Raw genomic sequence first — 113,287 nt, forward strand, 5'->3', positions numbered from 1 at the left:
TTACGCGCGACACAATCTATCTCTACTAATATGCATGTCCGGACGCCGGCGTCCGTTGATTACCTGTTAGGCGTCTACACGGAGGCAAACGATGGCACGCGTTCGCGTTGAGGGCTTCACCATCTCGCTCGACGGATACGGAGCGGGCCCGAATCAAGACATCAACAATCCGCTCGGCGTTGGCGGGACGGACCTGCACCAGTGGCTACTCCCGACACGCACGTTCCAGCGGACCTTGTTCGGCAAGGACGGCGGCACCACCGGGGTTGACGATGATTTCGCCGCCCGTGGCTTTCAGAATGTTGGGGCCTGGATTCTTGGAAGGAACATGTTCGGACCCATTCGTGGAGACTGGCCGGACACAAACTGGAAAGGCTGGTGGGGAGACAATCCACCGTATCACGCTCCAGTCTTCATCCTGACCCATCATGCTCGCCCCCCCATCGAGATGGAAGGCGACACGACGTTCCACTTCATAACAGGAGGCATTCGCGAGGCGCTCGACCGCGCACGCGAGGCCGCTGCCGGCATGGACGTGCGGATCGGCGGTGGGCCGGACACCATCCGGCAGTATCTTCGTGAGGGCCTCATCGATGAACTGCACATTGCTATCGCCCCGGTCCTGCTCGGCCGGGGCGAATCGCTGTTCGAAGGGGTTGACTTGCGGGCTCTGGGATACGAATGCGTTGAATCCGTAGCGTCGGAGAAGGCCACGCATGTCGTCCTACGGCGCCAAGGGCACACGGACGCCTGAACACTCGCTAAACACTCGTTAAACACTCGCTTAGCACTCGCTGAAGGCGAGCGGTATCCGGCCATGAAGCGTCGTTCGCCTGCATCGTCATTCGGACATTCGGACGTCTGCTCCACGCCCTTCTTCCCGGCATCGGGGAAACACTGGGGCCCAGCCGGGCAGGCCAACATCATCAGACGTCGAACCGAAGTCAAGCCGAATCCGTTCCCTTGGAGCGGAGGGAACCTTTATGAGAAGATTGTGCGCCACAAGCGCCGCGAAAAGATGTCCGGGTGCCATGTTGCACCCGGTGCTTCTCATCCTTGCCAAAACCAAACCATAGGCAAGGTTATTCATTGGCGTCTTGTGCGATGTCGTTAGCAGGATTCGCTTACGCAGCATTCATCAGGAGACTCCATGAATCCGAAGTCAGAGTTGCGGTGGTTCACCGCGATTGCATCCATTTGCCTGACGACGAGCTTCGCGCCGTCGTCGTACGCAGCTTCCGTTGCGCCGGTCGCCGCCGAGAACGGCATGGTCGTCACCGCGCAGCACCTGGCTACCAGGGTTGGAGTCGATGTACTCAAGCGCGGTGGCAACGCTGTCGACGCCGCCGTGGCGGTGGGCTACGCGCTGGCCGTGGTGTATCCGGCCGCGGGCAACCTGGGTGGTGGCGGATTCATGACCATCCAGCTGGCCGACGGCCGCAAGACATTCCTTGACTTCCGGGAGGTTGCGCCAAAGGGTGCCACCGCGAACATGTACCTGGACAAGGACGGCAACGTGATCAAGGGCGCCTCCACCAAGGGACATCTGGCCGTGGGCGTGCCCGGCACCGTGTCCGGCATGGAGTACGCTCGCCGGAAGTATGGAACGATGAAGCGCACGGACCTGATTGCCCCTGCCATCAAGTTCGCCGAGAACGGCTTCACGCTCCAGCAGGGCGACGTGGATATGCTGCTCACCGCAACCAAGGACTTCCAGGAAGACCGTGCCTCCGGCGCAATCTTCCTGAACAAGGGGCAACCGTTCCAGGTGGGCCAGAAGCTGGTTCAACGCGACCTGGCCAAGACGCTGCGCGCGATCAGCAACGGCGGCACCGAAGGCTTCTACCAGGGCTGGGTGGGGAAAGCGATCGTCGCCTCCAGCCAGGCTGGGAAGGGCCTGATCACGCAGGCAGATCTTGATGCCTACAAGACGCGCGAACTGGCGCCGGTCGAGTGCGACTACCGTGGCTATCACGTCGTCTCGGCACCGCCGCCGAGCTCGGGCGGCGTGGTCATCTGCGAGATGCTGAACATCCTGGAAGGCTACCCGCTCAAGGACCTCGGCTACCACTCCGCGCAGGCCGTGCACTACCAGATCGAAGCCATGCGCCACGCCTATGTGGATCGCAACAGCTACCTGGGCGATCCGGATTTCGTGAAAAACCCGCTGGACCGCCTCCTGGACAAGAACTACGCCGCCAGGATTCGCGCGGCGATCGACCCGAAGAAGGCAGGCGTTTCGAAGGACATCAAGCCCGGCGTGGAGCCGCATGAAGGCAGCAACACCACGCATTACTCGATTGCCGACAAGGATGGCAACGCCGTTTCCGTCACGTACACGCTCAACGACTGGTTTGGCGCGAAGGTCACTGCGGCAACGACAGGCGTGGTCCTGAACGATGAGATGGACGACTTCACCGCCAAGGTCGGCGTGCCGAACCTGTATGGCCTTGTCCAGGGCGAGGCCAACTCCATTGCCCCAGGCAAGCGCCCGCTGTCCTCGATGAGTCCGACCATCGTCACCAAGGACGGCAAGCCGGTGATGGTGGTGGGCACGCCTGGCGGCAGTCGTATCATCACGGCTGTTCTGCTGACCATGATCAATGCCATCGACTACAACATGAACGTGCAGGAAGCTGTGGACATGCCGCGCTTCCATCAGCAATGGCTGCCGGATCTGACCAATGTGGAGGACTACGCATTGTCCCCGGATACGCGCAAGATCCTGGAGGACATGGGGCATCGCTTCGGCCCGCCACAGCCTGCCAACCACCTGGCGACGATCATCGTCGGCGCACCGGCTCTCGGTGGCAAGCCGGTCGGCAACAACCGCTTCTACGGCGCCAACGACCCGCGCCGCAACACCGGGCTGGCGGCCGGTTATTGATTCGGCATTGCACGCTGGTTGCCCGCTTATGCGGGTAAGAAGGATGCAAACGGCGCGAGACCAGTCGGCTCGCGCCGTTTGCTTTTCAGCGCCACTCATCGGCCCTCGGCAGATAAATGAAGAACTACGCCCCTCTCAGGGAGGGGTGGATTTGCATCGCCTAAATCACACGATATCCGTATCATATTCTTTGCACACTTTAAGTGCCTCGGGCGAGGATAGCCCTCGCAAAAAGAATCAAAAAACGGAATCGGTTGTGGAAGCACTCGGGTCGTTAAGCACGCTGTATCGCAGCGTGCATCAAAGGCGGATCACGCCATTCTTCGTCGCCGCCTTCTGGCGGACGGATGTCCCATTGAATCCCACCTAACGGGATCCAGTCCTAGCGCACGCCAGGCATTCACTGAAGATCAAACAATGAATTTTCTTGGAAAGCCAGCTCGACTGGCTGTGATAGCGCTCGCCCTTACGCTGGCTGCATGCAGTGACAAGGCGGCGGAAAACCCTCCCGCAGCCGAGGTGGCTGCCTCGGCCGTCACTGTCAAGGCCGGCGACGCTTCGGTAGAAATCAGCGACACCGGCACGGTCGTACGTGCAGGCGACGCCTCCGTATCCATCTCCAACAACAAATGATCCCCATCATGAACGCATTTCGTAAGACGCTGCTGGTAACGGCCACTGCGGCCGCGCTGGCCACACCGGCGGCACAGGCCATGGACATTGAGGCACGCGGCGTGGGGACCGCGAGGATTACCGACGATCTGGCATCCGTCCGCACGTCTGCGCTTAGGCAGGCCAAGCGAAATGCGGTGCTGGCCGCGCTGGACAAGGTGGTCGGGGCAGGTACCAGCAAGAGTGCAGACGTGCAGGCAAAGCTGGATGACCTCGTCGTCCAGGTGGGGGAAGAATCGTTCTACAGCCCCGTTCCCAGTTCTGTGGATGGGCAATACCAGGTCAGCATCACGCTGCGCATGGACGACAAGGCGCTGCGGACGCAAATCAGCGATCTTGGCCTGGCGTTGAACACCACCACGACGCGCAGCCAACCCATCCTGGTGATGATGGACGAGTTCTTCACCACCCCCACAAACTTGCGCGCACCCCTGGAAGAGTTGACCGAATTCAGGCATGAGGAAGGCAGCAGCTACAACGAAAAGGAGGCTGCTTCCAGCTCGAAAAAGGCGGCTTACGCTGCAAGCAGCAACTCGGCCTACGCATCGAAGGAGCAGGCCGCCTATGCCGTGAAGGAAAGCGCGGCAGGCCGGGTGAGCGCGGCCCGGGACACGCAGGTGGCCGGTGCCGCGCGCGACGGATATGGTGGCCAGGCCGCCGTGGCCGGTCGCGACAGCGCTCGCTACGATGCCGCCAGTGCCAGCAGCCGGCAGGCCGCCGGCGCGGCCTCGCGCCAGGTTGCTGCAGCCAGCAGCAGCAATGTCGCCGCCGCCTCTTCGTCCCAGTCGGCATACGCGCACAACGTCAGCGCCGAGGACCATAACAACACGTACTTCCGCAAGCTGGTCAAGTACCAGCCTCAGAACACGGGACCGGACAAGAAGAACTACACCTATAACGAGTTGAAGGGTCAACTGGGCGATCTCGATATCAAGGTCATCGACAACGCCCTGTTCAAGAGCAAGTATTTCGGCAACCGCGCCATCACGCTGGACCAACTGGAAAATGGCGCCGAGCTGGCCAAATACACGGAGTTCGCGCGCCAGGAAGCCACCGCCGACTACCTGATGATCGGCTCGTCCGTCATCTACGACGTGGGCGTGGACAAGAACTCGGGCCAGCCGGCATGCACGGGCGTGGCCAGCACCAAGACGTTCTCCACCAAGACCGGTGAAGATATCGGATCGGCAACGCAGTCCGAGGCAGCCATTGGCATCTCGTCCGACGATTGCCGCGCCAAGCTCGCGGGCAAGCTCGCTGCAAGCCTTGGCAACCAGGTCGGCAAGCGCATTCAGGACTTCGTCAAGCGCCGCACGATGTATGGCGCCGAGTACGTGATCCGCCTGACCGGTGGCACGCTGTCCCTGACGAATCGCACTGCATTCAACCAGGCGCTGAAGAACGTGCCGGGCTTGGAGAAGGCAACGCAGCGCCAGGCAGGCACTGACAAGCTGGAAGTCGTGGCGACCTATCGCGGCACTGACCCGCTCGACCAGGCCGTGGCCATGGCGCTCGGCGGCAATCCGATGTTTGCCGGCCTGGACTCGATGGTCGACGGCAACATCGTCACGCTCTGCATGAACGGTTGCGCCAAGACCAAGGCCGCTCGCTGACATGCGCAAGACGATCCTGACAACCGCCGCCGCCGCGGCCCTGGCGGCTTGCGGTAGCGCTGCAGCGGCTGCTGGCGTAGGCCTGTACGTCGTGCCGGGCATATTCTTTGATGATGCCGGCGCTGGCGCGGGCAGCAGCAAGATCGATCCCGCATTTCGTCCCGCGCTGGACATGAAGCAAAGCGTGGCGAAACTGCAGGAGCGCGCCCAGGCGCATTTCAAGACCCTCGCACCGACCATCGACAGCAAGAACAGGCTGCGCACCCTGGCCTTGTCTGTCCAGGTCACGCGCGCGTCGCGCTACCAGATCGACAAGTCGGATGGCACCACGGACATCTACCTGCCGTTGACACTGAGTCTGTACTTCAGCAATCCGATGACCGGCGAAGTGCTGCAGTCGTTCAGCCAGACGCGCTACGACGTGATGACCGTCACGCTCGCATCGGGCAAGGCGGCCATCGACGCCAGCGTTGCCAACGTCTACCGCAACGGCTTTGCGACGTTGCTGGACACGATGCTGGCCGGCGCTGCCCGCCAGTTCAATCCCTACGTCGTGGAGACACGCGTTGTCGATACATGGCGCGGCTTTGTGATTCTGGACCGCGGCTACCGTGCCGGCATCGGCAAGGGCGATGTCATGAACGACGGCGCAAGCGAAATCCGCGTGGAACACGCTGGCGCCGACTACGCAGTGGCAGTACCGGTTCTGGGCGCGCCCAAGGATGGCGCGGTGTTCAGCCGCGCGGGCACGATGGCGCTGTCCAATGTAAAGAAGCCCCGCGTGCTGGCGCTGGTCAGCGACGGCAACGATGACTTGTCCAACGCCGTCAGCACGCAGCTGTTTACCGACAAGCTCGGCAGCGGTGCACCATTTGCCACCTTGCCCTTGAACGGCAACTTCAGCCAGGTGCAGGCGTCGATTGACAGCAATACCAGTATTGGCCACGAAGTGAGTGGCAAGCGCGCCCTGCCCGACTACTTCATCCGCATGGTGGTGCCGCCAGCGCGCCAGTACGCGCTGCCGACCAACCTGGCCTACAAGACGCTCCAGAGCTATCAGGCATGGGCGTTCGCGGAACTCCTCTCGCGCGATGGCCGGGTGCTCTACGCGGCGGACGTCACCCAGCGCATTGACGATACCGTCACCGACAAGGCCGGCTTCAATGCCGCCGACCGTCGCGAGGTGGTGCTCAAGAATGCGCTGAACGACCTGGCCGACCGGTTCGGCAAGGAAGTCCGCTTCCAGCCGCTGACGCTGAAGGTGGTGGCAACCAATGCCGACACCTTCCAGGTTGACGATGCCGCCGGGGCGCTGCAGTCCGGCGACACCATCCGCGTCTATCACGGCATCGGCAAACCGGGTCCGTTGACCGAGGAAGCCCTGGTCCCGACCTGGGAGGCCACCGTCGTCAGCCGCGACGGCGCCCGAGTGACTGCATCTCCCGTGCTGCCGATTGCCGGCAAACCGCCACGCCCTGAATCGGGCGACGTTGTACTGGCCGACAGTGTGGCCAACGCCCATGGTGGCGGCCAGCGCATGGCCTACTGCCCCGCCGAAAAGAGCCAGATCGGCACCGTTGCACTGGACCGCTTCAACCTGCTGGCCTACGCAGGCGCGGCGTCCGCCAAGGTCGTCATGATCAACCCGGCGCTCGCTGACCTGGTCAAGGGGCGCGTAGGAGGTCAGTCAGGCTTTGCCCGCGATCTGGCACTTCGGCCTGGCTCCTATGACCGTTGCATCGAAGCGCTCTACCGGATCGATCCGCGCGATCGCAAGTGCGAGGACGGACTGTGCGCACAAGGCTACAACGTGCGGCTGGCCTATCGCCAGCGCGCCGGCGGCAACGTGGTGGGACAGGCCATTCTCGAACACGGCTTTGTCTCGAACGGTTATCCCGCCACGGCCGATGCCACCAACGTGAACGCCCTGCAGGCCATGGACCTCGACCGCGACACGCGCGCGAGCCTGGACGGCGTCATGAAACAAATGCTGAATCCCAACTGAAGGAAATTTCAACGATGAAGAAGACCTCCCTCGCATTGGCTGCCCTCGTAGGCGGCACGCTGTTCCTGTCGGCCCCGGCTGCCATGGCTTTCGGTCTGGGCAACATCACCTCAGCCATTCCGGGCGTGGGCGGTGCATCCGCCTCGGCCGTTTCCGCTGGCGACATCGACGCGTTCATCCAGACCGCCAATGATGCAAACCAGATGATCGGCACATCGTCGGCGCACATTTTCAAGGCTTTGGCCAGCAAGGAAGAGATCGCGGCGCTGGAAGCCCGCCTGACGGCCGCCAACGCCATCGCTGACCCCGCCGAGAAGGCCGCCGAGATCAGCAAGATCAAGAGCGACGAAGCCACGGCCGTCCAAAAGGCACTGGCTAGCAAGGAAGGGGAAGCCAAGCTTGGCGCCATGAACAAAGCCCAGATGGCTTCGTTCGGCAACGCCGCCTTCACGTTCATGCTCGGCGTTCTGAAAGACAAGCAGTTGGCAGAAGGCAGCACCGCCCTGGTGTCGGGCGTGGCGTCGAACCCGACGCTGGTCCCGCGCCTCGGCGCACTGAAGGACGTCGCGTCGTCAGTCAGCTCGCAGGTTGCCAACACCGCCAAGATCGGCGAAGGCCTGGTCAAGCTTGCCAAGGCCGGCAAGATCGCTGCGTTGCCGGCATCGGCCTCCGAAAAGCCGAAAAAGGTCGACGAGATCTAAGTAACTACTCCCGGTTTCTTTCGTTGCACAAGAAAGCATGGCTCGCAAGAGCCATGCTTTTTTTTGTTCCTGGCGCGAAGCACTCTCCTTCAGGGGACGCCCCAACGTGGCACCGGAATGACAGCCAATTTATGCGCGCATTGCGATAAGTCTTCTTATCGTAATGAGCCAACACCCGACACAAACTCGCCCACGCGGATTCCGTTCCCTCGGCCTCCGTCGCCCCCTCAAGGACGCCAGGCCGTCCCCGCGATCCACAAATCCGCCCAGATCTAACCCGACCAACGCCGTTGCACCGCGCCGCCCGCGGCTGGCGCGGCAAAGGGGTCGACCACCCTCGCCTCACCAAAAATAGATTTAGATACAAAGCCGCGTCATCGGGCCCGCGTCGCCTCTCGTTACTGTCGGCATCGGGGCAAAAAGCCTGCCCCTGTCGCCTGAATTCTTAAGAGAGTCTTAACCGTATGAAGAAAATCCTGGCGCTCGGCCTGCTCACTGGTCTCACTGCCCTGGCTTCGGCCAGCGCGCAGGCCCACGTGGATATCGGCATCGGCTTCGGTGTGCCGATGGTCGCCGCCCCGCCCGTCTACGCGCCCGCGCCGGTGTACGCACCGGCCCCCGTGGTGGTGCAGCAGCAGCCCGTTGTCGTCGCCCCCGGCTACTACGAGGACTGGCGCGCCCGCGAATGGCGCGAGCGTCGGTGGCGGGAGCGGGAATGGCGTGAGCGCGAATGGCGTGAGCGTCGTCGCGAATGGCGTCGCTGGCACGAGGACGATTGACCCCGGCGGGCTGGCGTTGCCCGCCCTCCTGCGCTACTCGACCTTGACTCCGGCTTTCTTGACCAGCGATGCGTACCGGGTGGCCTCGCTGCGGAAGAAGCTGGCCGCGGCCTCCGGGGTGCCGGGATTGACGATCGTGCCTTGCTTCTTCATGGCCTCCAGCACCTCGGGCGAGGTGAAGGCTTTGGCAAACGCGTCATGGATGCGCGAAACCTCGGCGGGCTTCATGCCGGCGGGCCCGACCACGGCAAACCAGCCTTCGACGCTGTAGTTCGGCAAGCCCTGTTCGGCGATGGTCGGAATCTCGGGCGCAATCGGCGACCGCGCGGCACTGCCGACGCCGATGGCCCGCAGCGTGCCGGCCTTGAGGTGCGGCTGGACGGCATTCAGCGCCACCACGCCCATTTCCACCTGCCCGGCGAGCAGGTCCGTGATCATTGGGCCGGTGCCTTTGTAGGGCACGTGGCGCGCCTTGACGCCGGCCTGATCCAGGAACATCTCCGCCGCCAGGTGGATGATGGTGCCGTTGCCCGACGACGCGTAGTTGAAGGTGTCCGGCCTGGCCTTCATCAGCGCGACCAGTTCCTGCACGTTCTTTGCCGGCACCTTGGGATTGACCACCAGCACCAGCGGCGTCGCGCCAATCACACTGATCGGCGTCACGTCCTTGATCGGATCGAACGGCATGGACTTGAACACGCTCGGATTGATCACGTGGTTGTTCGACACCAGGCCCAGCGTGGAACCGTCAGGCGATGCCTTGACCACCGCGGCCGCGCCGGTAATGCCGCCAGCTCCCGGCAGGTTTTCGATCACCACCGGCTGGCCGAAGGCCTTGCCCAGCGCGGGGCCGGCCGCGCGAGCGATGGCGTCGACGCCGGAACCCGCGCTGATCGGCAGGATCAACCGCACCGGCTTGCCCGATCCGGGCTGGGCCATGGCGTGCGGTACGTGCATCGTCGACAGCGCGACGGCCGCGATCGCCGCCGCACCGCTCAACAGGAATGCGAGCCGGCGCCATATGGCGGGTACAGCGGGGCGAGGGAATGCCTTTTTCATGGTTGTCTCCAGATATTTCTATTTATGGTGACTGCTGCCGCGGCGGGGTAGCCCGCCGTCGGGTCCATCAGGCCCTGCTCAGGCGCGAGAGGATTTCCTCGGTGTGTTCGCCCGCCCTGGGCAGCGGGCTGCGCACGCCGGGCCGGCGTCCGCCCATCAGCAGCGGCAACAGCACCGTCGGCGCGATCGAGCCATCGTCCACCTGCATATCCACCAGCCCACCGCTGGCCTTGAGGTGCGGATCGTCCAGCAACTGGTCCGGGCGCACGATCGGCGCGTAGGGAATGCCGGCCGCTTCCAGCTTCGGCGCCAGCGCTTCCGTGCGATGGTGCTTGAGGATCTCGCCCAGCCGCTCCAGCAGTTCCGGACGCACCGCCACGCGCAGGGCGTTATTGGCGTAGCGCGGATCGGCCGCCAGGTCCGGCCGTTCGAGCACATTGCACAGCGTGACGAACTGCTTGTCGCTGACCGCGCCAATAAATAGCTGCTCGCCGTCGGCCAGCGTGAAGACGTCATAGACGCTCCATGCCGACACGCGCGACGGCATCGGCGGGGGCGGCTCGCCGGTCATCGCAAACTGCTGCATGTGCTGGGAGGACAGGAACACGCAGTTCTCGAACAGCGCGCTCTGGATCTCCTGGCCGCGTCCGCTGCGGTCACGTTCGCGCAGCGCGGCCAGCACACCGATGGCGCCGAACATGCCGCCCATGATGTCGTTGACGGACGTGCCCGCCCGCAGCGGCCGCCCCTGCGGGCCCGTCATGTACGACAGGCCTCCCATCATCTGCACGACTTCGTCCAGCGCCAGACGGTTTTCGTAGGGACCGGGCAGGAAGCCCTTGTGGGAGACGTAGATCAGGTGTGGGTACTTCTGTGACAGCGTGGCGTAGTCCAGGCCCAGCTTCTCCATCAGGCCGGGGCGGAAGTTCTCCAGCAAGATATCGCTCTGGCCGGCCAGTTCGGCAGCCGCCGCGCGGCCTTCCTCCGTAGTGATGTCCAGCACCACGCTCTTCTTGTTGCGATTGAACGCACGGAAAAAGCCGATGCCCAGCCCGGGCAGGTTGCGAGTCTTGTCGCCCCCTGGCGGTTCGATCTTGATGACTTCGGCGCCCAGGTCGGCCAGGATCATGCCGCAGGTGGGGCCCATGACCATATGCGTGAACTCGACCACGCGGATGCCGGACAGCGGCAGGGACGGATTGTCGTTTGACATGTGGACTCTCAGGCTGGTTTTCAGGCGGATTCGTGGGTCGATTCGTAGGCCAATCGTGGACCGATTCTCAGGCTGCTGCGCGAGCCGCCTGGCTCGGGAACGTCTTGGGAAGGCCCGCGCGCCACAGCGTGCCGTGCAGGGTTTCGCCCGCGAGCCAGGTGGCCACGCGTTCGCGCAAGGCCAGCAGGCGGCCGATGTCCACGCCGGTATCAATACCCATGCTGCCCAGCATGTAGGCCAGGTCCTCCGTGGCCACGTTGCCACTGGCACCGGGCGCATGCGGGCAGCCGCCGATACCGGCCAGGCAGGCATCGAAACGCGTGACACCCGACTCCAGCGCCGCATAGACATTGGCCAGCCCCAGCCCGCGCGTGTCGTGGAAGTGACCGCACCAGAAGCGATCGCCGGCGATGTCGATAGCCCGCGCGAAGAGATCGCGCACCATGCCGGGATCGGCGTATCCCACGGTATCCGCCAGACTGACGCGGTCGGCGCCGGCGTCCAGCAACGCCTGCATCAGGCGCAGCACTTCGTCGGGCGCCACGCGTCCCTGGATCGTGCAGCCGAAAGCCGTACCCACGCCGCCTTCGATCAGCGTCTTCGATCCGGCGGCATCGCGCGCCGCGCGGATGCGAGCGACTTCGGCCACCACTTCATCGGGCGACTTGCGCAGGTTGGCCAGGCTGTGGGCGTGGCTGGCGGACAGCGGCACGATCATGAGATCCGCGCCGCCGGCGATGGCGTTCTCGGCACCACGCAGGTTCGGCACCAGCACCGAGGCAAACAGCCCCCGCAGGTCGCGGGCGAATTCCAGCAGCTCGGCGGTATCGGCCAGTTGCGGCAGCAAGCGGGCGGGCACGAACGAGCCGACTTCCAGCTCGCGCAGGCCGGCGGCATACGCGTCGCGGACCCACGCCTTCTTCTGCTCGGTCGGCAGGATGGTCTGGATGCTCTGCAGGCCATCGCGCAGGCCAACTTCGCGAATCACGGCATGGCGGGGAAAGGTTGCGGTCATGGGGATCGGGGAGTCTCGGGGCCTCTCGTACGGAGGCGATGAGGCCACTCTATGAGTTTCCGATGCAAAGCAACAGTGGTGTTTTGGACACGCTAACGTTCCGGATGGGAATGTCTCAGCAAGGCACCCGGGATTTCCCGAACACCTGATGACGACCCTATTCGCGCAAGTAAAATTCCATTCCGGAATTCCACAGCCCCTCCCCTCCAGATCGCCATGAGAGACCTCGACCTCACTACGCTCCGCCTGTTCGTTGCCGTGTGCGAAACCCAGAACATGGCCCGTGCCGGCGAACAGGAGCACATCGTGGCGTCCGCCATCAGCAAGCGGCTGGCGCAGCTGGAAGACACGGTGGGCGCGACGTTGCTGGAGCGCCGGCGGCGCGGTGTGATTCCAACGGCAGCCGGGGAAATCGTACTGGCCCACGCCCGTGCCATGCTGGCGGCCGCGGATCGCGTCACGCGTGACATGGCGGACTACGGCGCCGGCGTGCGCGGGCAGGTACGCCTGCTGGCCACGGTCTCGTCGATGGCCGAGTCGCTGCCGGACGATATCGCCAGCTTCCTGCAGATACCGGAGCACCGCGATATTCGCGTCACCGTGGAGGAAAGCCTGAGCACGGAGGTCGTGCGCTCCCTGCGCGAAGGCGCCGCCCCGCTCGGCATCTGCTGGGACGCCGCGGATCTGGAGGGCTTCGACACACGGCCCTATCGCACGGACCGCCTCGCGGCGATCGTCCACGACTCGCACCCGCTGGCCCAGGCCGACACCTGCACCTTCGCCGATACGCTCGACTTCGATCACGTCGGCATGCCGGCCCAGACCGCCGTACAGACCATGCTGACCCGCTATGCCGCGATTCTCGGGCGCCGGCTGACGTTTCGGGCGGTGGTGTCGACGTTCGACGCGGCCTTGCGCTGCGTGCGGGCGAACCTCGGCATCGCCGTCCTGCCAGCGGAAATCGCCGAGCCGGTGGCGGGCGCCTTCGGTGTGCGCATCATTCCCCTGAGCGACGAGTGGGCGCGTCGCCGCTTTGCCATCTGCTTCCGCAATATCGAATTGCTCTCGCCCGCCGCCCGGCTGCTGGTCGACTATCTGGCGCACACGGCCGCCGCGCACGCGCACTCCAGGTAAATACGATGCCTCTTCTTTTAATACAAAAGAACCAACCGTTGTGAAGATCTATGACGATTCTGAATTTGCGGCGAGTCTTGTCATAGATCGAAACCGAGTGTGAATTCCGAAGCGAAGGCATTTTCGGACCAGAAAAAATCGCTTACCGTGCGCCGCGCGGGGCGTTGCGGCAATCGATGTGTGACCTCTGCGACAGGCTTGATGACGCTGAAACGGAGCTCAACGCATGGTGGATCTGGCGGAAGGACTGAAGACTGATGGCGGCGCGCCGCTCAAGGGCCTGGCTAGGCGGCAGGTGTACTTCCTGGAGGTACCTGGAACAGCCAGTGTTGCGGGACTGTCGGTGGTGTCGTTCGATGCCGTGGAGCGACTGGGCGAGCCTTACAAGGTCACGGTGCAACTCACGCATCCCCTGGAACTCGACCGGGCCGACTACCTGAACCGGAATGCGACGTTCGTCATCGATGCGGGCGATGACAGTGAGTCGCGCAAGTTCTCGGGCTGGATCTCGGCATTCTCCAAGACCCGCGAGACCCGCGATTTCTGCGCGTATGAGATGGTAGTGGTGCCGCAAGTCGCACGGCTGCGGCTGACCAGAAGAAGCCGCATCTATCAGCAGAAGACGGCGCCGCAAATCATAGAGGCCATTCTTCGAAGCCACGACCTGAAAGGCCACCAGTTCGCCTTCAACACGCGGCGGCAGTACCCCCAGCACAAGTTCCGGCTTCAGTACGAAATGCCCGACTGGGACTACATCCACTTGCTGATGGAACAGGAGGGGCTGTATTGCTATTTCATTCCCGGCAAGTTCGGCGAGATGGTGGTGTTTGGCGACGACATCGACCACTACATCTACCAGCCCGAGCTGCGCGTGCCCTACCGGGAATCGGCCGGGCTGGAGTCCGGCCTTGAGGCAGTCCATGCCATCCAGACTCATGCCGCGACGGTGCCGGAGTCCTTCCTCGCGGCGGACTACAACCCGGATGCATCCTGGGAGCGTTTCAAGGCCGAGGCGAACGTCGCGCGCAAGGACAGCACAACGTACGGGCAGCCCCATGCCTATGGCACGCACCATCTTGACCAGGCCAGTGCGAAATGGGAGGCGCAACTCCGGCATGAGGCCGCTATCGCCGGACAACTGGTCTACGCCGGCGAAAGCAACGTGCTGGCCCTGCGCCCGGCACGTATCCTGCGCATGGACGCGAGCCTCCCGGATGCCCCCAACGGGCAGGTCATCACCGAAGTCACGCATCGTGGTGCCCGCGATCAGGCGTACCGCAACACCTACAAGGCCATCCCCTGCGACCGGCGCTTCCGCCTGCGGATGGACGAATCCAGATGGCCGCGCATCGCCGGGACACTCAGCGGGCGCATCACCTCGCCAGGGCAGTACAAGTACGCCTATCTGACCCAGGACGGCCACTACGTCGTCCGTTTCGACCTGGACTTCGATGCGTGGCCCAAGGGTGGCGAAAGCGTGCCGCTGCGGCTGGCGAAGCCTTTTGCCGGCGCCCTTCAGACCGGGTTCCACTTCCCGCTGATTGACGGCACGGAGGTCGCCATCGCCTTCCGGGATGGCAACCCGAACAAGCCGTATATCGCGTACGCACTGCACAACAGCCAGCAGGATGACCCCATTACCAACCAGGACCGGTGGCTGTCCCGCAACGTTATCCGCACGCAGAGCAACAACAAGTTGCGGTTCGAGGACTGGCGGGGCCAGGAAAGCATCAAGCTGTCCACCGAATACGGCGGCAAGACCCAACTGAATCTCGGCTATCTCGTCGATCACAAGAAGAAGCGGCGCGGTGAGGGGTTCGAGCTGCGTACCGATTGCAAAGGTACTGTGCGCGGCGGCGCAGGACTGTTCCTGTCCGCCGACAAGCAGGTTCGCGCCATGGGAGAGCAAGCCGATACGGATGCCGCGACGACGCAGTTTGGACGCACGCAAGCTCAGGCCGATGGCCTGGCTGCGGCGGCCTCGGTGGCCAATGCGGAAATCGCGGACCTGAAGGCGGAAAACCATTGGTTGAAGGATGAGCTGGCGAACCTGAAGACGGCCGTCATTGCCCTGTCGGCCCCGCACGGGATCGGCTTGGCAACGCCAGATCGGGTCATGGTATCGGCGGGCAAGGACGTGAGCATCGGCACTTCCGCTGGGTTTAACGTGAACGCCATGAAGCGCTTCACGGTATCTGCCGGAGAGCTGCTCTCGATGTTTGCGTACAAGTTGGGGATCAAGCTGTTCGCGGCAAAGGGCGCCATACGGATTGAGGCGCAAAGCGACGTCATGGCACTGGCCTCGGAAAAGGACATGACCATCCAGAGCGCGAACGGGTGTGTGGTCATCGAGGCCAAGAAGGAGCTGGTACTCAAATGCGGCGGCTCCTATCTGCGCATGACGGCAACCGGTATCGAGGATGGCACGCGCGGTGATCGCACATGGAAGGCCGTTGCATTCAGTCGTCAGGAGCCTGCCTCCCTGCCGGCAGGACTCCCGGTGCTACCAAAGCCGGAAGCCACGCAATGCGCGTTGCGTGAGAGCCAGTCTGGTACGCCGTTCGCAAAGCTGGTGCTCTGAATGGCTTACCTGGACTACGTAAACGCGATGCTGGAACGATTCCGCACCAAGCATCGGGACTTGCTCGCGGCGCATGCAGAGGTGCACCTGTATGCCATGGTCGATCCCACCGCCCTATCCCAATACGAAAGGTATAAACCCAGCGCATGGCTGGCGATTGTGCAACGCATGTCGCTGTATGCCGGCTCGGGCCTGGACATCCTGGAGGCGACAGGCCCGGTGCTGCTGGCGATGCCGGATCTGCGCAACACCAGCAAGCTGACCGCCTCCAGTTTCTCCACCCGCGCGCCGACATCGGCGGACGTGTTCGTCGAACTACTGGCCCTGGCCACGCACAGCGCCGCACATGTGACCTGGATATGGTCGCCGCATGAGATGGGCACGCTGGTGGCGCATCTGCAGACGCTGCTGCACGCGCGCCTTGGGCCGGATGACGAGGATGCGTGGTTCTTCTTCTACCAGCCATCGCATCTGCAGGTACTGCACGAGCAGCTACCTGAGGTCACCCGCCGCCATATGTTCGGCCCGATTCACGCATGGTGGATGTTGAGTCTGCATGGTCAGTTGGTGGAACTGGAGGGCGAAGGGGCACCCGTACCGCCTGCGTGGGACGCGTTTCCCGTTCCCGGCGATGTGGTAACGGCGCTGCAGCGCGCGGCCATGCCGGAACAGGTGCATGCGTGGCTTGAGAAAACCTGTTTGAACCTGACAACCTCACCGCGTCACAACGGTCAGGTGGCGGAAATCGCGCCGCTGGTCAAACGGGCGCTGGATTACAGCCTTGCCAGAAAGAAGGACGTAGTGACGTTTGTTATCTACGGACTGCACTACAAGGTGGACTACGATCAGCATCCCCACCTTCAGGCGCTGCTGACCGGCGCGGCGGATCAAGGCCGACCGCTGGCGCAAGCGTACCGCGCCGTGAGTCTCGACGTCTGGGATGAACTGGCACAGACCGCGCAGCAGCGCGTGAATGCTCAGGCGGCACGCGCACTGCATGCGGCGTTGAGGAAGGCTGGGCAAATCAGTCTTCGTGCCCGGATCGTCAATGCCACTGGCTCTGCCATTAGCGGCGTGTTCTTCGATCTTCCCGGGAATCCGCACGCGGGACGACAGTTCGTGGGAAGCGTTGACGGCAGATCGTTTGGCGAGGCGGTGCTCGACAAAGAGGCATTGGTCTCGCCGTTGCCGGGCGACAAGCTGATTCTGCATTGGATTGAATTCACCGACTATGCGCCGGGGCGCTGCATGCGGACGCCGCGCCGGCGTGAGCTGGTCGTGAACGGAGAGCTTCCCACCGAAGAGCGGTCAGGCTTGCTGGAAATCAGGTTTGGGAAATACGGCGAAGCGATTGTGATGCACAAGGATGAGGCCTCCTTTCACAAACAATGAGGAGTCTAGTCGTGGAGGAAACAAAAATGACAGAACTGAATGTACGCGGAGAAGATCAACGCGTGCTCGACCTGCGAGCAGTGGCTGTGGTTCGATTTCTTCAATGATTAACTGGAAAGGACCGCAATGAAAATGGTTGTACGAATGATTACCGGACTGGCGCTGGTATTGGTGCTGGGAGGCTGCGTGACAGGACAACAGCGTGGATGGGTAACAGCGTCAGTTCGGGGAGCCAACTATACCGAGGACTACATCTACGATGTATCAATTCAAACTACGGATGGCAAACGCGTTGGATTAGGCATTGCTCGGGTCAATGAGTTCTCGAGAGGCGGCACCAGCGGGAGCGAATGTTGTGCATTCATTCCAGCTGTGGGCCAGACCATCAAGGTGGTCTGGCAAGTCGGCGGGCGCCAGCAGGACAAGTCGCAGTGGAGAACATACAGCCGGGACGTGGTTGTGACTGGCGCGATGCCAAAGAAGAAAGATGCATACAACATCCTTATTGTCAGATTCTTCCAAGAGCATCAGTTAGAAGCAGAGCTGATTCCTGATCGGGGGGAGGCTGGCGGGACGGCTAGCCCTCGGGTCGACAAGTTGTATTCCGGACAACGCGCCATGCGCCAAAAGGGAGAATAACCATGCAGGACTGGTTCACAGACAGCCATGAAGCGTTTGCGCAGATGGTTCAAACCATGACCGAACTGTGCGCGGAGAAGATTCAACGCGTGCACGACCTGCAAACAGTGGCCGTGGTTCGGTTTTTTCAATAACTAACGGCAAAAGACCGCAATGACAAGGGTTGTACGAATGATTGCCGGACTGGTGCTGGCGATGGTGATGGGAGGCTGCGCGACAGGGCAACCACGTGGCTGGGTAGATGTGTCGGCCTGGGGCGCGAACTACACCGAGGACTATATCTACGAATACTGGATTAAAACTATCGAGGACAAGCGTACTGGAGTGGGGGGCGTTCACGTCAATGAATTCTCGAGAGGCGGCACAAGCGGAACAATATGTTGCGCTCTGATGCCCGGCGTCGGTCAGACCATTAAGGTTGTCTGGCGTATTGGAGGGTATCGAGAGGATGAGTCGCAGTGGAAGACCTACAGCCGCGATGTCGTGGTGAAAGGGACTATGCCAGTGCGTACCAAGAGACACAGCTATCTCGTTGTGAGGTTCTTTTCTGATCACGAAGTGGAGGCTGAACTTGTTCCCTCAGCCGATATTGACCCAAAAAATCCCCGAGTTGACAAGCTCTTTTCAGGCCAGCGCGTCATGCGCCAAAAAGGAGAATAACCATGCAGGACTGGTTCACAGACAGCCATGAGGCGTTTGCGCAGAAGGTTCAAACCATGACCGAACTGTACGCGGAGAAGATCAACGCGTGCGCGACCTGCGAGCAGTGGCCGTGGTTCAGCTTCTTCAATGACTAACGGGAAAGGACCGCAATGACAAGGTTTGTACGAATGATTGCCGGACTGGCGCTGATATTGATGATGGGAGGCTGCGCGACAGGGCAACCACGTGGCTATGTGAATGTGTCGGCCTGGAGCACGAACTACACCGAGGACTATATCTACGACTTCTCGATTCGAACTGCTGACGGGAAGCGCACCGGAATCGGTGGCGTTCAGGTCAATGAGTTCTCCAAAGGAGGAACCGGGGGACGTGAATGCTGCGCTCTCATTCCTGGTGTGGGCCAGACCATCAAGGTGATTTGGCGTGTTGGCGGGTATCGAGAGGACGAGTCGCAGTGGAAGACCTATAGCCACGATGTCGTGGTGACTGGTGCCATGCCAAAGAAGAAGGATGCTTACAACATCCTGATGGTCAGATTTTTCAAAGAGCGTCAGGTAGAGGCAGAGCTGATTCCTGATCGAGGGGAAGCTGGCGAATTGGCTAGCCCTCGCGTCGACAAGCTATTTTCAGGGCAACGCGTCATGCGCCAAAAGGGAGAATAACCATGCATGACTGGTTCACAGACAGCCATGAGGCGTTTGCGCAGAAGGTTCAAACCATGACTGAACTGTATGCAGAGGAACTCAACGCGTGCGCGGCTGGCGAGCAGCAGTGTGGTTCAGCTTCTTCAATGACTAAGGGAAAAGGACTGAAATGACAAGGGTTGTACGAATGATTGCCGGACTGGCGCTGGCGTTGGTGATGGGAGGCTGCGCGACAGGGCAACCACGTGGCTGGGTAGATGTGTCGGCTTGGAGCGCGAACTACACCGAGGACTTTATCTACGATTACTGGATTCAAACTGCAGAAGGTAAGGATACTGGGGTGGGAAACGTTCAGGTCAACGAATTTTCAAGAGGCGGCAAGAGTGGGCAGATATGCTGCTCCTCGATGCCTGGCGTAGGCCAGACGATCAAGATCATTTGGCGCGTTGGTGGGCATCGGGAGGACCAGTCGCAGTGGAGGACGTACAGCCGCGATGTCGTGGTGACTGGTGCAATGCCCAAGAACACCCGCGAGCACAGTGTATTGCTCGTCCGATTTTTTCCTGTCCACGAGATAGAAGCGGAATTGCTACCCGGGGACGGGGACTTCGGTCCCTCCAATCCGCGCATGGATAAGCTGTTTTTTGCTGGTCCGCGTGTCATGCGCCAAAAAGGAGAATAACCATGCAGGACTGGTTCACAGACAGCCATGAGGCGTTTGCGCAGAAGGTTCAGACCATGACCGAACTATATGCTGAGGAATTCAATGCGTGTGCGACCTGCGAGCAACGGCCATGGTTCAGCTTCTTCTTCGATGGCACGGGAAACAATCTCAAGATTGATGAACCGAAGCAGAAGCTCTCCAATATTGCCCGCCTGCATCTAGGGCATGTCGATGATGATGAGCCTCTTATTAACCACTTCTACTATCCCGGCGTCGGCACCCCGCTCAACGCAAGCGATCCGAGCTGGTGGGAAAAGCTTCGCGACAGCGAACCGATTGGTGGTGGCTTCGGACTGGGCAGTGATGTGCGCCTGACCACCGCAGAGAGCGACTTGCGTCGATCCTTGCAAGCCAACCACAGAGTCACCCGCATCGACATTGCAGTCTTCGGCTTCTCACGCGGCGCGACGCTGGCGCGTGCCTTCGTCAATCGCCTGCTCGCCAAATGTCAGATGAAAGACGGCGTGCCTCACTGGCCCTGCCGCACCGCGCTGGACGGCGAATCCGCGCCGCTGCACATCCGCTTTCTCGGCCTCTTCGACACGGTCGAGTCAGTCGGCCTGCCCACCCAAAATCTGTCCGACATGCGCCTGCACGTTCCCGAACAGGTCGAGCGGTGCGTTCACATTGTCTCGGGCCACGAACTGCGCGCCAGCTTCCCGCTCACGCCGGTGCGCGGCAGCACCGTGAGCTACGAGAAAATCGTCCTCCCGGGTGTGCATTCGGACGTGGGTGGCGGCTACCGTCCGGATGAGCAAGGTCGGTCAGACCAACTCGCGCGCATCGCGCTGAACCGCATGCGCCTGGAGGCGACGGTCAGCGGCGTTCCTTTCACGCCACCGGCACACCTGAAGAAGATGATCCAGGATCTCTTCGAATACGACGAAGACGTCAAAGTCCTGTTCGATGAATACATGCGTACGCTGGGCGTATGCAGCACGCTGGAAGAGGAGCTGTTCCGGCACATGCGCCTCTACTACGGCTGGCTGAAGGTGCGTTTCGGCAAGAATCCGTGCGAGCTCTACCAAGGGGCAAAATGCACGGACCCGGTCATCCAGCAGGAGCTTCAGGACATTCAGCAGTATCACGCGCGCATGAAGATGGACGCCGACACCATGAACTGGCGCGCGCATCTCACGCACCTGTGGAAGAACGACCGTGCCGAATACCATCGCACTGTCGCCGCCATCGATGGGCAGCGCAGTCCGCTGAGCAAGCCGCTCACGGATCAGGAAGCCGCGTACTGGGACGCCTGGCTCAATCCGCCCGCACTCTCCCCCAACCTGATTCGCTTCTTCGACCAGTACGTGCACGACTCGCGCGCCGGTTTCCTTCGCATCGACGCCAGCGGTTATCTGCGACCGCGTCAGATCATCGAGACCGCGGTGCCGCCCACGGCAACGGCGCGAGTGTTGGCAGCGAAGCCATTGGCTGTCCGAGACATGATGTCCCCGGGTGCTGACTCGTCCAGGGCACACTGGCCACTCATGATGGAGCTGCCTGCCTTGACCGAGTGCCGGTAGGCATCCGCATATGGCACGACGTACCACTGCTCCAATTCCGGATCAAACAGTGCCACCTCCCACTTCCGGCACCGCCCTATTCCACACGTTTACCCTAGGTTTTCATATAACCAGAAAAGGGTAAGGTGTGGCCCTATGCAGACCCGGCCCATTACCCTGACCGAACACGTGATTCAGCAATTACGCGCGGAAATTGCCGACGGCATCTATCCCGTCGGCGCGCGGCTGCCGACCGGCAAGCAGCTGGCCGAACGCTTTGGCGTCAGCACGTCCGTGATCCGCGAGGTGACGGAACACCTGCGGTCCCAGGGGATGATCGAAAGCCGCCAGGGCCTGGGCAGCACGGTGCGGTCGCGTGTCAGCGACGCGGGATTCCGACTGTCCGGCAGCGTGGGCGCCGATGCGACCGATCTGGCCGAGATCTACGAACTTCGGCTGGATCTGGAGGGCGCCGCCGCCGCCATGGCCGCGCAACGCCGCACCGACCAGGACATCGCGCGCCTCGGTGCGTTGCTCGACGCCCTCGCCGCCCAGCTGCATGACGCCGATCACGGCGTGGAGCCCGATATCCAGTTCCATATCGCCATCGCCACGGCCACGCATAACAAGTACTACCTGCAACTGCTGCAATACCTGAACCTGCAGCTCCATCACGCCGTGCGGACCGCCCGCCTGAATTCGCGCAGGCAGCCCGGCCTGCCGGAGCAGGTGCACGGCGAGCACGTCGCCATTTTCGACGCCATCCGTCTCGGCGATGCCGAACAGGCCCGCCTGGCCGCAGCCGCGCACCTGCGCAATGCCGCGGCACGGCTCGGCCTGGCGCTGCGCCCGATCCGCTAACCCCTTCTCCAGCAAGGCACGACATGTCCGACGCCCATTTTCTCCAACGACTGACCGAAACGCTCGGCCCCGATGTGGTGGCGACCGCGCCCGACGATGTCGCGCCGTGGGTCTCGGACTGGCGCGGGCTCTACACAGGCCGCGCTCAGGCGGTGATTCGTCCGCGCACCACGGAACAGGTCTCGCAGGCGTTGGCGCTCTGCCAGCAGGCCGGCGTGCCGGTGGTCCCGCGCGGCGGCAATACGGGCCTGTGCGGCGGCGCCGCGCCGGACAACAACGCCGCCAACGTCGTGCTGAGCCTTGACCGCATGGACAAGATTCGTTCCATCGACACCATTGCCAATACGATGGTCGTCGAGGCCGGCTGCATTCTCGGCAACCTCCGCCGTGCGGCCGGGGACGCCGACCGGCTGTTTCCGCTGTCGCTGGCCGCCGAGGATTCCTGCCAGATCGGCGGCAACCTGGCGACCAATGCCGGCGGCGTTAACGTCGTCCGCTACGGCATGACGCGCGAACTCGTGCTCGGCGTGGAAGCCGTGCTGCCGAGCGGCGAGATCTTTCACGGCCTGCGCACGCTGCGCAAGGACAACACCGGCTATGACCTCAAGCAGTTGCTGATCGGGTCGGAAGGCACGCTCGGCGTGATTACCGCCGCCGCGCTGCGCCTGCTGCCGCGCGCGGATTCCCGCGCCGTGGTGCTGGCTGCTGTCGATTCGCCGGATCAGGCGCTCAAGCTGTTCTCGCTGCTGTTCGCGCAATGCGGCCCCCGGCTCCAGGCGTTCGAGTTCTTTACCGGCGCCTGCCTGGACCTGGTGTTGAAGCATGCCGAGGGCGTCCAGGCCCCCTTCCCGGACCGCCATCCGGCCTATGTGCTGGTGGAGATCGCCGATACGGCCTCCGAGGACCTCCTGAACTCGCTGCTGGAAGCCGTCATCGGCGATGCGCTGGAATGCGGGTTGTGCCAGGACGCGGCCGTGTCCGCGTCGCTGGCCCAGCTGCAAAGCCTGTGGCGCCTGCGCGAGGAAATCTCCGAATCCCAGCGCGCCGACGGCCTGCACCTGAAGCACGACGTCTCGCTGCCGATCGAGGCCATTCCGGCGTTCATGGCGTCGATGGAAGCGCGGCTGCTGGCGCGCCACCCCGGCATCCGCCCGTTCATCTTCGGGCATTTCGGCGACGGCAACCTGCACTACAACCTGTCGCGGCCGGCGGGCGCCGACCCGAAATGGGCGCTCAACGAAGGCAAGGCCGTGAGCGAGGAAGTCCTGGAGGAAGTGGCCCGCTATGACGGCAGCATCAGCGCCGAACATGGCATCGGCCAGCTCAAGCGCGAATCCTTCCTGGCGCTCAAGGACCCGCTGGAATTGCGGCTGATGCGGGCCATCAAGCAGGTGTTCGATCCATCCGGCATCATGAATCCGGGCAAGCTGCTCTGAGAGGTTGCTTCAAAATGAAGCGAAGCGGTCCTGGCTAGGCGTGCGGCCGCAGACAGTACAACTGGTACGGCAAGGCCGCGCAACGACGCCAGGATCTTTTTGAAGCGACCTCATGAGGCCGGGGTGCCACAGGCTTGCACTGCACACGGCGCTATACTGTGGGCCCCTTTCCGCACCCTCACCGCATCGAGGCGGTCCGAAAAAATTGGCTGATCAAGACCTGAGCAGGCTGAAAATCGACCGCAGCGCCATGGCCCCCGCGCCACGCCGGCGCCGCCGTTGGGTTCGCTACGCGATCATCGCGCTGGTTATCCTCGCCGTGATTGGCATCGGCGCCCGGCTGGCCGGACCCCAGGCCGTGGAAACCGCCACCGTCACGTCGGCGTACCCATCCCAGAACTACACGCTCCTCAATGCCACGGGCTACGTGGTGCCGCAGCGCAAGGCCGCCGTCTCCTCAAAGGCCCAGGGCCGGCTGGAATGGCTCGGCGTGCTCGAAGGTTCGCGCGTGAAGAAGGACGAGATCATCGCCCGGATCGAGAGCCGCGATGTCGCGGCTTCGCTGGCACAGGCGACCGCGCAGGTGCGCGTGGCACAGGCCAACCTGCAGCTCCAGCAGGCCGAGCTGCGCGATGCGGAAGTCAACCTGCGCCGCTCGGAAGTCCTGCTGGTGCCCAAGGCCATCTCCACCCAGCAGTACGACGCGGACCTGGCCCGCTACAACAAGGCCCGCGCGTCGATCAACAACTCGCAGGCCGCCATCACTTCGGCACAGGCCAATGCCCAGGCCGCGCAAGTCGCCGTGGATCAGACCGTGATCCGTTCGCCCTTTGACGGCGTGGTGCTGATCAAGCATGCCAACGTCGGGGACAACATCACGCCGTTTTCCGCCGCGTCCGACACCAAGGGCGCCGTCGTGACGATCGCCGACATGGACACGCTGGAGGTGGAGGCCGACGTCGCCGAATCCAACATCGCCAAGATCACCGCCGACCAGCCGGCCGAGATCCTGCTGGACGCCCTGCCCGACCTGCGCCTGGCCGGCCGCGTGTCCCGCATCGTGCCGACGGTGGACCGGTCCAAGGCCACCGTGCTGGTCAAGGTGCGCTTTGTCGATCGTGACCCGCGCGTGCTGCCGGACATGAGCGCGAAGATCGCATTCCTGTCGAAACCCGTGCCGCCCGAAGACAGGAAGCCGCTGGTGGCGGTGCAACCCGCCGCCGTGGCGGAACGCGACGGCAAGAAGGTGGTCTTCGTCATCCGGGACGGCAAGGCGCAGCAGGTGCCGGTCACCACCGGCGCACGGATCGGCGAACTGGTGGCCGTCCAGGGCGTGAAGCCCGGCGACACGCTCGTGCTGGCGCCCGGCGACAAGCTCGCCGACGGCAGCAAGGTCACCGTGGCGAAGAAATAACGTGGCCGCGGAACCGCTCGTCTCCATCCGCCACCTGGCCAAGTCATACCGGCGAGGCGCGCAGATCGTACCCGTGCTGTCCGACATCACGCTCGATATCGCCGAGGGCGACTTCATCGCGCTGATGGGCCCGTCCGGTTCGGGCAAGAGCACGCTGCTGAACCTGATTGCGGGCATCGACCGTCCGGACAGCGGCGAGCTACGCGTGGGCGGCGTGGACATCTCGGGCCTGCCGGAGTCCTCGCTGGCCGACTGGCGCGCGGCCCATGTCGGCTTCATCTTCCAGTTCTACAACCTGATGCCGGTGCTGACCGCGTTCGAAAACGTGGAGCTGCCACTGATGCTCACGCGGCTGGGCCGTGCCGAACGGCGCGCGCGCGTGGAACTGGTGCTGGGCATGGTCAACCTGGCCGACCGCATGGACCACTACCCGTCCGAACTGTCCGGCGGCCAGCAGCAACGCGTGGCCATCGCCCGGGCGCTGATCACCGATCCGACGCTGATCGTGGCCGACGAACCCACCGGCGACCTGGACCGCGCGTCCGCCACGGAAATCCTGGCCATGCTGCAGCGCCTGAACGCCGAAGTCGGCAAGACCATCATCATGGTCACCCATGACGCACACGCCGCCGACGCGGCCAAGTCGCTCGTCCATCTGGAAAAAGGCGAGCTGCTCAATGGCAACAGCCGGCGCTAAGCCATGTACCTGCCGAAGCTGATCGCCCGCAATGCGATGCGCCACAAGCTGCGCACCACCCTGACGGTGCTCGGACTGGTCATCGCCGTGCTGGCCTACGGGCTGCTGCAGACCGTGGTCGACGCCTGGTACGCGGGCGCGGCGGCGGCATCCAACGCGCGGCTGGTCACGCGCAACGCCATCTCGCTGGTGTTCCCCCTCCCCCTGAGCTACGAAAACCGCATCCGCGGCGTGGATGGCGTCACGCAGGTGGCGCGGTCCAACTGGTTTGGCGGCGTCTACCGCGACCCCAAGAACTTCTTCGCCCAGTTCGCGGTGTCGGACAACTACCTCGACCTGTACCCCGAGTTCATCGTGCCGCCGCAGCAGCGCGCCGATTACCAGCGCGACCGCCGTGGCGCGCTGATCGGCCGGCAACTGGCGGACCAGTACGGGTTCAAGATCGGCGACGTCGTCCCGATCAAGGGCACGATCTACCCCGGCACGTGGGACTTCATCGTGCGCGGCATCATGGAGGGGCGCGACGAAAGCACGATCACGCGCCAGATGATCTTCCATTGGGAATACCTGAACGAAACCGTCCGCAAGAAGACCGCCCGGCAGGCGGACCAGGTGGGCGTCTTCGTGCTGGGCATCGACAATCCTGACAATGCGGCAGCCATCTCGCGCACCGTCGACAACGTATTCAAGAATTCGCTGGCGGAGACGCTGACGGAAACCGAGCAGGCGTTCCAGCTCGGCTTCGTGGCGATGTCCAACCAGATCATCGCGGCGATCCGCGTGGTGTCCTATGTGGTGATCGTCATCGTCATGGCGGTCATGGCCAACGCCATGGCGATGAGCGCGCGCGAGCGCATCACCGAATACGCCACGCTCAAGGCGCTGGGATTCGGCCCCGGCTTCCTGTCGCTGCTCGTGTTCGGGGAGTCGCTGATCATCAGCACGGTGGGCGGCGCCATCGGCATGCTGCTGACGCCGCCGGCCGCCAGCTTCTTCAAGCAGGCCGTGGGCGGGGTGTTCCCGGTCTTCACCGTATCGCACGAAACGGCGGCGATGCAGGCCGCCTGCGCGCTGGTGGTCGGGCTGGCCGCGGCCATCGTGCCTGCGGTGCAGGCCGCACGGGTGCGTATCGTCGAAGGCCTGCGGGCCATCGGCTAAGCCATCGGACGCCAGGATGGTTATCCCGCTCCACTACATCGCGCGCAACATCTGGGCCCGGCGGCTGACCACGACGCTCACGGCCGGCGGCCTGGCGCTGGTGGTGTTCGTGTTTGCCACGATGCTGATGCTGGACGCCGGCCTCAAGCAGACGCTGGTGACGACTGGCGAGCGCGACAATGTGGTCCTGATCCGCAAGGGCGCGGAGACCGAGGTCCAGAGCGCGATTTCCCGCGACCAGGCGGCCGCGATGGAGATGCATCCGGCCGTGGCGATGAACGCCGAGGGCCGGCCGATGGCGTCCCGGGAAGCCGTGGTGTTGATCTCGCTGACCAAGACCGGACTCAGCACGCCGTCGAACGTGGTGATCCGGGGCGTATCGCCACAGGGAGTCACGCTGCGGCCGCAGATCCGGATGGTGGCAGGCCGCGTGTTCAAGCCCGGATCGGCCGAGATTATCGTCGGCAGCGGCATTGCCAAGGGCTTCGGCGGTGTGCGGATCGGCGAGCACCTGCGCTTTGCCCAGCGCGACTGGACGGTCGTCGGGCACTTCGACGCGGGCGGCAGCGGCTTCGACTCCGAGATCTGGGGCGACGTCGACCAGCTCATGCAATCCTTCCGGCGCGGCAGCTACTCGTCGATGGTCGTGCGGCTGGCGCAGCAGGACGGCTTTGACAAGTTCCGGGCCGATATCGATGTGGACCCGCGGCTCGCCAACGAGGCCAAGCGCGAACAGGTCTTCTACAGCGACCAGTCGAAGGCGCTGTCCACGTTTATCAATATCCTGGGCGTGACGCTGACCTCGATCTTCTCGATTGCGGCGATGATCGGCGCGATGATCACGATGTATGCCTCCGTGGCCAATCGTGTGGGCGAGATTGGCACGCTGCGCGCGCTGGGCTTCAAGCGGGCCAATGTGCTGGCGGCCTTCCTGATCGAAGCCATCCTGCTGGGGCTGGTGGGCGGCGTGGCGGGCCTTGCCTGCGCGGCGCTGATGCAGCTCGCGTCGTTCTCCACGACGAACTTCCAGACCTTTGCGGATCTGTCGTTCCGCTTCATCCTGACGCCGGCCATCGTCGTCAAGACGCTGCTGTTTGCCATGGCGATGGGCCTGATCGGCGGCTTCCTGCCCGCCATGCGAGCCTCGCGGCTCAATATCGTCGACGCGCTGCGGGCACGCTAGATTCGGACGACGAGCGTGCCACGGCGGCGCCGCTCAGCCCAGCACCTCCTCGCAGACCGACAACCATGCCCGGGCGGCATGCGACAGATAGCGGTCCGGCAGCCAGATATGCGCGAGCGCCCAGTCCATCGTCGGCTCGGTCAACCGCGCGACGGCCAGGTTGTCGCGGGCCTCAAGCCGCGACAGCAACGGTTCCGGCAGGAAGGTCGTGCCGAGTCCGGCTGCAGCCATCGCCGCCAGGAAATCCCAGTGCCCGCTCTGCGCCACCACGCGCGGCTCCATGCGTGCCTCCAGAAACGCCTGCCGCAGCTTCCGTGTGAGCGAGAAGTCGTCCGTCAGCAGCACGAGGGGTTCGTCGCGCAGCGCGGCCAGCGTCACCGTCCGCCCACTGGCCCAGGCGGCCTTCTGCGGCCCGACCGCCCAGATCGGATATTTGGCGAACTGCCGCGTGGCCAGCGCCAGCCCGCTATCCCCCGGCAGCACCGTGGCGCCGACTTCCAGCTGCCCACTCGCGACATGCTGCTCCACCACCTGCCCGCCGTGCTCGGACAGCGTCAGTTCCAGATTGGGATAGCGCTTGCGGAAGGCGCTGACCGCCGGCGAGAAGAACAGGTTGACCATCGGCGGAATGCCGACCGCCAGTTGCCCTCGCCCCAGCGACGACAGGTCGGCCACCTCCAGCGTCAGCCGATGCACCACGCCAAGCGCTTCCTGCCCCCGGTCGTAGACAACCTTGCCGACGTCGGTCAGTCGCACCGTCTTGCCTTCGCGGATCAGCAGTGGCTGGCCGACCTCATCTTCCAGCTGCTTCACCATCTTGCTGATGGTCGACTGCGTCACAAAAAGTGACGTGGCCGCCTGGGTAAAGCTCTTCAGACGCGCGGTTTCAACGAAGTAGCGCAAGGCGCGGATGTCGATTGGCATAACGGGTCGCTTCCATGAAAAAACCGACTTTGGCTGTGCATTTTAAATCATGAGGGGAATGATCGCCAGTTGGCTACACTTCCGATCCACGTCCCCAATCTTTCCGGCGCCCCCGGACCGGTATCCCATGGCTAGCTGGCCAAATGCCCGACAGTGGCTGTTTTCGCTGAAGGCATTCGCGGCCGCAATGCTGGCGCTCTATATCGCACTGTCCTTCGGCCTGCCTCGCCCTTACTGGGCGATGGCTACCGTCTACTTTGTCTCGCATCCGCTGACCGGCGCCACCCGATCCAAGGCCGCCTATCGCGTGGCGGGCACGGTGCTCGGCGCCACGGCGGCGGTGGCTACCGTGCCACTGCTGGTCAACATGCCCATCGTGCTGATGGGTGCGATCTCGCTGTGGATCGTGGTGCTGGTCTACCTGTCGCTGCTGCAGCGGACGCCGCGCAGCTATGTGTTCCTGCTGGCTGCGTACACCCTGCCGATCGTGGCGTTGCCCGCCGTCAGCCAGCCGACGGCCATTTTCGATATCGCCGTGGCGCGCATCGAGGAGATCGTGATCGGCATCGTCTGCGCCGGGCTGGTCGGCGCCATCGTCTTTCCGGCCAAGGTGGCGCCCGCATTGCGCGACCGCGCCGGCACCTGGCTTGACGATGCGGCATCGTGGGCGGCCGATATCCTCGCCGCCAATCCCCGTGCCCGCGCCAGCCGGCATCGCCTGGCCGCCGACATGCTGGCGCTGGACCAACTGATCGTGCAACTGTCCTTCGACACCGAAAGCCGCCACACCCTGCGCCACGCGCGCGCGCTGCGAGAGCAGATGTCGATGCTGATGCCGGTCCTGTCGGCACTGGAGGCCGTGCTTCACACGCTGCGCCGTGATCCGGATGGCATGCCCGTGCCGCTCGCGAAATACATCGGCGCCGTGGCGAACTGGCTTGGCCACGGCCTGCAGGGCCCGGCGCCAGCCGTGGTCGCCGTACCCGCTGACTGGGCCGGGGCCGACCCACGCGCAGGCCTGATCGCGACGGCCGGACATCTGCTCGGCCAGCTGGGCGACTTGCTGGAAGCCTGCCAGGCCCTGCAGCACGGCATTGGCGACCGCCCCGCGCGCCTGCCGCCGACCTTATTGAATACACCAGCGGATACACCCGCGGACCCACCCGTGCAGCGCGCCGCGCAAGGCCTGTATCACGATCACGGCATGCTGCTCTTCGGCGCGATATCCACCGGTCTGGCCGTGTTCTGCGCCGGCCTGCTGTGGATCTTCTCCGGATGGGAGGATGGCGGCGGTCCCGTCGCGGTGGCGTCCATCGCCTGCTGCTTCTTCGCGACAATCGACGAGCCACGCCCGGTGGCCCGCTCGTTCCTGCGCTGGAGCGCGTTTTGCCTGCTGGTGTCGTCGTTCTACCTGTTCCTGGTGGTGCCGCATGCGCAGACTTTCGAGACACTGGTAGGCATGTTGTCGATTCCGTATCTCGGCATCGGCATGCTGATCGCGCGGCCGGGCTTCAACCTGATCGCCATGCTGCTGTCGGTGAACACCGCGTCGTTCGCCAACGTGCAGAGCGTCTACGACGCCAATTTCGTCGGCGTGTTCAACAACAACCTGGCCAACGCGGCGGCCATGCTCTTTGCGCCGCTGTGGGCGATGGTGGCGCGCCCGTTCGGCGCCCACGTTGCCGCGCATCGGCTGATTCGCGCCAGCTGGCAGGACCTGGCGCGCGCCGCGACGTGGCGTGCCGCGGACAGCCATACGAAGCTGGGGGCGCGCATGCTGGACCGCCTGGGGCAACTGATGCCGCGACTCGGCGCCAGCGGAGGCAGGCTGGCTTCGGACGGTTTCACCGAGCTGCAGATCGGCTATTGCACGCTGGCGCTCCAACGCGCACTACCGGATATGCCCCCGGCGGCGCGCAAGCCTGTCAGGCGCGTGCTGAGCATGGTGGCGCGGCATTTCCGGGCGCGTCTGAAGGTCGGTCACCCGATGGCGGTGCCCGGGGAGCTGGGCCAGCGAATCGTGGAATCGATCGCGCAGCTAGCGCGCCTGCGGAGCGACGCACGGGCACCGCTCTCTGCGCTGGTGGTGCTGCAGGTCACGCTGCACGCCCATGAAAATAACGACTCATTTCACGACGTTTAAATCATCGCAGGAATACTTCGTGATGACTACACTTCGTTCCGTGCCGCACCATTCCCGGCGAGGCACCGCCCACAAGGCGATCCGGAAGGCAGGCGTGGCGCAAACCCGCCAGGCACGCCTTCCTCAATCAGTTGAAGAACCACAAGACATGCACAACAACCTGCTCAAGACCCTGCTTGCCACGGCAACCCTCTGCGCCTGCTCCCTCGCAGTCGCCCAAGGCCAGCAAGACCGGGGCGTCCCCGGCGACCGCTACGGTTATGACATGCACAACGGACGCCGCGATCCGTTCACGGACGGTGCGCACGGCATCCGCAAGGCCGACCCGTACACCGACGGCGCCCTCGGCACGCGCAAATCCGATCCCTTCACCGATGGGGCCAACAGTGCCGCATCCGGCATGACCCTGGCGGGCATGGACCGCACGGGCGTGTCCGCGCCGCCGGCCCACAGCGCCTGATCTGCCGTCCCTCCAGCCAGCCGTCCCGGCGCCGGGTCTCCTCGTTCGGCATCGGGACAGCCACCTCCTCGTCGCGGCACCCCGTGAGAGGCGGCGGCCTCAGCCCGCATTCGCGGTTGCCGCGCTCTTCATCTCGCCCTTCAGCCATTCCCCCACGGCATCCAGCAGCAACCCCGATCCGTGCTCGCGCGATCCGGCATCGTCGTAGCCATCGAGGAATGCGCCTTGCTCGGTCATCACCAGCCGCGTGCCCTGACCTGCCACCTTGAGTTCAAACGTCGCCAGCGAGACGGAAATCTTGCGCTCGCCCATGTGCATTTCGTAGCTGTAGACCAGGCGCTCGTCGGGGATCACGTCGTAATAGAACGCCTCGAACGTCGATACCAGCCCGTTTTGCCAGCCTCCTTGCAACGTTTCCCGGCCGCCGGGACGCACGTCCATCTTGCGCGACATCACGGTGTAGCCCTCGCCGCCGTGGAACCACTGGGCCTTGGCTTGCGGGTCCGTCAGCGCCCGGAAGACCAGCGCGGGCGGCGCATCGTAGGTCCGCTCGATCGTGAACACGCCATGTGCGACGGAACGCGCGGGCGGCGGCGCGGCCGCAAGACGCGCCACCTTCGCCTCCAGCCGGTCTAGCGTCTGGCGCCAGCCTTCTTCGGCGCCCCGGGTAAAATCGGCGGCCGACGGGTCCAGCAGCGTGTATCGCTGCGTCACGTTCATCTGCGTGCCACCGCAGACCGTCTCGAAACCGACCGTGGTGTGGGCGTTGAACAGCGTCTTGCCGGATTCGGTCACCACGTTCATATCGATCACCAGACGCGCGTTCGGCGTGACTTCCACATAGTGGCCCCGGATCCAGTGCGACTGCCCTTCGGGCGATCGCATGCACAGATCGAACTTGCCACCGGCGCGGAACTCCACCTCGGCCTCGGGGACCGTATAGCCGGTCGGGCAGAACCATTCCTTCAGGTGCTCGGCGGCGCTCCACGCCTTGAACACCAGCTCGCGCGGCGCATTGAACGCGCGCGATACGGTCAGGGGGCGCGGCTGCGCCGCCTGGAGAGTTTCAGTCGCTGTTGCCATCGGATGCCGCCTCCTTCTTCATGGTTTCCAGGTATTCGCCAAGCCGGTCGAGATGGCCTTCCCATTCGGCCCGCCGGTCGCTGATCCACTGCTCGGCCAGACTGAGCGCATTGGGCGCCATCCGGCACGTCCTGACCCGCCCGAGCTTTTCCGATTGCACCAGCCCGGCCTGTTCCAGCACTGCGAGATGCTGCATGACGGCCGGCAGGGACATGGCCAGCGGCCGCGCAAGATCCGTCACGGAAGCCGGGCCGCGCGCCAGTTGCGCGAGCATCGCCCGGCGCGTGGTGTCGGCCAGTGCCTGGAAGGTGGAATTGAGAGGATCGGATTGGTTAAGCATGCGCTTTAGTTTAGTGGCGTACGTTAGTTAAGCAAGAACTTTAGTGAAGAGGCGGACGCCAGGTTGCGGCGTGTTTTCGAGGTGTGGTGACGGACACACCCACCGGCCAGGAACTGGGGCAACATTGGATAGCTCGCGTCATGATCTGCGCGGTATGATCCGGAGCGCACATGCCGCGCGCCGTATCTGTATCTATTAGCTCCTGACATGAAACTGCCGTTCGTCCTGCAGCGTCCTGCTTTCGTCGTTGCCGTCCTGCTGGTGGCAGGGCTGGGGCTGGGATGGTGGCTGCTGCGGCCCGTGGAAATCGTCGATACGGTGGCGGTCGCGCGCGGCGATATCGAATCCAGCGTCACGGCGCTCGGCATGCTTCAGCCGCGCAGCTACGTGGATGTCGGCGCCCAGGCTTCGGGCGCCATTCGCCGCATACACGTCCAGCCCGGCGACGCCGTGGAGCGCGGCCAGTTGCTCGTCGAGATCGATCCCGCCGTCCAGCAGGCCCGCGTGGATGCTGACCGCGCCACGCTGGCCAGCCTGCGCGCCCAGTTGGCCGAGGCCATCGCCCAGCGCGAACTGGCCCAGCAGCAATGGGACCGCCAGCGGCACATGGCCAACGACGGTTCCACCCGCGACGAAGACGTGCAGACCGCCCAGGCGGCGCTGCGCGTGGCCATCGCCCGTATCGACAACCTGCGCGCCCAGATCGACGGCGCGGCGTCGGCGCTCAAGGGCGACGAAGCCCAGCTCGGCTACACCCGGATCTACGCGCCGATGCGCGGCACCGTGGTGTCGCTCGATGCGCGCGAAGGCCAGACGCTGAACGCGACCTACCAGACGCCGAACATCCTGCGCATCGCCGACCTGTCGGCCATGACGATCTGGACCGAGGTATCGGAGGCCGACGTGCGCCGCGTGCAGCCCGGCATGCCGGTCTACTTCACCACGCTCGGCGTGCAGGATGCGCAAGGCACCGCACGGCGCTGGCAAGGCCAGGTCCGGCAGATCCTGCCGGCGCCGCCCACCCCGCCGGGCACCTCCCAGGGCAATGCCGCGGCCGCCGCCACGCCGCCGACCGGCAAGGTCGTCCTGTATACAGTGCTGTTCGACGTCGACAACGCCGACCGTGCGCTGATGCCGCAGATGAGCGCACAGGTATTTTTCGTGGCGGCCAGCGTGCGTAACGTCCTGGTGGCGCCGCTCCCCGCGCTGCAAGCGGTCAGCGGGCAGCCCGGCCGCTATACCGCGCGCGTGCAGGACGCCGGCGGCGGCATCCACGAGCGCGAGGTCTCGACCGGCGTGCGCGACCGCCTGAGCGCCGAGATCCTGTCCGGCCTCAAGGAAGGAGACAGGCTGGTGACCAGCGTTCGCGTCGAGCGCGCCGCCGAAGGGAGGTTCCGGTGGTAGACCTGTTCGTCGACACCCGGCCGGGCGTGGCGGGCAGCCCCGTCGCCACGCCGCCCGAGCGGTCACCCGTCCTGATTTCACTGCGCGACATCCGGCGCGCGTACGCCAGCGCCGATGGCGGGCCCGCCACCGAGGTGCTGCGCGGCATTTCCCTCGACATCCATGCGGGCGAATGCGTGGCGATTGTCGGCGCCTCCGGTTCCGGCAAATCCACGCTGATGCATATCCTCGGCTGCCTGGACCGGCCCAGCTCCGGCCAGTACCAGTTTGCCGGGCACGACATCGCCCGGCTGAACGTGGACCAGCTTGCCTGGCTGCGGCGCGAGGCATTCGGCTTCGTCTTCCAGGGCTACCACCTGATCCGCACGCTGACGACGCAGCACAACGTGGAAATGCCGGCGGTCTACGCCGGTGCGGCCAGGGCATCCCGTGCCGAACGCGCGCAAGCCCTGCTGGAACGGCTGGGACTGTCCGGGCGCGCCGATTTCCGGCCCGGCCAGCTGTCGGGCGGGCAACAACAACGCGTCTCGATCGCCCGCGCGCTGATGAACGGCGGGCACATCCTCCTGGCCGACGAACCCACGGGCGCCCTCGACAGCAAGACCGGCGCCGAGGTGGTGGCGCTGCTGCGCGAGCTGGCGGACGCCGGCCATACGGTGATCCTGATCACGCACGACCGCGCCGTGGCGGAACAGGCCGACCGCATCATCGAGTTGCGCGACGGACAAATCGTGGCGGATAGCGGCGCGCAGCCGGCCGATACCGGCACGCGGCTGCCGGCGTCGCTGACCCCGGGCCGCTTCCGCGCCGCAATGGCGGCCGGCGTCGCCCACGCCGCACGGCCTTGGGCCGACATGCGCGAGGCTTTTGCCGCCGCCTGGACCGTGATGTGGAGCAACCGCTTCCGCACGGCGCTGACGCTGCTGGGCATCGTGATCGGCGTGGCTTCCGTCATCGTGATGCTGGCGGTGGGTGCGGGCACCCAGGCGCAGGTGATTGCAAAGATCGCCAGCTTCGGCACCAACCGGATGTACGTGGTGCCGGGCGGCGGCAACGCCCGCGCGCCGGGCGGCACGCTGTCCGAGGCCGACGTGGCGCTGGTCCAGGCCGTACCCCACGTCGCGGCGGCCATGCCGATGCTGCGCAGCAAGGTCACGCTGCGCGCCGGCAATGTCGACATCTATGTCAACGCCAACGCGGTCACCACGGATGCTCAGCGAATCCTGAACTGGAAGGTGGCGCGCGGCCTGTTCTTCACGCGGGACGACGAGCGCAACCTGGCCCCCGTGCTGCTGCTCGGCAAGAAGACGCGCGAGCGGCTGTTTGGCGACCGCGATCCCCTGGGTACCTATGTGCTAGTCAACAACGTGCCGTTCCAGGTGATCGGGGAACTGGAGGAAAAAGGCGCCACCTCGGGCGATGCCGACGATGACGACGTGGCGATGATGCCGTTTTCCACGGGCAGCCGACGGCTGATGGGCACCACGCAGCTGTCGTGGATCTCCGTCCTCGTCGACAAGCTGGAAAACGCCGAGTCGACCGCCAACGCCATCACCGACACGCTCGAGGCCGCGCATCGCACCCGCGATTTCCGGGTCTACAACCGCGCGGCATCGGTCAAGGCGCAGACGGAGACGCAGCAGACCATGACGCTGATGCTGGGCCTGGTGGCGGCCATCTCGCTGCTGGTGGGCGGCATCGGCGTCATGAACATCATGCTGGTCACCGTCAAGGAGCGCACGCGCGAAATCGGCATCCGCATGGCGACGGGCGCCCGGCAGCGCGACATCCAGCGCCAGTTCCTGACCGAAGCCATCACCGTTACGCTGGTCGGCGGGCTGGCCGGCGTGATCGCCGGCATCGCCGTCGGAGTGGCCCTGGTGCACTGGGATGTGCCGGTGATCTTCTCGGTGCGCGCGATCCTCGGCGCCTTTGTCTGCGCGCTGGCCACGGGGCTCGTGTTCGGCATCATGCCGGCGCGTCAGGCGGCCCGGCTCGACCCCGTGACGGCGCTGGCGAGCGAATGAGGCCCGCGTTGAAGCGTTTGACGACGCGCCCTGCCCCGCGCCCGCCAGGCTTGTTGGCGATGGTGGCGACATTGGCAATGGTGGCGATGGCCGCCATGTCCGGTTGCGCCAGCGCGCCGGAGGCCGAGATCCCGCCGCTCGATGTACCGGCCAGCTGGCGCCACGACGCACCGGCGTCCGCAGGCACCACCGCCAGCCTGGCCGGCCCCGACTGGTGGCGGCGCTTCGGCAGCGATGAACTGGCCGCGCTGGTCGCTCAGGCGCAGTCCGGCAGCTTCGACCTTGCCGCCGCGGCGGCCCGCGTACGCCAGGCGCAGGCGCTGGCCCGCATTGCCGGCGCCGCGCTGTTGCCCGAGGTCACGCTGTCCGCCACCGCGCAGCGGCTGCGTGAGCCGCAATCGACCGTGACCGGCTACTACACCGCCGAGCTCTTCGCCAGCTACGAAATCGACCTCTGGGGCGGCAATGCCGCCGCGCGCGATGCGGCGGTGGCCAGGTTCCAGTCCACGGCCTATGCGCGCGATACGGTGGCGCTGACGCTCGTGGCCAGCGTGGCGGCCACCTACCTCCAGACCGTGGCCCTGCGCGAACGCGTGGAGATCGCGCGACGCAATACGGAGAATGCCGAGCGCATCCTGGCGCTGGTGTCGTCCCGGGCCCGGGCGGGCGCCGCCACGCCGTTGGAATTGGCGCAGCAGCGCGGGCTCGTCGCCACGCAGCGGCAGGACTTCGCGCTGCGGCAGCAACAGGCGCAGAGCAGCCTGACGGCGCTGGCCCTGCTGCTGGGCCGGCCCGTGCAGGGGTTCGACATCGCCACCGCGACGCTCGACGGCATCGCCATGCCCGGCGTAGGCGCCGGCGTGCCCGCCAGCCTGATCACGCATCGACCCGACCTGGCGCAGGCCGAACGCGCACTGGCAGGCGCGCAGGCCGACATCCGCGTGGCACGCGCGGCGATGCTGCCGTCGCTGACGCTGACCGCGGGCGCCGGCTTTGGCGCCGACCGCCTGGGCGACCTGCTCAACACCTCGCTCTACAGTCTGGCCGCCGGGCTGGTCGTCCCCGTCTTCAATGCCGGCCGGCTGGCGGCCGGGCGCGACCTGGCCGTCGCCCGCCGCGAAGAACTGCTGGCCGCCTACCGGGGCGCCATCGTCAATGCGCTCGGCGATGTGGAGGTGGCGCTGAATACGGTCGATGGCCTCGGCCGCCAGCGCACCGAGCAGGCCGAAGCGCTAGCCCAGGCCCGCGAGGCCGCGCGGCTTGCGGAATCGCGCTATCGCGCCGGAGCGGAAACGCTGCTGACCGTGCTCGACGCGCAGCGCACGCTTTACGCCGCGCAGGACGACGCCGTTGCGCTGCACGTGTCCGAATTGCAGGCCGGGGTGGGATTGTTCCGGGCATTGGGCGGCGGATGGATGGCGCCCGACGCCGTGGTGGCGCAGACGCCACCGTCGTCGCCATCGCCTGCGCCGTGAGCGCCGCGTTTGCGCGCCCGGCAAGGGTGCACCCGAAGGCGCATCGACCCGGGCGCAACCGGCAATTGCCAGCCCGGCAAGCCGGCTCCCACGAACGTGACGCTCCAAGCACCTTCGCGAGCAGCGCCGATGCGCCCGGGCGCAAAAGCGCGTATTCTGGTGCGCTTGTCATTCCCGCGCCACAGGCGTAGTGTTGCGCATCACTTTGGCGCCCGCCTTGCGCATGGGCGTGATCGCGCCCCACCAGATCGTTAACGGATGAACCAGAAATCCCCGAATTTCCCGGACGAGCCCCCGCTGCCGCCCACCTGGGATGCCCGCCTTGCCCGCCGCCTTGTACGGCCTCTCAAGAACACCCGAGTCACCCCAAACCACCTGACGACGCTGCGCCTGCTGATCGGCGTGGCCGGCGTCGCCTGCCTGGCGCAAGGCGGCTACGCCTGGACCAACTACGGCGCCCTGCTGGTCGTCCTGTCCAACTTCGTCGACCACACTGACGGCGAACTGGCGCGAATCAGCGGAAAAACCAGCAAGATCGGCCATTTCTACGACCTGGCGAGCGATGCGCTGATCACGGTGCTGCTGTTCGTGTCGATGGGCATGGCCATCGCCGGCCAGGCGACGGGCGAAGCATTCGGCCCGGTCCTGCGCGGCACGGTGGCTGGCCTGGCGGTCGCGCTGATCTTCTTCCTGCGCATGCGTATAGAATCGCGTGTTGGCAAAAGCGGGACAAAGCAGGCCTCGGCCGGCGGTTTCGAGACCGAAGACGTGCTGTACCTGCTGCCGCTGGTCACCCTGACGGACGGCATCGCGCCGTTCCTGACGGCCGCGTCGATCGGCGCGCCGCTGTTTGCCTTCCTCGTCATCATCGATTACTGGCGCGTCATGCGGCGCCCCCAGCCAGTCGCGACAACAACGGATCACTGAGGTAGCAGATGAGTGAACAGGCCACCAGCGACATTGCGCTCGACACGCGCGCTGCGCCGAGCCCTGCATCGGGCCCCACATCGGACCATATACCGGGCCATCCTGCGGCCCCGGCCGCCGGCCATCCCGACGCCGCCGTCGCGCGTGTTACCGGCCAGCTGGATACCCCCGCGCTGCGTGCCGATTTCGAACGCCAGGGCGCCTTCCTCTACCTGGACAAGTTCCTGGCCCCCGAGGAGTGCGCACAACTCGTGGCCCTCGCCCGCGCATTGCAGCCGGACCTCAACCGCAACTACCTGCCCGGCCATAAGCAGGGCGGCAGCGTCAGCCGCCACACCATCGACGAGAAGGCCCCCTTCATCGCCGAGCTCTACCGCTCCAAGGCACTGATTCACTGGCTCGAGCAAATCAGCGGCGACAAGCTCCAGGTCTGCCCCGCCACCGATCCGCACGCCTACGCGCTCTATTACTACACGCGCCAGGGCGATCACATCGGCTGGCACTACGACACGTCCTACTACGATGGCCGCCGCTATACGCTGCTGATCGGCGTGCTCGATGAATCGTCGTGCCGGCTGGACTATGAGCTCCACACCCGCAACCCCGACCTCCCCGACGAACCCGGCTCGGTGCAGATCCCACCGGGCGGCATCGTGCTGTTCGACGGCGACAAGCTGCGCCACCGCATCACGCCGGCCGGCCCGAACGAGATCCGGGTCTCGCTGACGTTCGAATATGTGACCGATCCGGGCATGCGCCCGTGGCTGCGCTTCATCTCCAACATGAAGGATGCCGTGGCCTACTTCGGTTTCCGACAGGTCTTCAAGCGTCTGTTCGCGGGCGGGAAGTCGCGCGCGTGACTCGTGCAGCAATCTTCCTGTTGACGGTTGGCGCGGCACTCTTTGTCGCGCTGCTGGCCTGGCAAGGCTTTGGCGCGGTCACGACCACGCTGATGTCGGCCGGCTGGGGCCTGGCCGTCGTCGCCGCCTTCCACCTGTTGCCGCTGGCGCTGGATGCCGGCGCCATCGCCGTGCTGCTGGACCGCAAGACGCGTCACGGCTCCTTCTGCAACGCGCTGCGCGCCCGCTGGACCGGCGAAGCGGTCAACAGCCTGCTGCCTGCCGGCCAGATCGGCGGACCGGTGCTGATGGTCCGCTACCTGTCGCATCGTGGCGCACGCATGCGCGACGCCGCGGCCGCCATCACCGTCAGCACCACCACCCAGGCCCTGTCGCAGATGCTCTTCGCGCTGCTCGGCATCCTGCTGTTCGGCGCACAGGGCGGCCTGTCCGACCAGCGCACGCCGATCATCATCGTCACCGTCATCCTGGCCGCCTGCGTGCTGGCGTTCTGCATCCTGCAGCGCCGGGGCATGTTCGGCCACGTGTTGCGCGTGCTGGCCAAGGTGTTCGGCAAACGCAACTGGGATGGCCTGGCGCTGCGCGCCGATGCGGTGGACACCGCCATCCGCGAGTTGTACCGCAACCGCCGCAAGGTGGCGGCAAGCTTCTTGCTGAACCTCGCCGGCTGGATCGCCGGCACGGGCGAGGTCTGGCTGATCCTGTATTTCCTGGGGCACCCGGTCAGCTGGCACGAGGCCTTGCTGCTGGAAAGCGTGGGCCAGGCCATCCGGGGCGCCGCCTTTGCCATCCCGGGTTCGCTGGGCGCGCAGGAAGGCGGCTTCCTGCTGCTGGCGCCGCTGGTGGGCCTGCCGCCCGACGCGGCACTGGCCCTGTCGCTGGCCAAGCGCGTGCGCGAACTGGTGCTGGGCATCCCCGGGCTGCTGTATCTGCATCTGAGTGAACGGAAGTTCCAGCGTCGGCGCGCCGCGGCAGCGCTGCAGGGCTCCGACTGAATCACGGCCGTCAGGCTTTTTTGCATGGTGAGAACAACATAATGCGAGCAATCATTCTTGCCGCGGGCCTTGGCCTGCGACTGCAGCAACAGCCGGGGAGCCAGTTTCCCAAGTGCCTGCTGCGCTTTGACGGGGCCACGCTGCTTGAGCGGCACCTGCGCATGCTGGATGCGGCCGGTGTGAAGGAAATCGTGCTGGCGCTCGGCTTCGAACCCCAACTGGTGGAAGCCGAACTCGACCGCCTGCAACACCCCACCCCCGTCGAAACCATCGTCAATCCGCGCTACGACCTTGGCAGCGTGCTGACCGTGCACACCGTGGCGGAAGCGCTGACGCGTGGCGGCGACGTGCTGCTGATGGATGCCGACGTGCTCTACGACGAGCGCATCCTGAACGCGCTGGTGGCCGGCGAGACCACCAACCGCCTGCTGATCGACCGCGACTTCGAAGCCGGCGACGAACCCGTCAAGCTGTGCCTGAAGGACGGCGTGCCCGTCGAGCTGCGCAAGCAGCTGATGGCCGACCTGTCCTACGACACCATCGGCGAATCGGTCGGTTTCTTCCGCTTCCAGGAACATACCGCACGCCGCCTGGCCGAGATCGTCAAGGGTTACGTCGACTCCGGCCGCGCCAACATGCCGCACGAGGAAGCCGTGCGGGACCTGCTGCTGGAAGGCACGCAGGTATTCGACACGGCCGACGTGACCGGCGCGCCGTGGATCGAGATCGATTTCCCGGGCGATGTGAAACGCGCCGCCGATGAAGTCTTGCCCCAACTTCTGCCGACCGTAGGAATCGCACAATGAACGCCATCGACCCGAACCTGCTGGCCACCTCGCGCAGCGCGCGCCTGCGCCAGATGCTGCTGTCCAACGACCTGGAATTCATCATGGAGGCCCACAACGGGCTGTCCGCGCGCATCGTGCGCGAGGCCGGCTTCAAGGGCATCTGGGCCTCCGGCCTGGCGATCTCCGCCCAGTTTGGCGTGCGTGACAACAACGAGGCCAGCTGGACCCAGGTGGTGGACAACCTGGAATTCATGGCCGACGCCAGCGACCTGCCGATCCTGCTGGATGGCGACACCGGCTACGGCAACTTCAACAACGTGCGCCGCCTGGTGCGCAAGCTCGAGCAACGCGGCATTGCCGGCGTCTGCATCGAGGACAAGATCTTTCCGAAGACCAACAGCTTCATCGGCGGCGAGCAGCAACCGCTGGCCGATATCGACGAGTTCCGCGGCAAGATCAAGGCCGGCAAGGATTCGCAGGCCGACGACAATTTCTCGATCGTGGCGCGCGTGGAAGCGCTGATCGCCGGCTGGGGCATGGAAGAAGCGCTGCGCCGTGCCGAGGCGTATCGCCAGGCCGGTGCCGATGCGATCCTGATCCACAGCAAGCTGTCGAAGGCCGACGAGATCGTGACCTTCGCGCGCGAATGGGCCGGCCGCGCCCCGCTGGTGATCGTGCCGACCAAGTACTACAGCACGCCGACCGACGTGTTCCGCAAGGCCGGCATCAGCCTGGTGATCTGGGCCAACCACCTGATCCGCGTGGCCGCGTCGTCGATGCAGGCCGTGGCGAAGGAAATCCACGACAACGAGACGCTGGTCAACGTGGAAGACCGCATCGCCACCGTGAACGAGATCTTCCGCCTGCAGGATGCCGACGAGTATTCGGCCGCCGAGAAGATCTACCTGACCGGTGGCCAGGCCCCGGGTTCGGCCGTGGTGCTGGCCGCGGGCCGCGGCAAGGGCCTGGAAGCGCTGACCGAGGACAAGCCGAAGGTGATGCTGCCCGTGGCCGGCAAGCCGCTGCTGCGCTGGCTGGTGGATGGCTTCAAGAACCAGGGCATCAACGACATCACCGTGGTGGGCGGCTACAAGGCCGAAGCGATCGACGCGGCCGGCATCAACCTGGTTCGCAACGATCGCCACGCCGAAACGGGCGAGCTGGCCTCGCTGGCCTGCGCGGCCGATGCGCTGCAGAACGACACCGTGATCGCCTACGGCGACCTGCTGTTCCGCAGCTACATCCTGCGCGACCTGATCGACACCGACGCCCCGTTCAGCGTGGCGGTGGATTCGTCGGAGACCGCCCCGTCGAACCAGAGCGTGCGCGACTTCGCGTGGTGCTCCGCCGCCGACGACCGCGACCTGTTCGGCCAGAAGATCACGCTGCGCAAGATTGCCGACGAACGGCCGGCCGGCGTGGACGCCCCGCATGGCCGCTGGATCGGCCTGCTCAACGTGCGTGGCGAGGGCCGCGCACGCCTGCAGGCGGTGCTGGCCGACCTGCGCCGCCGCCCCGACTTCGACAAACTGGACCTGCCCGACCTGCTGAACGCGCTGGTCGAAGCCGGCGAGGAAGTCGAGGTCAAGTACGTGCATGGCCACTGGCGCGGCGTGAACGACCTGGACGATTTCCGCCGGGCCGGCGATTTCGCGCACACGCAGACGCCGTACGCGCTGGGCAACACCGACGGCGAGGCGGCTCGATGATCGAGGCGGTCCAGTTCGTGGAAGCCGCGCGCGAGCGCGGTTTCTCCTGGTATGCAGGCGTGCCCTGCTCCTACCTGACGCCGTTTATCAACTACGTGGTGCAGGACCCGTCGCTGCACTATGTGTCGGCGGCCAACGAAGGCGACGCGGTCGCCTTCATCGCCGGCGTGACGCAGGGCGCGCGCAACGGCGTGCGCGGCATCACGATGATGCAGAACTCGGGGCTCGGCAACGCCGTGAGCCCGCTGACGTCGCTGACGTGGACCTTCCGCCTGCCGCAGTTGCTGATCGTCACGTGGCGCGGCCAGCCGGGCGTGGCCGACGAGCCGCAGCACGCGCTGATGGGGCCGGTAACGCCGAACATGCTCGACACCATGGAAATCCCGTGGGAGCTGTTCCCGACCGAACCCGAGGCTGTGGGCCCGGCGCTCGATCGCGCAATCGCCCATATGGATGCCACCGGGCGCCCCTATGCGCTGATCATGCAGAAGGGCAGCGTCGCGCCCTACCCGCTCAAGTCGCAGACACCGCCCGTGGCGCGCCCGAAGGCAACGCCGCAGGTCTCGCACGTCGGGGCTTCCACCCCGGAACTGCCGAGCCGCCGCGACGCGCTGGAGCGGGTCATCGCCCATACACCGGTCGATTCGACCGTGGTGCTGGCCTCTACCGGCTTCTGCGGACGCGAACTCTATGCGCTCGACGACCGGCCGAACCAGCTCTACATGGTGGGTTCGATGGGTTGCCTGACGCCGTTTGCACTCGGCCTGGCGCTGGCGCGTCCGGACCTGAAGGTGGTGGCCATCGACGGTGACGGCGCCGCGCTGATGCGCATGGGTGTCTTCGCCACGCTGGGCGCCTACGGACCGGCCAACCTGACGCACATCCTGCTGGATAACAACGCGCACGATTCCACCGGCGGGCAGGCCACGGTGTCGCACAACGTCTCGTTCGCCAGCGTGGCCGCGGGCTGTGGCTACGCTTCGGCGATCGAGGGCGACAACCTCGACATGCTCGATACGGTGCTGGCATCGGTGGCAACGGCCGCCTCCGGCCCGAACTTCGTCTGCCTGCAGACGCGCGCCGGCACGCCCGATGGGCTGCCGCGTCCGACGGTCACGCCGGTCGAAGTCAAGACACGTCTCGCGCGCCTGATCGGCGCCGACCAGGGAGCCTCGCATGCTGCTGCTTAACCCGGGCCCCGTCACGCTGTCCGAGCGTGTGCGCAAGAGCCTGCTGCAAACCGACTTGTGCCATCGCGAGAGCGAGTTCTTCGATCTTCAGGACGAAGCCCGCGCGCGCCTGCTGGATATCTACGCCCTCGATCCGGCCGCATGGAGCGCCGTGCTGATGACCGGGTCGGGCACCGCTGCCGTGGAAAGCATGATTGCGGCGCTGGTGCCGGCGCAAGGCAAGCTGCTGATCGTGCAGAACGGCGTGTACGGCGAGCGCATCGCGCAGATCGCCAGGCAGTATCAGATTGCCCATACGCTCGTGGAGCACGCGTGGATGGAAGCGCCCGATCTCGCCCGCATCGCTGCGGCATTGAAGGCGGACAGCGCGATCACGCACGTGGCGGTGATCCACCACGAGACCACCACGGGCCGCCTGAACGACCTGCCGGCCATCGACAAGCTGTGCCAGGCGCACAACGTGCGGATGCTGGTCGACGCGGTCAGCAGCTTCGGCGCGGAGGCCATCGACTTCGGCGGCAGCATCGATGCCGTGGCCGCCACGGCCAACAAGTGCCTGCATGGCGTGCCGGGCGCGGCCTTCGTCGTCACACGCCGCACCGCGCTTGAAAAGGCGGCGACCCGTACGTATTACCTGGACCTCGGCCGTCTGGCGAAGCTCCAGGACCAGCGCAATACGCCGTTCACGCCGTCCGTGCACGCCTATTACGCACTGGTGGAAGCCCTGCGCGAACATCAGGACGAAGGTGGCTGGCGGGCACGGCACCAGCGCTACGCGGCGCTGGCGGAACAGGCGCGCACCGGACTTGCGGCGCTGGGCATCGAGCCACTGTGGCCGGCCTCGCAGTCGTCGGTCGTGCTGCGCGCGTACCAGTTGCCGAAGGGCGTCACGTACGAGCAACTGCACGACGGCCTGAAGGCGCGCGGCTTCGTGATCTACGCCGGCCAGGGCGGACTGTCCTCGCAACTGTTCCGCATCTCGACGATGGGTGCCATCCAGCCGGCCGATATCGACCGGCTGATCGACGGGTTCCGGGCACTCACGCGGCAGTAAGGCAGCAACAAGCGCGTCAACAAGCTGGCGACAAGCCGGCGGCAATACGCAGCGCCAGACGCTCCGGCTGATGTCTCCCTGCCCGCAAGCGGCGCGGGAGACATTCAGCTACAGGACGCGCCCCTTCACGCGGGGATCAGCAACCCGCCGATCTGTTGCAGCAGCCCCAGCCGATCCACCTGCAGCCACGCGCGGCACAGCTTCTCGCCGCGGCACTGGTAGATCGCAATGCCGGTCTGCGTGACGCGCTTGCCCGTCGGCGGCAGGCCCGCGAACGGCCCGGTATGCGTGCCCGCGAAGCGCCAGCGCACCACCACGCGATCGCCCTCGCCGATCACGTCTTCCACGTCGAACTTCACATCCGGAAACGCCGTGCGGATCTTGTTGATCGAGGTCCAGAACGCCGCCGCGCCGCGCTCGCCGTCGCCGCCAACAAAGTCGACCGTCAGCAGCGCATCGAGCAATCGCTCCCTGCCCTCGTTGATACAGGTCTCGTAGAGGCGGCGAACGTTGCGCTTGCGCGCCTCCAGCACGGCGATGTCGGCAGGGTCAGCAACGGATGCAACGGTGTCGGGGGTTTCGGTCATGACGGCAGGCTCCTGCGATGAAAAGGCGATGGAATGCCGGCCAGTCTCAGACCTCAACCATGCTTGAGGTCAAGCCCGATCTTCGCCCACTTCCTCACAGCTCCGACTCGACCGGCAGCAGCCGCAGGAAGCCCTGCTCCACCTTGTTCCAGCCGCTCATGTCCGGTTCGCTGCGATAGGTTCGCAGCACGCCGTCTTCCCGCGTGACCCAGGCTATTTCCTCGCGGCCGGTATCGGGGTTCGTCTCCAGCACGACCTGATAGGCCACATCCAGCAAGGCATCGTCAATGCTCTTGCCGAGCATGTCGCACAGCGCGGCGCTGTCCACCACGATGCCCATCTCGGTATTGAGCCGCGCCGACCGGGGATCGAGGTTCAGCGACCCGATGAACAGCAGGTGCCGGTCCACCATATACGTCTTGGCGTGCAGGCTCGCGCGACTGCTACCGCCCGGGCCCTTCGACTTCTTTTCCTTCGCCAGTTCGGCGTAGGCGGACGGCTTCAGCTCGTAGAGCACCACCCCCGCCTTGAGCAAGGCCTCGCGCTTCGGTGCATAGCCGGCGTGCACGGCCTTCACGTCGGTGGCCCCGAACGCGTTCGTCAGGATGCGTACCTGCACGCCGCGCGCCTGCAGTCCCGTGAGCCACTCCATGGCCGCTTCGCCCGGCACAAAGTAAGGCGAGACCAGCGTCAGGTCGTGCTGCGCGCTGTCGAGGACCTTCGCCAGCTTGGGGATCGCGTGCGTGGCGTCGTCCTCGGGGGGCTGCTGCACCTTGGCCGCGCGGTCGGCGATCACCGTCGCCTGCCCCCAGAAGGAAGGCAGGCTTTCCTGCTGGATCGCCTGCAACACGCCCGACTCCAGCACCGATCTGGCATAGGGCGTGGCTTTCAGCCTGACGACGGCGTCATCCAGGTACTGGCGGGCATTCTGCTGCAGCGTCCTGGCCTCCTCGCCTTCCAGCGGTTTGGCCAGTGACGCCAGCGGCCAGGTGGCTTCGCTGTTCCAGTAATCGTCGAACACAGCGGAAACCTGCGCCACCACCGGGCCGGCGGCCAGCAGGTCCAGGTCGCTGAAGTCGACATCGGCCCTGGCGCCGTAGTATTCGTCGCCCACATTGCGCCCGCCCACCACGGTCAACTGGTTATCCGCCGTCATCGACTTGTTGTGCATGCGGCGGTCGACGCGCCGGAAATCCGTGGCGAACTCGAACAGCCGCACGCGGCGGTTGGCAAACGGATTGAACAGGCGAACCTCGATATTGGGATGGGCGTCGATGGCGGCCAGCGCCTTGTCCTGCCCGGCCATGTGCAGGTCGTCGAGCAACAGCCGCACGCGCACGCCACGGTCGGCGGCGTCAAGGATGGCGGCCAGGAGCGTCAGCCCGGTGTTGTCGGCATCGAAGATGTAGTACTGGACGTCCAGGCTGCGCTGCGCGGTGTGCGCCAGCGCCAGCCGCATGGCGAAGGCGTCCGCACCAGCCGTCAGCGGATAGAACACGGACTGCCCGGGGTGCTGCGCGAGCCGTGGCGCCAGCGTGCGGCCGATGACCGTGTCGGCGGTGCCCTGGCGCGCCACGGTGGGCGGCTCGGCGGGATGCGGCGGCAGGCTGGCGCAGGCGGCGCCCAGCATGGCCACGGTGGCCACCAGTGCCCGGCCGGCCGGCCGGCGCCACGCCACATGCGATACGAACCTGGCTTCCATCACACGACTCCCGAAAGGGCCCTGGCGGGGCCTGGACAGGGTCTGGAGCGCGCCAGTAGCGGCAGCAATTGTTCCAGAACGATCAATGCAGATGTACGGATTCGACGGTTAGCGATGTTACTCCCCGCTGCTATTCTTTCGATGCTTGCAAGTTGCAAGTCACATAACCGCACCAGATATCTTTATGCCAACGCTATTCGATCCTCTCCAACTTGGCGATTTGCAACTACCCAATCGCATCGTCATGGCACCGTTGACGCGCCTGCGCGCCGCCGACCCGGTTTCCGTGCCGAATGCCCTGATGGCCGAGTACTACGCGCAGCGCGCGTCCGCCGGCCTGCTGATCTCGGAAGGCGTGCCCGTCTCCGAAGACGGCGTGGGCTACCAGAACGTGCCGGGCCTGTGGTCCGACGAGCAGGTGGAAGGCTGGAAGATCGTCACGAATGCCGTCCACAAGGCCGGTGGCCGCATCGTCGCGCAGTTGTGGCACGTCGGCCGCATCTCGGACCCCAGCCTGCTGCAGGGCCGGTTACCGGTGGCGCCGAGCCCGATCGCGGCCGGCGGCAATGTCAGCCTGCTGCGACCGCAACGTCCGTTCGTGGTGCCGCGTGAACTGACGCGCGAGGAAATCCAGGCCGTCGTGGCCGACTTCAGCCGTGCCGCCGCCAACGCCAGGGCCGCGGGCTTCGACGGCGTGACGATCCACGCCGCCAATGGCTACCTGCTCGACCAGTTCCTGCAGGACGGCACCAATGTGCGCAGCGATGAATACGGCGGCTCGATCGAAAACCGGGCGCGCATCCTGCTGGAAGTGACCGATGCCGTGACCGCCACGTGGGACCCCAGGCGCGTAGGCGTACATCTGGCGCCCCGTTCGCCGAGCCATTCGATGGCGGAAAGCCAGCCGGCGCAAACCTTCGGCCATGTGGCGCGCGCATTGGGCCAGCGCGGCGTGGGTTTCCTGTTCATCCGCGAATCGCGCGGCGAAGGCGCATTGCTGCCCCTGCTCAAGCGCGAATTCGGCGGCGCGATCATCGCCAATGACGGCTTTGACCAGGACGCCGCCGCCGCGGTGCTGGCCGAGGGCGATGCCGACGCGGTGGCCTTTGGCCGCGCGTATATCGCCAATCCGGATCTGGTGGAACGTCTGCGCCTGCGTGCCGAACTGAACGCGGTGGACCCGGCCACGCTGTACGACACCACTGGCCTGGGCGCGCGCGGCTACACGGACTACCCGACGCTGGCCGCCTCGTAACGTCAGTCGGCCAGAAAGGAGCGCGCCACGCACTTTTCCTGATCGATGCGGTGTTTGCGGTGTTTGGCGGCATTATTCACCGCATAAAATGCGGTGATTAACTTGTCCTTGCGGTGAATGCGGGCCATAATCTCCGCATGAATCGCGGCGAATACACCTATATCTGGCAGGCTCCCGACTGGCCCGTCTGGCGGTACGACCTGAGTGCGTTGGCCTCGCCCATGGCCGAGGTCAGCCGCGCCCAAGGCATGTTGATGGGCCGGTTGGCAGACCTCGGCGTGGGGCTGCGGGATCAGGCTTGCCTTGCGGCACTGACCGACGACGTCGTCAAGACCAGCGAGATCGAGGGCGAGCATCTCAACGTCTATTCGGTTCGCTCGTCTATCGCGCGGAGGCTGGGTGTCGACATTGGCGCACTGGCGCCCGTGGATCGTCACGTTGAAGGGGTGGTCGAAATGGTGCTCGACGCAACCTCCAACAGCCAGGCGCCAGTCGTGCAGGAGCGCCTGTTCGGCTGGCATGCGGCGCTGTTCCCCACCGGCTACTCTGGCCTGTCAAGAATCAACGTCGCCCAATGGCGTGACGATTCGGCCGGCCCCATGCAGGTGGTTTCCGGCCCGATCAGCCGGCAACGCGTCCATTTCGAGGCGCCGCCCGCCGAACGCCTGGCGGCAGAGACCGCGCGATTCATCGAGTGGCTCAACGCTGCGCCCGCCGAGCCGCCCCTGATCCGCGCCGGGCTTGCACATCTGTGGTTCGTTACGCTTCACCCGTTTGACGACGGCAATGGCCGTATCGCGCGTGCCATCGGCGACCTGATGCTTGCGCGGGCGGATGGCAGTTCGCAACGCTTCTACAGCCTGTCAGCACAGATCCAGCGCGAGCGCAGCGCGTACTACGACATCCTCGAACGCACGCAGAAGGATTCGATGGACGTCACGCCGTGGTTGTCGTGGTTCTTCGAAACGCTGCACCGCGCGGTAGACCAGGCGCAGGTCACGCTCGACGACGTACTCGCCAAAGCGCGTTTCTGGCATCACTGGGGAATGCAGGCGCTTAATGCCCGGCAGGCGAAGGTGCTGAACCGGATGCTGGACGGTTTCGAAGGGAAGCTCACGAGCAGCAAGTGGGCGGCCATCGCCAAGTGCTCCGGTGATACGGCACTGCGGGACATCAACGATCTGGTGGAGCGCGGCGTCCTGCGCAAGGCGGCCGGGGGCGGACGAAGCACCAGCTATGAGCTGAACGACGTGCTACCCGGCGCGGACGGGGACGCAAGGGGCTGAAATCTGAAGGCGCTGGCGTCTAAGAGGTTGTTTAAAAATGAAGCGAAGCGGTCCTGGCTAGGGCGAAGCAGGGGTTTCGAATCGCGTGCGATCCGCCTGCGGAGCGGCATGCGCCTGCTGGCGCATGCGCGCCCTGCAAGGGCGCGGCCGCAGACTCTATACAAGTGGTACGGCAAGCGAATGTGGCAATCTCGGCAACGACGCCAGGATCTTTTTTAAACGACCTCTAAATCTTCTGGATCGGAATGACGGTGCGACCGCCGCACTCACGCAGCAGCTCGCGCAGTTCCTTGATGACCGGGAAGACCTCGTGGTTCCAGTCCTCGCCCTGGCTGTCGTGCGCGGCCTGCTCCATTTCCACGATCTCGCGGTCTTCCTTGAAAATGCGCTCGGTGAACCAGACCAGCAGCGGCCAGGCCATGTCCAGCGCGAACGGCACGCCCGGCCGGCGGATGGACAGCATGCCGAACGTGCGATTGGTGCGCTGCGCCGCGTCCAGCGGCACGTAGGCAATCCACAGGTCCATGACCAGCGTGCCACTGCCCGAGCGGATCTGCAGCGTCTGGTAGGGATACCCCGTCCGCACGGTCATCACGTCCTTGTTGTTCTGGCCGCCGTCCTTGCTGAACACCAGCGCCTCGCCCATCGGCTGCTTGCCGCCTTCGCGCGTGAAGGTGTAGTCGACCTCGACAAAGCCCTCGCCGCGCCGGCGACCGAGCGACCGCGCGCGCATCATGCCCATCTGGCGGCGATGCAGGAACTGATGGTTCATGTCCATCAGGTTCTCGTGCATGAACGAGTAATGGCACTTCACCTCGCGGCCGAAGCGGCGGGTCTTGTAGTGCTTGTCGGTGACGGAGGCAAACGCCGGCAGCGGCTTCTCCTCCGCCAGCGCGGGATTACCAGTGAACACGAAGATCAGGCCGGCGGTCTCGCGGCACGGATAGGCGCGTACGCCATTGGGCAGGCGCTCCTTGCCCAGGTAGGGCACATCGATGCAGCGGCCGGAGCAATCGTAGGTCCAGCCGTGATAGCAGCAGCGAATCGACTCGCCCTCCACCACGCCGGCATGCAGCGGCACCTGACGGTGCGCGCAACGGTCTTCCAGCGCGAAGACCGAGCCCGATTCGGTGCGGACGAGGACGATCGGGTCCCCGGCAAAGGTCACGCCGTGCGCCTTGCCGCGCTTGACTTCGCGCGACCAGGCCAGCGGGTACCAGTGATCGGGATGGATGGGGACGCGACGCAGGTCGCGAACGGACGCATCGCCCCGGGAAACGGCGGGCGTGACGGGGGGCTCGGCGGCGGGCGTGACAGCGGGTGGATCGATGGTAGTGCGGTCAAGCGCAGACTCTGCATACATGCGGGGCGTCTCCTTGCGTCCTGGGACTCGGGTCATCGGCGCCAGTCAGGCATCGAATCCGGCGAGTCTACCCGATCACAGCGTCCCGGTCTGTCCGCGTTTCTCCGACCGGGGCCGCCACACTTCCAGCATAGGCCGACGACGGACCCGATGCCGGAATCTCGGGATACCTCGATGCCCGGCACCACCGCACGCGCATTGTCTGCCTGACCAGTCAGGCACTGTGACGCCCAGCGGCAAGGTCAGCGCACCGGCATTAGCTGGCGCAGGTCGTCCATCGAAACGGCGCCGGTCGATCGCGTGGCGGCGGCCATCGGCGCTGGCGCCACCGGCCGGGCGGCGACAGGAGCAACAGGAGCGACAGGGGCAACAGCGGCGGGCACGGCCGGCGCTGCCTGCGACCGCACCGATGCAGGCTGCACGGCTGGCGCCATCGTCATCGCCGGCGCAGGCGTGCTGGCGGCGGGCGCGGCGCCTGGGCGGAGTTCCGGTGCGCTGGCCAGCGCGGCCTGCAACTTCTTGAGCATGTTCTCGCTGGCGCGCTGGGCGGACAGCGCGAAGTTGTGGCGGAACTCGGCGAATTCGGCGTTGCCCTCGCCCGTCACGGTCTTCTTGAGCACGACCGTGCCGTTCAAGTCGGTCACGGTGCAGGTCAGGTTGACCGTGAACTGCGTGGGCGGCCAGGTGAAGCTGCTCGTCGACGACGAATCGGTCGTGATCTCCGGCGTGATGATGTAGCCGACCTGCCCCTTCTGGATCGCGGCGGTGTCGTTGGCCGTGCGCAGCTTGGTGGCATTGGCGAACACGCTCGAGAGCGTGGTGTAGAGCGGCAGCTCCAGGTCGCGGTACGGCAGGTAACTGACCTTGTCGCCGCCGCCGCCCGGCGTGACGACTTCCCTCGTCAGCAGCGCGTCCGGTATGACAAAGCCGACGTTCTTGTCGATCTTCTGGGCCGGTGGCGTGGCGGGCGCCGATTTCTCGGTAGCGATGAGAATCGGGTGGGCGCAACCGGCCAGCACCGCAGTGCCGATCAGGACGGCGGCGAGTTTGATCCATGCTCGCATGGTGGTGTCTCCAGGTCTGGGGTTATTTCAGGGCGTCTAGGAAAGCGGCATCGGCGTACAGCAAGGCCAGCAGCGCCTGCACGGTGTAGCCATACTCGGTGGCGGCCTTCGGAATGGCGACGGCGCCGGCGAACGACGATTCCCATTCGCGGTGGACCGACTTCACCTGGTCGTAGCGCACGGTACCGGCTTTGCGGACGACGAATCGCGCCGAAATATCGCCGGTGCCCGTGCCGATGGCCGCATCCAGTTCATTGCGCAACAGGGTGCCGGAAACCTCCACGTCCGAGGTCGGCGACAGCCTGCCCGCCATCGCCAGTTCGCGGGTGACGGCCTCGGAGAGGTAGGCGGAGAAGGTGCCACCCGTGCCGCCATACGGCGAGCGCAGCGTGTTGGCGCGCAGCTGGATCGGGTTCGGCGTGGCGGGGCCCGGCGTGGTGGTAAACGTCCCGACCCGGGCCGGCCCGGGGCCGCTGGTGCGCAGCGTCTGGATGTTGTCGACGGAAGGGGAATAAGCCGGCGCAACCATGCTGCAGCCGGACACGGCGAAGCCCAGCGCGGCCAGCGCCAGGGAAGTGACGATGCGACCCACGAAAGTACCCTCGTTATTGTTTTGTTGTCTTGTTGTTTTGATGGCCTGCCGGCGGCATCGATGCGTCCTGCCTGGCGGCCGTGCCAGGGGGCAGCCACCCCGCCGGCGATCGCTGATTTTGCATCAGCCGGCGCCATCCGGCGCACCCACATGAGCCCTGCCCCCGCGTCTGTTGCGGCATGCGGACACCCGCCTTCGGTAGGGTGTCCGCCGCATGGCATCGACCCGATCCACGCGGGGATTGCGCCACATCCGGGCGGGCCCCGGCACCCTGGCGCGGCAACACAGGTATGCTTGGCACAAACACGTGCTGTCACCCTCCATGCCCCGCTCCGCCCCTCCGCCAGACGCCCCACGTCCGGCCGCCGCTGCCGGACAGACCTTGTCCGAAGTGGAGCGCTATCGCACGCTGGTCGAATCCATCTCCGACTACGCGATCTTCACGCTGGACCCGCAAGGCCACGTGACCAGCTGGAACACCGGCGCGGCGCGCATCAAGGGCTACGCACGAGAGGAAATACTGGGCGAGCATTTTTCCCGGTTCTATACGGACGAGGCCCGCGCGCGCAACTGGCCCGCCATCGAACTGGAGACGGCCGCGCGGCTGGGCCGGATCGAGGACGAGGGCTGGCGCGTACGCAAGGATGGCACGCTGTTCTGGGCCAACGTCACGATCACCGCCCTCCACGGCCCGGACGGATCGCTGATCGGCTTCGGCAAGGTCACGCGGGACATGACCCAGCAGCGCCGCACGGCCGAGGCGCTTCGCCAGAGCGAGGAAACCTTCCGGCTGCTGGTCGAGAGCGTCAAGGACTACGCCATCTTCATGCTCGACCCGACCGGCCACGTGGTCAGCTGGAACGCCGGGGCGTCCTACATCAAGGGTTATCGCCGCGACGAAATCATCGGCCGGCACTTCTCCGTGTTCTACCCGCCGAATGACATTGCCAGCGACAAGCCCGGCCGTGAACTGGCGACGGCCCGCCAACAGGGCCGGCTGGAAGACGAAGGCTGGCGCGTGCGCAAGGATGGCTCGCTGTTCTGGGCCAACGTCACGATCACCGCCGTCTATGACGCGGCGCACCAGTTGCACGGCTTTGCCAAGGTCACACGCGACATGACCGAACGCAAGCGGCGCGAAGAGCTGGAACAGACGGAACGACGCATGAACGAGTTCCTCGCCACGCTATCGCACGAACTGCGCAACCCGCTCGCGCCGATACGCAACGCGCTGGCCGTGATGCAGCTGCGGCCCGACGATGCCGCGTCGACGGCCAAGAGCGTGAGCCTGATCGCCCGGCAGATGGCGCACCTCACGCGCCTGGTGGACGATCTGCTCGATATCGGGCGCATCGCGTCAGGCAAGATCGATCTGCGGCCCGAGCTGACCGATGCCAGCGAGATCATCGCGCTCGGCATCGAAGCCGCGGAACCCGCGCTGGCGGCCAAGGCGCAGACGGTCAACGTGACCACCGAAATGCCCCCCATGCCGCTGATGGCCGACAAGACCCGGATGAGCCAGGTCATGCAAAACCTGCTGCTGAACGCGTCGAAGTTCTCCCCGCCGGCTGCGTCGATCGATATCGCCACCTCGGTCGTGCAGCGGACGCTGTCGATCCAGGTCGTCGACCACGGCCGTGGCATCTCGCGCGACGCGCTCGACAACATCTTCAATTTGTTCGTGCAGGAGGACCGGCCGGGCAGCAGTGTGCAGGGCGGCCTGGGCATCGGGCTCTCGCTGTGCCGGTCGCTGGTGGAATTGCACGGCGGGTCCGTGACAGCGATCAGCGAGGGCCACGGGATGGGCGCGACGTTCACGGTCCGGCTTCCGTTGGCGGCGATGCCCGACACCGACACCGGAGACGCGTCCTCCAACGCCAGACCGGCGGTGCGCCGGCGCATCCTGCTGGTCGACGACAATCGCGACGCGGCGGACAGCATGGCCATCCTGCTGGAAATGTCCGGGCACGAGGTCACGATCGCCTACGACGGCATGGAAGCCATCCATGCCGCGGCGCGCATGCGACCGGATGTCGCGTTGATCGACCTCGCCATGCCCGGCATGGACGGATTCTCGGTCATCCGCACGCTGCGCGGCATGCCCGCGCTGGCCGCCACGCGCTACGTGGCCCTGACCGGCTTCGGTCAGCCGTCAGACCGCGCCGAGACGCACGAAGCGGGATTCCATGACCACCTGGTCAAGCCGGTGGAGCTGGCAACGCTGCTGAAGGTGATCGCCGACGCGTGAGCGCGCGCCCGGGGACGGACGCCGCCGATCCGGCCGGCGCCTGCACGTGCCGGTGAGATTCGACCTTCGAGGTGTCGATCCCGCTGCCGGACCCCGCCACACCGGAATCCGGCTTTCCGCGACGCCGCGCGATCCGCCACGGCCTGAAGTGCCGCTTGGGCCGCTTCGATTCGGGGAAATCCCGGCCTCCCGTCCGCCATCGCCTGCCTGATGTTGCCCGCATATCCGTCGACGGACATCACACCAAATTGTGTGAAATGGCGTCATAAAGCGCGGCGAAGCCGCCCGCAATCGCAAAAACGCCACAATTTCTCGGGGTTTTCCTTGACGGCTCCAAGGCTGGGTGGGCATTATTCGGCTTCTTGAACGTTAACGCGAATTATTCGCATTAACGTTAACATTTTCATCCTCGAGCCAACAAGAAAATGACTTCCAGCTTGTCCACCGCTGCGCGCCGGCAACACGCGCCCTCGCGTATCCGCCCTCTTGCCGCCCTTGCCCGCATGGCCGTCCTGACCGGCTTCCCGCTGTGCGGCGCGGCCTTCGCGCAGACGGCGACCGCACCCGCGACGCCCACCGAGCAGGCCCTGCCGGCGGTCACCGTCAGTGCCGCCGTCACGCCGGACGATCAGGGACAGCAGCTGGAAAAACGCGTCAGCAGTGGCGCGCTGGGATCGCGCTCGCAGCTGGACACGCCGTTCTCGACGACGATCGTCAGCGGCGAGCAGCTTGCCGACCGCGCCGTCACCAAGCTTGGCGACGTGTTCGCGCTGGATGCATCGGTATCGGACAACAGCAATGCCAACAACAGCTGGTCGGCCTACCTGACCGTGCGCGGCATGCAGCTGGACTGGCAAAACGCCTTCCGGGTCAATGGCATGCCGTATGTCGGCTATGGCATCACCCTGCCCTACGAGCAGCTGGAGCAAGTGGAACTGCTCAAAGGTTCCACGGCGTTCATGTATGGCTTTGCCACGCCCGGCGGCGCCATCAACTACGTGACCAAGAAGCCGACCGAGCAGTTCACGGCCAGCCTGGAACTGGGTTATCGCAGCGCCCACGTGTGGAGCGAGCACATCGATATCGGCGGCCGTGCCGGTCCGGACAAGATGTTCGGCTATCGCCTGAACGTGACGCATGAAGAAGGCAAGCCGTCCAACGCGGTGGGCATGAACCGCGATTCGGTATCGCTGAGCCTGGATGCCCGCATCACGCGGGACCTGACCTGGACCTTCGACGGCCTCTATACGGATCGCCGCAACTACGGGCAGACGCCGACGTTCGCCACCTATTCGCTGCCCGCCGGCCAGCAGTTGCCCGGCGTGGTCAGCGGCCGCGGCGGGCTGTATGCCGGTCCGGACCAGCACATGTTCAACAATCTGCAGCTGTACAGCACGGGCCTGCGCTACAACCTCAACCCGGACTGGACCGTCAGCACCAACTACAGCTTCAGCAAGGTGTCCCGTAGCCGGAACGAGACGTCGCTGGTCCTGACCGACAGCCTCGGCAACTACGACGACTTCCGCTACGACGGCACCCAGGCGCACCAGTTCAGCCAGTGGACGACGATGGTCGAGGGCAAATTCCGCACCGGTCCGTTTTCGCACCAGCTGGTCGGTGGCGTGAGCTGGCAGCAACAGATCGACCGCTACAGCATCGGCACGGACAAGTACTTCCAGCTGGGCACCGGCAACCTGGCGCTGCCGTACACGGGCGTCTACTACTCGCAGGGCGGCATGAGCGAATACCGTGCGAGCGACATCTCGCAGAAGGCGGTATTCCTGTCCGATACCGTGCAGCTCACCGAGAAGTGGTCGGTGCTGGGCGGCCTGCGCTACACCAACTTCGAGCAGAACAACTACGACCGCAGCGGCACCACGACCAGCACATACAGCAAGAACGGCGTGCTGTCGCCGACCATCGCGGTCATGTTCAAGCCGATGCCGTCCACCACGCTCTACGCGAGCTACGTGGAATCGCTGGAACCTGGCCAGCAGGTCACCAATCCGGCCTACTCCAACTTTGGCCAGCAACTGAACCCGATCCGCAGCAAGCAGTATGAGATCGGCGCCAAGACCGACCAGGGCAAGTGGACCGGCACGGCCGCGCTGTTCCGCGTGGAGCGCGGTGCGCAGTACGCGTCCAACGGCTTCTTTGCGCAGGACGGCCTGGAGATCTACCAGGGTATCGAACTGGACAGCTACGCACGCCTGGGTCAGTTCGACCTGACCGGCAGTGCCATGTACCTCGACAGCTGGTATGCGCGCGGCGCCGCCAACAACGGCAACCGCGTGGCCGGCGCGCCGAACTTCGTGCTGGCGGGTAGCCTGGGCTACCGCGTCCCGTTCGTGCCGGGCCTGCGCGTGGGCGTCGATGGCAAGTACACCAGCACCACCAAGCTGCGTCCGGCCGGCGACGTGACGCTGGGCGGCTACACGGTCTTCAATCTGGGTGCCACCTACAACACCCGTGTGGGCGGCAAGGACCTGACGCTGCGTGCCGCGTTGACCAACCTGACCAACAAGCGGTACTGGGGCTTCCAGTACGCCGACTACGTGCAGCCGGCCGATCCGCGCGCAATCAGCCTCAGCGCAAAGATCTCGTACTGATCTGACGCACTACGAGACGCCCCGCCCGCCCGGCGGGGCGTTCTGCTTTAGAGGTTGCTTCAAAAAGATCCTGGCGTCGTTGCGCGGCCTTGCCGTACCACTTGTACTGTCTGCGGCCGCACGCCTAGCCAGGACCGCTTCGCTTCATTTTGAAACAACCTCTTGGGCTGGGGGACCCCCACACCTCCATCGCCCATCGTCTTTCCGCTGCCCATCCGCCGCGTATACAATCCCGGTCTTTATCCGTCCTTATTTCCCGAGCCGCCCCGCCATGACCACCCTTGGAACGCCCCTCTCCCCCTCCGCCACCAAAGTCATGCTGCTGGGCTCCGGCGAGCTCGGCAAGGAAGTGCTGATCGCGTTGCAGCGCCTGGGCGTGGAAACCATCGCGGTAGACCGCTACGAGAATGCACCGGGCCAGCAGGTGGCCCACCATGCCCGCACCATCACGATGAGCGATGGCGACCAACTGAAGGCGCTGATCGAGGCCGAGCGCCCCGATCTGGTCGTGCCCGAGATCGAGGCCATTGCCACACCCACCCTGGAAGCGCTGGAAGCCGCCGGCGTGGTCCGCGTGATCCCGACCGCCCGTGCGGCGCGCCTGACCATGGACCGCGAGGGCATCCGCCGCCTGGCCGCCGAGACGCTCGGCCTGCCCACCAGCCCGTACAAGTTCTGCGACTCGCTGGAAGAGTTGCAGGCCGCCATCGACGGCGGCATCGGCTATCCGTGCGTGGTGAAGCCGGTGATGAGCAGCTCGGGCAAGGGTCAGAGCAAGATCGACGGCCCGGAAGGCGTCAAGGCCGCCTGGGACTATGCAATGGCTGGTGGCCGCGTGAGCCACGGCCGCGTGATCGTGGAAGGTTTCATTGATTTCGACTACGAGATCACGCTGCTGACGGTGCGCGCCGTCGGCGACAAGGGCCAGGTGGAAACGCATTTCTGCGAGCCGATCGGCCACGTGCAGGTCAGCGGCGACTACGTGGAAAGCTGGCAGCCCCACCCGATGCACCCGAAGGCACTGGAGACGGCGCAGCATATCGCCCGCGCGGTGACGGCGGACCTGGGCGGTCAGGGCTTGTTTGGCGTGGAGTTGTTCGTCAAGGGCGAACAGGTCTGGTTCAGCGAAGTCAGCCCGCGTCCGCACGACACCGGCATGGTGACGATGATCACGCAGTGGCAAAACGAATTCGAGCTGCATGCCCGCGCCATCCTGGGTCTGCCGGTCAGCACGGCGCTGAAGAGCCCCGGCGCGAGCGCCGTGATCTATGGCGGCGTGGATGCCGAGGGCATCGTGTTCGACGGCGTGGATGAAGCGCTGCGCGTGCCCCAGACCGAACTGCGCCTGTTCGGCAAGCCCGAGTCCTTCGCCAAGCGCCGCATGGGCGTGGCTCTGGCCTACGCCGAAGACGTGAACACGGCCCGCGAGCGCGCCAAGGACGCCGCCGGTCGCGTCAAGCCGCGCAAGGCCTGAGAGGCCGAGCCGGCGGAGCTGTGTGGCCGCCGGTAGTCGACATCCCGGGCCGCTATGCGGCCCGGTTTTCGTTGCCGGGCGCGCGCTCCATGCCGGCGTCGGCCGCCGCCACCGCCATCGCGGCGTGCTGGCCACCCAGCACCGGATTCGCCCGCAAGCCGCTCAGGTCCGCCCCCGACGGCGACTGGTAGAGCCTCAGCCCAAGCTCCGGCAGGATCGCCAGCAGGTGGTCGAAGATATCGCCCTGGATCCGCTCGTAGTCCGTCCACCCGGTCAGCGTGGTGAAGCAATAGACCTCGATGGGAATGCCCTGCGAATCCGGCTCCATCATGCGCAGGTTCAGCAGCAAGTCGTGGTGGATCTCCGGATGCGCGCGCAGGTACGCGATGCCGTACGCGCGGAACGTTCCCACGTTGGTCAGGCGCCGGCGGTTGACGCGGTCGTTCTCCGATTCCGCCAGGCTGCGGTTGGCCTGCTCCACCTGCGCCTGCTTGATCTCCAGGTAGTCGTGCAGCAGCCGGAAGCGCATCAGCGCGTGGATCTCGTCGTCCTCCAGGAACCGCACGCTGGTGGCGTCGATCCGCAGCGTCCGCTTGATGCGCCGCGCGCCCGACTCGAACATGTGCCGGTAGTTGCGGTAGCTCTCCGAAAAGAGCTTGTAGGTCGGCACCGTGGTCACGGTGTTGTCCCAGTTCTTGACCTTGACCGTGTGCAGCGCGATATCCACCACATAGCCGTCGGCGTTGGACTGCGGCATCTCGATCCAGTCGCCGATACGTAACATGTCGTTGGAGGTCAGCTGCGTGCTGGCCACCAGCGACAGCAGCGTGTCCTTGAACACGAGCAGCACCACCGCGGACAGCGCACCGATGCCGGAGAGCATCCACAGCGGCGAGCGGTCGATCAGGATCGACAGCACCAGCACGCCGCAGATCAGCCAGAGCGCCAGTTGCGCCACCTGGACATACCCCTTGATCGACCGCGTCTGCGCGCGCCGGCTGCCGGAAAACACGGTCTGCCACGCGCCCAGCAACCCGGACAGCATCAGGAAGACACTGATCCACGTACCCGAATGCGCCAGCCGCTCGATCCCCTGCGAAAAATGTCCGAGGTTGGGCACTTCGCTGATGCCCAGCGTGATCACGGCCAGGAAGATCGCATAGCCCAGCCGGCGGTAGATCCGGTGGCGCATCAGCGCGGCGGCCCAGGTCCGGTTGCCTGACAGGCTCAGCACCCGATACACGATCCGGCCGACCACGCGCGCCACCAGCCATTGCGCGATGGCCGCGATGACCACCAGCGCCAGCACGTAGAGCGAAATCTGCGCCCACGGATGGGCAGGAATGCGTTGCTGGAACAGATCCAGCAGATCATCGAAATTCATCGGTCAGGCGTTTCCTCAGCGGACAGACGCCAAGTGTACTAGCCGCCCGCCATGATTCCCCCCCCTGCGCCCAGACGATCCGCGCACTTTCAGATACGTCTCATGCAGGCAGCAGCTTCAGGCCGCCGATCCCGGCGAAGATCAGCGCAATCAGCATCAACCGCAGCGGCGAGGCGGACTCGCCCAGAAAGACGATGCCCGCCAGCGTCACGCCGATCGCCCCGATGCCTGTCCAGACCGCGTAGGCGGTGCCCACCGGCAGGTGCCGCAGCGCGCTGCTCAACAGAAAGATGCTGGCCAGCGCGGCGCCGATGCCCAGCGCGGTCGGCCCGGGCCGCGTCCAGCCGTCGGTGAATTTGAGAGCCAGGGCCATCACGATTTCGATCAGACCGGCGATGATCAGCAGTGTCCATGCCATATGCAGTTCCTTGCGAGTGGGACGGCGTCGCGTTTGCGCGCGCCTTGCCGACAATGTAGGCTCCGCACATTGGCATATCCATTCACCGTTTCTGCGGAAAGGCAATGCAAAAATGCATGAACCTGACTGGGACGACCTGAAGGTATTTCTTGCCGTCAGCCGCGGCGGATCGCTGGCGGCGGCCGCGCGGGCGCTGCAGGTCAATCACTCCACGGTGCTGCGGCGGCTGAACAAGCTCGAGGATGACCTCGGCACGCGGCTGTTTGCGCGCGACCTCGCCGGCTACGCGATGACGCCGGCCGGCGAGTTGCTGGCCGGGCAACTCGATGGCGTCGGCGAACTGATCGAGGCCGCGCAGCGCCAGCTGGCGGGACGCGACGCGGAACTGAGCGGCCCGCTGCGCGTGACCACGACGGACACCCTCGCCTATGGCCTGCTGATGCCGGTGCTGGCGAATTTCCGCCTGCGCCACCCGCGCATCGAGCTTCAGGTGGTCATCAACAACTCGTTCCTGAGCCTGACCCGGCGCGAGGCCGACGTGGCGATCCGCCCCGCTGCCGAGCCGCCGGAGCACCTGGTGGGCCGGCGCGCGGGCCGGCTGCAGACCGCGCCCTATGCCGCGCGTGCGTACCTGGAGCGGATGGATGCCCCGCCGGAGGCTCACTGGCCCGGCCATGCCTGGGTGGTTCCCGACGAAAGCCTGTCGCACCTCGCGCAGGCACGCTGGGCCATCGCCAATGTGCCCGCGGACCGCTGTGCGGTGCGCGCCGACAGCCTGGTCGCGATGGCGCAGGCGGTTCGCTACGGGATGGGGGCCGGCATGCTGCTTTGCATGCTGGGCGACGCGGACGACTCGCTGGTCCGGCTGGCGGAACCCGATCCGGCGCTCGACACGCCGGTCTGGCTGCTGACGCACCCGGACCTGCGCCACAGCGGGCGGGTCCGGGCCCTCAACGATTTTGTGATGGAGGCGCTGCGGCAGTCGCCCTGGGTGCTTGCCGACTGACCCTGCCAATTCAGCGGGCCAATTCAGCAGGCCAACCGGGGCGGACCGACTGACCGCGACGACTGACTGCGGCGACCGACCGGATCAGCCGTGGGGCGCGTACATTGCCATGAGCTGTTCGTCGCTGTAGCCCCACTGCCTGGCATCCTCGAACGCCACCACCGTATCCTCGCTGTGCGACAAGTCGATAAGCTGCGGCGGCAGCGCCGTGGACGCGGCGACCGAGTAGAACGTCATCACGCGCGGGCGCAGCGGCTCGTCGTCGTTCTGGCCGCAGACCACCGCCAGCCGGTTGGAGCGCAGCCGCAGCACGGTGCCGAGCGGATAGATCCCGACCGTGCGTGTGAAAGCCTTGAAGACGCGGCGATCGAAGAGCGTATCCACGCGTACGGCGATGTACTCCACCGCCCGCGCCGGGGACCACGCCTGATGATTGGGCCGTGGCGACGTCAGCGAATCGTAGGTATCGCAGATGGCCGCGATCTTGGCATGCACGCTGATCTCGTGCTCGACCAGCCCGAACGGGTAGCCACGTCCGTCCACGCGCTCATGATGGTGCACGCAGACATCCAGCGGTATGTTCGTGTACAGGCGTGCCTCGTTCAGGATGCGATAGCCAGCGGACGGGTGGCGGCGCATCTGTTCTTCCTCGGCCGGCGAGAGGTCGCTGGCCTTCAGCAGGATCGAATCGGGCAGCGTGAGCTTGCCGATATCGTGCACCAGCCCGGCCAGCCCCAGTTCGCGGACTTCGCCATCGGGCAGCTTCAACGTGCGGCCCACCGCGATCATCAGCGCGCAGACGGAAAACGAATGGAGATAGGTGTAGTCATCCTTCTCCTTGAGCCGGGCCATCGCCAGCAGCGCCTGCGAATGGCGCGACAGCGACGTGGACGCGGAATCGACCAGCAGCAGCGCGCCGTTGGTCTCCAGCGCACGCCCCATCCGTACGTCGCCAAACATGTTGCCGATCAGGGACCTGCCGGTCTTGATCAGCTCGCGCGCCCGCTCGAGTTCGTCCTCGAAATTCGACTCCGGCTCCTCCTCGGTTTCGATTTCGTCTTCCATCGCGTCCGGCGTCGCCGGCGTCGGCAGATTCCGTCCCTTGAGGATATCGATCCAGACGTCCTGGACGTTGGCTGCCTGGATCTGCTCGACCTGCTCGTCGCTGGTCACGAGGAAGCGCGAACGCCAGAACGGGTGGTTCATCCAGGGTCCGCCAAGCCTGGCCACGAACATGCCCACCTGCAGCTGCTCCGCTTTGATTCTTCTCAGCATGCTTGCCCCTATCAATTGGGCGCGAATTCGCTTCGCCGTCCCGGATATTTCAGGGCTCTTCAGGCCCCTTGTCGTGGAGCCCGGCATCGTTGACCGTGACTCCCGCTATTGTTCTTGCGACCCCATTTCGCCCGCGTTAACGGCAGTCGCGGCCGATTCTTTAGCGGAATCCGCGCGATCCGCCCGGCGGGCCGCCCAAACCAGCAGCCAGACGCCCAGCGCCATCGCGTATACCATCAGGCCGACCCCCGCCATGCGCTGGTCATCGATCAGGTAGCTCGCGCACAGGCGCGATTCCGCATCGACGAAGAGCATACCGAAGGTCAGCCCCATCCAGACCACGTTGCCTCCGAAGAACAACACTATTGGCCAGGCGCTGACCCGCAACGCCACGCCGGTTGACAAGCCGGCCAACAGCACGGTGATGTATTTGGCAACATTGATCCACGGGGAAAGCCGCGACAGGTCGAGCGCGATCGGCAGCATCCAGGCGCCATAGGCCACGGTAGCCACCACCAGCAGCGTCAGCGCGTAGGGGCGCGAGGCTCGGGCCAGTCGCCCTCGTCCACGCAGGGACAGGAGCCGCTGCGAGAGGCAACCGGCAGCAAAGACCCACGGCAGCAGCACCAGCATCTGGCGCGCCATTGAGACTTCGAGCCATTCGCGCAACGGCGGGACAAGTGCGACAACCGCCAGCATGGCCAGCACCGCCAGTGCGGCCAGCCTGCCGACGGTCGGGTCGGTCGGTCGCGACGCGGCGGGCCGGCGCGTGAACAGGCGGGCCGCACTCATCTGGTGGCTCCGGTTGCCGCGGTGGCGCCGGGTGCTGCGATTGCTGCGATTGATGCGATTGATGCGATTGATGCGGATGTTGCGGAAGTGGCGCCGGTTGCTGTGGTTGTCACAGTCGCTGCCGTTGCGCCAGTGCCCGCGCGCTTGCGGGCGAATGCGTAGGCGGCGCGGAAGTCGGCCAGCGGATAGACCGCGAGCACGTGGCCGCTGGCGTCCACCACATGCAGGCCGCCGTTGTGTTCGAAGCCGCCGAGGCCGTCCGGAATGGCGATGATGTCCGCGTTGCGCAGCAGCGTCTGCATGGACGCCATCGAGACCGCGCCGACCACCTGCCAGCCCGGCAGGCGAGCCTGATGCTCACGCGCGTAGCCGGCCAGGTCGGCGGTCGCGTCGCGGGGGTCGAACGACATCGATAACAGCCCGATCCGGCCGGCCATGCCGTCCGCATCGATCTGGTGCGCCAGTTGCGTGAACTCGGCGCCCAGCGCGCGGCACACGGTCAGGCAGCGCGTGTAGATGAAATCGACGATGTAGATCGCGGGCGCGGACGCGGCCCCCGGATCGGCGAACAACCGCAGCGGCTCGCCATGCTGGTTGCGCACGTCGATGGCCGGCAGTTGCAACCCACCGGCGGCGATGCGTACCTCGCGGCGTTGGTCGAGCGTCCAGGATGTGAGGCCGTATGTCAGCTGCCAGATCGCCGCGCCGCCAAGCGCCAGCGCAAGCAACAGGACCACCACCGGCCAGGGCCCATGGCGGGCGCGCCGGCCGGTATGTCGTGCCGTCAGCCCCTGGCTAGCCACCCGGGCTGCCGAGCGCCACGTCGCCATCGAATGGCGCCTTCATCGCGGCAGTCTCGGCCCGTGCCGCGGCAACGGTTTCGGCCGTCACGGCGGGCGCAGTGTTGCCCCACTGGCTGCGAACGTGGGTCAGCACCGCGGCGATCTCGGCATCGCTCAACTGGTCAGCGAAGGCCGGCATGGCGCCGTTGTAGGCCGTGCCCTTCACGGTCAGCTTGCCGGTGACGCCGCGCAAGACGATGCTCGCCAGCTTCGCATCCTTGCCAGTGACCCATTCCGACCCGGCCAGCGGCGGAAACACTCCCGGCAAACCCTGCCCCGTGGCCTGGTGGCATGCCACGCAACGCCCCTGGAATACGGCAGCCCCGTCCACGGCGCCGCCGGCCGCCTGGGGCTTGCCTCGCAGGTCTGCCATGGTGCGCCGATCACCCAGCGCCGATGGCTCGTTGATCGGCGCGCTGACGATATACCAGGCGCCCCAGGCCACCAGCGCCACGACCAGGCCCAGCACGACCTTCGGCATGGGCGTCCGGTTTTCGTGCGGGTCCGGATTTTCGCGCGCACGCGCAGCGGCGGCCTGGCGTTTTTCCGATGGATTTTCCATCTCTGTTCTCTCCGGATGCGCTTATTTGGTGGTCGTGGCGCCTTCCGGCGCCGGCAGCACGGCGCCGGTGCGGTTCAGCGACTGCAGGTAAGCCACCAGGTCCAGCGCGGCCGCCGTGGGAACCACCACCTTGCCCGGCGGCGCGTAGCCGGGCGGCAGCGCCACGGCCTTTTCGCCCGGGTCTGGTGCATCCTTGACGTCGAACAGGTACGGGTAGCTCGGCATGATGCTGGCGCTGACGTAGGCGCGCGGCTGATACAGGTGACCCAGATGCCAGTCGGCGCTTGGCTGGCGCACGCCGATATTCATCAGGTCCGGTCCCGTGCGCATGGTGCCCAGCAGGTGCGGATTGTCGTAGTAGTAGTCGCCGGCCACGGCCACCCGGCCCCAGCCGCGCTTGTCGTCCGGTGCGAACGCGCTGTCACGCGGCTGTTGCGAGTGGCAGTAGATGCAGCCGTTGGCGATATAGACCTCACGCCCGCGCAACTGCGCGGCCGTGTAGGGCTTGACGCCCTCGGTGGGCTTGACGTCCTTCAGTTGCAGGTACGGAATCACGACCAGGGCGCTGGTGGCTAGCGCCAGCATGGTCATGCCCCCGGCCAGCAGGGCGCTTTCATTGTTCACGGTTCAGACTCCCTGCGCGCGCTTGCGGCCCTGGTGGAACAACGCCGGACGATCGCGGTTGGGGCCCAGCCCGAAGATCGCGCAGACAAAGTTGGCAACAAAAAAGAGATGGCTCGTCAGCATCATCAGCCCGCCGAGCGAACGGGCCTTCAGGTACGGGATGGTGACCGTCACCGAATCCATGAACGGCTTTGCCGCATCGAGCATGTCCAGGCCCTGCAGCCAGCCGCCGATGCTCAGGCCGATGAAGTACACGCCGATGCCGCCCGCCGCTAGCCAGAAGTGGAAATAGATCATCCAGCGGTACGGCCATTCGCGGCCCGTCACGCGCGGGACGATGAAGTAGATGGCGCCAAAGAACGCAAAGCTGACGAACGCGTAGAGGCCCAGGTGCGCGTGCGCCACCGTGTAGTGGGTGAAGTGGGTGACGCGGTTGACGGCGCGCAATGCCTCGAACGAGCCCTGGATCGAGCTCAGCGTGTACATCATCCCGCCGAACGTGACAAAGCGCAGTGTGGGCGAATCGATCAGGCGGCGGAAGTTGCCGCGCAGCGTCTGGTGCTGATTGATCGAGAACGCGATCACCGGGATTAGCATCATCATGCTCTGCACGATCGACAGCGTAATCAGCCAGCCCGGCACCGGCCCGCCCACCAGGTGGTGTCCGCCAACCTGGCCGTAGAAGAACGCCAGCGCCCAGAATCCCAGCAGCGACAGCCCGTATGACCTGACCGGCTGGCCGATGACCTTGGGCAGGAAGTAGTAGATCGATGCCAGCGCCAGCGGCGTATAGAACAGCCCCAGCACGTTATGACCAAACCACCAGTTCATGGTGGCCTGCTCCACGCCGAAGTGCAGCCCCGGGAAATTGGCCACCAGGAACAGCACCGGGAACCAGAACAGCGCGCAACCCATGTACCAGACCGACACGTACAGGTGATCCACCTTGCGGTTGACCAGCGTCAGCACCAGCGGCACGCCGACGAAGGCACCGCCGACGACGAACAGGATGTCGACCTGCCAGGGAATCTCCAGCCATTCCATGCCGTCGGAGATACCGGCCGCGATGCTGCCGATGCCCGCGATCAGGCCGGCGTTCCACAGCGCGGCACCCAGCACGGCCCAGCGCGCGCCCACCAGCGGTGTCTTGAGCAGGCGTGGCAACAGGAACAGCGCGATGCCCAGCCCTGCCATCGGCGCCCAGCCGTAGGCCACCGCGTTCAGGTGCATGGTGCGGATGCGGCCGAACGATAGCCACGGCACGGAAGCCAGCAGGTCCGGCTCATGCAGCTTGACGGAGGCAGTGAGCCCGGCCAGCGACGCCACCACCAGCCACACCATCGCGCAGCAGATGAACAGGAACACCACGGGCGACGACGACTCGTCGGCCGCATCGCGGGACGGGTCATCGATCCCCTGGTCGCCGTGACGGGACGCCGGGTCCTCCGGGTGCCCCGCCTCCCCGTCGCCAAAGATGACGCGCGCGGCGGCGGGCGAGGTATCGAACAGGCCGCGCTGCATGCTCCAGATAAACGCCGCGAGCGCGACCACGGATAGCAGGAAGGCCGACAGCAGAATGGCAACGGTATTCATGGCTGGCTTGGAGACATGGGGCGGACGGACATGGCGCGGGGCGCGGGGGCGAGATCGGAACGGGGGCTCAGGACAAGGGCGGAAAGCAGCGTCGGCTTCCCACAGTGCGCAGATTACGCATCGGGTGGAACGTGGCACATAGCCACTTTCCCGGTTTTTTGGGTAGCCACCATACGAGCGTTTGGAACCTTGTCGCCGCTGCCGATAACAACCCTGCCGCTGGTGCGAAACGTCCCTGCTCGACGCAGGCCTATAAGTTGCAAATAAAATGCAACTTTAATAGAATCGGTTGCACCGCCCGGGCAACCCTCAACGACAACGACTCGCGCACAACGCGATCCCAACCCGCGATCACAACAAGGATCTCAGCCCATGACCGCCCTCATCGACACCATGCTTGCCGAACATAAACAGATCTTCGCCATGCTCGACGCGCTGCATGATCAGGGCATCAGCACGGAGGCCGGCCGCAAGACGCTGGGCCAGCTCCGGCAACTGGTTCTTGCGCACCTGGCGCGCGAAGACCACAAACTCTATCCGCCGATGCACCGCCACGACGCCACCCGCAAGCTTGCCGAAGACTACGAGGCCGAGATGCATGTGATATCGCGCGAGGTGCTGGATTTCTTCGACCACTATCGCCATGGCGGCGACAAGCTGGAATTCGCCCGCGCGCTGGGCCGGACCATCGCCCGGCTGCGCGCCCGCATGACGCGCGAGGAGATCCGCCTCTACCCCGCTTTTCGTTCGCACTGCGACACCCCCGTTTCTGCCTGAGCCGCGCCCCGTGGCGTGACGCCCGCCGTGTCATCCCCCACCCGGGTGATGACGGGGCCGGCATAACGTCCTGCTATATCTCTCCGCTATATGTCGCCGCTATACGCGATATGTCGCGACAACACGTCGCGGGAGCCGAACTGGCGTACATGGCCACTGGTTCGTAGAATCAAGCAGCCCGAGCGAGAATCGGGTGGCCAGTCGCGCAGCGCCGGGTAGACCGCTCACCAGACGTCCCCATCACCATGAACGTGCATTTGACCATTCACGGCCGCCAGGGTCTGGCCGGCCAGATTTATCGCCAGCTGCGTGCCGGCGTTGTCGACGGGCGGCTGGCGCCGGGAGAGCGCCTGCCCTCCACGCGCGAACTGGCCACCCAGCTTGGCGTGTCCCGCAAGACTACCCTTGATGTGTTCGAGCGCCTGATCGCCGAAGGCTATCTGCGATCGCGCACCGGCGACGGAACCTTCGTGGCCGAGGAAATGACCCGGCTGGCCCCCGCCCCGCCGCGCGCCGCGGCATTGCAGCGGGCGGACTCCCTGTGGGACAACCTGCCCGACGTGCTGCCGATGATGCGCACCGACTCGCCGCCTGACTACGACTTCCTCGGCGGCGTGACGGACAAGAGCCAGTTTCCGTTCGACCAGTGGCGCCGCTGTGTCAGCCATGCGCTGCGCGTGCAGGCGCGCGGCCGAGGCGCCTACCGGGACCCGGCCGGCGAGCAGGAATTGCGGTTGGCGGTATCGCGCTACCTGGCCTTCAGCCGTGCCGTGGTCAGCAACTGGCAAGACGTGATCATGACCCAGGGCGCCCAGCAGGCCCTGGACTTGCTGGCGCGCGTCACCCTGCGCCCCGGCGACGTGGTGGCCGTGGAAGACCCGGGCTACCCGCCCGCGCGCACGATCTTCGCGGCGCTTGGTGCAAAAGTCGTCCACGTGCCGGTGGACGCCGACGGCATCGTGGTCGACGCGCTGCCAGCCGACGCACGCATCATCTACGTCACGCCATCGCACCAGTTCCCGCTGGGCATGCCGATGAGCCTGGAGCGCCGGCTGGCGCTGCTCGACTGGGCCCAGCGGCACGGCGCCCTGGTGATCGAAGACGACTACGACGGCGAGTTCCGCTTCGAGGGCCGGCCCATGGAGTCGCTCAAGAGCCTGGACAACGCAGGCGTGGTGGCCTATGTGGGCACGTTCTCCAAGACGATCTTCCCGGAGCTGCGCGTGGGCTATGTGATTCCACCCGCGCCGCTGGCGGCCGGGATCCGCAAGGCCAAGCAGGTGGGCGACTGGCACAGCTGCACCATGACGCAGACCGCGCTGGCCAAGTTCATGCTCGATGGCTACTTCGCCAAGCACCTGCGCCGCATGCACAAGGAATACGCGGCCCGCCGCGCCGTGCTGCTGCGCTATCTGGAGAATGAACTCTCGCCGTGGCTGACCGCACTGCCTTCCGCAGCCGGCATCCACCTCGTCGCCGAAGTCAAGGCGCACGGCGACGCTGCACACGATGAAGCCACGCTTATCGCGCGGGCCGGTGCCGCATCGATCGGGCTCTACGGCATCGCGGGCATGTACGCCGGCAGCCGCCCACGGCCAGGCATCCTGCTCGGCTACGGCGGGATTGGCGTCGCGGATATCGAAGCGGCCATGACCCGCCTGAGCGTGGTGCTTGACGGCAAGCAGGCAAAGAACTGACAGCGCCGCGGTGGGAGGCGCGGCAATCCGGAGGCCAGAAAGCCGGGCTCCAGATCGGACCGCAGATCGGGCAGTCGGCGAGATTTGTTGCGGCGCCACGTCATCGCGGCTTTCTGTTGGATAGGCCGCATACGACACCACCCGACCGCATCAAAACTTGAGGTTATTCGTAATCTGCCGTTAATCGTTGTCGGCCTCCGTTATTGCGTCCTGATTGCCTGATGCATACCCATTACGACAACCTCAAGGTTTCCCGCGACGCGCCCCCGGAAGTCATCCGGGCCGCGTACAAATCGCTTAGCCAGAAATATCACCCTGACCGACATGCGGACGGGGAGGAAGCCAATCGCATCATGCGGCTGCTGAACGTGGCCTATGACGTGCTGAGCGACCCGGCCCGCCGTGCCGAGCACGACCAGTGGATCTCCACCCAGGAAAAGATCGAGGCCGAGCAGCGGCGGCGGCGCGCCCAGGCGGCCCGGCCGGATTTCGGATCGCATCCGGCGCGTGCCGGCGCAACCGGCCAGGCGCGGCCCCAGGGCGCCGCGCCCAGGCAGCCCCAGCCGTCGCCACAACCCGAGACCGCCAGGCCATCCCGCAATGAAAAGGCCAGGAGCAAGTCGGCGTCCAGACGGGCGGCGGCGGGCAAACCCGGTGCGCCACTGCCCAGGTCGTGGTCCTTCCTGCTCTATGCGGGGATTGGCGCGGCCATCGTGGTGTTGCTGGGTGAGTGGTCTCCCCCGGGCGAATCCGCAACCGAGCGGCGTTCTCCCCAGATCGTCAGGCCCGCGCAGGCGGCGCCCGTGGTCAGGTCGTCCGCGTCGTCCACGCCTTTGCAGGAAGCGAAATACGTACGCCCCGGCACAACGCCGCGCGGGCTGCCCTGGCCGGCCCGGTCGGGCTATCTGGTGGGCTACCCGGTGCTCAATTCGGATGGGCTGTCGTCGTTGACTGTGGACAATACGCGCAGCGAGTCAGACGTCTTCCTGAAACTGGTGGCGATCGACGGTGGCACGCCAGTTCCCGTGCGCACCAGTTTCGTACGCGGCGGGTCGTCGTTCACGATGGAGAACATTGCGCCGGGCAGCTATGACGTCCGATACCGGAGCCTGGACACCGGCGAGATCTTCCGGTCGGAGCGCTTCCATATTGAAGAGATCAACGAAACCGACGGCACGAGCTTCGCCAACAACATCCTGACGCTCTACAGCGTGCCGGGGAAATCGCGTAGCGTCACGATCCCCGAGCGCGAATTTCCGTAGGCGGCGCGGGTCCCCTTGGATCTGGCCTCATTGCGCCGCCTGGCCGGGGCGCCAAAAGAAAAAGTCCGGTACGACAGGGTCGTCGTCCGGACTTTGCCGCTTCAGTACGGCTTCGGCTGTGGCTGGCCGTTGGGCGCCTTGGGGGGCTCCGGCCTGGGTGCCGGCGGAGGGACCGCGCCGTAGAGTTTTTGCCAGCGGGACTTCAGCCCATCGGCAATTTCCTTCTGGTTGTATTGGTCGGCAAAATCGATCACCGTCATGCCCTGCTGGTTCTTGAGACGCAGGTCGGCGCCCTCGTCCAGCAACAGCTTCACGGTCTCGATGTGCCCGCCGCGCGCGGCCATCATCAGCGGCGTGGTCCCATTGGGACTTTCCGCGTCGATGTAGGCGGCGTGGTCCACCAGATATTTCACGACGTCGTTGTGGCCGTTGGTGGCGGCATAGTGCAACGGCGCCCAGCCCTTCTTGTTGATCTCGGCTTCCATGCCATCGACCATCAGCTTGACCATATCCAGTTCCCCCTGGAGGCTGGCCATCATCAGCGCGTTCTCGCCAGCCGGATTGGTCTTGTCGAAGTCGATGTTCTTCGCCTTGATCAGCGCCGTGGCAGCCTTGAGCGATTTCTCGCGCAGCGCCACCACCAGCATCGGATTGCCACGGTTGTCGACGATGTTCGGGTCCACGCCACGCGCCAGCAGCTTCTGCACGGTGTTCCCGTCGTCGAATTCGACCGCCTTGCGCATGTCGTCGGCCGGCGCGGCCCACGCCAGCGACGCGGCACCCAGCAAGGCGACCGCGGCCGCCCCGCGGATTTTCTTCATATCAAACATTAGCATTCCGATCTATATGCTTGAACAGGCGGAAGAAATTGTCCGTCGTCCGTTCGGCGATTTCCGCCACGGGCACGCCGCGCAGATTGGCGATGAACTCGCCCACATGGCGTACCCACGCCGGCTCGTTGGTCTTGCCGCGATACGGCACCGGGGCCAGATATGGCGAGTCGGTCTCGATCAGCATGCGGTCAAGCGGCACCTTCCTGGCCGTTTCCTGCAGGTCCGCCGCGCTCTTGAACGTGACGATGCCGGAGAACGAAATATGGAACCCCTCGTCCAGCGCCTGCCTGGCGACATCCCAGGTTTCCGTGAAGCAGTGCATCACGCCGCCCGCCTCGCGGGCGTTTTCCTCGCGCATCAGCCGCAGCGTATCGTCCGCCGAGGACCGCGTATGGATGATCAGCGGCTTGCCGGTCTGCTTTGCGGCGCGGATATGGGTGCGAAACCTTTCGCGCTGCCATTCCATGTCGTCGATGCTGCGGCCGTTGAGCCGGTAGTAGTCCAGCCCCGTCTCGCCAGTCCCCACCACGCGCGGATGGGCGGACAGCGCCAGCAGGCGTTCCAGCGTCGGCTCTTCGCCTTCCTCGTAATCGGGATGCACGCCGACGGACGCGTACAGGTTCGGATGCTGTTCGGCCAGCGCCAGCACGCGCGGAAAATCTTCCAGCGTGACGGAAATGCAGAGCGCATGGGAGACCTGGTTGGTCTTCATGTTCTCCAGCAACTGGGGCAGGCGCTCGGCCAGTTCGGGAAAATCGATGTGGCAGTGGGAATCGACAAACATGTGAAATCTCGGAAAACGGCGACGCCGGGGCAGCGCAGTCAGTCCAGCCGGCGGCCGAGGATGACCAGGTCGCGCTCCACGCCGTCCAGCACGGCCACGCGGGGCAGATCGCCCCAACGCGTGAAGCCATGCTTCTCGAACAGCGCCAGACTGGGGCCGTTGTGGCCAAAGATGAAGCCTAGCAGCGTATTCACGCCGACCTTGGGGGCATGGGCGATGGCCTGCTCCAGCAGGTAGCGGCCCAGACCTTGCCCACGGCGTTCCTCGTGCAGATAGATCGACACCTCTGCCGTGGCGCCATAGGCAGGACGGCCATAGAAATCCGAGAAGCTGACCCAGCCCGCCATGCGGCCATCGGCATCCTCGCAAACCCAGAGCGGACGGCGCTCGGGCTGGTGCGCATCGAACCACGCCTGGCGGGAGGCCACCGAGACGGGCTCCGTGTCGGCGGTCACCATGCGCGACGCCACCGTGCTGTTGTAGATCTCGACGATGCCGGGCAGGTCAGGACGCTCGGCGATGCGCAGGGTAAAGCCAGAAATACTCATATCTAACAACCACTTGCGAACCGAAGTTCGCGTATTTTATAACGTCTGGGTAGGCCGGCCGGATTCGATGGCCTTGCCCAGGATTTCTTCCACGGCCCGTTTCAGGCTGCGGCCATTATCGTCGTCCGGCAGATGCACGCCCACACCGGGGGTCTTCATCGGGGTTCCGGCTGGGGTGATCCATGCCACGGTGCCCTGCACCTGATACTTCTGCGGTCGGTCCAGCAGCGACAGTACCAGGAACACCTGCTCGCCCAGCCGGAACGGGCGATTGGACGGCACGAAGATGCCTCCGCGCGACAGGAACGGCATGTAGGCCGCGTAGAGCCCCGCCTGGTCCTTGATCGACAACGACAACACGTTCGGACGCTGTGCCGCGCCGCCCGTGGCCTGTCCGCCTGGTACGCCGGTATTGGCGCCGGCCGGATTGGGATTGGCTGGTGCAACCGCCGGACGCGGCGGAACCCCCGTGACTGGTGCATTCATGCTCGACCCTAGTTTTGGTTGCCCGCTTTGCGCGGGCTATTGGAAATGATTGCTGCGAACGACTTGTACCACGTGTGCTGCCTGATTCCTACCGGTCAGCGGAACAATTGCCGGTAATCCAGGAAAACCGACTCCATGACGAGGCGTGCGGCCAACGGATGGTTCTCGTTGCGGCGATGGCTGACCAGCCGCGCGGCAAAGGCCTGCAGCCGGTGCGCATCGGTGGCGCCCGCACAACGCCCGAGCGCGGCCATTTCCTTGGGGAAGTAGCGCACGGCACTGCCACCCAGGCACAGTGCCAGCAGATCGTACGTCCAGCGTTGCAGGATGCCAAGGACGGCCGGCACGGGCAGTTTCTGCAGTTGTTCGGCCGCCGCCAGGGCGTCGAACGCGGCGCCGGCGCCCAACTGGCCAACCAGCCAGCGTTGCAGCGGCTGCTCTTCGGCTTCGGCCGCGTGCAAGGCCGTCAGCGGCGAGCCGCCCGCCAGCGCCAGCTGTGCCTCGGCATCGGCCACGCCCTGGCTGCGAAGCCAGGCCAGCGCGTCAACCGGCGTCGGGCGCTCCACGGAAAACTGCCGGCAGCGCGACAGGATCGTCGGCAAAACCCGGTCCAGCCGGTCGGTGACCAACAGGAATACCGTCGACGGCGGCGGCTCCTCCAGCGTTTTCAACAGCGCGTTGGCGCCCTCGGTCTGCAGGGCATCGAGCGGATACACCACCACCATGCGCAAGCCGGCCCGGTGCGTGCCCACGCCCACGGCCTCGATCAGCGCGCGCACCTGCTCCATGCGGATGAACTTGCTGGGCGCGCGCTTCTTGCCGCCACCTCCGTCGGCATCGCCTTCGACCTCGGCGCCGGCATCCAGCGCCTCCGGTCGTACCACCGTGAAGTCGGGGTGGTTGCCCTGGCTGAACCAATGACAGGCACCGCAGGTATTGCACGGCTGGCCATCGGCCAGCGGCGATTCACACAACAGGCCCTGCGCGAAATGCAGCGCCAGATCGCGCTTGCCGATGCCTTGCTGGCCGTGGAGGAGCAGCGCATGCGGCAGCCGCTCGCGCAGGGCCGTTAGTCGTTGCCAGTCTTCTCGTTGCCAGGGATAAAGCATGCGGGTTCAATGAGTTAGCGATGATGTCTCATGTATTGTCCAAGGACTGCACCCGAACATCATCGCGCGGATATAAACGCAAATAATCAGAGACTTGCGAGGATTTCCTCGAGTGTCACCCGAATCTCTTCGATCGACCGTGTGGCGTCGATCACGCGGAACCGGCCCGGGGCTGCCTCGGCCCTGCGCAGGTATTCCGCACGCGTGCGCTGGAAGAACGCGCGCGATTCGGCCTCGAACTTGTCAGGGGACCGGGCACCGGCCAGCCGCTCGCTGGCGGTTTCCAGCGGCACGTCGAACAGGAGCGTCAGGTCCGGCTGCAGGTCGCCCTGCACCCATTGCTCCAGCGCCTCCAGCCGGTCCAGGGACAGGCCACGGCCGCCCCCTTGATAGGCAAACGTGGCATCGGTGAAGCGATCCGAGATCACCCAGTCGCCGCGCGCCAGGGCCGGCTCGATGACCTCGGCGATGTGCTCGCGCCGTGCGGCAAACATCAGCAGCGCCTCGGTTTCCAGGTGCATGGGGCGGTGCAGCAGCAACTGGCGCAGGTCCTCGCCCAGCGGGGTGCCGCCGGGCTCGCGGGTGGTGACGACGTGGCCGGTATCGGGCCGCGCGCGCAGGCGCTCGGCGACCCACTCGATGTGGGTGCTCTTGCCCGCGCCGTCGATGCCTTCGAAGGTAATGAATTTTCCGCGCATGAAAGACTTATTTGCCGCGCTGGTACTTGTCGACCGCGCGATTGTGTTCGGGAAGCGAATTGGAGAAATGACTGCTGCCGTCGCCGCGCGCCACGAAATACAGCGCGTCGGACGGCGCCGGCGCGGTTGCCGCGGCCAGCGAGGCCAGCCCCGGCAGCGCGATCGGCGTCGGCGGCAGGCCGGTGCGCGTGTACGTATTGTACGGGGTGTCGGTCAGCAGATCGCGCTTGCGCAGGTTGCCGTCGAAACCCTCGCCGATACCGTAGATCACGGTCGGGTCGGTCTGCAGCATCATGTTCTTGCGCAGGCGGTTGACGAAGACCGCCGCGATCATCGGCCGCTCCACGGCCTGCCCGGTTTCTTTCTCCACGATCGATGCCATCACCAGCGCCTCGTACGGGGTCTTGTACGGCAGGTCGGGCGAACGGGCGCTCCAGGCGTCGTTGAGCCGCTTCTGCATCGCGCGATAGGCATGGCGATACAGTTCGATATCGCTGCTGCCACGGGCAAACAGGTAGGTGTCCGGAAAAAACAGGCCCTCGGGCGACGGTTCGCCGGCGCCGATCGCGCGCATCAGGTCCGCATCGGACATGCCCTGGGTGTCATGCTTGAGCGCCGGGTTGGCATCCACGGCAGCCCGCATCTTGCGGAACTCCCAGCCTTCGATCACGGTGACCACGTAGTGCGTGACCTCGCCCCGGGCAATCTTCTCGATGACATCCAGCGGCGTGACGCCGGTTTCGAACTGGTAGCCCCCTGCCTTGAGATCGGCCCCATGGCCGGTGATCCGGACCAGCAACTGGAACAGGCGCGGGTCCATGGGCAAGCCGCCGCGCTGGACCTGGCGGCCGACGCTGGCCACGCTGGAGTTGGGCTTGATGATGACTTCGACAGGCGACGTCGGCAGGCCGAGCGGTTGGTTGGCCCACCAGGCAAGGCCGCCCGCGGCGGCAATCGCGAAAACCAGCAGGACCCCGACCAGACGCAGGAAGATACGTTTCATGTAGTGAGTGTGATGGCGCCGCCATGGCCCCACCGGCAGGTCGGGATCGGGGCGGCGGCCGGCCGGAATGGCGACAGCCCCATATAATACCGGGAGCCCCGTGCCGCCACGAGTCCGCATCGCCACTTTGCGCGATCCGCAACCGACGCCGATACCGGCGTTGCAGCGACGGCACCCGCCCCCATATGCGTTGACGAACCGCTTCGATCCCGCCACCGCTGGCTGAACCGAGCCCAGCACGGAACCCGGCACCGATCGCGCATTCGAAGCGCCCTATTACCGTACCGCCAACCCTGGCCCGACTGCATGCCTGCCATCGAATTCCCGCCCCTTGCCTCCAGCCTCGAGTCCCTGCACCGCGACGGTATCGTCGCCGCGCCTGCCGGTCTCGGCCTGATCCGGGTTGCCGGCGACGATGCCGCCACCTTCCTCCACACCCAGCTGACCAACGCGGTCGAAGACCTCTCGGCCGGTGATAGCGCCCGGCTGGCGGGCTACTGCTCGCCCAAGGGGCGGCTGCAGGCCAGCTTCCTGATGTGGCGCGATGCCGAGGGCATCGTCTTGCAGATCTCGGCCGACATCCAGCCGGCGATCCAGAAACGACTGGCGATGTTCGTGCTGCGCGCCAAGGCGAAGCTGTCGGACCTGTCCGCCACGCATCGCATCCTGGGCGTGGCCGGTGCGGGTGCCGAAGCCGCCCTGGCGGCCGCCGGGCTCCCCGCGCCGCATGGTCCGCTGGCCACGGCCAGCGCCGCCCGCGTGACCGTGATCCGTCTGGCCGATGCCGACGGCGAGCCGCGCTGGCAGATCGTCGCCCCGGCCGAGCAGGCCGATAGCCTGGAGCAGGCGCTGGCGGGCCGGCTGACCCCGGCCTCCGCCGGTTTCTGGGACTGGCTGGAAATCCGCTCCGGTGTGCCGCGTATCGCCGCCGCCACGCAGGAACAGTTCGTGCCGCAGATGATCAATTTCGAACTGATTGGCGGCGTGAATTTCCGCAAGGGCTGCTACCCGGGCCAGGAAGTGGTGGCGCGCAGCCAGTATCGCGGCACGCTGAAGCGCCGCATGTGGCTGGTCCATGGCGAAGGCGATGTGCCTGCCGCGGCCGCCGAGATCTTCCGTCCGGAAGATCCCGAGCAGCCCTGCGGCATGATCGTCAACGCCGCGGCGGCGCCGGAAGGTGGCTGGGATGGCCTGGCCGAACTGAAGATCGATGCCGCCACGGGCGCGCTGCGCCTGGGCGCCGCCGACGGCCTGGCCGTGGCCACGCGTGCGCTGCCGTACGAAGTGCCGCTGCCCAACGAGGCGCAGGCCGCCGGCTGACCGACACGGGAATCCCGCCATGAGCGATCATCTCTACGTCTATTTCAAGGTGCCGGACGCGCAGGCCACGGAGGCCCTGCCGCACTGGCATCGCTGGATGGAAACGGTCGCCGAGGCGACCGGGATTGGTGGTACGCTGATGCGCAGACCCGAGACCCGCGCCGGCATGCAGACCTGGATGGAGAGCTACGCGGACGTACCTCCCGCCTTCGATGCCACCCTGGACGGTCTGTGGCGGCAAAGCGGGCTCGCGCAGTGGATCAGCGGCGAGCGGCAAGCCGAGCGGTTTGTCGACCTGGACGTGCTCTGAGCCGCTCCGGCAGTTAGCAGGAAAGGAAGGAATATGTGCCTGATATTGGTGGCCTGGCAATCACACCCGGACTATGCCCTGGTGGTCGCCGGCAACCGCGACGAGTTCTATGCCCGCCCCGCGGCGGCGGCACAATGGTGGCAGGACGCGCCAGAGGTGCTGGGTGGCCGCGACATGGCGGAAGTGATCGGCGAGCCCGGCACCTGGATGGGCGTCGCCACCGCCAATGCGCGGCGCGGCCATGCCGGTGCGCGCTTTGCCGCCCTGACCAATTACCGCGCGCCATCCGAGAAGCGGACCGATGCGCGCTCGCGCGGCGAGCTTGTCTCGCATTTCCTGCGCGGCGATCAATCGCCTGACGAGTATCTGCATGCCCTGGCGTCCGACCACGGCGCCTACAACGGCTTCAACCTGCTGGCGAGCGACCTGCACGATCTCTGGTGGTACAGCAACCGTTCGCCGTCACGCCAGCCGCAACGGCTGAAACCCGGACTGTATGGCTTGTCGAACGCGCTGCTGGATACGCCCTGGCCCAAGGTGCGCAGCCGCGTGGGCGCGATGTGCGAAGTGCTGGCGGCAGACAGCGGCCAGGCGACGGCGAGCGTCGAACCCTACCTCCAGTTGCTGGCCGACGAGCGCCAGGCGGCTGACTGGGAGCTGCCCAGCACGGGCGTGGCGCCTGAATGGGAAAAGCTGCTGTCCTCCGCCTTCATCCGATCGCCAAACTACGGCACGCGCGCCAGCACGCTGCTGCGCGTGCGGCATGACGGGCGCTTCGACTTCTGCGAGCGCAGCTTCGATGCCAATGGCCAGACCGGCGAGGTGTCCTACCGAGGCCACCTGAAGGTCGCGCGCGATACGGGCACGGTGCCCGCTCCGCGCTGACGGCTGACGGCTGACGGCTGACGGCTGACGGCGCATGATCGCGCCGTCGGCGCCATTCGCCTGTTAGCGCGTTAGCGCGCCATTCACACCGCTTTCGCGCGGACAGCGGCTCAGCGCAGCCGCTTCCGCATCTCCAGATGCGGGATGCCCGCTTCCTCGAATTCCTCGCCAACCGGCTCGAACCCCACCCGCGCGTAGAACGGCGCGGCGTGCGTCTGCGCATTCAGGATCAGTTCCGGATAGCGCAGTTCGGCGGCCTTGGCCATCAGGGCGTCGAGCACCTTTGCCCCCATCCCCGTGCCGCGCGCCTCCTTGAGCACCGCCATGCGCCCGATATGCCCGTCCGGCAGCAGCCGGCCCGTGGCCACGGGTGTGCCATCCGCCGCAAACGCCAGCGCGTGCCAGCTCGGCTCGTCCATATCGTCCCATTCCAGTTCCACCGGAACGCCCTGCTCCTCCACGAAGACGTTGTAGCGGATGGCGCGGGCGCGCTCGCGGGCTTCGGCCCAGGCGCAGACGAGTACGGAGTCGGACATGATCGGATGACGCGGAAAGTCTGAAGAGAGGCGCAATCATACTCCAGCCGATATGGCTGGCCGGGGCCGGATTGGGCGCAATTTCAACAGAGTGACTCACTCTCCTAAGGGTTTGCCCCCGTCGGCAATCGGCAGCAAAATTTGTATGATGACCTGACTACCCGATAACCTGAGTGCGCCGTGTTCCAGAAGATTCCCGCCCGTGCCCTGACTGACAGCGTTGCCGAGCAATTGCTGGAAAAGATCGAGGGCGGCGCCTTTCCGCGTGGTGCCAAGCTGCCGACCGAGGCCGTGCTCTCCGAGGAATTCGGCGTCAGCCGCACCGTCATTCGCGAGGCCATCGCCCGCCTGAAGTACGAAGGCCTGGTGGAATCGCGCCAGGGCAGCGGCGTCTTCGTGACCGACCAGGCGGGCCTGCGGCCGCTGCGTATCGACTACAGCGAAACCGGCACGCTCGAATCCGTGCTGCAGATCGTGGAACTGCGCCGGTCGATCGAGGCCGAGGTGGCCGCACAGGCCGCCCGCCGCCGCACCGACGCCGCCATGGTCGCCATCGACGCCGCGCTGGCCCGCCTCGACGCCGCGGTGGCCGAAGGCAGCGACGGCGTGGAAGCCGACGTGGCCTTCCACCGCGCCATCGCCGAGGCCACCGGCAACCCCTTCTTCCTCAAGACGCTCGCCTTCCTGAGCCAGTACCTGGAAGCCGCGACGCGCGTGACCCGGACCAACGAAGCCCGCCGCGAAGACTTCTCGCGCCAGGTGCGTGAAGAGCACCAGGCGATCGTCGCGGCCATCCGTGCCGGCGACCCCGATGCCGCCCGCAACGCGGCCCAGAACCACATGTACAACGCAGCGCGCCGCCTCTCGCAACTTGGCGATGACGGCACGCCTGCCGATGGTGACGCGGACGTGCCCCACGGCCCGTCGCACTGATCCATCCCTTTCTCGCAGGAGTTAGCTATGTCCCGGAATGTCGGCGTCATCGGTTTGGGCGCAATGGGCAATGGAGTCGCGCAGTCTCTGCTGCGCGCCGGTTTCAACGTGCATGCCTGCGACCTGCGGCCTGAGGTGCTGCAGCGCTTTGCCGATGCCGGCGGCGTGCCGTGCGCCAGCCCGGCCGAACTGGGCCGCCGTTGCGACGTGGTGATCACGCTGGTCGTCAACGCCCAGCAGACCGAGGCGGTGCTGTTCGGTGCCGATGGCGCCGTGCCGGCCATGGAAGCGGGCAAGCTGGTGATCGCCAGCGCCACGGTGCCTCCCGGCTTTGCCGAAGCGCTGGGCAAGCGCCTGGCCGAGCGCGGCCTGCTGCTGCTCGACGCGCCCGTCTCCGGCGGTGCCGCGCGGGCCGCCAGCGGCGAAATGACGATGATGACGTCGGGCCCGGCCGAAGCCTACGCGCTGGCCGAGGACGTGCTGGCCGCGATCTCGGGCAAGGTCTACCGCCTGGGCGATGCCCACGGCGCCGGCTCCAAGGTCAAGATCATCAACCAGTTGCTGGCCGGCGTGCATATCGCCGCCGCGGCGGAAGCGATGGCGCTGGGCCTGCGCGAAGGCGTGAATCCCGATGCGCTCTATGACGTCATCACGCACAGCGCGGGTAACTCGTGGATGTTCGAGAACCGCGTGCCGCATATCCTGTCCGGCGACTACACGCCGCTTTCCGCCGTCGACATCTTCGTCAAGGATCTCGGCATGGTGCTGGACACCGCGCGCACCAGCAAATTCCCGCTGCCGCTATCGGCCGCCGCCCACCAGATGTTCATGATGGCCTCCACGGCCGGCCATGGCGGCGAGGACGATTCCGCCGTCATCAAGATCTTCCCGGGCATCGAGTTGCCGGCAGGCAAGGCGAAGTAAGGAGCCGGCCATGACAGCACCCGCCCAACCTTCCACGATATTGGCTTCCACAACTTCGCCAGCCACGCATGCGCCGCTGCTCGGCTGCATCGCCGACGATTTCACCGGCGCCACCGACCTCGCCAACACGCTCGTGCGCAATGGCATGCGCACCGTGCAGACCATCGGCGTGCCCGCTGCCGGCAGCGCCGACGCCGCCACGCAGGCCGATGCCATCGTCGTGGCGCTGAAGTCGCGCACCATTCCGGCCGCCGAGGCCGTGGCGCAATCGCTGGCCGCGTTCGCCTGGCTGCGCGCTCAGGGTTGCCGCCAGTTCGTATTCAAGTATTGCTCGACGTTCGATTCGACCGATGCCGGCAATATCGGCCCGGTCGCCGAAGCCCTCCTCGATGCGCTGGACAGTGATTTCACCATCGCCTGCCCGGCTTTCCCGGAGAACGGCCGCACCATCTTCCGCGGCCACCTGTTTGTGGCAGATACGCTGCTCAATGAATCCGGCATGGAGCATCACCCGCTCACGCCGATGACCGATGCCAATCTGGTGCGCGTGCTGCAACGCCAGAGCCAGGGCAAGGCGGGCCTGCTGCGTTACGACGCCGTGGCGCGCGGCCCGGAAGCCACGCGTGCCCGCATCGACGCGTTGCGTGGCGAAGGCGTGCGTCTGGCGGTCGCCGATGCCATTTCCGACGCCGATCTCTTCGTGCTGGGCGAGGCCTGCGCCAACCTGCCGCTGATTACCGGTGGCTCGGGCATCGCCCTGGGTCTGCCCGAGAACTTCCGCCGCGCCGGCCTGCTGCCGCAGCGCACCGATGCGGCCGCCGTGCCCGCCGTGGACGGTCACGGCGTGGTGCTGGCCGGCAGCGCATCGCGCGCGACCAATGGCCAGGTGGCGCACTGGATCGCCCAAAAGCGTCCGGCCCTGCGGATCGATCCCCTTCGGCTGGCCCGTGGCGAGCCGGTGGTGGAACAAGCCCTGGCCTTTGCGGCCGATCATGCCGAACCGGTACTGATCTACGCGACGGCGACGCCCGACGAAGTCAAGCGCGTGCAGGCCGAACTGGGCGTATCGCGCGCCGGCCATCTCGTCGAAGAAGCCCTGGCCGGTATCGCGGCGGGCCTCAAGGCGCGCGGGACGCGACGCTTTGTCGTGGCCGGCGGGGAAACCTCGGGCGCCGTGGTCCAGTCGCTCGACGTCCAGGCCTTGCGCATCGGCACCCAGATTGCCCCGGGCGTGCCGGCCACGGTGACGCTCGATGCCGCGCCGCTCGCGCTGGCGCTGAAATCCGGCAACTTTGGCGGCGAGAATTTCTTCGATGAAGCCCTGCGGCAACTCGGAGGCACGCAATGAGCGATCACAAGGAAAGCGCGCTGCGCGAAGAGATCTGCCGCGTCGGCGCCAGCCTGTTCCAGCGTGGCTACACGGTTGGCACGGCCGGCAACATCAGCGCGCGGCTCGAAGACGGCTGGCTCATCACGCCGACCGACGCCTGCCTGGGCACGCTCGATCCCGCGAAGGTCGCCAAGGTCGGCCTGGACGGCAGTTGGGTCTCCGGCGACAAGCCGTCCAAGACGCTGACCCTGCATCGCGCCATCTACGACAACAATCCGAATGCGCATGGCGTGGTCCATACGCACTCCACTCACCTCGTGGCGCTGACGCTGGCCGGCGTCTGGCGCCCCGACGATGTCCTGCCGCCGATCACGCCCTACTACGTGATGAAGGTCGGCCATATCCCGCTGATTCCCTATCACCGTCCCGGCGATCCGGCCGTGGCCGCGCGCGTGGCGACGCTTGCCAACGACGTGCGCGGCGTGCTGCTTGCGCGCCTGGGCCCGGTGGTGTGGGAAGACAGTGTGTCGCGCGCGGCGTACGCGCTGGAAGAACTGGAGGAGACCGCCAAACTATGGCTGATGCTCAAGGACCAGGCCGGCCTTGCCGACCACGCGAGCCTGGATGAAGCGGCACTGACCGAGCTGCGCGATGCCTTCAAGGCGCGCTGGTAGCCCGGCCCCCCGTCGATCAGAAGAAAGCCCTCATAACGACAAACGCGTCGATTCCCGGCGTGGCGCCTTGCGGCGACCGCGCGGGGCACGCTCGCGCCCACGATTACCGGCTATCGCCCGATAGCCACGCGTCAGGAGACCCAACGTGAATGCAATGCAATCGGCGGCCAGCACGTCCGCCATCCCCGCCGACGGCCGGCTCGACACCGATGCCGTGATTGAAAAACGCGCCTACAACAAGGTGTTCTGGCGCATCATGCCGTTCCTGATGCTCTGTTACGTGATCGCCTACCTCGATCGCGTCAACGTGGGCTTTGCCAAGTTGCAGATGGCGCAGGACCTGCAGTTCTCGGAAACCGTGTTCGGCCTGGGCGCCGGATTGTTCTTCATCGGCTACTTCCTGTTCGAGGTACCCAGCAACCTGCTGATGCACCGCATCGGCGCGCGCATCTGGATCGCGCGGATCATGATCACGTGGGGCATCATCTCGGCGTTGTTCGTGTTCGTGAAGACGCCGACCTCGTTCTATGCCATGCGCTTTCTGCTCGGCCTGGCCGAGGCGGGCTTCTATCCCGGCGTGATCCTGTACCTGACCTACTGGTACCCGTCGCACCGCCGCGCCAAGATGATTGCGCTGTTCATGTCCGGCATTCCCGTGGCCGGCATGTTCGGCAACCCGCTGTCCGGCTGGATCATGGACGCGTTCCACGAGACCCACGGCTGGGCCGGCTGGCAATGGATGTTCCTCATCGAGGCCATTCCCGCGCTGCTGATCGGTATCGTGACGATCTTCGTGCTGCGTGACGGCATCGAGAAAGCACCGTGGCTTTCCGCCGACGAAAAGCGCGTGCTCAAGCGCAATATCGAGGAAGACCAGCGCGGCGCCGGTGCGGCCGCCACCACGGGTGGCCAGCGCAGCGTGCATTCCCTGGGCGCCGTGTTCAGCGACCGCCGCGTCTGGTGGATGTGCCTGATCTACTTCTGCTTCGTGACCGGCCAGTACGCGCTGACGTTCTGGATGCCGACGCTGGTCAAGGCCAGCGGCGTGACCGGCAACCTCAAGATCGGCCTGCTGTCCGCCATTCCGTTCATCTGCGCGATCGTCGTCATGAACATCCTGGGCCACAGCGCCGACGCGCGCCGCGAGCGCCGCTGGCACCTGATCGTGCCCGCGCTGATGGGGGCCGTGGGCTTTGCCATTGCAGCATCGTTCACCCACAATACCGTGGTGGCCATCGCCGCGCTGTCGCTGGCCGCGGCCGGGGTGCTGACCTGCGCGCCGCTGTTCTGGTCGCTGCCGACGTCGTTCCTGTCGGGCATTGCCGCCGCATCGGGCATTGCCGTGGTCAACTCGGTGGGTAACCTGGCCGGCTTTGTGTCGCCATATATGGTCGGCACGCTCAAGGACCTGACGCAGAGCACGCAGTTGCCGATGTACGTGCTGGCCGGCATCCTGGTCGTGGGCGCGGCGCTGGTCTGGCTGACGCCGGCGAAGCTGGTCAACCGCTGATCCCAACCCTGTGCGAGGCGGGCCACGCCGTGGGCCGCCCCGCCGCCTAGAAGCTGAAGGAGTCCTCCATGCCGCGCTTTGCCGCGAACCTGTCGATGATGTACACCGAGCACGACTTTCTTGACCGCTTTGCCGCCGCCGCGGCGGACGGCTTCCAGGCAGTCGAGTATCTGTTCCCGTACGACCATCCGGCCGCGGAGATCCGCAAGCGGCTGGTCGACAACGGCCTGACGCAGGCGCTGTTCAACGCCCCGCCGGGCGACTGGGCCGCCGGCGACCGGGGCATGGCCGCCCTGCCCGGCCGCGAGACCGAATTCCGCAACGCCGTTGCGCGTGCACTGGAATACGCCGCCGTCATCGGCAACGACCGCGTCCACGTGATGGCCGGCCTCGTGCCTGCCGACGCCGACCGCGCCCGGTGCCGCGCCACCTATCTGGAGAACCTGGCCTACGCGGCGGCGTCCGCTGCCGCGCATGGCATCACCGTGCTGATCGAGCCGATCAACACGCGCGACATGCCGGGCTACTTCCTGAACCGGCAGGACGATGGCCAGACCATCTGCAAGCAGGTTGGCGCCGCCAACCTCAAGGTGCAGTTTGACTGCTACCACTGCCAGATCGTCGAAGGCGACCTGGCAGTCAAGCTCAAGCGCGACTTCCACGGCATCGGCCATATCCAGATCGCGGGCGTGCCGGACCGGCACGAGCCGGACCTGGGCGAGCTGAACTACCCGTACCTGTTCGATGTGATCGACGCGCTGGGCTACAAGGGCTGGATCGGCTGCGAGTATCGGCCGCGCGCCGGCACCTCGGCCGGCCTGGGCTGGCTCAAGCCGTATCTGAACCGCTGAGCTGAATCGCGGAATCCTGAACCGAACCTCGCTGCAACCATGAACGTACTCATTACTGGCGGCGCCGGCTTCCTCGGCCTGCAACTCGCCCGCCTGCTACTCAAGCGCGGCACGCTGAACCTGGACGGCCGTGCCGTCACCATCGACCGTCTCACGCTGCTGGACGTGGTGGCACCGCAGATCGACGATGCGCGCGTGCGCGTGGTCACGGGCGACCTGTCCGACCCGGCCGTGCTGGCCCGCGCGATGGACACCGATACCGGCGCCGTATTTCATCTGGCGGCCGTGGTCAGCGGCCAGGCCGAGGCCGATTTCGATCTGGGCATGCGCGTCAACCTGGACGCGTCGCGCGCGCTGCTGGAAACCTGCCGCCAGCTCGGCCAGCGCCCCCGCGTGGTCTTCACGAGTTCCGTCGCGGTCTATGGCGGCAAGCTGCCGCCGGTCGTGCAGGACGACACCGCACTGAATCCGCAATCGTCGTATGGCGCGCAGAAGGCGATCGGCGAGTTGCTGCTGTCCGACTACAGCCGTCGCGGCTTCGTCGATGGCCGCGTGCTGCGCCTGCCGACCATCAGCGTGCGGCCGGGCAAACCCAATGCTGCCGCGTCGTCGTTCGCCAGCGGGATCATCCGCGAGCCGCTGTCCGGCGTGGCGGCCAACTGCCCGGTGGCACCGGAGACGTCGCTGTGGCTGCTGTCGCCGCGCGGCGCCATCACGGCGCTGGTCAACGGCATCGAGCTCGATGGCGCGCGCTTTGGCAACCGCCGCGTGGTGAACCTGCCGGGGCTGTCGGTGACGGCGGCGCAGATGGTGGAAGCCTTGCGCCGGGTCGCGGGCGATGCGGTGGCGGATCGCGTCACGTGGGAACGTGAGGATCGCGTGGAGAAGATCGTCGGCACATGGCCGGCGGCATGGGATGTGTCTCGTGCCGTGGAACTTGGCTTCGAGAGCGATGCCAGCTTCGACGATGTGATTCGCGGATATATGGAAGACGCGGGCATCACGCGCTGATCTGGCGCGCCCGCAGGTCCTGGCGGGAGCTTCGGTTCGCCGAAGCTCCGGCCGTAGTCCGGTCAGTGCTCCGGCTTTAGCACTTCATACGCTTCGATGGTTTCCCGCACCGGCCCTGGAATCGCCGCCGACTTCTGCGTGGCCGGGTCCGCACAGACGTAGACCACCTCGCCGGTAATCAGGTGCTCGTCACCGCGATACATTTCCACGCGGAACAGCATGCTCGACCGCCCCAGCCGCGCCATGCGGCCCCGGATCTCCAGCATGTCGTCGAATCGCGCCGACGCGTGGTACTCCAGCGTCGACTTGACCACGAAGATATCCACGCCGTGCGCGTGCAGCACATCTTCGGGATAGCGAATCCCGACCGCGCGCCAGTACTCCGTCACGCAAATATCGCAATAGGTCAGGTAATGCGCATTGAAGACGATCGACTGCGGATCGACTTCGGCCCAGCGCACGCGCAACGGCACGCTGTGGCGAAAATCCGGTTTGGCCATGCTGCAAGGCTCCCATCGTGAACGCGGGCGCCCGGACTGTTCCGGGCGCCCGCATGTCTTGCCATCCCATCGGCGGCTGGCTTGCTGGCGGCCGAGGCGGCCGCCAGGGTTGACTTGGTGAAGCTGACTTGCCGAGGCTGATTTACTGCGCCTTGGCCAGGCCCAGCTTCTCGATAATCGCCTTTTCCTTCTTGACCGTATCGGCAGCGAACGCCGCATATTGCGTGCTGCTCATGTAATACGGCTCCATGTCGAACTTGGCCAGCGATTCGCGGTAGTTCGGCATTTCCATCGCCTGCTTGAAGGCGTCATGCAGCTTCTGCACGATCTTCGGGTCCGTGCCCTTGGGCGCGACCACGCCGAACGGCGACGTCTGGACGATGCCCATGCCCAGTTCCTTCAGCGTCGGCACATTCGGGAAACGCGCCGAGCGCTTTTCGCCCCAGGTGGACAGCAGGCGCAGCTTGCCCGATTCCACATACTGAGCCCATGCCGGCGTGTCCGCCACGGACATCACGTGGCCGCCGAGCAGCGCCTGCATCGACTCCGAATTGCCCTTGTACGGAATGTGCGACAGCTGGACGTTCTGGCGCATCGCCAGTTCTTCCATGGTCAGGTGCAGCGTGGTCATCGACCCCGGCGAGCCATAGGTCAGCTTGCCCGGATTGGCCTTGGCGTAGGCGATGTACTCCTGCATCGTCTTGATCGGCGAGTCGGCCGGCACGACCAGCCCGAACGAATAACCGGCCAGGTTGATGACGTACGACAGGTCCTTGACCGGATCCCAGTTGATCTTGGTGGTGTACGGCAGGCGATAGACCGGCATGGCCACCTGGGCCAGTGTGTAGCCGTCCGGCGCGGTCGACTGCATCAGCTGCGCCGGCAGCACGCCGCCGGCACCCGGCTTGTTTTCCACGATCACGGGCTGGCCCAGGATCTTGGAGGCGTTTTCAGCCAGCACGCGGAACGGGATGTCGGTCGAGCCGCCGGCCGTATAGCCGATGATCAGGCGGATCGGCCGCTGAGGGAACTTGTCTGCCTGCGCTTGCGCCGGCAATGCGGCAAATCCGATCGCTGCCGTGGCGGCGAGCATGCCCGCGCGGGCAATGAAATGGCGGCGTTGCATGATGCTGTGTCTCCTTCTGCTGCAAAAAGCGCTGGTTGCGACTTCGATAAAAGCGTTGCATGGCCGCCCCTGATTCTGTGCAGGGGTCGGAACGGATCTGGGGCTAAGCGCCGAATGCCGCGCGCAATGCGGCAACCGCATCGGCTTGCGCCGGCGCGACGGCGGGCACGAAGCGTCCCAGCTTGAAAAAGTCGTGAATCATCGTTGCATAGTCGACCAGCGTCGTCCTGACGCCGGCCGCCTGGAGCTTGGCCGCATAGGCCACGCCCTCGTCGTGCAGCGGGTCATAGCCCGCCACGGCAATCCATGCCGGGCAGCAGCCCCGCACATCGGCACCCGTGCCGCCACCGTCGAGCGGCGCGAAGCGCCAGTCGTCGCGGCTCGATTCCTGGTCCAGGTACTGCCCAAAAAACCACTGGATCATGTCCGCCGTCAGCAGATAGCCATCGGCCAGCGCGCGGTGCGACGGCGTGTCCTGGCGCGCGCTGGTGCCCGGGTAGATCAGCATCTGCAAGACCGGCGCGAATCCGGCGCGCTTCGCCTCGACGGCGCACGCCGTCGCCAGCGTGCCGCCCGCGCTGTCGCCGCCCAGCGCGATCCGCGTGGGATCCGCGCCCATCCGGGAGGCTTCCCCGAACACCCAGTGCAACACGTCGAACGCGTCATTGGCGGCGGTCGGAAACCGCCAGTCCGGTCCGAGGCGATAGTCCACCGACAGCACGAGGCATTCGGCACTGGCGCAATACAGCCGGCACATCGCGTCATGCGAATTGACGCTACCGACCGTGAAACCGCCACCGTGGAAGTAGACCAGCAGCGGCAACGGATCGGCCCAACTGGCTTCGCGCGGCGCGTAGAGCCGCACCGGAATGGCATGGCCATCGCGTGCGGTGACGTGCAGGTTTTCCACGCCGTGAACGGGCGGCGGCGAGATATCGAGGATCGGCGCGCTTTTCTCGTAGGCGATCTTGGCGTCAGCGGGATCCAGCACGTGGATGGGCGGACGCTTGGCGCGCGCAATCAGGTCCAGCAACTGGGCGATTTGTGGGTCGAGCGGCTGCGTGGGCGTGCCGGGGTGGACGCAGGGCACATCAGCGGACAGCGAAGGCTTGGCGGACATGATGCAAAGTCAGGACGGCAACAGAAACTTGAATTGTGCCGGCCAGGCCAGCAAGACGATCATGGTAGACCGCCACCCCGTGAAAGTGCGTATTCGTTCTAAGAGGTTGTTTCAAAATGAAGCGAAGCGGTCCTGGCTAGACGCGCGGCCGCAGACAGTACAACTAGTACGGCCAGGCCGCGCAACGACGCCAGGATCTTTTTGAAACGGCCTCTAATTGTGAACGGTCGTTCGTTTTCCGTATCATGCCAGCGTTTGGGGCGGCCAGCATTACGAAATAACCCTTGAAAACGCCGTTGACGTCGCTTTTGCGCGGTGATCGGCCAGGCGCCGGGTTTCGTCTGCCCTGCAGAATGCGGCCCGTCGCGCGGCGTAAATTGACGCGCTGACCGGGGCCGTCCGGAGCCATCGCCGCAACACGCCGGGCTGAAGATTCTCAATCCGTGTCGTAAAGCACGCAGCAGAGTCCGATGTCGGCGTATGCTGGGAGCGCGTTCCGGACCAGCCGCCCGCAGCCGTCGGCGCCGGACGCTGCCGGGCGTGTGGCCGCCGGCCCTCGCCCTAACCATAGCGGGAGACACTATGACAGGCGAACATTTGCAGGTTGTGCACGGGGATATCACGCGGTTGGCAGTCGACGCCATCGTCAATGCCGCCAACAGCGGCCTGTTGGGCGGCGGCGGCGTGGATGGTGCCATCCACGGCGCGGGGGGGCCAGCCATCATGACGGCCTGCCGTGCGATTCGCGATGCCCAGGGCGGCTGCCCCACGGGCGAGGCAGTGATCACGACCGGTGGCCTGCTGCCGGCGCCGTATGTTATCCACGCGGTGGGGCCGGTCTGGCGTGGCGGTGGCGAAGACGAAGACGCGCTGCTTGCCAATGCGTACCGCAACAGCATCCGGCTGGCAGCGGAACACAAGCTGCGCACAGTCGCGTTTCCGAATATCAGCACCGGCATCTATGGCTTTCCGCGCGAGCGGGCCGTGGACATCGCCATTGGCGCCGTGCGCGAGGCCATGGCAAAGGCGCCTTCCATCGAGCAAGTCACGTTCGTCTGTTTCGATGATGAAAACTATCGGCTGTATCGGCAACGGTTGAGCTAGGGCGACTACGAGGGCCGGGAGGCATCGTGCCCCGGCCCCGCCCTATCGGCTATTGAAAGGTAAGCGTGATCGTAGCCTGCGCTTCCACCACCCCCGGTTTCATATCGATCGGCCGGTCTTCCAGCGAAAAGTAGCGGAGCTTGAAGTTCAGATCCCGGGTCGTGTTGACACTGCCGGTCACTTGCGTCGACGCGTTGAGAGTGACCGGGGTGTCGCCATTGTCGGCATCCACCAGTTGGATGCCGATGCCCGTGGCAGCGCGCACCCCCAATGCCCGGTTGCGCAGGACGCTGGGAATCGTCGCATCGGCCAGTTCCCCCGTGAACGAATAGCTCAGACGGGTAGCGTTCTGGCACGTGAACCGAAATGCCACCGGGGTCGGCACGGTGGTGTCCCCCTTGCGCGTGAAGTCCCGCACGCGCGTCTCCTGCATGGCGATGGTGCGATTCCGGTGCGCGGTGGCGAGGGTACAGGTTGGGGCTGCGGGGACCCGGACGGGTCCGCTATCGGAAATACCGCTCGCGAAACAGCCGTCACGACCGAAGGATGTATATACCTCTTGATTAAAGCTAAATTGTGGCCCACGGTTACCGTATTCCCGATAGCAGGAGCTGCCCAGCGACGATGCCTGAATGCTGCCGGAACCCAGGCTGCCCGCGATCCGGATGAAGCGCACGCGTACCGAGTAGGAAAAATTGATGTACGTCTGGCCGATCTCCCTGCCCCCGCTCAGAACATTGCTGTCCCTGCCGAAAACCCTGCACGGCTCGGGAACCCGGATGTCCTCGCGTATCTCAGGCTGACCAGCCCTGGCGGGCCTCCATGCTGGCGAACAGAAGCCGCTCGCCGCAGCACTGTTGCCGCCGCGCTGCTGATAGCCCAGGACATAGCCAATGCCTGACACATTGGTGGGGAAAACGTCATAGGTCACGCCGCGCTCGCGGTAGGTGGCTACGCTCCCCGGCATGTTCAGATAGAGCATGCCAAGATGCGCGTCACGAAACGCGAGAACGGTGACTCTGCACTGGACCCCGCCGGCATGCTTCTCGGCCCACGGCGAGATTGGCGTACCGATGGCGGCGGAGAACATGTTCGCGTTCAGACTTGGCAATGCAAAGGACGGATTGGATGTACATCTGACACCCTGTGCGGCGACGTTCTCACTTGCGCAGAAAAGCACCAGCAGTGGGCCAGCAGTCTTCAGCGCCAGGCGTAGATAGCAGCCGAACCGAGATTCGATATTTCGCATGAGATTTCCTTAACGCTGGACTGGACTATTGGCTTGCTTGCCAGGGCGAGCATGGGATAGCCCGGCGACATCGCCCGGGCGCTGCGCCGACGCATCGGCACCGTGGCACACCACCCGCGCGGCACCGATCGGTGGTTGCTTCCCCGCCTCGACGACCGGCACCCGGTGCCGGATCGTGCATCGTTGCGCCCCGCTCTTCCCCCACGTGACCGTGAAGACCTGATCGCCCGGCGCGCTGCGCAGGAAAACGAGCCCACCCTGGCCGACGACGGCCACCGATTTTCCCGCCGCATCGCGAACATCCCCGCCGATCGGCAGCGGCTTGCCGTTGGCGCGCACGGCACGCAGCATCACCGGTTGGCCGCGCTCGGTGCGGAACTTCACCATGACCACCGCGCCGGCACGTGGCGCCACCATCGTGGCGCTACCCAGCACGTCGACGTCGTCCCGCGTGCTGTCGGCGTTGATGCCGATCTCGTTCATCCGGTACGGCGACAAGGTCGGCAACACCGCGAAGCCGGACCGATTCACGCGGATGCCCACGCCACCGAGTACGCTCGCGCCTTCGGCACCGGGGGCCTCGAGGACCGCGATGGCGTCGCCACCAGCCCGCTGGGACAGCGTGATGCCGCCCGGATGCGCGACGACGCTGCCCTGGATCGCGGCGGACAGCTGGGAGAAGTCCGCGCCGGCACTGCCGCTGACATTGATTGCCGCCGCAGGCGCCTGGTAACCGATGCCGCCGCCACTGACCGCGTTGTCGCCATGCCCGCGCGAGTAATTGGCGAATGCGTTGTACGACAGCGTGCCCTCGTCGTTGCCCGTGCCGGAGACCGATACCTGCGAATCGACCTTCCCGGGCCCGTTGTAGCCGACCCGAGCCTGCGCGATGGGAGTTCGCGGCAACTTGCCCAGCGGCAGGGTCAGCGACAGCACGACCTGATTGTCGAATCTGCCGTTCTGCGCGCGGCTGCGCTGGACGTTGAGACTCGCCGAGCCAAAGGAGAAGCTCCGCGTATAGCCGGCGGAAAAGCTGACATCGGACCCCGACCGTCCCCAGTAGCTGGACAGGTAGCCATTGAAGAAGACACTGCCGTGCTCGCCGGGCAGCGGTTGCGACAGGTTCAGTTGCAGCCGCTGGCGCACAGTCTGCGGCGGCGGTACTTCGAACGAGCGCGCCCGCTCGGACTCCGCGAACGTCAGATAGCCATGACTTGAGTAGCGATAGGCACCCAGCGTGAAGCTCGTATCGGTTTCGGCAATGCGATAGCTATAGGTCAGCCGATAGCTCTGCCCCTTGGGCGCGCGCTCGCCGCGGCCGCGGGCAAGCACCCCCTGGCTCCACGACTGCGAAACATCGGCCGCAATGGCACCGACCGGCGTCAGAATGGCCGCGCCACCCACCGCGCCCTGATACTGCAGCGAGGCTGTGATGCCACCGTACAGCGTCAACGTATTGGAGATGCCCTTGCGATAGGTGCCCTGAACGAACGGACGGTGCGTGGTGAGGGACTCGTCGCGCAGCACGCCGGCCGTGGCACTGAATCGATGCGTCTCGGGGCGCAGCAGTTGCGGGATGCTCGCATACGGCAGCAGGAAACTGTGGCTGCGGCCATCGGCTTCGGCCACTGTCACGGTCAGGTCGCCGGCATAACCGGTGTCGTACAGATCGTCGATGACGAATGGCCCTGGCGGAACCGTGGTCTCGTAGACCACGCTGCTGCCCTGGCGGACCGTCACCCGGGCGTTGGTGGCCGCCACGCCGCGCACCACGGGTGCGAAGCTGCGCTGCGAATCGGGCAGCATCCGGTCGTCGCTGGTGAGCTGCACCCCGGTGAAGCTGAAGCCATCGAACAGATCGCCCGGCGTGTACGACTGCCCCGCGAGGAATTGGGCACGCAACGCCGTGACGTCGTGGCGCATATAGGTATTGAGCGCGGCATACCGTTGCCGCACATCGCCGCCCGCGATGCGGCCGGTCAGGCTGCCCTGATGGCGCAATTGCCAGCCGCGCACATTGAAGTTTGCGTCGAGGCCCACGAATGCCTCGGTGTCGGCGCGTCCGCGAGTCCAGTTCCGATAGACATTGGCGTCGTAGCCGAGCACCCCGGCAGTCACGCCTTCGTCCCAGAACTGCGGATCGACATAACCACGCGGGTTGCGCCGCAGGTAGGCTTGCGGCACCTCAAGGTCGATGCGCAGTTCGCTGAAGTCGAACTTCACGTGCGCGTCCGGCACGATTTCCGTCGGGTCGACGCAGTCACCCTCCTCCTGAAGCGCCCTCGCGCGCGCCGGAGCGGGCAGCAGCGTCAGGTCGACGCCGACCCGCATCAACATCGCATGGGACAGGCAAACCGTTGCGTGGCCTTCGTCATCGACGCCAATATCGAAAGTCTGCCGCGCCACCAATGCGCCATTCGCGTACAGATCGGCATCGTATTGCCCCGGCATGACCGGGTTGCCATGGGCGAATCGCGACACATCGACCGGCTGGCCGCTGGCGTCTCGGAACAGGTCGCTGCTGAAGCGCAGGGCCGGCTGATCCTCCTGTGCGGCGAAGGCCCCGCCCTGCAATGCGAGCGCAATGCACAGGCACAGGTGCTTCGGCACCCACAAGCGCGGATTGCGCCGCCCGGACCGGGTATGGAGGAAGGCATCGTTCGTATGCATGGTGTGAACGCGATGGCGCCAGGGTGCAAGCTGTCGCCGCGACGCCGGCATGGCGCGCGGGACTTCAGATCCGGTGGAAATAATTGGACGGGTGGTGGGGTCGGGCGCCTCCACCGCTGGGCTCAGGGACTCGCGGGCCTCGCGTCGCTACCCGCGACGGACAACGGCGCCTCGGCGTCGATGGCGGCGCCGTAGTCGCTCAACCATTTGAACTTGACCTGGCCTGACGTCACCCGGGATGGTGGCGACCCCGAGATCGGAAAGTCGGTGTGGCCACCCGGCGCGACCATGCCGCCGAGTTCGTATGGGTAGGACTTGCCGTCCGACACCAGTTCGACCCGGTTGAATGAGGTGTGGTACGTGCCGGGGTTGCTGACGCGCAGCACCGGTTTGCCTTGCTCCCCGTTTGGCACCAACGTCCAGCGCAACCCCTCCACCGTGGACCCCATCGATCCGGCCAGTCCTTCGGGCCGGTAGAAGATCTTGATGCGGACACGGATGGCGAACTGCACGTAGTTGCTTTCCTCGCCATTGGCGGCAGCCGGCGGCTCGGGCGGCACCTCGAGCATGTTGAGCCAGAAGACCGATTCGCGATCCTGCGGCACTTCCTCGCCGGCGAAGCGCAGACGTAATGTCTGCGATTGCGCGCCATCGATTCGGAAGATCGGCGGCGTGATCAGGAAAGGCGCGTTCTCAAGATCCTTCGGCGTGAACGGCGACTCGTGTTCCGAACGATCGGCCCAGACCTGCACCAGCGCGGGATGCTCGCCACCGTTGGTCAGCTTGACACTGACCTGCCGCTCCGAGGCGGGATAGATGATGCGCGTCCCCTGAATGACAACGTCGGCCGACGCGATGGACGACAGCATGAAACACACTGCCGCCAGAAAAAGCCTTCCAGCATGGATCTTCATTTGTCACTTGCCACGGCCACCGCCACCATTCCGATGGCGGCAACCCGTTGCATGATTAGTTGATTTGAATGCTGAAAGGCAGCGTGCCGGTGAATGCGCCCGCCGTCGCGGCGCCCGTCGCGAAGTAGCGCACGTAGAAGTCAAAGGGTGCGGCGACCGTTGACGTGCCTGTCGGGGGAGGCACAATGATTTCCTGCGTGTTACCTGAATTGCTCAGGAGGTTGATGGATTCGAGATTGTTGCTGAGCACCTCGACTTCGACGAGCGTTGCCGCGCTCGCGCCGGTAGTCGTATTGCGCAGCCGACCCGTGGCGGTGTTGACAGTCGTAGCCGAACTGGGGTCGAACTTGATCTTGTAAGTTGCCGGATCGCAATCGGACAGCGTAATCCGGAAACCCTTCAGTCCTGTCGTGTCGCCCGCAGTTCTGAGGCTGGTGGTCGCGAATGTATCCATCATCACCGCAACCGGAACCGGGCTGGGACCGCTCGGCGTCGTCCCATTGACCTTGCAGGTTGACCCCCTGAGTGCACCGGTGATGTTGATGACGCCGGCTTGCGCCCACGCTCCACTGCTGGCCAATCCCGCGGCGGCGCCGATCAGCAATGCGATGGCATGACGTTTCATTCTTGATTGCTCCTGATTCACTGGTTTGGACGGAAGAGGCAAGGGTCGCAACGGCTCGCCTCTTTTTCTCGCGACAGGCTTGTCGCGAACACCCCGGATCATCTGAATTTATCGATTCTCCGTAAATCGCAAATCAGCCAAATATCAAAAGCACATTTCCGCAACAGATTGCTTAATTCAGGAAATTTCCTATTCCAATATTATTTTTTTAAATCAGAAATCAATATCCATAATTAAAATATCAAAGTCGATTGCGACCAGAAATTGCGAACAAAAAAATGGCGCCCGCAGGCGCCATGGATGACGAGAAAAATTGCGACTCAGGGGAGCGCGCTCCGAATCAGCTGATTGATCCGTTCCGGTTGTTCGTGAATCACCCAATGCGTGCCATCGGGGATTCGCTCCAGACGCATGTCGGGCACATGGTCTTCGAGCCCGTCGACCAGGGACTTCGGCAACGCGCGATCGTTCTCCCCCCAGATCACCAGCGTGGGCACGCGCACGACGAACGCGGACGGGTCAAGGCGCGATATGTCCGGCGCCGCTTCACCGGGCCCCGGAGGATGCATCGGTGACGCGCGGTAGTAGTTGATGCTGCCGGTCAGCGGATGCGACGCGTCCTCCCCCGGTTGCGACCACGCCGCGTGATATTTCGCACGGACGTCGCCGGCAAACCAGGCGGGCAGCTTCTCCGCATTGCCCGTCAGCAGCTTTTCCAGCAGCGCGAAGTCATTCGCCGCCAGCGTCTGCTCCGAGCCCGGCTTGCGCAGCCAGTTCATGTAGGCCGATGCCTGTTGCTGGGCCGGATCGGCGGCGAGCGCGCGCGCGAACACATAGGGATGCGGCGAGTTGATGATCACCAGCCGCTCGACGATGTCCGGAAACTGCACGGCCAGGTTCCAGCAGACCGCCCCGCCCCAGTCGTGCGCCACGATCACGCAGCGCTCATAGCCCAGTGCCCGGATGAACTGCACGAGATCCTCGACCAGCCGCTTGGGCTTGTAGGCCTCCACGGCGGCGGGCTTGCTCGACAGATTGAACCCGCGCAGGTCCGGCGCCACCGCGAAATGCGTCTGGCCGAACTGCGCGAGCTGTTTCTCCCAGGCGTACCAGAACTCCGGAAAGCCGTGGACGAACAGGACCAGCGGCCTGCCCTGCTCCCCGGCGCTGGCGTAGTGCAGCCGCGTGCCGTTGGGCAGGTTGGCAAACTGAAGATGGTGAATCACGGCGGGTGTGGTCATGACGGTCTCCATCGCCATATCTTCTTTTCCTTTTTCCGGTCGGTCTGTGGCGGCGGGCCGGCTCAACCGCGCAGGGCAGCGATCAGGCCGGCGCGCACTTCCTTCTTGTCGCCGAACGGATCCCCGGGGTTGCGCTGGCTGACGATGTCTTCCATGCGCTGACGCACTGTTTCCAGTGCCTGCGGGTGGGAGTAAATATAGAAGCTTTCGTCGCGAATCGCGTCGAAGGTGATCGTCGCGACGTCCGCCGCCGTGACCTTGCCTGAACTGACGGCCTTGTCCGACAACGCCTGCGACACCAGTTGCGAGCGCGTCGGCGGCGCATCGTTGCTCATCCCGGCCGGACGGTTGCGGTGCGACTGGCTGATGCCGGTCGGCACGAAATACGGGCACAGCACCGAGCAATGTACCTGCTCGGTCACCAGGCTGAGGTCCTGGTACAGCGATTCGGACAGCGACACCACCGCGTGCTTGGACACGTTGTAGACGCCCATCGCCGGCGGGTTGAGCAGGCCGGCCATCGACGCCGTGTTGATGATGTGGCCCCGGTAGGCGGGATCTTTTTCCGCCGCCGCCAGCATCAGCGGCGTGAAGATGCGCACGCCGTGAATCACACCGTACAGGTTGACGCCAAGCACCCAATCCCAGTCTTTTTCAGTGTTTTCCCAGAGCAGCCCGCCCGCGCCCACGCCTGCGTTGTTGAACAGCAGGTTGACTTCACCGAACGCGGCAATGGCCGCATCGGCCAGCGCCTGCACCTCTTCGGCGCGCGACACATCGGTACGCAGGCCGATGACCTGCGCGCCCTGCGCCTTGAACTCGGCCACGGTGGCGTCGAGCGCGTCCTCCTGCACATCGGCCAGCACCAGCTTCATGCCGAGCGAAGCACCGATCCGGGCGAACTCCTTGCCGAAACCGGACGCGCCGCCCGTAATCACCGCCACCTTGCTTTCGAATTGCTTCATTGTTGTCTCCTCCGGGCAATGATTGGTTGAATGGTCAAAAACGTCCGCGACAGATGTCCACGGCAGGCTGCAGGCGTCAGCCCGCCGCCTGCACGTGGTACCCCTGGCGCGGGAAATGGACGTTTACCGCTCCCGCACGCGGGTCCTGCCGGCGGATCGTCACGTGATGCTCTGTCAGCGACAGCAAAACCCCTGCCACCGGATCCTTCGCATAGTCGGTCGGCGTCACGGTCACGGCATCGCCGCCAGCCAGGCTGCTGCCGGGCAGGATCGTGGGATCGTGCGGCAGCGGATCGTTGTTCTGGGCATCGCCGATGGCGGCTTCGCCCGGAATCACGCGCAGCTTGCCGTGTCCGTAGGCCTGCATCCGCGCGAACCAGGTCTTGACCAGCGGATAGGCGTCGATCAGCGCCGCCAGCGGCGTGGCGCGGCGAATAAACCAGAGGTTGTGGAACAGCGAGAAATCGGCGATCGACAATTCCATCCCCGCCACATGGGCCACGCCGGCGGCGAATTGCGCTTGCAGTCGGCCCAGGGTTTCGTGCAGCATCGCCGCCGCTTCCGGCAATGGCATGCGCAGCGCGTTGGTGTCGCCGCGCATGGCCTTGCGGTCGGCCATGAAGGCCTGGATCTGCCCCGGCGAAAGATGGGCCAGCATGACCTGCACGCCCGCGGGTTGCATGGTGTAGGTCACCGACGCGGTGAACAGCACGCTGTCCAGCCACGCCGCCATGATGCGCGACTGCGCCGACTGCGCGACCGGATACAGCGGCGGATTCGGCGCCATGCGGTCCAGCACGTCGCAGATCAGCGCCGTATCGCAGTAGATATCGGCACCGATCTGCATGACCGGCGTGCGCCGGTAGCCACCGGTCAGCGCGATCAGGTCGGGCTTGGGCAGGATCGGCGGGATTTCCACCGCGTTCCAGGACAATCCCTTGGCGCCCAGCACAAGGCGGATCTTCTCGGAGAACGGTGAGGTGGCGTATTGGTGAAGAATGATGTCAGGCATGCGTCCCGGCTCCCTGGTTGCGGACGTTGCGTTATCGTCGGCGGCCGCCCGGCATCAGCGGCCCGCCTGCTTGAGCGCCTTGAGCGCCATGCGGTCGACCAGCGCCGGTGCCAGCAGCTTCAGCCACAGCCCGAGTCGTCCCTTGGCGGTCATCACGAGTTCGCGCTTGCGGGCGGCCATCGCGGCCACCATCTGGCGCGCGCACTCGTGTGCGCTCATCGCATCATCCTCGCGCAGGCGGCTTTCGCCAAGGGGGCGGCCATCGGGTCCGAAACCGTTGACCCGCGTTGCCGTCGCCACCACGCCCGGAAACACCACGCAGACATCCACGCCGCTGCCCTGCAGTTCGCACCGCAGGGCCTCGCAGAAGCCGGCCAGCGCGAACTTGCTGGCCGAGTAGGCCGTCCGCCCCGGCACCCCGACCTTGCCCGCCAGGCTGGACACCGCCACCATCAGCCCCCGGCGCGCGCGCAGGTGCGGCAGCGCCTCCCGCGTGCACCACATCGCGCCGAAGTAATTCACGCGCATGACGTGCTCGTAGTAGTGGTAGTCCGATACCTGCTCGAAGTAGCCATGCGCGGACACGCCTGCGTTATTGACGAGCACGTCCAGCCCGCCGTAGTGCGCCACCACGTCGCGGATCAGGCCGCCGCAGGCCGCCTCGTCGGCCACGTCGACGGTCCAGACCGCGGCATCGGCGGCCGGGAATTCGGTGCGAATGCGGGCGGCCAGCGCTTCCAGCAAGTCGCGGCGGCGCGCGGCCAGCGCCAGCCGCGCGCCCTGCTGGGCGAGCTGCAACGCCAGTTCCGCGCCGATGCCGTCCGAGGCGCCCGTGATCAGTACCACCTTTCCGGTGAACGGGGCCATGTGTCAGTCCAGCAGGTCCGGCTGTTCCTTGACGATGCGGGCGTACAGCGGCTGGAACTGGAACCAGCCCGCCTGCGACGTCCCCACGATCGAATAGGCCTGGCGCGCGGCCGCATCGCTGATGACCTTGAGCGGCGCATTGGTACGCGCCACGGCGGCTTCCGCCAGCAGCTGGACCTGGCAGGAGCGCTCCATGGTGATGAACCACCACGCCGCCTCGTCCACCGTCTTGCCGACCGTCAGCAAGCCGTGGTTCTGCAGGATCGCCGCCTTGTTGTCGCCCAGCGCGTTGGCGATGCGCTGGCCCTCGTCGAGTTCCACCACCACCCCGCCAAAATCGTCATAAAGGGCGTGGTCGTTGTAGAACGCGCAGACGTCCTGCGTCAGCGGATCGAGCAGGCGGCCCAGCGTGGACCATGCGCGGCCATGGGTGCTGTGCGAGTGCGCGGCAGCCACGGCGTCGGCGCGGGTCTGGTGCACGCGCGAATGGATCGCGAATGCGGCCGCATTGACCGGGTAGTCGCCCTCGACCACGTTGCCATGGTGATCGCAGCGGATCAGGTTGGACACCTTGACCTGGCTGAAGTGGACGCCGAACGGATTCACCCAGAAGGTGTCCGTGAACTCGGGATCGCGCGCGGTGATGTGGCCGGCCACGCCTTCATCGAAACCGAATTTCGAGAACAGGCGGAAGGCCGCCGCCAGCCGTTGCTTGCGGTGCAGGCGCTCCTGCGCCGGGGTATCGAACTGCGGCGGGCGTGGCAGGTTGCGATAGCGGGCCTTGACCTCTTCGGACAGGCCGGCGGCCATCTCGTCCGGGCGTGCGGCCGTGGATTGCGGGGCATTCATGGGGCGTGTCTCCTTGTGTCTTTCGCCGCGTCGTGGTGTTCGCGCGGCGTTGTCAGACGATGGCCCGGCCAGCCTGCGGGAGGCCGGCCGGGGCGCTGGCTCAGATCAGCTTCACCAGTTGCTTGCCGAAGTTCTTGCCCTTGAGCAGGCCCATGAAGGCCTCCGGCGCGCTGGCCAGGCCGTCGGCGATGCTCTCGCGGAACTTGATTTTGCCCTGGGCCACGTAGCCGCCCAGTTCCCTGAGGGCCTGCGGCCAGACTTCCATGTGTTCGGAGACGATAAAGCCTTCGATCTTCGCGCGCGACACCAGGATCGCACGCGGGTTCTTCAACGGCATGTCCTGGCCGTCATAGCCCGCGATCAGGCCGCACATGGCGATCCGGCCAAAGGCGTTCAGGCGCGCCAGCACCACGTCAAGGATGTCGCCGCCAACGTTCTCGAAGTAGCCGTCGATGCCGTCCGGCGTGACTTCCTTGACCATGGCGTAGAGCTCCTTCGAATCCTTCGCGGCCTTGTAATCCACGCAGGCGTCGAAACCCAGTTCCTTGACCACGTAGTCGCACTTGTCCTTGCCGCCGGCTACGCCGACCACGCGGCAGCCCGCCAGCTTGGCCAACTGGCCGACCACGCTGCCCACCGCACCGGACGCGGCGCTGACCACGACGGTTTCGCCCGCCTTCGGCGCGATGATCTTGTTCAGGCCATACCAGGCGGTCACACCGGGCATGCCCACCGACCCCAGGTACGCGGACAACGGAATGTGCGTGGTGTCGACCTTCTGCATGCCGCCGCCGTCCGTCACGCCCATTTCCTGCCAGCCGAACATGCCGACGACCTTGTCGCCAACGTTCCACTTCGGGTTCTTGCTGGCGATGACCTCGCCCACGGTGCCGCCGATCATCACCTCATTGAGCGGCTGCGGATTGGCGTAGGACTTGCCCTCGCCCATGCGGCCGCGCATGTAGGGGTCCAGCGACAGGAAATGGTTACGCACCAGCACCTGGCCGTCGGCCAGATCGGGCACGGGCACCTCTTCCAGGCGGAAGTTGTCCGGCGTGACGGCCGCTTCAGGGCGCGAGGCCAGGACGATGCGCTTGTAGGTTGGGTTCGACATGGTGGGTTCCTTCGCTCGGTAAGGTAAGGCTATGGTTGTCAACAACCGGTGCGGCGGGATCAGCCGTCCGCGCCCGAATCGGCCGCCCCGGCTTCGCGCCTGGGTGGCATGCGCTTGATGTACTTGAACGTGCCGGATGCCTTGGACACGGTCTTGCCGTCGGCGTCCACGATTTCTCCTTCGCAGAAGACCATCGTGGTGGTGCGGTGCACCGTCACGCCGCGCGCGGTCAGCTTGCCCCGGCCCGGCGCCATGAAGCTCGTCTTCATTTCGATGGTCACCACGCCGCGCCCTTCGGTGTCCGACGAGCGACCGGCGATGGCCATCGCCACGTCCAGCAGCGTCATCAGCACGCCGCCGTGGGCCATGTCCCAGCTGTTCTGGTGGCGCTCCAGGAGATCGAGTTCGATCTCGCTGCGGCCGCCTTCCATGAAGTTGCACCGTACGCCGAGGTCGGCAAGGAAAGGGATCTTGTGTTGGAAACCGTTGTGTTGCGTCATGGTCGTGGCTACGGATGAAAACTGGCGAGCGGCCGGCCCCTGCCGGCGCGCCCGACATTAGAGCACGCGCTCAGACCGCGCTCACGCCGCCATCCACGGCCAGCACCTGGCCGGTGATGTGCTTGCCGGCAGCGGTGGCAAACAGCAGCGCGGCGCCCTTGAGGTCTTCGTCGTCGCCCAGGCGGTGCAGGGGCACGCCGGCACACATCGCGTCGACGCCCAGCCGATCCAGCGAACCCTTGGTCATCTTCGACGGGAAGAAACCCGGCGCCAGCGCGTTGACGGTGATGTTGTGCTCGCCCCATTCGGCCGCCAGCGTGCGCGTGAAGTTGATCACGGCACCCTTGGAGGTGTTGTAGGCGATGGTCTCCATCGATCCCGGCGGGTTGCCCGCCAGCCCGGCGATCGACGCCACGTTGATCACGCGGCCGTGGCGGCGCGGGATCATCGACAGCTTGCCGATGCGCTGCGTCAGCAGGAACAACCCGCGGATGTTCAGGTTCATCACCTTGTCCCACGCTTCGATCGGATGATCCTCGGCGGGGGCGCCCCAGGTGGCGCCGGCGTTGTTGACGAGAATGTCGACGTGGCCCAGCTTCGCCAGCGCCTCGTCCGCCAGGCGGGCGATATCGGCGTCGCGCGCGCCGTCGGCGGCGATCCAGTCGGCTTCGATGCCACGCGCCTTCAGGTGCGCCTGCGCGCTCTGCAGTTCATCGGCCTTGCGTGCCGACAGCACCAGCCGGGCACCCTGCTCGCCGAGCGCCTCGGCGATCTGCAGCCCCAGGCCGCGCGAGCCGCCGGTAATCAGGGCCGTACGGCCCTTGAGGTCGAATAGTTGCTGGATGGTATGCATCGTTGTCTCCCAATATTTGTTATCTCAAGCCGCCACGCGGAATCGTTGCGCGATGTTGGCGGCTTGCCTGCGTCAGAACCACGCGTCCTGCATGTCCAGCGTGGTCCGGTCGAGCGTGGCCAGCAGGTCGAGCTGCGGGTGGATCTTCGGCAGCTCGAAGCGGTAGAAATACGCCGTGGCGGCCAGCTTGCCGCGATAGAAATCGGCATCCTCGCCCTGCGCGCCCGGCAACGCCGCGTGCGCAACCAGCGCCTGCTCCAGCCAGATCCACGCCACGACGGCATGCCCGAACGCCTCGAGGTAGATCGATGCGTTGGCGAGCGTCACGTTCGGATCGCCCGCGGCCCACAGGGTCCGGGTCACGTCCGAGAGGCGGGCGACGGCGGCACCCAGCGCACGGGCCTGCTCGCCCAGCCACGGGTCTCCGCTGGCCAGTGCCTGCCGGCACGTCGCCTGCACGCGTTCGCCCAGCAGGCGGAATGCCGCGCCGTCCTGCATCACGACCTTGCGGCCCAGCAGGTCCAGGCCCTGGATGCCGTGCGTGCCTTCGTGGATCGGGTTCAGGCGGTTGTCACGATAGAACTGCTCGACGTTGTATTCGCGCGTGTAGCCGTAGCCGCCGTGCACCTGGATCGCCAGGTTGTTGGCCTCCAGGCACCATTGCGACGGCCAGCTCTTGGCGATCGGCGTCAGGATGTCCAGCAGCAGCGACAGCTCGCGATGCTTGTCGGTCTCTCCCGCCGCACTGGCTGCGTGCTCCTCGTCGACCAGCCGCGCGCAATACAGGTTCAGCGCGAGGCCGCCTTCGACATAGCTCTTCTGCGCCAGCAGCATGCGGCGGATGTCGGCGTGCTCCACCAGCCTGACCTGCGGGCTGGAAGGGTCCTTGCCGCCGGGGCCCACCGGGCGGCCTTGCGGTCGATTGCGCGCGTAGTCGAGCGCATGCAGGTAGCCCGTATATCCGAGCGTCACCGCGCCGAGGCCCACACCGATCCGGGCCTCGTTCATCATGTGGAACATGCACGCCAGGCCCTTGTGGGGCTCGCCAACCAGATAGCCGATGGCGCCGGCCTTGCCGTCCGGTCGGTACTTCATGCCTTCGCCGAAGTTCAGCAGGCAGTTGGTGGTGCCGCGATACCCCATCTTATGGTTCAGGCCAGCCAGCACCACGTCGTTGTGCTCGCCCAGCGAGCCGTCGTCGTTCACCAGATACTTCGGCACGATGAACAGCGAAATGCCCTTCACGCCCGGAATCGGCTTGCCATCCGGGCCCGGAATCTTGGCCAGCACCAGATGGACGATGTTGTCCGACAGTTCATGCTCGCCGGCGGAAATCCACATCTTGTTGCCGCGCAGACGATACTGCGCGCCCAGCGGGGACTCGCCCTCGTAGTCGGCGCGCGTGGTGATATCCGACAGCGACGACCCCGCTTGCGGCTCCGAGAGGCACATCGTGCCGAAGAAGCGGCCTTCCAGCTCCGGGCGCACGAACGTATCGATCTGCGCCTGCGTGCCATGCGTGAGCAGCAGGTTGGCGTTGCCGATGGTCAGGAACGGATAGGAACTCGTGCCGACGTTGGCGGCCTTGAAGTATGCGAAGGCGGCCTTTTCCAGCGTCACCGGCAGTTGCATGCCGCCGTACTCGTAGTCCTGGCCGGCGGCCATCAGCCCGGCCTCGCAGAACGCGCGCAACGCGGCCTTGACTTCCGGAATGATGGTGACCGTCTCGCCGTCGAAGTGCGGCTCGTTGGCGTCGCTCTTCTTGTTGTGCGGCGCAAACAGGTCGGTGGCGATCTTCTCGCAGGTGTCGAGCGCGGCGTCGAAGGTCTCGCGCGAATGATCGGCGTAGCGCGGAATGCGGGCCAGCTCCTCGGCCTTGAGCCATTCGTACAGGACGAAATTCAGGTCACGACGGGAAAGAATCAGCGACATGGCAGGAAAGCTCTCAGGGGCATGCGTTGAAAGTCCGGCAAGGCAAATGCGCGCGATGCGGCCGACGCGCGGCGAAACTCGCGGCGAAAGAAAAGGGCGCCGATGCGCCCTTGCCCTTCGTGCGGTGTCAGCCGCCTTCGCCAAGGCGGGCGATGGTGCCCTGCGCCACCGCGCAGAGCTTTTCCTCGCCATCCCTGACCACGAAGACGTCGCAACGGACCACCGCCTGCTGGCGGCCGCTGGTCACGCACTCTGCCCGCGCGATCAGCGTGTCGCCAATCGCCGGACGGACGTAGTTGATCTTGTACTCGGACGTCACGACCGGTGCGGCCATGGCCGCACCGCCCGCGTAGGTCAACGCGTTGTCCGCCAGGTAGCTCACCACGCCGCCATGGACGAAGCCATGCTGCTGTAGCAGCGCGTGCTGCGTCGGCAGGCGCAGTTCGGCCTTGCCGGGCGACAGCGCGGCAAGCTCCGCGCCAATCAGGACCGAAAAGGGCTGGCTGGCCAGCACCTTCCGGCCCATCGCGAGCAGATCGACGGACATCGCGTCAGGCCTTGCCGGTCAGAGCACTTCGAACAGGCCGGCCGCGCCCTGGCCGCCGCCGATGCACATCGTCACCACGACGTACTTCACGCCACGGCGCTTGCCCTCGATCAGCGCATGGCCGACCAGGCGGGCACCGGACACGCCGTACGGGTGGCCCACGGCGATGGCGCCACCGTTGACGTTCAGGCGGTCCATCGGAATGCCCAGCTTGTCGGCGCAGTACAGCACCTGCACCGCGAAGGCCTCGTTCAGCTCCCACAGGCCGATGTCCTCGACCTTCAGGCCGGTCTTCTTGAGCAGCTTGGGCACCGCGAACACCGGGCCGATGCCCATTTCGTCGGGCTCGCAACCGGCCACGGCAAAGCCGCGGAACACGCCCAGCGGCTGCAGGCCCTTCGCAGCCGCCACGCGGGCGTTCATCACCACCGCCGCCGAGGCGCCGTCCGAGAACTGCGACGCGTTGCCCGCCGTGACCACGCCGCCGGGCATGGCCGTGCGGATCTTCGCCACGCCTTCCAGCGTGGTGTCGGCGCGGATGCCTTCGTCCGAGTCGATCGTGACTTCCTTCGTCATCAGCTGACCGGTGGCCTTGTCGGCCACGCCGGCCAGGACCGTCATCGGCACGATCTCGTCCTTGAACTTGCCGGCTTCCTGGGCGGCGGCGGCACGCAGCTGGCTCCGCACGCCGTACTCGTCCTGGCGCTCCTTCGAGATCTTGTAGCGCTTGGCCACGTTCTCGGCGGTCTGCAGCATGCTCCAGTAGATCTCCGGCTTGTTCTTGTTCAGCCAGCTTTCCTGCAGCATGTGGCGGTTCATCTCCTGCTGCACGCACGAGATGGATTCCACGCCGCCGGCCACGAAGATGTCGCCTTCATCGGCGATCACGCGCTGCGCTGCCATGGCGATGGTCTGCAGGCCGGACGAGCAGAAGCGGTTCACGGTGGCGCCGGGCACGGTGACCGGGCAACCTGCGCGCAGGGCGATCTGGCGCGCGATGTTGGCACCGGTGGCGCCTTCCGGGTTGGCACAGCCCATCAGCACGTCTTCCACCTCGCCAGCGTCGATCTTGGCGCGCGCGATGGCGTGCTGGACGGCGTGACCGCCCAGGGTCGCGCCGTGGGTCATGTTGAAAGCGCCCTTCCAGCTCTTGGCCAGCCCGGTGCGGGCCGTGGATACGATGACTGCCTCGTTCATGTCTTGCTCCTCGGTATCTTGGTGTCTCTTGCGAGAAATATTCAGTGTGTTCGGCGTGAAGCGTCAGGATTCAGGAAGCCAGGGGTTGTGACTGGCGGCCCCGGCCAGCAGCGCGTCGGAAGTCGTGCGCCGGACGCCGGCCGCGGCCAGGTCCTGCCAGGCCTTGTCGAGCGATCCGTTCAGGTCGATCGCGCGGCAGGCGTCCTCGACCATCACCGCCTCGAAGCCCGCGGCGCGTGCATCGAGCGCGCTCCAGGCGACGCAGTAGTCCGTGGCCAGGCCGACGCAGAAGACCCGCGCAACGCCCTGCTCGCGCAGGTAGCCCGCCAGGCCCGTCTTCGTGGTGCGGTCCGCCTCCAGGAAGGCGGAGTAGCTGTCCACGCCAGCATGGTGGCCCTTGCGGATCACCAGCCGGGCATGCGGCACGTGCAGGTCCGCATGCAGCGCGGCGCCCGGCGTGTCCTGCACGCAGTGGTCCGGCCACAGCACCTGCTCGCCATACGGCAACGTGGCGGTCTGGAACGGCGCCGCACCGGCGTGGCTGGTGGCAAACGACGCGTGACCGGCCGGATGCCAGTCCTGCGTCAGCACCACATGGCCAAACACCTGCGCCAGCCGGTTGATGACGGGCACGACTTCGTCGCCATGCGGCACGGCCAGCGCACCGCCCGGCATGAAGTCGTTCTGTACGTCGATCACCAGCAGGCAATCCTGCGCGCCGTAGGTCATGGTCGCCCCTGCTTCCTCACGCGATGGTCATCAGCCGTTGAAGCCCTTGCCCTCGTCGGCCAGCTTCTGCAGCAGCGGCGCGACGGCCCAGGCTTCGCCGTGGTAACCCTTGGCGTAGCGCTTCATCGACTGCGCCACGTTGAACAGGCCCACCTGGTCCGCGTACAGCATCGGACCACCGCGGAACAGCGGGAAGCCGTAGCCGGTCAGGTAGACCATGTCGATGTCCGATGCCTTCGAGGCAATGCCTTCCTGCAGGATCTTGGCGCCTTCGTTCACCAGCGCGAACACCAGGCGTTCCACGATCTCTTCATCCGAGATCTTGCGGCGCGTGATGCCGAGCTCCTTCGAGTGCTCGACGATCATGTCGTTGACCTGCTGGTTCGGGTACGGCTTGCGGTCGCCCGCCTTGTAGTCGTACCAGCCGGCGCCCGTCTTCTGGCCGAAGCGGCCCAGTTCGCACAGCTTGTCGGCGGTCTTCGAATACTGGATGTCCGGCTTGTCCACGGCGCGGCGCTTGCGGATGGCCCAGCCGATGTCGTTGCCGGCCAGGTCGCCCATGCGGAACGGGCCCATGGCGAAGCCGAATTTCTCGATGGCCTTGTCGACTTGCTCCGGCAGCGCGCCTTCGTCCAGCAGGTAGCCGGCCTGGCGGCTGTATTGCTCGATCATGCGGTTGCCGATGAAGCCATCGCACACGCCCGACACCACGGCGGTCTTCTTGATCTTCTTGGCGATCTGCATCACGGTGGCCAGCACGTCCTTGCCGGTCTTCTCGCCACGCACCACTTCCAGCAGCTTCATCACGTTGGCCGGGCTGAAGAAGTGCATGCCGACCACATCCTGCGGACGCTTGGTGAACGAGGCAATCTTGTTCACGTCCAGCGTGGAGGTGTTGGAGGCCAGGATCGCGCCATCCTTCATCACTTCGTCCAGCTTCTTGAAGACGATTTCCTTGACGCCCATTTCCTCGAACACGGCTTCGATCACCATGTCCGCGTCCTTGATGTCGTCATAGGACAGCGACGGGGTCAGCAGGGCCATGCGCTGCTCGACCTTTTCCTGCGTCAGCTTGCCCTTCTTGGCGCTGTTTTCGTAGTTCTTGCGGATCGTGGCCACGCCGCGGTCCAGCGCTTCCTGCTTCGTTTCCAGCATGGTCACCGGAATGCCGGCGTTCAGGAAGTTCATGGTGATGCCGCCGCCCATCGTGCCGGCGCCGATCACGGCGATCTTTTCGATCTTGCGGGTCGGCGTGCCTTCGGGCACGTCGGGGATCTTGCTGGCGGCGCGCTCGCCGAAGAACGCATGGCGCAGCGCGCGCGATTCCGGCGTGCCGACCAGGTACATGAAGCCTTCGCGCTCGGCCTTCAGACCGGCTTCGAACGGCTTGAGCGAGGCGGCCACGGCCTCCACGCACTTGCCCGGGGCCGGGAAATTCTTGGCCACGGCGGTCACGGTGTTCTTCGCGAAGGCCAGGAAGCCTTCGGCGTTCTCGTGCTTGACCTTCAGGTCGCGCACCTTCGGGTACGGGCCGGGGGCGGCGGCCACGTTCTGGGCAAACTTCACGGCGGCGGGCAGGACGTCGCCATCGACAACCTCGTCGAACAGCTTCGAGCCGGCGAACTTCTCCGAGGGAATGGCCGTGCCCGACACGATCATGTTCAGGGCATGCTCGAGGCCGATCACGCGCGGCAGGCGCTGCGTGCCGCCAGCGCCCGGCAGCAGGCCGAGCTTGACTTCCGGCAGCGCGATCTGGGCGCCCTTCGCGGCGACGCGGTAGTTGCAGCCCAGGGCCAGTTCCAGGCCGCCGCCCATGGCGACGGAGTGGATCGCAGCCACGACCGGCTTGGCCGAGGCTTCCACGGCACGGATCACCGAATGCAGCGTCGGCTCCTGCGTGGCCTTGGGCGTATTGAATTCGCGGATGTCGGCGCCGCCCGAGAATGCCTTGCCGGCGCCGGTGATGACGATGGCCTTGACGGCGGCATCGTCCAGCGCACGGGTCAAGCCTTCGACGATGCCCAGCCGGGTACTGTGACCAAGACCGTTGACGGGGGGATTGTCGAGCGTGATGACGGCTACGCCGTCCTGAACCTGATATTGCGCTGTCATGCGGGTTCCTTTGGTGTCTTGAGTTGTCTCGGGATTCGAATTCTCGAATGAAGGTTTCCTGCCGGGTGTCGCGAGTGCTGTTCTTATTCCCGCAATCCCTTGCTCCACGGGCCCTGGGCGCAACCGGGGGCACAAGAGCGGATCAAGCATACACAAAATAGCACGGTCGTTCAATTTCAATTTTCGACCATGGAAACCGCGTCATGCGCGGGCTTCATGCCGGCCTTTTCCGGCGTTCATGGTGATCCTCGCCCGGGGTGGAATCCCTCAGGGCGAACCCGTAGAAAACGCCCGGCTTATGGCGCCAGCGGCACTTGCCGCGAGGAGGATCGGCGGCATCGAGGGCGCAATCGACTTTATTTGACGCCGTCCTCGAATCGACTAAAAAAGACGCGGTAGACTCGCGCCTTTTCGTTTTTGGGGATGGCGTACGCCCCGGCGGCCCACAAGGCCACTGGCCCCCGAAGTTCCAGCGACCCTGATGCCTTCCCACTCCCACCCTCACCCTCACCAGCATCCGGTCGTCGAGCACGACGACCTGCGCCGCAAGCTCAAGGCGCGCCACCTGACCATGATCGCGCTGGGCGGCGCCATCGGTACCGGTCTCTTCGTCGCCTCGGGCGCGTCGATCGCCCAGTCCGGCCCCGGCGGCGCCCTGCTGGCCTACTGCCTCATCGGCCTGATGGTCTATTGCCTGATGACCAGCCTGGGCGAACTGGCCGTGCACATGCCCGTGGCCGGCTCCTTCGTGACCTACAGCGCCTTGTACGTGGACGAAGGCTTCGGCTTCGCGCTCGGCTGGAACTATTGGTTCAGCCTGGCGGTGACCATCGCCGTGGAGCTGACCGCCGCGCAGCTCGTCATGCAGTACTGGTTTCCCGACGTTCCCGGCGTGGTCTGGAGCGCGGGCTTTCTCTCCCTGATGTTCGTGCTCAACGCGTTTTCCGTGCGCGGCTTTGGCGAGGCCGAATACTGGTTCGCGTTGATCAAGGTCGTCACGGTCATCATCTTCCTGGGCGTGGGCGTGCTGATGATCTTCGGCATTCTCAAGGGCGGACCGCAATCCGGCTGGCACAACTTCACCACCGGCGAGGCCCCCTTCGTGGGCGGTGTGCCGGGGCTGTTCGCGGTGGCGATGATCGCGGGATTCTCGTTCCAGGGCACCGAGACCGTCGGCGTGGCCGCCGGCGAGGCCGAGGACCCGGCCCGCACGATTCCCCGCGCGATCCGCCAGACCTTCTGGCGCATCCTGATGTTCTATGTGGTGGCAATCCTGATCATCGGCGTGCTGATTCCCTACACCGACCCGAGCCTGCTGCGCAACGACGTGACCGACGTCGGCGTGAGCCCGTTCGCACTGGTGTTCCGCCACGCCGGGCTGGCCTTTGCCGCCGGGCTGATGAACGCGGTGGTACTTACCGCGCTGCTGTCGGCGGGCACCTCGAGCATGTACGTCTCCACCCGGATCCTGTACGGGCTGGCCGTCAGCGGCCGTGCGCCGCGAGCGTTCGGCAAGCTGACACGGGCCGGCGTGCCGTTCAACGCGCTGCTGGCGACGACCGCGATCGGCGCCTTGTGCTTCTTCAGTTCACTGTTTGGCGACAAGGCCGTGTACCTGTGGCTGCTGAACACGTCGGCCATGACCGGCTTCTTCGCGTGGCTCGGTATCGCGGTCAGCCACTATCGGTTCCGCCGCGGGCTGATCGCCCAGGGGTACCAGCTCAGCGACCTCGCCTACCGGTCCCCGCTCTACCCGTTCGGGCCGATCTTCGCGGGCGTGCTGTGCCTGGTCATCGTGGCCGGGCAGAACTACCAGGCCTTTGCCGATATCCCGGGCCGCTGGCAGGAAATCCTCGCCACCTATATCGGCGTACCGATGTTCCTGGCGCTATGGATCGGCTATCGCCTGGTGCGCAAGTCGCGGATGATCGACTACGAGGACATGCCGTTCGAGTTGCCGAAGCCGGCCAGCACGCGCAAGACTTGATCGCAACGGCATGCAACCTTCCCCCGGCAAAGTACAACAACTAGTCCTTTGCCTCAGCGAATAGATTCCGCAGCGCCGGCTGTGGCTCAACTGGGCGTGGTCCATACCGCTTGTCGGCAATGCCGTCCTGGCAGGTTACCTGGGGAATTGAGATGCCATGGGCGAACATCGAGCACGCGGGTCGCACGGTGATGTCGGCGTGGCTGTTGTTCCACCTCATCGGGCTAGCCATGCAGTCGCTGCTCGCCGCAGGGGAAATACAAGCCAGACCCGCGGACTTCTCCGCCAGCCTGCCTGTCCGGGAAGCGCTCCGGTTTCCCGACATGATGGCGCTGCTTCGCTACAACGCCATGCGAGCGATGCAGGCATTGTTCGGGATCGCAGGACTCTGGTTCCGTCAGCCAAGCCCCTGGCTGAATTGGGCGTGCCTGCTGCCATGGTTCGGCACGATCGCGCTCGAATGGCTGACGGGCGCCCGGTCGCTCGCCCTTCTCCTCGACCACTGAGACCGCGGCCTACACCTCCAGCCACTCCTTGCGCACCTGCGTGTTCGCCTTGAGGTCCGC

General features: G+C 65.6%; 107 protein-coding genes (1 of these 107 running past the window's edge). 58 read left to right on the forward strand and 49 right to left on the reverse strand.

The annotated features are described in order from the left end of the window. Positions 1 to 91: 91 nt before the first annotated feature. The 7 genes from BLR29_RS00255 to BLR29_RS00280 all read left to right on the forward strand — a co-directional run bounded on the left by BLR29_RS00255 (position 92) and on the right by BLR29_RS00280 (position 8,657). Entirely contained in the window at positions 92 to 754 is a 663-nt protein-coding gene (locus BLR29_RS00255; protein WP_092133654.1) for a dihydrofolate reductase family protein, read from the forward strand. Between the two features lie 396 nt (positions 755 to 1,150). Continuing rightward, entirely contained in the window at positions 1,151 to 2,887 is a 1,737-nt protein-coding gene (gene ggt / locus BLR29_RS00260; protein ID WP_176860839.1) for a gamma-glutamyltransferase, read from the forward strand. A gap of 417 nt (positions 2,888 to 3,304) precedes the next feature. Continuing rightward, positions 3,305 to 3,520 (forward strand): hypothetical protein, encoded by a 216-nt coding sequence (locus BLR29_RS31830; RefSeq protein ID WP_143018402.1) that lies wholly within the window; start codon positions 3,305 to 3,307, stop codon positions 3,518 to 3,520. 8 nt (positions 3,521 to 3,528) lie between these two features. After that, positions 3,529 to 5,172: a hypothetical protein gene (locus BLR29_RS00265; RefSeq protein WP_092135340.1), complete on the forward strand. Its 1,644-nt coding sequence runs from the start codon at positions 3,529 to 3,531 to the stop codon at positions 5,170 to 5,172. Position 5,173: 1 nt separating this feature from the next. Next, complete coding sequence (locus BLR29_RS00270) at positions 5,174 to 7,177, forward strand: hypothetical protein (protein WP_092133656.1); 2,004 nt, start codon at positions 5,174 to 5,176, stop codon at positions 7,175 to 7,177. 14 nt (positions 7,178 to 7,191) lie between these two features. Then, a complete protein-coding gene (locus BLR29_RS00275; protein ID WP_092133658.1) occupies positions 7,192 to 7,878 on the forward strand; it encodes a hypothetical protein in 687 nt (228 codons plus the stop codon). A 464-nt stretch (positions 7,879 to 8,342) separates the two neighbouring features. Next, positions 8,343 to 8,657: a hypothetical protein gene (locus tag BLR29_RS00280; RefSeq protein ID WP_092133660.1), complete on the forward strand. Its 315-nt coding sequence runs from the start codon at positions 8,343 to 8,345 to the stop codon at positions 8,655 to 8,657. A gap of 33 nt (positions 8,658 to 8,690) precedes the next feature. Here the strand turns inward: BLR29_RS00280 and BLR29_RS00285 are convergent, their stop codons facing one another. The 3 genes from BLR29_RS00285 to BLR29_RS00295 all read right to left on the reverse strand — a co-directional run bounded on the left by BLR29_RS00285 (position 8,691) and on the right by BLR29_RS00295 (position 11,944). After that, positions 8,691 to 9,614 (reverse strand): tripartite tricarboxylate transporter substrate binding protein, encoded by a 924-nt coding sequence (locus BLR29_RS00285; protein ID WP_255371096.1) that lies wholly within the window; start codon positions 9,612 to 9,614, stop codon positions 8,691 to 8,693. A gap of 169 nt (positions 9,615 to 9,783) precedes the next feature. Then, entirely contained in the window at positions 9,784 to 10,929 is a 1,146-nt protein-coding gene (locus tag BLR29_RS00290; protein ID WP_092133664.1) for a CaiB/BaiF CoA transferase family protein, read from the reverse strand. Positions 10,930 to 10,996: 67 nt separating this feature from the next. Then, complete coding sequence (locus BLR29_RS00295) at positions 10,997 to 11,944, reverse strand: hydroxymethylglutaryl-CoA lyase (protein WP_092133665.1); 948 nt, start codon at positions 11,942 to 11,944, stop codon at positions 10,997 to 10,999. A 216-nt stretch (positions 11,945 to 12,160) separates the two neighbouring features. Between BLR29_RS00295 and BLR29_RS00300 the strand changes: the two genes are divergently transcribed. The 17 genes from BLR29_RS00300 (at position 12,161) to BLR29_RS00365 (ending at position 27,972) form a co-directional block, all read left to right on the forward strand. Next, a complete protein-coding gene (locus tag BLR29_RS00300; RefSeq protein ID WP_092133667.1) occupies positions 12,161 to 13,078 on the forward strand; it encodes a LysR family transcriptional regulator in 918 nt (305 codons plus the stop codon). 226 nt (positions 13,079 to 13,304) lie between these two features. After that, entirely contained in the window at positions 13,305 to 15,659 is a 2,355-nt protein-coding gene (locus BLR29_RS00305) for a type VI secretion system Vgr family protein (RefSeq protein ID WP_092133668.1), read from the forward strand. Beyond that, entirely contained in the window at positions 15,660 to 17,051 is a 1,392-nt protein-coding gene (locus BLR29_RS00310) for a DUF4123 domain-containing protein (protein ID WP_092133670.1), read from the forward strand. A 126-nt stretch (positions 17,052 to 17,177) separates the two neighbouring features. Next, positions 17,178 to 17,690, forward strand: coding sequence for a DUF3304 domain-containing protein (locus BLR29_RS00315; protein WP_092133672.1), 513 nt, complete (start codon positions 17,178 to 17,180; stop codon positions 17,688 to 17,690). A gap of 2 nt (positions 17,691 to 17,692) precedes the next feature. After that, positions 17,693 to 17,824, forward strand: coding sequence for a hypothetical protein (locus BLR29_RS32740; protein ID WP_255371054.1), 132 nt, complete (start codon positions 17,693 to 17,695; stop codon positions 17,822 to 17,824). 37 nt (positions 17,825 to 17,861) lie between these two features. Beyond that, complete coding sequence (locus BLR29_RS00320; protein WP_255371055.1) at positions 17,862 to 18,350, forward strand: DUF3304 domain-containing protein; 489 nt, start codon at positions 17,862 to 17,864, stop codon at positions 18,348 to 18,350. A gap of 2 nt (positions 18,351 to 18,352) precedes the next feature. Beyond that, positions 18,353 to 18,487 (forward strand): hypothetical protein, encoded by a 135-nt coding sequence (locus tag BLR29_RS32745; protein WP_255371056.1) that lies wholly within the window; start codon positions 18,353 to 18,355, stop codon positions 18,485 to 18,487. A 33-nt stretch (positions 18,488 to 18,520) separates the two neighbouring features. Beyond that, positions 18,521 to 19,015 carry a DUF3304 domain-containing protein gene (locus BLR29_RS00325; RefSeq protein ID WP_176860840.1) on the forward strand — a complete coding sequence of 165 codons (495 nt, stop codon included), beginning with the start codon at positions 18,521 to 18,523 and terminating at the stop codon, positions 19,013 to 19,015. A 2-nt stretch (positions 19,016 to 19,017) separates the two neighbouring features. Beyond that, positions 19,018 to 19,170, forward strand: coding sequence for a hypothetical protein (locus BLR29_RS32340; RefSeq protein WP_176860841.1), 153 nt, complete (start codon positions 19,018 to 19,020; stop codon positions 19,168 to 19,170). Positions 19,171 to 19,184: 14 nt separating this feature from the next. Next, a complete protein-coding gene (locus BLR29_RS00330) occupies positions 19,185 to 19,679 on the forward strand; it encodes a DUF3304 domain-containing protein (protein WP_255371057.1) in 495 nt (164 codons plus the stop codon). 2 nt (positions 19,680 to 19,681) lie between these two features. Then, the gene (locus BLR29_RS00335) at positions 19,682 to 21,244 is read left to right on the forward strand and encodes a T6SS phospholipase effector Tle1-like catalytic domain-containing protein (RefSeq protein WP_092133680.1); all 1,563 of its coding nucleotides are present in this window, start codon (positions 19,682 to 19,684) and stop codon (positions 21,242 to 21,244) included. A 135-nt stretch (positions 21,245 to 21,379) separates the two neighbouring features. Beyond that, a complete protein-coding gene (locus tag BLR29_RS00340; protein WP_092133682.1) occupies positions 21,380 to 22,084 on the forward strand; it encodes a FadR/GntR family transcriptional regulator in 705 nt (234 codons plus the stop codon). A 23-nt stretch (positions 22,085 to 22,107) separates the two neighbouring features. Continuing rightward, positions 22,108 to 23,520, forward strand: coding sequence for an FAD-binding oxidoreductase (locus BLR29_RS00345; protein ID WP_092133683.1), 1,413 nt, complete (start codon positions 22,108 to 22,110; stop codon positions 23,518 to 23,520). A gap of 205 nt (positions 23,521 to 23,725) precedes the next feature. Next, positions 23,726 to 24,934, forward strand: coding sequence for an efflux RND transporter periplasmic adaptor subunit (locus BLR29_RS00350; RefSeq protein ID WP_092133685.1), 1,209 nt, complete (start codon positions 23,726 to 23,728; stop codon positions 24,932 to 24,934). 1 nt (position 24,935) lies between these two features. Then, positions 24,936 to 25,631: an ABC transporter ATP-binding protein gene (locus BLR29_RS00355; RefSeq protein WP_092133686.1), complete on the forward strand. Its 696-nt coding sequence runs from the start codon at positions 24,936 to 24,938 to the stop codon at positions 25,629 to 25,631. Between the two features lie 3 nt (positions 25,632 to 25,634). Continuing rightward, positions 25,635 to 26,789: an ABC transporter permease gene (locus BLR29_RS00360; protein ID WP_092133688.1), complete on the forward strand. Its 1,155-nt coding sequence runs from the start codon at positions 25,635 to 25,637 to the stop codon at positions 26,787 to 26,789. Positions 26,790 to 26,805: 16 nt separating this feature from the next. Beyond that, positions 26,806 to 27,972: an ABC transporter permease gene (locus BLR29_RS00365; protein WP_092133689.1), complete on the forward strand. Its 1,167-nt coding sequence runs from the start codon at positions 26,806 to 26,808 to the stop codon at positions 27,970 to 27,972. Positions 27,973 to 28,005: 33 nt separating this feature from the next. Here the strand turns inward: BLR29_RS00365 and BLR29_RS00370 are convergent, their stop codons facing one another. After that, positions 28,006 to 28,896: a LysR family transcriptional regulator gene (locus BLR29_RS00370; protein WP_092133691.1), complete on the reverse strand. Its 891-nt coding sequence runs from the start codon at positions 28,894 to 28,896 to the stop codon at positions 28,006 to 28,008. Between the two features lie 127 nt (positions 28,897 to 29,023). On the opposite strand from BLR29_RS00370, the gene BLR29_RS00375 reads away from it, so the two are divergent. Further along, a complete protein-coding gene (locus BLR29_RS00375) occupies positions 29,024 to 31,039 on the forward strand; it encodes an FUSC family protein (RefSeq protein WP_092133692.1) in 2,016 nt (671 codons plus the stop codon). A 148-nt stretch (positions 31,040 to 31,187) separates the two neighbouring features. After that, positions 31,188 to 31,499, forward strand: a complete 312-nt coding sequence (locus BLR29_RS00380) for a hypothetical protein (protein ID WP_092133694.1) — start codon at positions 31,188 to 31,190, stop codon at positions 31,497 to 31,499. 99 nt (positions 31,500 to 31,598) lie between these two features. Here BLR29_RS00380 and BLR29_RS00385 read toward each other — a convergent pair whose 3' ends face one another. Then, on the reverse strand, positions 31,599 to 32,582 hold the full coding sequence (locus tag BLR29_RS00385) for an SRPBCC family protein (RefSeq protein ID WP_092133696.1): 984 nt from the start codon (positions 32,580 to 32,582) through the stop codon (positions 31,599 to 31,601). Continuing rightward, complete coding sequence (locus tag BLR29_RS00390; protein ID WP_092133698.1) at positions 32,566 to 32,922, reverse strand: ArsR/SmtB family transcription factor; 357 nt, start codon at positions 32,920 to 32,922, stop codon at positions 32,566 to 32,568. Before BLR29_RS00390 ends, BLR29_RS00385 begins: the two co-directional genes overlap by 17 nt. A 207-nt stretch (positions 32,923 to 33,129) precedes the next feature. Here BLR29_RS00390 and BLR29_RS00395 point away from each other — a divergent pair, with 207 nt between their 5' ends. From BLR29_RS00395 to BLR29_RS00440, 10 genes are all read left to right on the forward strand, one after another. Then, positions 33,130 to 34,326, forward strand: coding sequence for an efflux RND transporter periplasmic adaptor subunit (locus BLR29_RS00395; RefSeq protein WP_092133699.1), 1,197 nt, complete (start codon positions 33,130 to 33,132; stop codon positions 34,324 to 34,326). After that, a complete protein-coding gene (locus tag BLR29_RS00400) occupies positions 34,320 to 36,353 on the forward strand; it encodes a MacB family efflux pump subunit (protein WP_092133701.1) in 2,034 nt (677 codons plus the stop codon). The genes BLR29_RS00395 and BLR29_RS00400 overlap by 7 nt, the downstream gene beginning before the upstream one ends. Positions 36,354 to 36,412: 59 nt before the next feature. Beyond that, positions 36,413 to 37,828 carry an efflux transporter outer membrane subunit gene (locus BLR29_RS00405; RefSeq protein ID WP_092133703.1) on the forward strand — a complete coding sequence of 472 codons (1,416 nt, stop codon included), beginning with the start codon at positions 36,413 to 36,415 and terminating at the stop codon, positions 37,826 to 37,828. 258 nt (positions 37,829 to 38,086) lie between these two features. Continuing rightward, the gene (locus BLR29_RS00410; protein ID WP_092133704.1) at positions 38,087 to 38,755 is read left to right on the forward strand and encodes a CDP-alcohol phosphatidyltransferase family protein; all 669 of its coding nucleotides are present in this window, start codon (positions 38,087 to 38,089) and stop codon (positions 38,753 to 38,755) included. An 8-nt stretch (positions 38,756 to 38,763) separates the two neighbouring features. Then, positions 38,764 to 39,615, forward strand: coding sequence for a HalD/BesD family halogenase (locus BLR29_RS00415; protein ID WP_176860842.1), 852 nt, complete (start codon positions 38,764 to 38,766; stop codon positions 39,613 to 39,615). Next, a complete protein-coding gene (locus BLR29_RS00420; protein ID WP_092133706.1) occupies positions 39,612 to 40,610 on the forward strand; it encodes a flippase-like domain-containing protein in 999 nt (332 codons plus the stop codon). Before BLR29_RS00415 ends, BLR29_RS00420 begins: the two co-directional genes overlap by 4 nt. 41 nt (positions 40,611 to 40,651) lie before the next feature. Continuing rightward, the gene (locus BLR29_RS00425) at positions 40,652 to 41,416 is read left to right on the forward strand and encodes a phosphocholine cytidylyltransferase family protein (RefSeq protein WP_176860843.1); all 765 of its coding nucleotides are present in this window, start codon (positions 40,652 to 40,654) and stop codon (positions 41,414 to 41,416) included. Further along, positions 41,413 to 43,107, forward strand: coding sequence for a phosphoenolpyruvate mutase (gene aepX, locus BLR29_RS00430; RefSeq protein ID WP_092133709.1), 1,695 nt, complete (start codon positions 41,413 to 41,415; stop codon positions 43,105 to 43,107). Before BLR29_RS00425 ends, aepX begins: the two co-directional genes overlap by 4 nt. Continuing rightward, positions 43,104 to 44,297, forward strand: coding sequence for a phosphonopyruvate decarboxylase (aepY, locus tag BLR29_RS00435; protein ID WP_092133710.1), 1,194 nt, complete (start codon positions 43,104 to 43,106; stop codon positions 44,295 to 44,297). Before aepX ends, aepY begins: the two co-directional genes overlap by 4 nt. Then, a complete protein-coding gene (locus BLR29_RS00440) occupies positions 44,284 to 45,351 on the forward strand; it encodes a 2-aminoethylphosphonate aminotransferase (RefSeq protein ID WP_092133712.1) in 1,068 nt (355 codons plus the stop codon). Before aepY ends, BLR29_RS00440 begins: the two co-directional genes overlap by 14 nt. Before the next feature lie 125 nt (positions 45,352 to 45,476). Here the strand turns inward: BLR29_RS00440 and BLR29_RS00445 are convergent, their stop codons facing one another. Both BLR29_RS00445 and BLR29_RS00450 read right to left on the reverse strand, forming a co-directional pair. Further along, complete coding sequence (locus BLR29_RS00445; protein WP_092133713.1) at positions 45,477 to 45,938, reverse strand: ester cyclase; 462 nt, start codon at positions 45,936 to 45,938, stop codon at positions 45,477 to 45,479. Positions 45,939 to 46,032: 94 nt separating this feature from the next. Continuing rightward, positions 46,033 to 47,640, reverse strand: a complete 1,608-nt coding sequence (locus tag BLR29_RS00450) for a phospholipase D family protein (protein ID WP_092133715.1) — start codon at positions 47,638 to 47,640, stop codon at positions 46,033 to 46,035. Between the two features lie 184 nt (positions 47,641 to 47,824). Between BLR29_RS00450 and BLR29_RS00455 the strand changes: the two genes are divergently transcribed. After that, positions 47,825 to 48,895, forward strand: coding sequence for an alkene reductase (locus BLR29_RS00455; protein ID WP_092133716.1), 1,071 nt, complete (start codon positions 47,825 to 47,827; stop codon positions 48,893 to 48,895). 2 nt (positions 48,896 to 48,897) lie between these two features. Here BLR29_RS00455 and BLR29_RS32750 read toward each other — a convergent pair whose 3' ends face one another. After that, positions 48,898 to 49,023, reverse strand: a complete 126-nt coding sequence (locus BLR29_RS32750; protein ID WP_255371058.1) for a hypothetical protein — start codon at positions 49,021 to 49,023, stop codon at positions 48,898 to 48,900. 9 nt (positions 49,024 to 49,032) lie between these two features. Between BLR29_RS32750 and BLR29_RS00460 the strand changes: the two genes are divergently transcribed. After that, positions 49,033 to 50,181 carry a Fic family protein gene (locus BLR29_RS00460; protein WP_092133718.1) on the forward strand — a complete coding sequence of 383 codons (1,149 nt, stop codon included), beginning with the start codon at positions 49,033 to 49,035 and terminating at the stop codon, positions 50,179 to 50,181. A gap of 226 nt (positions 50,182 to 50,407) precedes the next feature. On the opposite strand, the gene BLR29_RS00465 is transcribed toward BLR29_RS00460, so the two are convergent. From BLR29_RS00465 to BLR29_RS00475, 3 genes are all read right to left on the reverse strand, one after another. Continuing rightward, positions 50,408 to 51,544: an aromatic ring-hydroxylating oxygenase subunit alpha gene (locus BLR29_RS00465; RefSeq protein ID WP_092133719.1), complete on the reverse strand. Its 1,137-nt coding sequence runs from the start codon at positions 51,542 to 51,544 to the stop codon at positions 50,408 to 50,410. Between the two features lie 242 nt (positions 51,545 to 51,786). Beyond that, positions 51,787 to 52,608 carry a hypothetical protein gene (locus BLR29_RS32345; RefSeq protein ID WP_092133721.1) on the reverse strand — a complete coding sequence of 274 codons (822 nt, stop codon included), beginning with the start codon at positions 52,606 to 52,608 and terminating at the stop codon, positions 51,787 to 51,789. 22 nt (positions 52,609 to 52,630) lie between these two features. Then, positions 52,631 to 53,200 (reverse strand): hypothetical protein, encoded by a 570-nt coding sequence (locus BLR29_RS00475; RefSeq protein WP_176860844.1) that lies wholly within the window; start codon positions 53,198 to 53,200, stop codon positions 52,631 to 52,633. Positions 53,201 to 53,522: 322 nt separating this feature from the next. Between BLR29_RS00475 and BLR29_RS00480 the strand changes: the two genes are divergently transcribed. The 3 genes from BLR29_RS00480 (at position 53,523) to purT (ending at position 59,531) form a co-directional block, all read left to right on the forward strand. Next, positions 53,523 to 55,448 carry a PAS domain-containing hybrid sensor histidine kinase/response regulator gene (locus BLR29_RS00480; protein ID WP_092133722.1) on the forward strand — a complete coding sequence of 642 codons (1,926 nt, stop codon included), beginning with the start codon at positions 53,523 to 53,525 and terminating at the stop codon, positions 55,446 to 55,448. Between the two features lie 425 nt (positions 55,449 to 55,873). Continuing rightward, positions 55,874 to 58,057, forward strand: coding sequence for a TonB-dependent siderophore receptor (locus BLR29_RS00485; RefSeq protein WP_092133724.1), 2,184 nt, complete (start codon positions 55,874 to 55,876; stop codon positions 58,055 to 58,057). A gap of 271 nt (positions 58,058 to 58,328) precedes the next feature. Further along, positions 58,329 to 59,531 (forward strand): formate-dependent phosphoribosylglycinamide formyltransferase, encoded by a 1,203-nt coding sequence (gene purT / locus BLR29_RS00490; RefSeq protein ID WP_092133725.1) that lies wholly within the window; start codon positions 58,329 to 58,331, stop codon positions 59,529 to 59,531. Positions 59,532 to 59,583: 52 nt separating this feature from the next. On the opposite strand, the gene BLR29_RS00495 is transcribed toward purT, so the two are convergent. Both BLR29_RS00495 and BLR29_RS00500 read right to left on the reverse strand, forming a co-directional pair. After that, positions 59,584 to 60,915 carry a mechanosensitive ion channel family protein gene (locus BLR29_RS00495; RefSeq protein WP_092133727.1) on the reverse strand — a complete coding sequence of 444 codons (1,332 nt, stop codon included), beginning with the start codon at positions 60,913 to 60,915 and terminating at the stop codon, positions 59,584 to 59,586. Between the two features lie 100 nt (positions 60,916 to 61,015). Further along, positions 61,016 to 61,333, reverse strand: coding sequence for a DMT family transporter (locus tag BLR29_RS00500; RefSeq protein WP_092133728.1), 318 nt, complete (start codon positions 61,331 to 61,333; stop codon positions 61,016 to 61,018). Positions 61,334 to 61,445: 112 nt separating this feature from the next. Between BLR29_RS00500 and BLR29_RS00505 the strand changes: the two genes are divergently transcribed. Next, positions 61,446 to 62,339: a LysR family transcriptional regulator gene (locus BLR29_RS00505; RefSeq protein WP_092133730.1), complete on the forward strand. Its 894-nt coding sequence runs from the start codon at positions 61,446 to 61,448 to the stop codon at positions 62,337 to 62,339. An 84-nt stretch (positions 62,340 to 62,423) separates the two neighbouring features. On the opposite strand, the gene BLR29_RS00510 is transcribed toward BLR29_RS00505, so the two are convergent. From BLR29_RS00510 to BLR29_RS00535, 6 genes are all read right to left on the reverse strand, one after another. Continuing rightward, positions 62,424 to 63,614 (reverse strand): HD-GYP domain-containing protein, encoded by a 1,191-nt coding sequence (locus BLR29_RS00510; RefSeq protein WP_092133731.1) that lies wholly within the window; start codon positions 63,612 to 63,614, stop codon positions 62,424 to 62,426. Between the two features lie 105 nt (positions 63,615 to 63,719). Beyond that, entirely contained in the window at positions 63,720 to 64,406 is a 687-nt protein-coding gene (locus BLR29_RS00515; protein WP_092133733.1) for a hypothetical protein, read from the reverse strand. Beyond that, positions 64,403 to 65,236 (reverse strand): SCO family protein, encoded by an 834-nt coding sequence (locus tag BLR29_RS00520; RefSeq protein WP_176860845.1) that lies wholly within the window; start codon positions 65,234 to 65,236, stop codon positions 64,403 to 64,405. The genes BLR29_RS00515 and BLR29_RS00520 overlap by 4 nt, the downstream gene beginning before the upstream one ends. Further along, on the reverse strand, positions 65,202 to 65,810 hold the full coding sequence (locus BLR29_RS00525; RefSeq protein ID WP_092133734.1) for a c-type cytochrome: 609 nt from the start codon (positions 65,808 to 65,810) through the stop codon (positions 65,202 to 65,204). The genes BLR29_RS00520 and BLR29_RS00525 overlap by 35 nt, the downstream gene beginning before the upstream one ends. A 21-nt stretch (positions 65,811 to 65,831) precedes the next feature. Continuing rightward, positions 65,832 to 66,434 (reverse strand): cbb3-type cytochrome c oxidase subunit II, encoded by a 603-nt coding sequence (locus BLR29_RS00530; RefSeq protein ID WP_176860846.1) that lies wholly within the window; start codon positions 66,432 to 66,434, stop codon positions 65,832 to 65,834. Positions 66,435 to 66,437: 3 nt separating this feature from the next. Next, a complete protein-coding gene (locus BLR29_RS00535; protein ID WP_092133736.1) occupies positions 66,438 to 68,027 on the reverse strand; it encodes a cbb3-type cytochrome c oxidase subunit I in 1,590 nt (529 codons plus the stop codon). Between the two features lie 372 nt (positions 68,028 to 68,399). On the opposite strand from BLR29_RS00535, the gene BLR29_RS00540 reads away from it, so the two are divergent. The 3 genes from BLR29_RS00540 to BLR29_RS00550 all read left to right on the forward strand — a co-directional run bounded on the left by BLR29_RS00540 (position 68,400) and on the right by BLR29_RS00550 (position 71,763). Further along, a complete protein-coding gene (locus tag BLR29_RS00540) occupies positions 68,400 to 68,804 on the forward strand; it encodes a hemerythrin domain-containing protein (RefSeq protein WP_092133738.1) in 405 nt (134 codons plus the stop codon). 245 nt (positions 68,805 to 69,049) lie between these two features. Next, the gene (locus BLR29_RS00545) at positions 69,050 to 70,501 is read left to right on the forward strand and encodes a MocR-like pyridoxine biosynthesis transcription factor PdxR (RefSeq protein WP_092133739.1); all 1,452 of its coding nucleotides are present in this window, start codon (positions 69,050 to 69,052) and stop codon (positions 70,499 to 70,501) included. A 221-nt stretch (positions 70,502 to 70,722) separates the two neighbouring features. Further along, positions 70,723 to 71,763, forward strand: coding sequence for a J domain-containing protein (locus BLR29_RS00550; RefSeq protein ID WP_092133741.1), 1,041 nt, complete (start codon positions 70,723 to 70,725; stop codon positions 71,761 to 71,763). Positions 71,764 to 71,864: 101 nt separating this feature from the next. On the opposite strand, the gene BLR29_RS00555 is transcribed toward BLR29_RS00550, so the two are convergent. The 7 genes from BLR29_RS00555 to mltG all read right to left on the reverse strand — a co-directional run bounded on the left by BLR29_RS00555 (position 71,865) and on the right by mltG (position 77,224). After that, complete coding sequence (locus BLR29_RS00555; protein WP_369804541.1) at positions 71,865 to 72,584, reverse strand: ankyrin repeat domain-containing protein; 720 nt, start codon at positions 72,582 to 72,584, stop codon at positions 71,865 to 71,867. Between the two features lies 1 nt (position 72,585). Further along, positions 72,586 to 73,380: a TatD family hydrolase gene (locus BLR29_RS00560; RefSeq protein WP_092133744.1), complete on the reverse strand. Its 795-nt coding sequence runs from the start codon at positions 73,378 to 73,380 to the stop codon at positions 72,586 to 72,588. A gap of 38 nt (positions 73,381 to 73,418) precedes the next feature. Then, positions 73,419 to 73,928, reverse strand: a complete 510-nt coding sequence (locus tag BLR29_RS00565) for a GNAT family N-acetyltransferase (protein WP_092133745.1) — start codon at positions 73,926 to 73,928, stop codon at positions 73,419 to 73,421. 36 nt (positions 73,929 to 73,964) lie between these two features. Further along, positions 73,965 to 74,414 carry a PilZ domain-containing protein gene (locus BLR29_RS00570; RefSeq protein WP_092133747.1) on the reverse strand — a complete coding sequence of 150 codons (450 nt, stop codon included), beginning with the start codon at positions 74,412 to 74,414 and terminating at the stop codon, positions 73,965 to 73,967. Between the two features lie 95 nt (positions 74,415 to 74,509). After that, complete coding sequence (locus BLR29_RS00575; protein WP_092133748.1) at positions 74,510 to 75,523, reverse strand: DNA polymerase III subunit delta'; 1,014 nt, start codon at positions 75,521 to 75,523, stop codon at positions 74,510 to 74,512. Positions 75,524 to 75,609: 86 nt separating this feature from the next. Next, entirely contained in the window at positions 75,610 to 76,221 is a 612-nt protein-coding gene (tmk, locus tag BLR29_RS00580; protein WP_092133750.1) for a dTMP kinase, read from the reverse strand. A 7-nt stretch (positions 76,222 to 76,228) separates the two neighbouring features. Next, a complete protein-coding gene (mltG, locus tag BLR29_RS00585) occupies positions 76,229 to 77,224 on the reverse strand; it encodes an endolytic transglycosylase MltG (protein WP_092133751.1) in 996 nt (331 codons plus the stop codon). A gap of 306 nt (positions 77,225 to 77,530) precedes the next feature. Here mltG and BLR29_RS00590 point away from each other — a divergent pair, with 306 nt between their 5' ends. The 3 genes from BLR29_RS00590 to BLR29_RS00600 are packed head-to-tail and all read left to right on the forward strand — an operon-like array spanning position 77,531 to position 79,739. Beyond that, the gene (locus BLR29_RS00590; RefSeq protein ID WP_092133753.1) at positions 77,531 to 78,544 is read left to right on the forward strand and encodes a CAF17-like 4Fe-4S cluster assembly/insertion protein YgfZ; all 1,014 of its coding nucleotides are present in this window, start codon (positions 77,531 to 77,533) and stop codon (positions 78,542 to 78,544) included. A 19-nt stretch (positions 78,545 to 78,563) separates the two neighbouring features. After that, positions 78,564 to 78,854, forward strand: a complete 291-nt coding sequence (locus BLR29_RS00595) for a DUF4936 family protein (RefSeq protein ID WP_092133754.1) — start codon at positions 78,564 to 78,566, stop codon at positions 78,852 to 78,854. A 33-nt stretch (positions 78,855 to 78,887) separates the two neighbouring features. Beyond that, on the forward strand, positions 78,888 to 79,739 hold the full coding sequence (locus BLR29_RS00600; RefSeq protein ID WP_092133756.1) for an NRDE family protein: 852 nt from the start codon (positions 78,888 to 78,890) through the stop codon (positions 79,737 to 79,739). Positions 79,740 to 79,849: 110 nt separating this feature from the next. Here BLR29_RS00600 and BLR29_RS00605 read toward each other — a convergent pair whose 3' ends face one another. After that, positions 79,850 to 80,275, reverse strand: a complete 426-nt coding sequence (locus BLR29_RS00605) for a GNAT family N-acetyltransferase (RefSeq protein WP_092133757.1) — start codon at positions 80,273 to 80,275, stop codon at positions 79,850 to 79,852. A 180-nt stretch (positions 80,276 to 80,455) separates the two neighbouring features. Here BLR29_RS00605 and BLR29_RS00610 point away from each other — a divergent pair, with 180 nt between their 5' ends. The 7 genes from BLR29_RS00610 to denD all read left to right on the forward strand — a co-directional run bounded on the left by BLR29_RS00610 (position 80,456) and on the right by denD (position 87,508). Beyond that, positions 80,456 to 81,208 carry a FadR/GntR family transcriptional regulator gene (locus BLR29_RS00610; RefSeq protein ID WP_092133759.1) on the forward strand — a complete coding sequence of 251 codons (753 nt, stop codon included), beginning with the start codon at positions 80,456 to 80,458 and terminating at the stop codon, positions 81,206 to 81,208. 27 nt (positions 81,209 to 81,235) lie between these two features. Further along, complete coding sequence (gene ltnD / locus BLR29_RS00615; protein WP_092133761.1) at positions 81,236 to 82,132, forward strand: L-threonate dehydrogenase; 897 nt, start codon at positions 81,236 to 81,238, stop codon at positions 82,130 to 82,132. Between the two features lie 10 nt (positions 82,133 to 82,142). After that, positions 82,143 to 83,480, forward strand: a complete 1,338-nt coding sequence (gene otnK, locus BLR29_RS00620) for a 3-oxo-tetronate kinase (protein WP_092133763.1) — start codon at positions 82,143 to 82,145, stop codon at positions 83,478 to 83,480. Next, positions 83,477 to 84,136, forward strand: coding sequence for a 3-oxo-tetronate 4-phosphate decarboxylase (locus tag BLR29_RS00625; RefSeq protein WP_092133765.1), 660 nt, complete (start codon positions 83,477 to 83,479; stop codon positions 84,134 to 84,136). The genes otnK and BLR29_RS00625 overlap by 4 nt, the downstream gene beginning before the upstream one ends. A 154-nt stretch (positions 84,137 to 84,290) precedes the next feature. Next, on the forward strand, positions 84,291 to 85,646 hold the full coding sequence (locus tag BLR29_RS00630) for an MFS transporter (protein ID WP_092133767.1): 1,356 nt from the start codon (positions 84,291 to 84,293) through the stop codon (positions 85,644 to 85,646). 68 nt (positions 85,647 to 85,714) lie between these two features. Beyond that, positions 85,715 to 86,497 (forward strand): 2-oxo-tetronate isomerase, encoded by a 783-nt coding sequence (gene otnI / locus BLR29_RS00635; RefSeq protein WP_092133768.1) that lies wholly within the window; start codon positions 85,715 to 85,717, stop codon positions 86,495 to 86,497. Between the two features lie 39 nt (positions 86,498 to 86,536). Beyond that, positions 86,537 to 87,508 (forward strand): D-erythronate dehydrogenase, encoded by a 972-nt coding sequence (denD, locus tag BLR29_RS00640; protein ID WP_092133770.1) that lies wholly within the window; start codon positions 86,537 to 86,539, stop codon positions 87,506 to 87,508. Positions 87,509 to 87,570: 62 nt separating this feature from the next. Here the strand turns inward: denD and BLR29_RS00645 are convergent, their stop codons facing one another. The 3 genes from BLR29_RS00645 to BLR29_RS00655 form a co-directional block, all read right to left on the reverse strand. Then, entirely contained in the window at positions 87,571 to 88,008 is a 438-nt protein-coding gene (locus BLR29_RS00645) for a YbgC/FadM family acyl-CoA thioesterase (protein ID WP_092133772.1), read from the reverse strand. Positions 88,009 to 88,150: 142 nt separating this feature from the next. Next, positions 88,151 to 89,134, reverse strand: coding sequence for a tripartite tricarboxylate transporter substrate binding protein (locus BLR29_RS00650; RefSeq protein ID WP_092133774.1), 984 nt, complete (start codon positions 89,132 to 89,134; stop codon positions 88,151 to 88,153). Between the two features lie 103 nt (positions 89,135 to 89,237). After that, on the reverse strand, positions 89,238 to 90,254 hold the full coding sequence (locus BLR29_RS00655) for an alpha/beta hydrolase (protein ID WP_092133776.1): 1,017 nt from the start codon (positions 90,252 to 90,254) through the stop codon (positions 89,238 to 89,240). A gap of 582 nt (positions 90,255 to 90,836) precedes the next feature. Between BLR29_RS00655 and BLR29_RS00660 the strand changes: the two genes are divergently transcribed. Then, positions 90,837 to 91,358, forward strand: a complete 522-nt coding sequence (locus tag BLR29_RS00660; RefSeq protein WP_092133777.1) for an O-acetyl-ADP-ribose deacetylase — start codon at positions 90,837 to 90,839, stop codon at positions 91,356 to 91,358. A 49-nt stretch (positions 91,359 to 91,407) separates the two neighbouring features. On the opposite strand, the gene BLR29_RS00665 is transcribed toward BLR29_RS00660, so the two are convergent. The 17 genes from BLR29_RS00665 to BLR29_RS00745 form a co-directional block, all read right to left on the reverse strand. After that, the gene (locus tag BLR29_RS00665; protein ID WP_092133779.1) at positions 91,408 to 92,607 is read right to left on the reverse strand and encodes a fimbrial protein; all 1,200 of its coding nucleotides are present in this window, start codon (positions 92,605 to 92,607) and stop codon (positions 91,408 to 91,410) included. Between the two features lie 9 nt (positions 92,608 to 92,616). Next, positions 92,617 to 95,277 carry a fimbria/pilus outer membrane usher protein gene (locus BLR29_RS00670; protein WP_176860848.1) on the reverse strand — a complete coding sequence of 887 codons (2,661 nt, stop codon included), beginning with the start codon at positions 95,275 to 95,277 and terminating at the stop codon, positions 92,617 to 92,619. 122 nt (positions 95,278 to 95,399) lie between these two features. Further along, a complete protein-coding gene (locus BLR29_RS00675) occupies positions 95,400 to 96,146 on the reverse strand; it encodes a fimbrial biogenesis chaperone (RefSeq protein ID WP_176860849.1) in 747 nt (248 codons plus the stop codon). A gap of 100 nt (positions 96,147 to 96,246) precedes the next feature. Then, on the reverse strand, positions 96,247 to 96,816 hold the full coding sequence (locus BLR29_RS00680; RefSeq protein WP_176860850.1) for a fimbrial protein: 570 nt from the start codon (positions 96,814 to 96,816) through the stop codon (positions 96,247 to 96,249). A gap of 320 nt (positions 96,817 to 97,136) precedes the next feature. After that, positions 97,137 to 98,057 (reverse strand): alpha/beta fold hydrolase, encoded by a 921-nt coding sequence (locus BLR29_RS00685; protein WP_092135351.1) that lies wholly within the window; start codon positions 98,055 to 98,057, stop codon positions 97,137 to 97,139. Between the two features lie 62 nt (positions 98,058 to 98,119). Beyond that, complete coding sequence (locus BLR29_RS00690; protein WP_092133786.1) at positions 98,120 to 99,022, reverse strand: SDR family oxidoreductase; 903 nt, start codon at positions 99,020 to 99,022, stop codon at positions 98,120 to 98,122. A gap of 76 nt (positions 99,023 to 99,098) precedes the next feature. Then, a complete protein-coding gene (locus BLR29_RS00695; protein ID WP_092133788.1) occupies positions 99,099 to 100,034 on the reverse strand; it encodes a glutathione S-transferase family protein in 936 nt (311 codons plus the stop codon). Positions 100,035 to 100,088: 54 nt separating this feature from the next. Next, positions 100,089 to 100,901, reverse strand: coding sequence for an SDR family oxidoreductase (locus tag BLR29_RS00700; protein WP_092133790.1), 813 nt, complete (start codon positions 100,899 to 100,901; stop codon positions 100,089 to 100,091). 3 nt (positions 100,902 to 100,904) lie between these two features. Beyond that, positions 100,905 to 101,750, reverse strand: coding sequence for a class II aldolase/adducin family protein (locus BLR29_RS00705; protein ID WP_092133792.1), 846 nt, complete (start codon positions 101,748 to 101,750; stop codon positions 100,905 to 100,907). 100 nt (positions 101,751 to 101,850) lie between these two features. Beyond that, positions 101,851 to 102,864 carry an NADP-dependent oxidoreductase gene (locus tag BLR29_RS00710; RefSeq protein ID WP_092133794.1) on the reverse strand — a complete coding sequence of 338 codons (1,014 nt, stop codon included), beginning with the start codon at positions 102,862 to 102,864 and terminating at the stop codon, positions 101,851 to 101,853. A gap of 59 nt (positions 102,865 to 102,923) precedes the next feature. Further along, complete coding sequence (locus BLR29_RS00715) at positions 102,924 to 103,364, reverse strand: PaaI family thioesterase (RefSeq protein WP_092133796.1); 441 nt, start codon at positions 103,362 to 103,364, stop codon at positions 102,924 to 102,926. Positions 103,365 to 103,434: 70 nt separating this feature from the next. Beyond that, positions 103,435 to 104,217: an SDR family oxidoreductase gene (locus tag BLR29_RS00720; RefSeq protein WP_092133798.1), complete on the reverse strand. Its 783-nt coding sequence runs from the start codon at positions 104,215 to 104,217 to the stop codon at positions 103,435 to 103,437. Between the two features lie 72 nt (positions 104,218 to 104,289). Then, positions 104,290 to 106,149 (reverse strand): acyl-CoA dehydrogenase, encoded by a 1,860-nt coding sequence (locus tag BLR29_RS00725; protein WP_092133800.1) that lies wholly within the window; start codon positions 106,147 to 106,149, stop codon positions 104,290 to 104,292. 127 nt (positions 106,150 to 106,276) lie between these two features. Continuing rightward, on the reverse strand, positions 106,277 to 106,696 hold the full coding sequence (locus BLR29_RS00730) for a PaaI family thioesterase (RefSeq protein ID WP_092133802.1): 420 nt from the start codon (positions 106,694 to 106,696) through the stop codon (positions 106,277 to 106,279). A gap of 18 nt (positions 106,697 to 106,714) precedes the next feature. Beyond that, positions 106,715 to 107,893, reverse strand: coding sequence for an acetyl-CoA C-acyltransferase (locus tag BLR29_RS00735; RefSeq protein WP_092133804.1), 1,179 nt, complete (start codon positions 107,891 to 107,893; stop codon positions 106,715 to 106,717). Positions 107,894 to 107,956: 63 nt separating this feature from the next. After that, positions 107,957 to 108,622 (reverse strand): bifunctional nicotinamidase/pyrazinamidase, encoded by a 666-nt coding sequence (gene pncA / locus BLR29_RS00740; protein WP_092133806.1) that lies wholly within the window; start codon positions 108,620 to 108,622, stop codon positions 107,957 to 107,959. 30 nt (positions 108,623 to 108,652) lie between these two features. Further along, positions 108,653 to 110,734: a 3-hydroxyacyl-CoA dehydrogenase NAD-binding domain-containing protein gene (locus BLR29_RS00745; RefSeq protein ID WP_092133808.1), complete on the reverse strand. Its 2,082-nt coding sequence runs from the start codon at positions 110,732 to 110,734 to the stop codon at positions 108,653 to 108,655. 481 nt (positions 110,735 to 111,215) lie between these two features. Between BLR29_RS00745 and BLR29_RS00750 the strand changes: the two genes are divergently transcribed. Together BLR29_RS00750 and BLR29_RS00755 are read left to right on the forward strand one after the other, a co-directional pair. Next, positions 111,216 to 112,721, forward strand: a complete 1,506-nt coding sequence (locus BLR29_RS00750) for an amino acid permease (RefSeq protein WP_092133810.1) — start codon at positions 111,216 to 111,218, stop codon at positions 112,719 to 112,721. A 152-nt stretch (positions 112,722 to 112,873) separates the two neighbouring features. Next, complete coding sequence (locus BLR29_RS00755; RefSeq protein ID WP_092133812.1) at positions 112,874 to 113,227, forward strand: hypothetical protein; 354 nt, start codon at positions 112,874 to 112,876, stop codon at positions 113,225 to 113,227. A gap of 9 nt (positions 113,228 to 113,236) precedes the next feature. On the opposite strand, the gene BLR29_RS00760 is transcribed toward BLR29_RS00755, so the two are convergent. Then, on the reverse strand, positions 113,237 to 113,287 hold the 3' portion of the coding sequence (locus BLR29_RS00760; RefSeq protein ID WP_092133814.1) for an ABC transporter ATP-binding protein. 663 nt of this gene lie beyond the right edge of the window; only the last 51 of its 714 coding nucleotides appear in the window; the start codon falls outside the window, past its right edge; the stop codon is at positions 113,237 to 113,239.

It is taken from the genome of Cupriavidus sp. YR651 (assembly GCF_900101625.1).
In the GTDB taxonomy this organism is placed as follows: domain Bacteria; phylum Pseudomonadota; class Gammaproteobacteria; order Burkholderiales; family Burkholderiaceae; genus Cupriavidus.

Bases quoted from the DNA above. Each gene is read 5' to 3' on its own strand.
- BLR29_RS00255 (WP_092133654.1), top strand. From the start codon at position 92: ATGGCACGCGTTCGCGTTGAGGGCTTCACCATCTCGCTCGACGGATAC.
- ggt (WP_176860839.1), top strand. From the start codon at position 1,151: ATGAATCCGAAGTCAGAGTTGCGGTGGTTCACCGCGATTGCATCCATT.
- BLR29_RS31830 (WP_143018402.1), top strand. From the start codon at position 3,305: ATGAATTTTCTTGGAAAGCCAGCTCGACTGGCTGTGATAGCGCTCGCC.
- BLR29_RS00265 (WP_092135340.1), top strand. From the start codon at position 3,529: ATGAACGCATTTCGTAAGACGCTGCTGGTAACGGCCACTGCGGCCGCG.
- BLR29_RS00270 (WP_092133656.1), top strand. From the start codon at position 5,174: ATGCGCAAGACGATCCTGACAACCGCCGCCGCCGCGGCCCTGGCGGCT.
- BLR29_RS00275 (WP_092133658.1), top strand. From the start codon at position 7,192: ATGAAGAAGACCTCCCTCGCATTGGCTGCCCTCGTAGGCGGCACGCTG.
- BLR29_RS00280 (WP_092133660.1), top strand. From the start codon at position 8,343: ATGAAGAAAATCCTGGCGCTCGGCCTGCTCACTGGTCTCACTGCCCTG.
- BLR29_RS00285 (WP_255371096.1), bottom strand. From the start codon at position 9,614: ATGCACGTACCGCACGCCATGGCCCAGCCCGGATCGGGCAAGCCGGTG.
- BLR29_RS00290 (WP_092133664.1), bottom strand. From the start codon at position 10,929: ATGTCAAACGACAATCCGTCCCTGCCGCTGTCCGGCATCCGCGTGGTC.
- BLR29_RS00295 (WP_092133665.1), bottom strand. From the start codon at position 11,944: ATGACCGCAACCTTTCCCCGCCATGCCGTGATTCGCGAAGTTGGCCTG.
- BLR29_RS00300 (WP_092133667.1), top strand. From the start codon at position 12,161: ATGAGAGACCTCGACCTCACTACGCTCCGCCTGTTCGTTGCCGTGTGC.
- BLR29_RS00305 (WP_092133668.1), top strand. From the start codon at position 13,305: ATGGTGGATCTGGCGGAAGGACTGAAGACTGATGGCGGCGCGCCGCTC.
- BLR29_RS00310 (WP_092133670.1), top strand. From the start codon at position 15,660: ATGGCTTACCTGGACTACGTAAACGCGATGCTGGAACGATTCCGCACC.
- BLR29_RS00315 (WP_092133672.1), top strand. From the start codon at position 17,178: ATGAAAATGGTTGTACGAATGATTACCGGACTGGCGCTGGTATTGGTG.
- BLR29_RS32740 (WP_255371054.1), top strand. From the start codon at position 17,693: ATGCAGGACTGGTTCACAGACAGCCATGAAGCGTTTGCGCAGATGGTT.
- BLR29_RS00320 (WP_255371055.1), top strand. From the start codon at position 17,862: ATGATTGCCGGACTGGTGCTGGCGATGGTGATGGGAGGCTGCGCGACA.
- BLR29_RS32745 (WP_255371056.1), top strand. From the start codon at position 18,353: ATGCAGGACTGGTTCACAGACAGCCATGAGGCGTTTGCGCAGAAGGTT.
- BLR29_RS00325 (WP_176860840.1), top strand. From the start codon at position 18,521: ATGATTGCCGGACTGGCGCTGATATTGATGATGGGAGGCTGCGCGACA.
- BLR29_RS32340 (WP_176860841.1), top strand. From the start codon at position 19,018: ATGCATGACTGGTTCACAGACAGCCATGAGGCGTTTGCGCAGAAGGTT.
- BLR29_RS00330 (WP_255371057.1), top strand. From the start codon at position 19,185: ATGATTGCCGGACTGGCGCTGGCGTTGGTGATGGGAGGCTGCGCGACA.
- BLR29_RS00335 (WP_092133680.1), top strand. From the start codon at position 19,682: ATGCAGGACTGGTTCACAGACAGCCATGAGGCGTTTGCGCAGAAGGTT.
- BLR29_RS00340 (WP_092133682.1), top strand. From the start codon at position 21,380: ATGCAGACCCGGCCCATTACCCTGACCGAACACGTGATTCAGCAATTA.
- BLR29_RS00345 (WP_092133683.1), top strand. From the start codon at position 22,108: ATGTCCGACGCCCATTTTCTCCAACGACTGACCGAAACGCTCGGCCCC.
- BLR29_RS00360 (WP_092133688.1), top strand. From the start codon at position 25,635: ATGTACCTGCCGAAGCTGATCGCCCGCAATGCGATGCGCCACAAGCTG.
- BLR29_RS00365 (WP_092133689.1), top strand. From the start codon at position 26,806: ATGGTTATCCCGCTCCACTACATCGCGCGCAACATCTGGGCCCGGCGG.
- BLR29_RS00370 (WP_092133691.1), bottom strand. From the start codon at position 28,896: ATGCCAATCGACATCCGCGCCTTGCGCTACTTCGTTGAAACCGCGCGT.
- BLR29_RS00375 (WP_092133692.1), top strand. From the start codon at position 29,024: ATGGCTAGCTGGCCAAATGCCCGACAGTGGCTGTTTTCGCTGAAGGCA.
- BLR29_RS00380 (WP_092133694.1), top strand. From the start codon at position 31,188: ATGCACAACAACCTGCTCAAGACCCTGCTTGCCACGGCAACCCTCTGC.
- BLR29_RS00385 (WP_092133696.1), bottom strand. From the start codon at position 32,582: ATGGCAACAGCGACTGAAACTCTCCAGGCGGCGCAGCCGCGCCCCCTG.
- BLR29_RS00390 (WP_092133698.1), bottom strand. From the start codon at position 32,922: ATGCTTAACCAATCCGATCCTCTCAATTCCACCTTCCAGGCACTGGCC.
- BLR29_RS00395 (WP_092133699.1), top strand. From the start codon at position 33,130: ATGAAACTGCCGTTCGTCCTGCAGCGTCCTGCTTTCGTCGTTGCCGTC.
- BLR29_RS00405 (WP_092133703.1), top strand. From the start codon at position 36,413: ATGGTGGCGACATTGGCAATGGTGGCGATGGCCGCCATGTCCGGTTGC.
- BLR29_RS00410 (WP_092133704.1), top strand. From the start codon at position 38,087: ATGAACCAGAAATCCCCGAATTTCCCGGACGAGCCCCCGCTGCCGCCC.
- BLR29_RS00415 (WP_176860842.1), top strand. From the start codon at position 38,764: ATGAGTGAACAGGCCACCAGCGACATTGCGCTCGACACGCGCGCTGCG.
- BLR29_RS00425 (WP_176860843.1), top strand. From the start codon at position 40,652: ATGCGAGCAATCATTCTTGCCGCGGGCCTTGGCCTGCGACTGCAGCAA.
- aepX (WP_092133709.1), top strand. From the start codon at position 41,413: ATGAACGCCATCGACCCGAACCTGCTGGCCACCTCGCGCAGCGCGCGC.
- aepY (WP_092133710.1), top strand. From the start codon at position 43,104: ATGATCGAGGCGGTCCAGTTCGTGGAAGCCGCGCGCGAGCGCGGTTTC.
- BLR29_RS00440 (WP_092133712.1), top strand. From the start codon at position 44,284: ATGCTGCTGCTTAACCCGGGCCCCGTCACGCTGTCCGAGCGTGTGCGC.
- BLR29_RS00445 (WP_092133713.1), bottom strand. From the start codon at position 45,938: ATGACCGAAACCCCCGACACCGTTGCATCCGTTGCTGACCCTGCCGAC.
- BLR29_RS00450 (WP_092133715.1), bottom strand. From the start codon at position 47,640: ATGGAAGCCAGGTTCGTATCGCATGTGGCGTGGCGCCGGCCGGCCGGC.
- BLR29_RS00455 (WP_092133716.1), top strand. From the start codon at position 47,825: ATGCCAACGCTATTCGATCCTCTCCAACTTGGCGATTTGCAACTACCC.
- BLR29_RS32750 (WP_255371058.1), bottom strand. From the start codon at position 49,023: ATGGCCCGCATTCACCGCAAGGACAAGTTAATCACCGCATTTTATGCG.
- BLR29_RS00460 (WP_092133718.1), top strand. From the start codon at position 49,033: ATGAATCGCGGCGAATACACCTATATCTGGCAGGCTCCCGACTGGCCC.
- BLR29_RS00465 (WP_092133719.1), bottom strand. From the start codon at position 51,544: ATGTATGCAGAGTCTGCGCTTGACCGCACTACCATCGATCCACCCGCT.
- BLR29_RS32345 (WP_092133721.1), bottom strand. From the start codon at position 52,608: ATGCGAGCATGGATCAAACTCGCCGCCGTCCTGATCGGCACTGCGGTG.
- BLR29_RS00480 (WP_092133722.1), top strand. From the start codon at position 53,523: ATGCCCCGCTCCGCCCCTCCGCCAGACGCCCCACGTCCGGCCGCCGCT.
- BLR29_RS00485 (WP_092133724.1), top strand. From the start codon at position 55,874: ATGACTTCCAGCTTGTCCACCGCTGCGCGCCGGCAACACGCGCCCTCG.
- purT (WP_092133725.1), top strand. From the start codon at position 58,329: ATGACCACCCTTGGAACGCCCCTCTCCCCCTCCGCCACCAAAGTCATG.
- BLR29_RS00495 (WP_092133727.1), bottom strand. From the start codon at position 60,915: ATGAATTTCGATGATCTGCTGGATCTGTTCCAGCAACGCATTCCTGCC.
- BLR29_RS00500 (WP_092133728.1), bottom strand. From the start codon at position 61,333: ATGGCATGGACACTGCTGATCATCGCCGGTCTGATCGAAATCGTGATG.
- BLR29_RS00505 (WP_092133730.1), top strand. From the start codon at position 61,446: ATGCATGAACCTGACTGGGACGACCTGAAGGTATTTCTTGCCGTCAGC.
- BLR29_RS00510 (WP_092133731.1), bottom strand. From the start codon at position 63,614: ATGCTGAGAAGAATCAAAGCGGAGCAGCTGCAGGTGGGCATGTTCGTG.
- BLR29_RS00515 (WP_092133733.1), bottom strand. From the start codon at position 64,406: ATGAGTGCGGCCCGCCTGTTCACGCGCCGGCCCGCCGCGTCGCGACCG.
- BLR29_RS00520 (WP_176860845.1), bottom strand. From the start codon at position 65,236: ATGGCGACGTGGCGCTCGGCAGCCCGGGTGGCTAGCCAGGGGCTGACG.
- BLR29_RS00525 (WP_092133734.1), bottom strand. From the start codon at position 65,810: ATGGAAAATCCATCGGAAAAACGCCAGGCCGCCGCTGCGCGTGCGCGC.
- BLR29_RS00535 (WP_092133736.1), bottom strand. From the start codon at position 68,027: ATGAATACCGTTGCCATTCTGCTGTCGGCCTTCCTGCTATCCGTGGTC.
- BLR29_RS00540 (WP_092133738.1), top strand. From the start codon at position 68,400: ATGACCGCCCTCATCGACACCATGCTTGCCGAACATAAACAGATCTTC.
- BLR29_RS00545 (WP_092133739.1), top strand. From the start codon at position 69,050: ATGAACGTGCATTTGACCATTCACGGCCGCCAGGGTCTGGCCGGCCAG.
- BLR29_RS00550 (WP_092133741.1), top strand. From the start codon at position 70,723: ATGCATACCCATTACGACAACCTCAAGGTTTCCCGCGACGCGCCCCCG.
- BLR29_RS00555 (WP_369804541.1), bottom strand. From the start codon at position 72,584: ATGAAGAAAATCCGCGGGGCGGCCGCGGTCGCCTTGCTGGGTGCCGCG.
- BLR29_RS00560 (WP_092133744.1), bottom strand. From the start codon at position 73,380: ATGTTTGTCGATTCCCACTGCCACATCGATTTTCCCGAACTGGCCGAG.
- BLR29_RS00565 (WP_092133745.1), bottom strand. From the start codon at position 73,928: ATGAGTATTTCTGGCTTTACCCTGCGCATCGCCGAGCGTCCTGACCTG.
- BLR29_RS00570 (WP_092133747.1), bottom strand. From the start codon at position 74,414: ATGAATGCACCAGTCACGGGGGTTCCGCCGCGTCCGGCGGTTGCACCA.
- BLR29_RS00575 (WP_092133748.1), bottom strand. From the start codon at position 75,523: ATGCTTTATCCCTGGCAACGAGAAGACTGGCAACGACTAACGGCCCTG.
- tmk (WP_092133750.1), bottom strand. From the start codon at position 76,221: ATGCGCGGAAAATTCATTACCTTCGAAGGCATCGACGGCGCGGGCAAG.
- mltG (WP_092133751.1), bottom strand. From the start codon at position 77,224: ATGAAACGTATCTTCCTGCGTCTGGTCGGGGTCCTGCTGGTTTTCGCG.
- BLR29_RS00590 (WP_092133753.1), top strand. From the start codon at position 77,531: ATGCCTGCCATCGAATTCCCGCCCCTTGCCTCCAGCCTCGAGTCCCTG.
- BLR29_RS00595 (WP_092133754.1), top strand. From the start codon at position 78,564: ATGAGCGATCATCTCTACGTCTATTTCAAGGTGCCGGACGCGCAGGCC.
- BLR29_RS00600 (WP_092133756.1), top strand. From the start codon at position 78,888: ATGTGCCTGATATTGGTGGCCTGGCAATCACACCCGGACTATGCCCTG.
- BLR29_RS00605 (WP_092133757.1), bottom strand. From the start codon at position 80,275: ATGTCCGACTCCGTACTCGTCTGCGCCTGGGCCGAAGCCCGCGAGCGC.
- ltnD (WP_092133761.1), top strand. From the start codon at position 81,236: ATGTCCCGGAATGTCGGCGTCATCGGTTTGGGCGCAATGGGCAATGGA.
- otnK (WP_092133763.1), top strand. From the start codon at position 82,143: ATGACAGCACCCGCCCAACCTTCCACGATATTGGCTTCCACAACTTCG.
- BLR29_RS00625 (WP_092133765.1), top strand. From the start codon at position 83,477: ATGAGCGATCACAAGGAAAGCGCGCTGCGCGAAGAGATCTGCCGCGTC.
- BLR29_RS00630 (WP_092133767.1), top strand. From the start codon at position 84,291: ATGCAATCGGCGGCCAGCACGTCCGCCATCCCCGCCGACGGCCGGCTC.
- otnI (WP_092133768.1), top strand. From the start codon at position 85,715: ATGCCGCGCTTTGCCGCGAACCTGTCGATGATGTACACCGAGCACGAC.
- denD (WP_092133770.1), top strand. From the start codon at position 86,537: ATGAACGTACTCATTACTGGCGGCGCCGGCTTCCTCGGCCTGCAACTC.
- BLR29_RS00645 (WP_092133772.1), bottom strand. From the start codon at position 88,008: ATGGCCAAACCGGATTTTCGCCACAGCGTGCCGTTGCGCGTGCGCTGG.
- BLR29_RS00650 (WP_092133774.1), bottom strand. From the start codon at position 89,134: ATGCAACGCCGCCATTTCATTGCCCGCGCGGGCATGCTCGCCGCCACG.
- BLR29_RS00655 (WP_092133776.1), bottom strand. From the start codon at position 90,254: ATGTCCGCCAAGCCTTCGCTGTCCGCTGATGTGCCCTGCGTCCACCCC.
- BLR29_RS00660 (WP_092133777.1), top strand. From the start codon at position 90,837: ATGACAGGCGAACATTTGCAGGTTGTGCACGGGGATATCACGCGGTTG.
- BLR29_RS00665 (WP_092133779.1), bottom strand. From the start codon at position 92,607: ATGCGAAATATCGAATCTCGGTTCGGCTGCTATCTACGCCTGGCGCTG.
- BLR29_RS00670 (WP_176860848.1), bottom strand. From the start codon at position 95,277: ATGCATACGAACGATGCCTTCCTCCATACCCGGTCCGGGCGGCGCAAT.
- BLR29_RS00675 (WP_176860849.1), bottom strand. From the start codon at position 96,146: ATGCTGTCGTCCATCGCGTCGGCCGACGTTGTCATTCAGGGGACGCGC.
- BLR29_RS00680 (WP_176860850.1), bottom strand. From the start codon at position 96,816: ATGAAACGTCATGCCATCGCATTGCTGATCGGCGCCGCCGCGGGATTG.
- BLR29_RS00685 (WP_092135351.1), bottom strand. From the start codon at position 98,057: ATGACCACACCCGCCGTGATTCACCATCTTCAGTTTGCCAACCTGCCC.
- BLR29_RS00690 (WP_092133786.1), bottom strand. From the start codon at position 99,022: ATGAAGCAATTCGAAAGCAAGGTGGCGGTGATTACGGGCGGCGCGTCC.
- BLR29_RS00695 (WP_092133788.1), bottom strand. From the start codon at position 100,034: ATGCCTGACATCATTCTTCACCAATACGCCACCTCACCGTTCTCCGAG.
- BLR29_RS00700 (WP_092133790.1), bottom strand. From the start codon at position 100,901: ATGGCCCCGTTCACCGGAAAGGTGGTACTGATCACGGGCGCCTCGGAC.
- BLR29_RS00705 (WP_092133792.1), bottom strand. From the start codon at position 101,750: ATGAATGCCCCGCAATCCACGGCCGCACGCCCGGACGAGATGGCCGCC.
- BLR29_RS00710 (WP_092133794.1), bottom strand. From the start codon at position 102,864: ATGTCGAACCCAACCTACAAGCGCATCGTCCTGGCCTCGCGCCCTGAA.
- BLR29_RS00715 (WP_092133796.1), bottom strand. From the start codon at position 103,364: ATGACGCAACACAACGGTTTCCAACACAAGATCCCTTTCCTTGCCGAC.
- BLR29_RS00720 (WP_092133798.1), bottom strand. From the start codon at position 104,217: ATGCATACCATCCAGCAACTATTCGACCTCAAGGGCCGTACGGCCCTG.
- BLR29_RS00725 (WP_092133800.1), bottom strand. From the start codon at position 106,149: ATGTCGCTGATTCTTTCCCGTCGTGACCTGAATTTCGTCCTGTACGAA.
- BLR29_RS00730 (WP_092133802.1), bottom strand. From the start codon at position 106,696: ATGTCCGTCGATCTGCTCGCGATGGGCCGGAAGGTGCTGGCCAGCCAG.
- BLR29_RS00735 (WP_092133804.1), bottom strand. From the start codon at position 107,893: ATGAACGAGGCAGTCATCGTATCCACGGCCCGCACCGGGCTGGCCAAG.
- pncA (WP_092133806.1), bottom strand. From the start codon at position 108,622: ATGACCTACGGCGCGCAGGATTGCCTGCTGGTGATCGACGTACAGAAC.
- BLR29_RS00745 (WP_092133808.1), bottom strand. From the start codon at position 110,734: ATGACAGCGCAATATCAGGTTCAGGACGGCGTAGCCGTCATCACGCTC.
- BLR29_RS00750 (WP_092133810.1), top strand. From the start codon at position 111,216: ATGCCTTCCCACTCCCACCCTCACCCTCACCAGCATCCGGTCGTCGAG.
- BLR29_RS00755 (WP_092133812.1), top strand. From the start codon at position 112,874: ATGCCATGGGCGAACATCGAGCACGCGGGTCGCACGGTGATGTCGGCG.